This is a genomic window from Nocardia sp. NPDC088792, from assembly GCF_044750615.1.
Taxonomy (GTDB): domain Bacteria; phylum Actinomycetota; class Actinomycetes; order Mycobacteriales; family Mycobacteriaceae; genus Nocardia.
The window spans coordinates 846297-955584 of the sequence record NZ_JBIVKC010000003.1 but is presented as its reverse complement, the minus strand read 5'-3'; the positions used below and the strand labels follow the sequence as shown (position 1 = coordinate 955584).

Genomic DNA, 109288 nt, shown 5'->3' with positions numbered 1-109288 from the left:
TCCGGGCAGGAATTCCAGACCGGGAATCGGGCGCAGGCCGGTGATCAGCCGCTGGGTCAGGGCGCGATTGTGGGATCGGATCGTGTCGAGCCCGAATTCTTCCAGGACCTGCAGGGCCGTGCCCAGTGCGAGGATGCCCGGAATATTGTGCGTGCCGCCCTCCAGCAGCTGCGGCATCGGGCCCGCCAGTAATCCCGAGTCATCCAGTGACACAGCCGAATTGCCGCCGGGCAGGAAGGGCGCGAGCTCGCCGTGGCGGCGGCGCCGGCAGTACAGCACGCCGGTGCCGGGGGCGCCGAACATCTTGTGCGCGGAGAACACCGCGAAGTCCGCGTCCAGTTCCTGCACCCGCACCGGGATATGCCCGCCGCTCTGACTGCAGTCGAAGCACAACGCGATGCCCGGATCGATGCGGCCGCGCAGTTCCTCGAGCGTGGTGAGCGCCCCGAACACGTGGTGCAGATGCGAGACGGCGACGAGGCGGGTCCGCGCGGTGATGCGTGCGAACAGGTCCTCGAAATCGGCCTCGCCGAGGGCGTTCACGCGATAGGGCGTCAACCGGATGGTGCGCCCGAAGCCGTGCAGGATGCGCCGCAGGTGCTGCCACGGGTACACGTTGGAGGCGTGATCGCGTGGGCTGTACAGGATTTCGTCGCCGTCGCGCAGATTGGTGAGGGCCCAGGACAGTGCGACCGCATTGAGTCCCGCGGTGGCGCCGCCGGTGAACACCACCTCGTCGGGTTCGGCGCCGATGAACGCGGCCATGCGTTCGCGTACCGTCTCGATCTCGCGGGTGAGGCTGCCGGCCCACGGATAGGTGCCGCGACCGGCATTGGCGGTGCGGGAGGAGTGGTATCGATGCACGGTGCTGATCACCGCGGCCGGCTTCTGCGTGGTGGACGCGGAATCCAGATAGACGTCGGTGGTTTCGCCGAGGGCGGGGAAGAGGTGGCGCACGACCGGGCGCACCGGATCCCGGGCGGCGTCGGGCCCGGCGGTGGACGCAGGCGCAGAGAACCGCACCGTGCCCTCCCTCCAGGAGTTCGCGCTGGACCCCACCAACGATACGCAGTTTTCCCGCGCGGCTCGAAGGTTCTCGCCCGCAACCTCTTTCGCCGGTACCTTCTCGTTACCAACACGAACGACATGGGGATACCCCCGTGGACACCGTCCCAGTGGTTACGAACGGCGTCTCAGCGTTCGGGCCCGCCCGGATTGCACAGCGCCGCCACGGTGGCCTGATACCCGACCGCCGGACGCCAAGGTTCGAGATTCCAGCTGGGCTTGTCGGGCTGCACCACCCGCGCATACTCCCAGTGACATTTGAATTGGTCGTACATGCCGGGAGTGTCGGCATCGGGAGCGTCGGTGAGGACCTCCTGCCAGGCACGATCCCCGGCGGCAGGGAAGGTATCGGTGCGCCCGGCCTGAGTGGGGTAGACGTGCAGGCGCCGGCCATCGGGGTCGTCGGTCCACTCGGTGTGGTCGATGAGCGCCTGATCGGCGAGGGGGTCCACGGCCGGAACCGCGGTGGGACTCGCGGCGGGTTGTGCGCTGGAGGTGGTCGCAGCGGCCGAGGTGACCGGGGTCTGGGCGGTCGGCGCGGCGGCGGGCGGCACGGGCGGGAGCGAACCGACGACAACGGGAGCGGATTCCTGCGCGGCGCCACAACCGGTCAGTACCAGTGCCAGCGCCACTGCGGACAGGCCACTCGACAGTTTCCGTCGCTGTCGCATCGGCCTCGTCCTTTCCACGTCGTCCACGGGGTTGCGGAGCGACGCCACCAGCAATGATCTCACCGTCAGGAACCCTTCCATGGCGCTGAAATACCAGTGTCTCGCATTTGCCAGCGCTGGTGCATTGGCCCAGACAGCCCCTACGATGTCACGCGCAGGGCGGTTCCGGAAAGAGGGGACCGCCCGGCACCTGTGGTACCGGATGGTTGCTGTCCTCGCTTGCGATGTGCACGCGGTACGGGACGCTGGAGAGACTGTAGGGGCGCGTAATGGTGGCGACGACTGTGAAATGTCTTGTCTGGGAAGTGGACAACACACTGTGGGACGGAACGGTGTGCGATTCCACCGCAGGCACACTTCGTGCGGAAGCAGCACGCTCATTACGCATCCTCGCCGAACGCGGCGTCATGCACGCGGTGGCCTCCCGGGGTGAATGGGCCTGGACGGTAGAGCAACTGCGCCGCCACGGCGTATACGAACGCTTCGCGGTGGTCGAGGTCGGCTGGGGCCGCAAATCCGCCGCCATCTCCCGCATCGCCCAAACCCTCGGCGTCGGCCTCGACCAGGTCGGCTACATCGACTCGGAACCGCTCGAGCGCAGCGAGGTCGGCCACGCCCTCCCACAGGTCCGCTGCTATGCCGCGCGCCACGTGGATGTCCTTCCGGCCCTTCAGGAATTCCGCGCCCCCGTCGGCGACGTCCCGCCCCCGACCTCGCCCATGGGCATCTCGCACATTCACGCCCGCTAGACCGTAGGATCGCTTCCGGCTGGAATTGTTCGTTACGGAACAACATGCGGGAGATCCGGATATGGCGACCACGATCCTCGGCGGCGGTATCGCCGGTACCGCGCTGGCAGGGGCGCTGGCGCGCACGGGGGAATCGGTCAGCCTCTACGAGCGGCAACATCACGGGGGCGGGGGCGGGGCATTCCTGTTCCTGGACGCCCGCGGGCATGTCGCGCTGACCGGTCTCGGTGTCGACCTCGACGCTCTGCATGCCGCGTCGCACCCGATTCGGGGACTGGATGTCACCGACAGCTCCGGGCCGGTGTCGGCTCGCATGGATACCGGGCATCGATTGTGGTTGCGCCGCAATCTGATCGGCGTATTGCGTGAGTTCCTCGACGGTTCCGATGTCGATACCCATTACGACACCGCTGTCTCCGGGGTCTCCGTGGATGCGGGCGCATGTGTGTTGCGGATCGATGGGCGGCTGCCCGTGACCGTGGCCGATGGTCCGGTGATCGCGGCCGATGGCATCGACTCCGTGGTACGCGGGGCGATCGAACCGGATCGCACGCCGGTCTACGCCGGAGATGTTGTCATCTACGGCATTGCCACTCAACCGCTGACCTTGCCCACGCCCGCGGCGATCCTGCACTTCTACAACGAGATCATCCCGTCCGGTAAAGGCAGCACCTTCGGGCATGTGTGGGACCACGGCATCGACACCGTGTGGTTCCTGCGCATTCCGCGCGAACCGCTTCGGGCCGACGATCTGGGACTGCGCACGGCCGGTGACTGGGCCGACGAGGTGCTCGCTGCCACGCCCTCGAACCGTGCCGTGCTGGAAACCCTGCTCGCCCATACCGATTCGGTGCACGTATCCAATGCCCGTACCGTGCCCCTGGATACGGCGGCCGACCCGAAGGCGCCGGCGCTGCTGGTCGGTGATGCCGACCATGCCATCACACCGGCCGCGGGGGTCGGCGCCCGCGATGCGCTCGAGGATGTGCATGCCGTCTATCGGGCCATCACCCGAGGCGAATCCGTGGCCGCGGCGGTGGCTGCGCGCCGCGCGCAGATCCGTGCCGAACGCGCGGCCGCGCGGCAACGCATCCAGGCATCAGGTCGCTGAGGGGGAGACCTTGTGGACGACGGTGTCGTCCGGGGTGAGGCGCCGGCCGTCCGTGGACAGCACTTCCAGTGGGCGCAGGGATCGGCCGTCTCGTCGGTCGACCAGCTCCGAGTGGGCTTCACCGGGTGTGAAGAAGTTCTGCTCGCCCCACTGTCGCAGCGCCACGATGACCGGGAAGAGCGCGTTGCCCTTCGGAGTCAGTACGTACTCGCGGTAGGCGCTGCCGTCGGAGGCCGGGACGGATTCGAGGATCCCGCTCTCGACCAGGGCGCGCAGGCGCGTGGTGAGGATGTTCTTCGCGACGCCGAGGCTGCGCTGGAACTCGCCGAAGCGGCGGCTGCCGTCGAACGCGTCGCGCACGATCAGCAGTGACCACCAGTCGCCGATCGCGTCCACCGACCGGGCGACGGGGCATTCGCTGTCGTCGAAACGCGTGCGGTTCACCATGGCGATCCTCTCTACTGTGGTTGCAACATGCTACCAAAATGCTTACCGTCATATCTGGTAGCAAGTTGAAACTGGATGTGCGGAGGAATGCTGATGACCCGTGGTGTGGTCTTGTTGTTCGCGGTCGCCTGCGGGGCGGCGGTGGCGAATGTCTACTTCTCCCAACCACTTCTGGTGACCATGGGCGCGGAACTCGGCATGAGTCCGGCGCTGGTCGGTGGCGTCGTCACCCTCACGCAGGTCGGATACGGGCTGGGGCTCTTCGTGCTGGTGCCACTGGGTGACATGGTCGATCGCAGGCGCCTCATCGTGGCGCAATTACTGCTGCTGGTGATAGCGCTGGCCGTGATAGCCACCGCCCCCACGGCGTCGGTCCTGCTCGCGGGCATGGCGGCGATGGGCTTGTTCGCGGTGGTCACGCAGACGCTGGTGGCCTTTGCCGCGGCCTTGGCCCCGCCCGCCGGTCGCGGCCGCGTGGTCGGTCTCGTCACCAGCGGCGTGGTCATCGGAATCCTGCTGGCCCGCACCGTATCCGGGCTTCTGGCCGACCTCGCCGGCTGGCGTTCGGTCTACTTCGCCTCGGCCTCGATCACCGCGGTGCTCGCCCTGATCCTGTACCGAGTCCTGCCGCGCCACACCGATATTCGCCCCGCAACACTGCGCTACGGACAACTGCTGCGCTCCACGATCACCCTGTTTGCCCGGGAGCGATTGTTGCGGCTCCGGGCGCTGTTCGCCTTCCTGATCTTCGCCGCCTTCAGCACCCTGTGGAGCAGCATCGCGCTTCCGCTCAGTGAGCCCCCGTACTTGCTGTCGCACAGCGCAATCGGGTCGCTGGGCCTGATCGGCGCGGCCGGTGCCCTGGCGGCAACGGTGGCGGGCCGTCTCAACGACCGCGGATTCTCCCGCCAGACCACCGGCCTCGCGCTGGCCCTGCTCGCCGCGTCATGGCTCCCACTCGCCTTCACCCGGAGTTCGTTCTGGGCCTTGATCGTCGGAGTGATCCTGCTCGACCTCGCCGTCCAAGCGGTCCATGTCACCAACCAAACCCTGATCTACGCCCTGCACCCCGACGCGGGCAGCCGCCTGATCGGCGGATACATGGTCTTCTACTCGCTCGGCAGTGCCACCGGCGCCCTCGCCGCGACGACCCTCTACGCGGTGTCCGGCTGGGGTGCCGTCTGTGCCCTGGGTGCCGGGTTCAGCCTCGTCGGTCTCGCGTTGTGGGCGTTAGCGGACGGGCGTGAATCGGGACTTCATCGGCAGCAGTTGGGATCCAGCACCGAGCAGAGGGCGGAGAGCGCATCGCGGCGGGCGCGGTGATAAGTGTTCATGCCGCGGCGTTCGGATTCGATCAGGCCGGCCTTCTTCAGCTGGCCGAGATGATGACTCACGGTCGATTCCGCGAGCCCGACCATGTCGGCGAGATTGCCGGTGTTCTCCTCGCTTTCGGGACTCGCGAACAGCAGGGACAACAGTTTGACGCGTACCGGGTCGGCAATGGCCTTGAGCCGCAACGCGATCTCCAGCGCCATGGCATCGTCGAGCGGCCCCGCCGCGACCGGTGCGCAGCAGACCGGGCTGGACATATCGATCACAGGAAGCGCCTTCGGCATGCCACCGACACTACGCACCTTATTGACATATGTCGAAGAGGTGGAGCAGACTCACCTCATCCAGTTATTCGACATATGTCTCAGAAGTAGAGGTATGGCCATGTCCCGCATCCAACTCGCCCTCAACGTCGATGATCTCGACTCGGCGGTCCAGTTCTATTCGACCCTCTTCCAGGCAGACCCCGCCAAGCGCAAGCCCGGCTACGCCAACTTCGCCATCACCGACCCACCCCTCAAACTGGTCCTGATCGAGAACCCCGGCCACGGCGGCACCCTCAACCACCTCGGCGTCGAAGTGGAATCCAGCCCCCAGGTACACGCCGAAATCGCGCGCCTGTCCCAAGCCGGCCTGTTCACCGAGGAGCAGATCGCCACCACCTGTTGTTTCGCCACCCAGGACAAGGTGTGGGTGACCGCCCCCGACGCCGAGCCCTGGGAGGTCTACACCGTCCTGTCCGACAGCGAAACCTTCGGCACCGCACCGATTCTCGCCACCGGCGAGGCGGTACCCGACGATGAAGCGATCGCGGTCTGCTGCGGCGCCGCCGAGAACGCCACCGCACCGGGCGCCCCCTGTTGCGGCTGAACCCGGGCCGGCGACTGCTCGCCGAATTCCTCGGCACCGCGTTGCTCGTCTGTATCGTCGTGGGCTCCGGCATCGCCGCCCAGCAGCTTTCCCCCGGCGATATCGGGCTTCAACTGCTGGAGAACTCGACGGCGACGGTGTTCGGGCTCGGTGTCCTGATCCTGCTCTTCGGCCCGGTCTCCGGTGCGCATTTCAATCCCGCTGTCTCCATGGCCGACTGGCTGGCCGGACGGCGTCGCGGCGCCGGCCTCACCACGGGCGCCCTGGCCGGTTACGTCGTCGCCCAGGTCCTCGGCGGTGTGGCCGGGTCGGTGCTGGCCGACATCATGTTCGACCGGGCCGCGATCCAGATCTCCACTCATCACCGGGCCACCACCGGGCACCTGGTCGGTGAGGTGGTGGCCACGGCCGGCCTCATCGCGGTCATCTTCGGCCTCGCCCGCACCGCCCGCGCCGCACTGTCCGCCGCGGCAGTCGCCGCCTATATCGGTGCGGCCTACTGGTTCACCAGCTCGACGTCCTTCGCCAATCCGGCCGTCACCCTCGGCCGGATGTTCTCCGACACCTTCGCCGGCATCGCCCCGGCCTCGGTACCCGCGTTCATCATCGCGCAATTGATCGGTGCGGCAATCGGTCTCACCCTGATCGGGCTCGTCTACCCCGCCACCGGTCCAGAACCCCACCATTCCCAGCTGAAAGGCGCACTCCACGAATGACATCCATCCCCAGTGTGCTGTTCGTCTGCGTCCACAACGCGGGCCGCTCCCAGATGGCCGCCGCCTTCCTCACCCGCCTGGCCGGCAACCGCGTCCAAGTCCGTTCCGCCGGTTCCGCACCCGCCGATCACCTCAACCCGACCGTGGTAAATGCCATGCGGGAGGTAGGGATCGACATCTCCACCGAATCTCCGAAGGTCCTGACCGCCGACGCGGTACAAACCTCCGACATCGTGATCACCATGGGCTGCGGCGACACCTGCCCCTACTTCCCCGGAAAGCAATACCTCGACTGGAAACTCGACGACCCCGCCGGTCAGGACATCGGCGCAGTACGCCTCATCCGTGACGAGATCGAGCAGCGCATCCGCGGACTGCTCGACGATCTCGGCATCCCCGCGCGGCCATGAGCCCGCGGTCTGTCTACGTGAGGCGTGGACGGCTCGGCGGGTTGAAGGTCTTGTGGACTATCTCGAGGTGATTGCCGTCGAAGTCGGCGATATTGGCGGCGTAGTAGCTCGGGGCGAAGTATTCGCGAATCGCCGGTTCGCCCTCGCTCGTTCCGCCGGCTTCGATCGCCGCCGCGTAGGCAGCGTCGACTTCGGCCTTACTGTCAGCGACGAACCCGGCGTAGAGACCGGTTTCACCCGGCTGACGCTGTCGGAGCCAAATACTGGCCCCGACAGCGGTGCCCGAACCATAGGCGGCGTCGGCCAACCCGAAGAGGTCGGGGACTCCCGCCGGCCCGGTGGAGGAGTCGTAGCTGCCGAGTTCTCGCCAGCCCAAGGGCTTCAAGGCCGCGGTGTAGAAAGCCAGCGAGCGGGGGATATCGCTTACCGAGATATAGATGTGGTCGAGCACTGATCTCTCCTCCTGGCGAGCGGAATCGGATGGCTTGCCGGTGAGAGTAGTTCAGGCGGGGGTGGATTCGGGTTTGCTGCCGGTGCGGATTTGCACGATGGGCAGAACCAGGGCGGCAGGTGCCGTCGCCGGGACCGCGGGGGAGTTGGGGGCTACGGGGGAAATGCGCTGGTAGCCGGTGTTCTGGGCGGGACGGGTATCTTGTTCGCCCTTGTTGGGCCACATGGCGGAGGCGCGTTCGGCCTGGGCGGTGATGGTGAGGGAGGGGTTTACGCCGAGGTTGGCGGAGACTGCCGCACCGTCGACGACGCTGAGGGTGGGGTAGCCGTAGACGCGGTGGTAAGGGTCGATGACACCGCTGTTGCTGTCGGCGCCGATGACCGCACCGCCGAGGAAGTGCGCGGTGAGGGGGATATTGAAGACCTCGCCCCAGGAGCCGCCCGCGACGCCGCCGATCTTGTCGGCGACCCGGCGGGTGACATCGTTGCCGGCGGGGATCCAGGTCGGATTCGGTTCGCCGTGGCCCTGTTTGGAGGTGAGCTTGCGGCCGAACAACCCACGCTTGGTGTACGTGGTGATGGAGTTGTCCAGATGCTGCATCACCAGCGTGATGATGGTGCGCTCACTCCAGTTCTTGGTGGACATGAACTGCAGCAACGTCAATGGATGCCGCAGCACGAGGCCGAGGAAACGCAGCCAGCGCGGGATCTTCCCACCGCCGTCGACCATGAGGGTCTGCAACAGGCCCATCGAGTTGGAGCCCTTGCCGTAACGCACCGGCTCGATATGGGTGTCGGCGGTGGGGTGAATGGACGAGGTGATGGCCACGCCGCGGGTGAAGTCACGGTCCGGGTTCACCTTCCGCGTCGCCGCACCCACGATCGATTCGGAGTTGGTGCGGGTCAGCACGCCCAGCTGCGGTGAAAGTTCCGGCAGCACACCGCGATCGCGCATGGCGAACAGCAGTTGCTGGGTGCCGCGGGTGCCGGCGGCCAGCACCACATTCTTGGCGGTGTAGGTCTTGGGCTGCTTGCGCACCCACGCACCGGTCTTCTCGGTCGAGACATCCCAGGTGCCGTCCGGTAGCGGCCGCAGTTCGGTGACGGTGGTGAGCGGGAAGATCTGGGCCCCACCCTGTTCGGCGAGGTACAGGTAGTTCTTGACCAGGGTGTTCTTGGAGTTGTGCCGGCAGCCGGTCATGCATTCGCCGCATTCGATGCAGCCGGTGCGCTCGGGTCCGGCGCCGCCGAAGAATGGGTCCGGCACGGTCTTGCCGGGTTCACCGAAGAACACGCCGACCGGCGTCTGCACGAAGGTATCGCCGACACCCATATCGTCGGCGACCTGCTTGAACACCTCGTCCGCCGGTGTCATGTGCGGGTTGCGCGCCACGCCGAGCATCTTCTGGGCCTGCTCGTAGTAGGGCATGAGTTCGTCGTGCCAGTCGGTGATGTCGCGCCACTGGGCGTCCTCGAAGAACGGCTGCGGCGGCACGTAGAGGGTGTTGGCGTAGTTGAGCGACCCGCCGCCGACACCCGCGCCCGCGAGGATGAGGACATCGCGCAGTGGATGAATGCGCTGGATGCCGTAGCAGCCGAGCTTCGGCGCCCAGAGGAATTTGCGCAGGTCCCAGCTGGTGTCGGGGAGTTCGTCGTCGGCGTAGCGCTGCCCGGCCTCGAGGATGCCGACGCGGTAACCCTTTTCGATGAGCCGTAATGCGGTCACACTGCCGCCGAAGCCGGACCCGACGATGAGTACGTCGAAATCGGTAGCGCGCTGGGTCATGGAAACTCCCTTGTCGTCGTCGACAGTGTGGCGGCGGTTACGCTAATGCGGACAGTTGGAACTGTCAACGTCTGGCGGTTGCAGTATCTATGCTGATCGCGTGGATAGATCCAGTGTCGCCGCCGGGGTGGAGAGATACAGTCGCCCGCAGCTCGCCGAACTCAGCGGTGTGCCTGCCCGCACGATCCGCTACTACCACTCGCTCGGCGTGCTGCCCAAGCCCGGCCGCGCCGGCAAGGAAGCCGTCTACACCGGCGAGCACCTGGAACGACTGCGGGCCATCACCGCCATGCAGGTACGCGGACTGCGACTGGACGCCATCCGTGAAGTCTTCGACGGCGAGAGCGGGCCGGACGGTGATTGGCGCGCGGTATTCGATCCGCGCCTGGGCGATTCCGCCGATCCCGGCGTCACCGTCGACGAACAGGGCCTGTCGGAACTGCTCGGCGACCGCGATGACGGCCTGCTCGACGAGCTCATCGCCAATGGATACCTCTATCGCCACGGCAAGAGCTGGCGGATTCCGGAGCCGGCCATGCTCACCGGCGCACTCATCCTCTACGACCTGGGCACCGATATCGCCTTGTCGGGCACCCTGCGCACGCTCATCCGCACCCGTATCGCCGCCTTGGCCGATGAGATGGTGCAGGCCTTCGTCGATGCCGCGGCCACCAGCTACGGCGGCGACGAGGTGCCCATCGACCTCGATCGTTTCCGGGATCGCTTCCGGGCCGCGGCCCGCGAGGTGGGCGGCGCGACACTGGCCGCCGAAATCGAGCGCGCGGCACGCGAACTCGATCTCTGAGGGCATTACGGCACCGGCGCCGGCGCTTCGCAACTGGCCGGAGGATCGACCAGGTGGCAGTCCGCCGCGGCACGTACCGGCGTGTATCCGGGGGAGATGCCGTCCTCGGCGACGATGCGGCGATAGGTGTCCACCGCGTCGGTGGGTTTGCGGGTCAGGCTCGGGTCGTTCTCCACGTCCACGCTGTAGAGCCCGAATCTCGGTGTGTAGGAGGACCACTCGTAGTTGTCGGTGAGGCTCCAGTAGTTGTAGCCGATCACGTTCATGCCGTCGGCCTTGGCGCGTTGCAGCCAATAGATGGTGTCGCGCAGGTGATCCGAGCGGGTGTAGCCGTCGGCGCGGGGCTTGCCGTTCTCGGTGGGCATGCCGTTCTCGACCACCCAGAGCGGCTTATCCGGATACAGCCGCGAATAGTGTTGCAGCGCATAGTAGATGCCCTCGGGGCGAATCGGCAGATCCCACATGCCCTCGGGTGCGGACGTCGAGCCGTCGGATTTGGGCGGCTCGTAGCCGAAGTAGTAGTCGACGCCGATGAAGTCCAGCTTGTCGTGGATCTTCTCCATGAGCGGACCGTTGACCTGCGTCTCGGCGCCGGCGACATAGCCGACATTGCTGGTCACCAGTGCGCCCGGCTGCACCTTGTGGATGAAGTCGTAGATGGTGTTGTGTACCTGGGCGACCTTGTCGAGCATCTCGTCGGCATTGGTGTCATTGTGCTTCACCTCGTGCTGGATGTAGGCGACCGGCTCATTGACGGTGACCCACACCGGATTCCGCGACGCGAAGTGCGAGACGACCGCGCGGGCGTTCGCGAGCCAGTCGTCCACCATCCCCGGATTCTTCCAGCCGCCACGATCGGCCTCCCACCCCGGATAGACCCAATGATCGAGCGTGAGCATGGGCTGCATTCCCGCATCGACGATGGCATTGACCACCGAGTCGTAGTAGGCGAACGCCTCGGTATCCCACGTGCCCGGCTGCGGTTGCAGTCGCGCCCACTCGATGCCGATACGGAACACCTTCACGCCGAGGTCCGCCGCGAGTTTGATATCGGTCTGGTAGTGGTCGTAGAAATCCACGGAGTTGCCCAGTCGATCCCACCCGGGATTGGCGTCGATATAGCGGAGCCAGTTGCTGTCCGGCGCATGCCCTTCGGACTGGAAGCCGGATGTGGCCACACCCCAATGGAAATCGGGCCCGAGCGGGCCACGCGGATTCGGTGCGACCGTCCGCTGCCCCGGTTGCGGCGCAGCCTGACCCGGCACGATCGCCGGCTGACCAGGTACCGCTTGCCCCGGTACTGCCGCAGGCTGACTCGGCACCGGCATCGCCTGACCCGGCCCCATGGCGGATTGGCCAGGCGCTGGGACGCCGTCGCCGGGTGTCAGCGCGGGCTGGCTCGGCGCCGCTGCGGGCTGACCCGGTGCAGCCGGCGGTTGGCCCGGCACCGCTCCGGATTGGGTTGGTACAGCCACTGGTTCACCTGGTGCCACCGGCTGACCCGGTACGAGCGCAGGTTCGCTGGGCACGGCGGCAGGTTGTCCGGCTGCGGGCATGGGTTCGTCGGGCGCCGCCGCGGGCTGATGTGGCACCGGGCGGCCGGGTGTCGGGATGGCGCGGCTGGGCGGAACCGCGGGCTGACCAGGAACGGGCATCGTCTGACTCGACACGACCGATTGCTGGTTCGGTACGGGCATCGCTTGGCTGGGCGCGATTGCGGGTTGACCCGGTACCGGAATCGTTTGGCTCGGCGCGCCGGCGGGCTGACTCGGTACCGGAATCGCCGGGTCCGGCGCGGTCGCGGGTTGACCTGGAACAGGCAGGGTCTGGCCCTGGATGGGCGCGGGGTTGCCGGGTGCGGGCTGGCCGGATACGGGTACCGGTTGGGTCGTGGGAGGTAAGGGCGGCTGGGCGTGGACCGCGCCCGCTACGGGCAGCATGATCGCGGCTACGGCGAGACTGGTCGCCAGCAGGCGGTGCAGCCCTGCGCGCATGGCTCCTCCTTCGGGACTGCCGTTGGAGCGTCCCGATTCGGAGAATAACCGTCAAGTTGAGGTTTATCGCGCCGTGGGGGCGCGTGTCGCGACGGCTGGGGGCTGGATCACAGCGGTGCCGCGGCGGTCCGGGACCTGCTGGTCGGCGGGCGGTTTCCGGTCCGGAAATCCGGCGCGAACCCCTCAGCTGCGGTTTCGTGCTCACGGTCGGTGACATCGGTGTGTTCGCCGGATGCTCGCGCCTAGCGTTCGATGCGTACCGGCTTGTGGCTCAAAAGGTTCCGAGGGGTGAGCCCCAAGCCGGTGCGACGGAGGGGAGTGCGAAGCCGGCGCGACGGAGGGGATCGCGCTAGTGCGGCAGGGTGACCGGGTCGGTGCAGCTCTGCACGGCGTCGACGATGGAGCAGGTGGCGGGGGGACGAGTGGGGAGGTAGGAGGCCGGGACGCCGCCGTCGTGAGTGATCTCGCGGTAGGCGTCCACGGCGTCGGTGGGGCGGCGGGTGAGGTTCGGGTCGGTGAGCGTGTCGACGGTGTAGAGGCCGAACCGTGGTGTGTAGGAGCCCCATTCGTAGTTGTCGGTGAGGCTCCAGTAGTTGTAGCCGATCACGTTCATCCCGTCGGCCTTGGCGCGCTGCAGCCAGTAGACGGTGTCGCGCAGATTGTCGGCGCGGTCGTAGCCGTCGGCGCGCGCCTGGTCGTTCTCGGTGGGCATGCCGTTCTCCACCACGTAGAGCGGCTTGCCGGGGAATCGCTGCGCGAAGTGCCGCAGCGCGTAGTAGAGCCCGTCGGCCTGCAGCGGCAGCTTCCACAGCTCGTTCTGGGGGAATGCGCTGTACTGCGCGATGGTGTCCGGGGACATGCCGTAGTAGTAGTCGATGCCCACGTAGTCGAGCTTGGCGGCGATGCGATCGAGCATGCCGCCGTTGACGATCGGGTCCGCGGCGGGCACGTAGGCGACATTGCTGGTGACCATGGCGTCCGGCTGCGCCGCGTGGATGTAGTCGTAGATGGTGTTGTGCGCGGCCGCGAGCCGGTCCTGCATGGTGAGGATGTCGGTGATCGGCAGTCCGCCGTTGCGCACCTCGTTCATGATGTAGGCGAACGGCTCGTTGATGGTCACCCAGTACGGATCGTCGCCGGCGTAGCGATCCACGACCTTGCGCATATTGGTGAGCCAGTCGTCGAGCATGCCGGGGTTGTGCCACCCGCCGCGGTCGGCTTCCCAGCCGGGGTAGACCCAGTGGTCGAGGGTGATCATCGGCCGCATGCCGGCGGCGCGGATGGCCGCGATCACCTTGTCGTAGAAGGCGAATCCGTTCTCGTCCCACACCCCGGGCTGCGGTTCGATGCGCGCCCATTCGATGCCGAGGCGGTAGGTGTTGATGCCGAGATTCTTGGCCAGTGCGATATCGGAGGCGTAGCGGTCGTAGAAGTCGACGCTGTCGCCGTAGGGGTCGTAGCTCGGGTGGGAGGCGACGTAGCGGACCCAATTGCTGTCGGGTGCATGGCCTTCGGACTGGTATCCGGACATGGCCACGCCCCAGGAGAAGTCCGGGCCGAGCGGCGGCAGGCTGGTGGGCGCCGGTGTCGCGGCCGCGGGTGCGGCGGCTAGTAGTGCGGCGGCGGCTAGGGCCAGTGTGGCGTGAGCGGGGCGTCGGGTGTGCGCTCGCATGGGGCTCCTCATCCGGCAGGCAGAGAACTGGGCGGCCGACCAGCAGTATGGCGGACCCTCGCCCACAGCACGCGGGGTTCGCCCGAATGCCGCGTGACACCCGGCAGATCGAGATACCGGCAGGCTAATGCCCGCGCATCCAGATCCTCCAGCACCTCGGCGCTCGTGTCGCGGAGTTCCCGGGCCACCCGGTCCGCCTCCGTCGCCGGATAGGCGGCGATGAGCTGACTCCCGGCCGTCAGCCCGCCCAATCTCGACACTGCCTGGCCGAGGCTCGTCCATCGATATTCGCCGCAGCGCGGCCCGGACTCGCCGAGCATGATGACGAACGCTGGTTCTCGGGGATCGAAAGCCGTTGCGGTCGTGGCAATACCGGCATCGCTGAGCTGAACGACGCGGATGCGGCGATACGGGTTGTGGGCGGCGAAGGTATCGAGGGCGGTACCGACCAGGACGATCTGCCCGATGCCGGTTGTGATGGCGTCGGCCAGCCGGTCCTCGGCGAAGCGGCAGCGAGCCGCGGCGAGCAGCCGCCGGCAGTTGCGCTCACCCGCACTGTTCAGCGCGACGCTGTCCACGCCCGCCATCCCCTCGCCGCGCATTGTCGCGGGTCACTCGTGGGTACCGGGCCGGCCCGGCATGGGCGGCATCTCGGGCGGATTCGGGAAGTGCGGCATGGGCGGCACGTCCGGCATGCGAGGCATCGCGGGCATGGGTGGCAGCGGCGGGACCTGCGGCAGCGGCGGAACGGGCGGCACCGGTATGCCGCTGGGCCCGCCGCCGAAGCGCTGGAAGGCGGCTTGCCGTGAGGTGCCGAAGATTTCGCCGATCTCGGCCCAGGTGCGGCCCTCCTCGCGCGCCTGCAGCACCAGTGAGCGCAGCACATCGTCGACGACATTGTCGAGGCTGCGCGCCGCCCGCAGGGCCGCCATCACCGACGGTGTGGGCTTTCCTGCGGCCGGATGCAGCACTTCCGCCACGAATTCTGCGTTGGTGGACAACAGTTTTGCCAGGACCGCGCGTTCATCCGCGGGGTCTCGGTGCTGGGCATCGCTCATGCGTAAAGCCTGCCTTTACGCCAAAGCGGTTGTCAAGGAATGATTTACAAACCTGGTGTTCCGTTCTGTTGCCGGACGGGGGCTGTGTGTTTGCCTCTCCTATAACGATGGCAACAGAAGAAGGCAGGAGGCGTGGGGGTGACCACTTGGAGTTGAGCGAGCCATATAGCGAGCCGGACCGAGAATCGGCCGAACGTGAACTGTTCGAGCTGGTCCGCAAGGCCGGATTCACCGGTTCGGCGTGGAAGCTGCTGGCGGACAGGCTGGTTCGGCACGGCCTGGCCGTCATAGGCCCTTGGATCCGGACCGGTTGGATCTTCAAGGTGGCCACCGATAAGGGCATGCCGGTGCGATGTACCGACCAGGAACGCGAATTGGTTGCCACCCGCCTGTGCGAGGACTTCCTACAGGAGACCGTCACCAGCGCCCTGGAACGGTTCCGCAGACACTGCCTCGACGGCGACGGCTGGCGCGCGGACGGCGGTACCAGTCTCGCAACGTATTTCGTCAACGGCTGCGTCATGGCCTTCGTCGACAACTTCCGGCGCAGCCGGCGCTGCGGCGAACTCTTCCAGCAGCGCGTCACCGTGGCGCTACCCGCCGAGGACGACGATCCGAACCTGCTGAGCTGGTTGCCCTCCGATGAGGACCTGGCCGGATCGGTGGTGGCGGGCATGGAATTCCGCCGCCGCCTCGCCCGGCTCAGTCCACGCGACCGCGGACTGGCCTGGGGTAAAGCCATGGGCCTGCGCGGCGCCGAGATCCGGGACCTGTTCGGGTGGTCCTCGGTCAAGGCGGTCGAACAACGCTGGGCGCGAGTGAAACGAGACGACGACTGGTGCCGCGGCCTCGCGGGGACGGAGGAATGATGTGCGAGGACAAAGGTATGGAGTTGCGTGAGGACCGCGGCGTCGACCCGGCGACGCTGGTGGCCCGGTTGCTGGAGCATTCGTCGCTGGCGGACCCGGGGCTGCAGCGGCTGCGCGACGGGCTGCCCGCGCACCTGATCGACCGGATCGTGGAGCGCGCCGCCGCCGAACAGTCCAGGCGTCCGGGCAATTTCGCGGATCGGCTCAACCGCCTGTTCCAGGCCGTGCATCCGCCGGGCCGCCGCCCGTTCACCAATGCCGAGGTCGCCGCCGCACTGACCGCGAGCGGATTCCCCATCTCCAAGCCGTATCTGAGCCAGCTGCGCGCCGGCACCCGGACCGACCCGTCGGATGCGACGGTCGCCGAGCTCGCCCGTTTCTTCCGGGTCAAGCCCGACTACTTCTATAACGACGGCTATGCTGCCAAGATCGACAACGACTATGAGTTGCTCACGCGTCTGCAGATGTACGGTCTGCGTAAACTGTCCTCCCGCGCCTTCGATCTGAGCGAGGAATCGCAGAATCTGCTCGCCAGCATGGCCGATCGGCTGCGCATCACCGAGGGCCTGCGCACCGAGCCCTCCCGCCCGCGACGGGATGAGCCGGGGGAACGCTGATTCGGCGGATCAGCGGGCGCGCAGCGCCTGCTGGATGACCGGAGTGGCCGCCTGCATGGTCGCGAGCATGGGCTCGCCGAAGGCGTCGGGCAGCACATCGTGAATCCACACGAAGCGGCAGCGGTCTGCTTCCAGGGGCAGGATCTGCATGGAGGCATTGTCGTGGGTGGGCTGCACGGCCTCGCCGATGACGGAGAACACGACGCGGCGGCGGTCCTCGTCGAGGGCGATGAACCGTTCGCGTGCGATCGCGCCGCTGGCGAAGGTGACCACCCGATCCCCATTCTCGGCCTCGTGGGATTCGGTCACGAACCCCGGCGCCATGCGGACCGGCCCGGAGGCCCAGTCGCTGATCACTTTCCATACGGACTCGGCATCGGCTTCGATATCGAACTCGACTCTCACGGTCGCCACTGGTGTTCTTCCTTCCGGATGGGATCTGTCGGGAATCAGTGTGCGACCGGGTGGCAGGTGCGGTCTTGAATATTCTTGCGGCGGGCGTTCCTGTCGGACCCCGTCGGTAGTGTGCCGGTCATGCAGACCTTCGCCAGGCTGGTGACACACGCCGACTTCACGGTCGACGCGGTGACCTGCTGCGGCGATCACGGCGGTTGGTCGGAGGCGGAGTCGCCGCGGGACTATCGCATGGTGCTGGTGCGCAGCGGGCGCTTCCGGCGCCGCACACGTTCGGGCGCGGCCGAGGTGGATCGGCTCTCGGCCTACCTCGGAATTCCGGGTGAGCCCGAGCATTTCGCGCATCCCGATGGTGGTGACGTGTGCACCGCCATCACCATCGGCCACTCGCTGTGGCATGCGATTGCCGGTGATGAGGTCCACGCTGTCGCGCCCACGGTCTGTATCGATGCGCGACTGGATCTGGAACACCGGCTGCTGGTAGCGGACGCGGCCGACGGCGATATCGATTTCGCTTGTGCCGAACGGCTTTCCGGCCTGGTGAGCGCCGCTGTGCGTCAGATCGTCGCCACCTCGGTCCCGGCGGCCGGTGGGTCCCGTGACTGTGCTCTGGTCGCCGCGGCGCGGGCACTGTTGCATGACGATCACCCGGCCGCCGCCGGCCTGCTGCCGCTCGCCGCCGAGCTATCCGTCTCCCCGTACCGGCTCAGCCGCGCCTTCACTCAGGAAACCGGTGTCTCACTCACGAAATACCGCAACCGACTACGGGTCTCGCGGGCCATGGACAGCCTGGAACGTCAGGACACCGGCCTTGCCGAGCTCGCGGCGGACCTGGGTTTCGCGGACCAGGCCCACTTGACCCGCACGGTGCGGGCGCATCTGGGCCACACGCCGACAGCTGTCAAGGCATTGCTTCGAACCGCGTGAATGAGCGCTCGGTGCGGCGCAGGACCCAGGCCCCGCTGTCGCGCAGGACTTTTCACTCGGCGGCGAAGCGCGCGCTGATATCGGCGGCGGTGACCCTGGCGAGCTCGACCAGGAACGGCACTCGTTCGGGGATCATGAGGGTCGTGGGGCCGCGGAGTCCGAGCGCGAAGCGGCAGCGGCCGTTCGCATCGAGGATGGGAAGCCCGATGGTGCGGAAGCCGGGGTCGAGTTCCTCGTCGTTGTAGGCATAGCCGCGTTCGCGGGTGCGGGTGAGTTCGCGGCGCAATTCGGCTGGGCCGGAGACGGATCGGTCGGTGCCCTCTTCGTAGGGGAGTGCGCGGAGCTCGTCGTCGGTGGCGTCGTTCCAGACGAGCAGCGCCTTGCCGAGGGCGCTGGCGTGCAGGGGTAGTCGTACCCCTTGGAGGCGATGTCCATCGGTGTCGCGCCAGCGGCTGGTGGCGAGCAGGACCGCGTGGATGCTGTGCCGGATGGCGACCGAGGCGCTGGCTCCGGTGGTGCCCGCGAGCTGTTCCAGGCAGGGTTCCGCGAGGTAGATGCGATGCTGACGGTAGGCGATCTGCCCGTATTCGGCCAGCGCGCCGCCCATTCGGTACCGGCTGGTCGACTCGTCCTTCTCCAGGAATCCGGCCTGGACCAAGGCGCCGAGCAGGCGGTGGGTGGTGCTGACGGCCAGTCCCTGCTGTCGTGCGATCTCCGAGACGCCGCGCTCGTGACCATCCCGGAAGCAGTCCAGGACCGACAGGGCGCGGGCGACGGTCTGTACACCGGAGGCTTCCACGGCAGCGACCGTAGCACAGCGATTCGGCCGAAAATCGCTATGACTTTCCAGTATTCGGAAAGCTTGCCGTAGCTCGCTTCGATGTTTCGTGTCAACCGTTCCGATCGGCGGAATGGATTACCTCGCCCTGGCGACGTGAGATCCCTACTGTCCCAGGGCATCGCTCGATGATTCCGATCGGAAGAGGTGCCCCACCATGCTCCGCACACGCCGGCCACACCGTTGGCGTCTCGCTCTTGCCCTGGTCCCCGTCGTCGCGCTGGTCGCAGCCTGCAGTTCCGGCAGCGGTGATGCGGGCAAATCGGACCTGGTGCTCAAGGTCGTCGACCCGGGCAATGCCGGACCGCTGGCGGTCGGCAAGCGCGACGGTGTCTTCGAGCAGGCACTCGCGCCGCTCGGGGTCCGCGTCCAATGGGTCACCACCACACCGGGTTTCAGCTCCATGCTGCCGTTGTTCAATACCGGGCAGCTCGATGTCTCCGACGCCGCGTTCAGCCCGGTGGTCGGCGCACTCTCGAAGGATGTGGCGGTCCGCATCGTCTCGGTCTCCGCTGCGGCGGGCAAGGACCAGAGCGGCATTCTCGCCACGCCGGGCTCCGGCATCCACGCCGTCTCGGATCTGATCGGTAAGCGGGTCGCGGTGAATCCGGCCGGTAAGGGCGAATACATTCTGCTGAAGGCGCTGGCGCAGGCCGGTGTCCCCGCCGACAAGGTGACGCGAGTTCCGTTGCAGCAAAAGGACGCCGCGACCGCCTTCGCCACCGGCAAGGTCGACGCCTGGGCCTCGTTCCTGGTGCCGTATCAGGAGGCCAAGGCCAATGGCGGCGTCGAGATCGCGACCGAGCAGAGCATCGGGTCCAAGGACGATTCGGTCTTCGTCTTCCGCACCGCGGTGGCCGACAAGCATCCGGATGTCGTCGCGAAATTCCTGGAGACCGTGCAAGGGCTCACCACGCGGCAGCGCGCGAATCCGGCCGATTTCCAGAATGTCTTCGACAAGACCGGGCCGCGCGCCCTGAGCGGCCCCCGGTTGAGTGATGCCCTGCGGGTCGGCGGAGAGGCCACCGTGCCGCATCTGCCCGCCGATTCCGATGCCGCGGACCTCGCCGACGTGGTGAAGGTGTTCCGCGACAACGGCGTCATCCCCCGCGATATCACCGCGGCCGATATCTTCTACGACCTGAAATCCAAGCTCACGCCCGAGCAGCTGACCGCGGTGCAGGCGGGCAGTTGAGATGGCCGTCCTCGTTCCCGCGGCCGCGCCGACGACCGGACCCGCGCTCGCCCCGCCCCGCGTGCGGGTCCGACGGCCCCGGCCCGCATGGCTTTCCGTGCCGCTGCGGGTCCTGCTGCCCGCACTGATCGTCGCGGCCTGGTGGACCGGCTCGGCGTCGGGCGCGTTGCCCGCACAGGTCCTGGCGGGTCCACCGAAGGTGTGGTCGGCGCTGGTCGAGCTGGCCCGCAGTGGCCAGCTGGCGGACTTCGCGCTGGCCTCGTTCACGCGCGCGGCGCTCGGCGTGGTCCTCGGCGTGACGGCCGGGCTGCTGCTGGGCCTGCTGGCCGGGCTGTCGAGTCTCGGTGAGGAACTGGTGGATTCGACCATGCAGATCGTGCGCGCGGTGCCGTTCCTGGCGCTGGTGCCGCTGTTCATCGCCTGGTTCGGCATCGACGAGCTGTACAAGGTGCTGCTGATCGCGGTGGCCACGGTCGCGCCCATGTACGCCTACACCTATCTCGGTGTGCGCAATGTGGACCGCAAGGTGGTCGAGGCCGCGCGCGGTTTCGGGCTCACCGGCGTGCGGCTGGTGCTCGAGGTGATCCTGCCCGCGGCGCTGCCGAGCGTGCTCATGGCCTTGCGAGTGTGCTTGTCCATCAGCATTACCGGACTCATCGCGGCCGAGCAGGTCGGGACGACCGAGGGCGTCGGCTATCTGGTGACCTTGGCGCAGGAGTACAACCGCACCGACTACATGGTGCTGTGCGTGGTGCTCTACGCCCTGCTGGGGTTGATCTTCGACGTCGCGGTGCGCCTGATCGAACGCTTCGCCCTGCCGTGGCGGCGAGAGGTGGCCATCCGATGAGCGCCTCGGCGGCCGAGTCCGTGAGCGCCCCCGCGACCGAATCCGAGCGGGCGCCCGTGGCGGTGTCGATAACCGGCCTGCGAAAAGCGTTCGGCGACAAGGTGGTTCTCGACGGCGTCGATTTGACCATCCGGCGCGGCGAATTCGTGGTGCTGCTCGGGCCCAGCGGCACCGGCAAAACCACCCTGCTGCGCCTGCTGACAGGGCTGGAGGTCCCCGATGCCGGTTCGGTGCTGGTGCCCCCGGCCCGGACCACGATCTACCAGGAACCGCGCCTGGTGCCGTCCAAACGGGTGCTGGCGAATGTGACCATCGGTCAGCGACGTTCGCGGGACACCCGGGAAGCCGGGCTGCGTGCCCTCGCCGAGGTGCACCTGGAGGGTAAGGCGCGCCAGTGGCCCGCCACCTTGTCCGGCGGTGAGGCGCAGCGCGCGGCCCTGGCCCGCGCGCTCGTCCGCGAACCGGATCTGCTGCTGCTCGACGAACCTTTCGCCGCCTTGGACGCCCTGACCCGGTTGCAGATGCAGGACCTGGTCGGCGACTTGGTGGCCCGGCATCGGCCCGCGGTGCTCATGGTCACCCACGATGTCGACGAGGCGGTGCGCCTGGCCGATCGCGTGCTCATCCTCGACCACGGCCGCTTCGCCGTGGACACCGTCCTCGACCTGCCGCGCCCGCGCACCCGCACCGACCCGGTCGCGCTGCGCCACCAGGCCGAATTCCTCGCCCGGCTCGGCGTCACCGCGGCCGATACCGAAACCCCCAGGAGCTCTTCATGACCGAAACCCTCTGGTACACGCGTTGCCCGGTGCCCACGGCCAGCGGCCTGGCCCACAGCCTCGGCTGGCTGGGCGAGAGCGCGGCAGGCAACGGCCTGAGCTTCGGCGTACTGCAGGACGCCGGGCCCGAACTCGCGGTCCGCCACTTCGATCACGGCCTGCCCGGCCTGGTGCGCGAAGGCGGCAATGTGCCCGCACTGGCCGCCCGCGCGGCCGGCGCACCGACCCGTCTCATCGGACTCACCTGGATCGACGAGGCGCAAGCCATTGTGGTGGGCCCGGATTCGACCGTGTCGACGGCCCCGGAGCTGGCCGGACTGCGGGTGGGAATCCCGGCCTGGGCCCAGGATCAGGCCCGCAGCTTCCCCAGAGCCATGGCGTTGCACGGCTTCGCCAACGCCCTGCGGCTGGGCGGCCTCACCCTGGCGGACGTGCAGGTCACCGAGGTAGCGGTGGAGCCGAACCCGCAGGTGCGCACGGAGAGTCAGCAGCGTGGCCGCAGTCTCACCTGGGGCGTGGAACAGCTGCTCGACGGCACGGTCGACGCCATTTACGTCAAAGGCGCACGCGCACAAGAGGTCGCGAGGGAGCACGGCCTGCGGATCGCCGTGGACCTCGATGCCACCGAGACCCGTCGGCTGCGGGTCAACAATGGGACGCCGCGACCCATCACCGTGCACCAGGAACTTCTCGATACCCGCCCGGAGGCGGTGATCGGATTCCTCGCCCAGAGCCTGCGGGCCGCCGACTGGGCGGCGGGCGATCGTGACGCGGCCGCCGCGGTGCTACAGCGCGAAACCCTGTCCGGCCCCGAGGGAGTCACCGCGGCCTACGGCGCGGACTTCCACCTGGGCCTGCACCCGTCGCTGTCGGACGAACGCGTCGAACTGCTCGGCGTGCAGCAGCAGTTCCTCTATACCCACGGCTTCCTCGCCACGGATTTCGACCTGGAATCCTGGATCGCCCGTGAACCTCTGGAGCAGGCGCGCGCCCTGGTCGCCTCCGGGCGAGCCGCGGCATGACCGAGTTCCTGTGGCGGATGCCCACCCGCGGCGACGGCCGCCGCGCGAATCCCGCCCTGCGCCACCGTGCTTTCGGCGGCCCGGCCCCGATCGGCCCGGCCACCGATGTCCGCCCCGGCCGCTTCGGCCCGTTCGACGAACTGCATCAGATCGTGCACGCCGCCGAACTGTCCGGGCTGGACGGCATCCTCGCGCCTTACGACCCGCTGGGCGAGGAATCCTGGATCGTGGCCGGGGCAGCATTGCGCGCGACCCGGCACGCGCGGGTCGTCGTCGAATTCCAGCCGGCCTTCGGCACACCCGTGTACGCCGCGAAGATCTCGGCCACCCTGCAACGCCTCTCGGCCGGGCGACTGGCCTGGCGGCTCGCGGTCGACACCGACGCCGCCGACGCGCGCGCCCGCGGTGATCGCGTCACCGGGGAGGACCGGTATGCGCGAGCGGCGGAATTCCTGACCATCGCACGGGGAGTCTGGAACGAGGAACCGGTGGCGAGCGCCGGCTTCCGGGGCACCGGATTCGATTTCGCGGGCGAGTATTTCGACGTCATCGACGGCGGATTCCGCGGCATCCTGTCCGGGCTACCTTTCCCGGAAGTCCACCTGACCGGCGATTCTCCTGCGGCCCTGCGACTTTCGGCCGCACACGCCGACGTCCATATTCTCACCGAGACCCCGGACGGAGTCACCTCCACCCTGGGCGAATTGCGCCGCCTGGCCACCGCCGCCGGACGGACGGTCCGAGCGGGCGTCGAGGTCCCGATCATCGCTCGCGAGACCGAGGACGAAGCCTGGGCACGGGTCGAACGCCAATGGCGCGAACTGCATCCCGGCGGCCCGGACGCGGCGATCCATGCGCTGGGCGACGGTCGCTGGGCCGGATTCACCCACCTCGGCTACGACCGCCCCATCGGCCTGGTCGGCAGCTACGACCAGGTGGCCGCACAACTGCGCGCCTATGTGGCGGCGGGCGTCGACATCATCGTGCTGTCCGGCCACCCGCACATCGAGGAAGTGCACCGCGCCGGCGAGCACGTGCTGTTCCGGGCTTACCCCGCCGGCCGCACCCTGGCCGACCCCGCCGGCCGCACCCCGCAGGAGGCCACCGCATGACCATCGACATCTATTGGCGCATAGGCATGGAAGGCGATCACGCCGCACTGCGCACACCGCGCCGATACAACCGCGGCCACGCGAACGGCTACGGCCCCGGCAATATCGCGCCCGCGATCCGGGGCGGGGAGCTCGACGGCTACTCGTATATCGATCACGCGGCCGCCGTGGCGCGCGCGTCCGAGTCCGCAGGTTTCCTCGGCGGGCTGCTGCCGTCGTTCCCGATCACCGAGGACCCGTGGGCCTTCGCCGCGGCCCTGGCGCGGGAGACCACCACGTATCGGTTCATGGTCGCCTTCCAGCCCGGATTCCTGCATCCGGTACAGGCGGCGCGCATGTCGGCGAGCCTGCAGCGCGCCACCGGCGGGCGGCTGGTCTACAACATCATCAGCGGCGGCGGGGGACCGGCCCAATTGTGGTGGGGAGACAAGGTTTCCCACGACGACCGCTATGCGCGCACCAGCGAGTTCCTGGACGTGCTGCGCGGCGTGTGGGATGGCGACCCCTTCGACCACGCGGGCCGCTTCTTCCGTACCGAGGGCGCGGTCCTGCCGCTCGGCCTGGCGGGACAGCCCTTTCCGGAGGTGTACTTCTCCGGATCCTCGCCCGCGGCCGTGCAGGCGGCAGGCAGGCATGCGGACTACTACCTGTCGTGGCTGGAACCCTTCGCCGATCTGCGCGCCAAATTCGATGGCGTGCGCGCGCATGCCGAGCAGACCGGCCGCACCCCGAAATTCGCTGTCCGCATCGATATCGTCGCCCGGCACACCGAGGAGGCGGCGTGGGCGGAGATCGAGCAGGGCTGGGCGTTCGTCGACCGTGCGGCCGCGAACCGCGCTGCTCAGGGTGATTCGGTGGGCGCGGCCCGCATTCAGGGCTGGGTCCCCGAAACCATTACCGGCTACCGGGATCTGGAGGTGCAGCCCAATGTCTGGTGTGGCTTCAGCCTGATCCGCGGCGGGCCCGCCTTCGGGCTGGTCGGCAGTTACGAGCAGGTCGCCGAACGGCTGGACCAGCTCGTCGAACTCGGCGTCGACGCCTTCATCCTGGCCGGCAACCCACACCTGGAGGAGGCGTACCGCGTCGGCGAAGAGGTGCTACCGCTGCTCGGTCGTTCCCGCCGCACCGCTCCCGATTCCGTTTCCGCACTGTCCGTCGTTCCCCAGGAGATCTCATGACCATCCGCATCGGCTACTTCCCGCACAACAATTCGCTGTTCGTCCTGCGTCATCGCGGCATTCTCGAACGCGCCCTGCCCGATATCGAATGGGTGGATTTGCGTACCCTGGCGCAGCCCGCGCCGGTCGACGTGAAAACCGGTCTGCCGTCCCAGCATTCGGACTGGTTGTTCGACGAGCGCGGCTACGACTTCATCGGCACCGGATTCACCCCGCCGATCACCGCGCTGGCCAATGACCGGGACATTGTCTATGTCGGCATTTCGGGTCCACGGATCGAGAACGGCCGCCTGGTCGCCACCGCCGTAAGCGGTATTACCTCGGTCGCGGACCTGCGGGGCAAGCGTGTGGGGATCGCGCACGGGTCGTGGCAGACCACGCTGCTGCTGTTCGCGCTGGAGCGGGCCGGACTCGGCTGGTCGGATATCGAGCCGGTGAACACCGATGTCCATGACGGCGGATCGCTGTTGCTGCGTGGTGAACTCGATGCCTGGGTGGGCGCCTACCCGGGCCTGGCCGCGGTGGAGTCCGCGGCCGAGCTGCACACCCTCATTGACACCGAATCGCTGTTCAGCCATCCCTCACTGTGGTTCACCCGGCGTGACTTCGCCGAGCAGCACCGGGAGGAATTGGCCGCGATCATTGCCGCACTGCAGGAATCCGATGCCTGGATCATCGAGAACCCGCGGGCGGCGGCGCAGTACTTCGTCGACGATGTGATTGCCCGCGGCGGCAGCGCCGACCTCGATGCCTGGGAGGCCGCCCTACGCGGTCGTCCGTTCGGCGTGGGGGCGGTCACGGCGGAATTCCTCGACGAGCAGCAGCATGCGGCGGACCTGTTGGCAGCCAATGGATTGCTGCCGAAGCAGGTGACGGTGCGTGCGGGCGTGCTGCCGTGGATCGGTGAGCTGGTGGAATCGGGCCGGGGTGCGGCCGTGGCCGGCTGAGGTTCGGACCGCGTGGTCCTGGGCGCACGCCCAGGACCACGCGGTCTTTTCTCGAACGTTCGTTCGCCCGGCCGGCGAGAATCGGCTTCCGATGGCCCCGACCTGATCGAATTCCGATGAACCGCATTGGCTCCGATGTGCGGTTTGCCCGAAGGTGCCGAAAGATTAGGTGAGACACCAGATTCTGCTACTGTGGCGACGCCGCTCTCAGGATCGGCCGGACGACAAGAGAATTGATGAATCAAACAACCGCCGTGCTGCTTTCCTCAGGTCTCGCCGCCGCACTCGTACTCGCCGTGATCGCGGCCCTGTTCGCGTGGTTCACCGCGCGCCGGGAGCGTTCACGCGCCGACGCGCTGGCGCGCGCGCAGCGAGACCGCGACGTTGCCGTCGAGCAGATGATCGAGAATCTGACGACCACCATCGTGCCCGCCCTCGGCGCCTCGGTGCGCCGCTCCACCCCGGACCAACCCACCGTGGACCTGCCCGCCATGCTGGAGGATACGCAGCTCGCGGAACTGGTGTGGCAGTTGGCCGCCCGTACCGGCGAGGAATTGCGCCAGGTGCAGCTGGAGACCCGCGATCGCACCCAGCACGAGGCCGATGTGGCCGCTCAGCTGTCGGTCACGCAGGGTGTCGCTGCGGCGCGCGCCGAGGTCGAGACCGCCGCGCGCGAGGCCACCCGCGCCGCCGTGCGCGCCTTCGGCACCTCCGTGGTCAGCCTCGGTGCGGACGTGAGTCAGGTGCTCAGCGGCGCGCTGCGCAAACACCGCGACGACGAGACCTACGAAATCCTCACCCGCATCGACCATTCCGTCCAGCAGATGATCCGGCAGGCGCAGTCCTTCGTGATCGTCTGCGGTGGCCTGCCGGGCCGGCGCTGGCCGCAGCAGACGCTGACCGACGTGGTCGGCGGCGCGGTCGGCCGTGTACGCGACTACACCCGCGTGCGCCCGGGCCAGCTGGATCGCACCGTGACCAGCCGCGTGGTGGAGCCGCTCGTGCACACCATCGCGACGCTGCTGGACAATGCGCTGCGCTATTCGCCGCCGAACTCGTTCGTGGATATCGGCTTCCAGGAAGGCCACCACGGCGTCACGGTGATCATCGACGATGCCGGTGTGCGCATGAACGGCGAACAGCTCGACGAGACCCGCCAGATTCTCAATGGTGACCGGGTCATCGATATTCACGCGCTGGGACCGACTCCGCGCGTGGGCTTCCCGGGTGTGGCCGCCTTGGCCCGCCGCTACGGTTTCACCCTCTATGTCGACGGGCCGAACGTGTACGGGGGTATGCGCGCTATGGTCTTCATCCCTGACTCGCTGCTCGTTCCGCTCGAAACACCGGAGGCAGCGCGTATCGCCCCGGTAGTGCTGGCGCCGCCCGCACCGGAGCCCGAGCCGAGAACGCCTGTTGCCGAACCCGTTGCGGCGGTCGGGCACGATCTCACCTCCGGTGGCCTGCCGAAACGGCGGCGCCGGACGGCGACGGCCGATGTCGTCGCCAACCCGCGCCCGGTGGCGAGCATTTCCGGTGGAGCACGACCGGATATCGCGGCGGCCTGGCACAGCGGTTCCCAGCGCGGCCGGCTGGCCGCGACCGAGCACTCCGAAGGGATGACATCGTGATGGCTACACCCGGTGCGGCAGTGACCGACAGCAACAAGCTAGCGTGGTTGCTGGACGATCTCGAAATGCCCGGCGTGCGTTTCGCGGTGCTGCTCTCCGACGACGGGCTGCACATCGCGCACACCAGCGGCATCACCGTCGACGATGCGGAACGCTTCTCCGCCGCGGCCTCGGGCCTGCGTGCGCTGGGCAAGGCGCTCGGTGAATTCTGTGGCGGTCCTACCGATAACGGTGTGCGGCAGAACATGACCGAGTACAACGATGGCATGATTTTCATCACCGCCGCCGGAGCCGGTGCGCTGCTGGGCGTTTCGACGACGCAGGATGTGGATGTCAGCCTGGTCGCGCACCGCATGAACGAACTTGCGGTCCGGGTCGGCCACGAGCTGGGCAGCATGTCCCGGTCTAGGGCGGACTTCGGACGCGCATGAGCCGGCCGCGGCGCGATCCGGACCTGGTGCGGGCCTACGTCCGCACCGGCGGCCGCTCGCGCCCCACCCGGGCACTGGATCTGGTGACACTCGTTGTCGCCGCTCAGGATCCGCCGCCCGGTGCCACGGCGGATGCGCGCCGGATCGTGCAGATGTGCCGCCAAGGCGCGCTCACGCTGGCCGAAATCGCCGCTTATCTCGACCTGCCCCCGTCCGTCGTGAAGATCGTCGCAGCGGATCTGCTCGATAGTGGTCACCTGGTCGACCCCACTCCGGCCGAAAACGTGCCGGAGCAAGCCCTGTTGAAGGAGGTACTCAATGGGCTCCGCGCTCTCATCGCCTGAGCGCGCCGTCGACTACGTGCCGCAGACCGTCACCCGCGCGGTGAAGTTGCTGGTGGCAGGCAATTTCGGCGTCGGGAAGACCACCTTCGTGGGCAGTGTGTCCGAGATCCGGCCGCTGCGCACCGAGGAGACGATCACCGAGGCCAGCGTCGGCGTCGACGATATGGCCGGTCTGCCGGGCAAGACCACCACCACGGTGGCCATGGACTTCGGCCGCATCACGCTGAATCCGCGATTGGCGCTATACCTTTTCGGTACGCCCGGGCAGCGGCGTTTCGTGCCCATGTGGGAGGACCTGGCCGTGGGTGCGCTCGGCGCGCTGGTGCTGGTCGATACGCGACGGCTGGACAAGGCCGATGAGGCGTTGTCGGTGCTCGAGGAGCGCGGCGTCTCGTATGCGGTGGCGGTCAACCAATTCGAGGGTGCGGTGCGCTATCCGCTCGACGAGGTGCGCGACGCGCTCGATCTCGACGCGGACACCCCGCTGCTGTCCCTCGACGCCCGCGACCGCACGACCTGCGTGCAATCGCTGATCACCCTCGTCGAATATCTGCTGGCGCCACGCGAATCCGACTAGACGAGCCGGTGCTCCTCGATCGGAGTGCTGAACGCCGCGCCATTGATCTCCAGATACAGCACCCGCTCGGTGACCGACACCGACGCGGTATTGCGCCGATCGATCACGGCCACAACCTCATCGACGAAGGCGCGGTCGAGGCTGTAGACGGGGATCGCCTCGGCGCGGTGGATCCGTTTGCCGGTCAGCTGCGCCAGCACCTTGGCCGGATCGCGATGCGTGTAGACGGCGACGCGGTCGGCGAGCTTGCTGCCGCGGTGCACCCGATCGGCGTCGGGGGCGCCGATTTCGATCCAGGCCGTGAGGCGTCCGGTCAGATCGCGCACCAGCACGGCGGGCTCGTCCGTCGATGACACTCCGCCGTCGCTGAAGGTGATGCCGTCCTCGTATTCGAGGCAGTAGGCCAGCAGTCTGGTCACCATGAACTCGGCGCTCTCGGAGGGGTGCCGCGCCACCCGTAGCTCCACTTCCTCGTAGACCCCGCGGTCGACGTCGGCGAGCTGGACGGTGAAGTTGTGCATAGTCGCGTTCAGGGCCATAAGGCGACCAGCGTAGACCACGTGGCGGACCGAGTTGATCACTCGGCTACCGTGGGATCGAAGCAGTGGAAGGAGATCATGGTGGGCCCGATCCGAACCTTGACGCACCCGTTCGATGTCGCCACGACGCTGACCGCGGGGGACGAGGGCCACTACACCGGTCACACCGCGCCCGAATACTCGAACATGGTGGGCCCCTTCGGCGGCATCACCGCCGCCATCCTGCTCCGTGCCGTCCTGGCCGACCCTCGCCGGCTGGCCGACCCGATCTCGATCACGGTCAACTACGCGGGCCCCATCGCCGACGGCCCTTTCACGATCGACGCCCAGCCGGTCCGCACCAACCGCGCCACCCAGCACTGGATGCTGACGATGACGCAGGGCGACGCCGTCACCACCACCGCCACCGTGGTCTGCGGCCACCGCCGCGACACCTGGGCCAACACCGAGATCACGCCCCCCACGGCGCCTCCCGCGGACTCCATGACCCCGGACGTGTTGCCCGACTACCCGTCCTGGCTCGGCAACTACGAAATGCGTTTCGTCTCGGGCCGTGGCCCCTTCGGCCCCGACCCCGAACCCCAGCCCACCTCGGCCTCCACCCTCTGGGTGCGCGACCTCCCCGTCCGCCCCCTCGACTACCCGGCCCTCACCGCGATGACCGATGTCTTCTTCCCCCGCATCATGATCCGCCGCGGCGCCTTCGCCGCCGCCAGCACCATCTCCCTCACCACCTACCTCCACGCCACCCCCGAAACCCTGGCCGCCCAAGCCGACAGCCCCGTCCTGGCGACCGCCCGGGCCCAGCACTTCGGCAACGGCTACTTCGACCAATCGGCCCACCTCTGGACCGCGGACGGTGCACCCCTCGCCACCAGCCACCAATTGGTCTACTTCAAAGACTGAGCGTGAGCGAGGAACTCCCGGCGGGCGGCTATCGCATCGACGCGGACGAATGTGATCGGCGATGGGAACCCTGGACACCGGCCTACGTCGCCGAGCGGCTTGCCGGAGTCTCCGCACCGTGGGGTGTGGCCGCGGGCTGGTCGCTGGACCTGTTCATCGGCAGGACGACCCGCGAACACGGCGATATCGAAATCACGATCCCGCGAGCAGCATTCGGTGAAGTAGCCGCGGCCTTGCCCGAATACGAATGGGATGTCGTCGGCGCGGGAAGAGTCTGGCCTTATACGGATGTCGCCGATCATCCTGAGCTGCACCAAACCTGGTTGCGCGCCCCCGCGACAAGCCGCTTCCACCTCGACGTCTTCCGCGAACCCCACGACGGCAACCGCTGGATCTGCCGCCGCGATCCCACAATCACCCTGCCTTTCACAGAACTGATCGAAATCGGTGACGCCGGAATCCCTTACGTCATCCCAGAAGTGACGCTGCTCTTCAAAGCAAAAGCGCACCGCCCGAAGGACGCCGCCGACTTCGCCCGAGTCGTCCCACTCCTTCCCGATTACCGCGTTGCGCGACTCTCGGAATGGCTCGCCCGCGTTCACCCCGAACACGAATGGCTTGCCGCACTGTAATCGCCCTCAGCGACAACGTCCGGAATCGACTCCAGAATCTGCTTCAGTGGTCTGTCAGTACAGCCGTCCATTGTGGGCTGGCCCAACGGATCTCGCCCCCCGAAGTTCTCGGGTCGCGGAGCTGGCGGTACGGGCCGGATCGCTGTTCGCGCCGCGGCTGTTCACCGGCTATTCGCGCATACAACTGGTGTCCTACCACGACATTCAGGACGGCCGGGCCCGCTACCGATCCGCCCGCGGTGTTCGGCTTTTCGAGTCAGGACAGCGAATACCAGCGCGAGGTGGTGGAACGACTACGGCTGCCCTTCTCGATGCTCTCCGATACCGACCTGCTGCTGGCGAAAGTGCTCGGCGCGCCTACTTTCGAAGCCGCGGGAACGACGCTGTACAAGCGGATGACCCTCATCGTGCGGAACCAGGTCATCGAGCACGTGTTCTACCCGGTATTTCCGCCGGATCGGCACGCGGAACAAGTACTCGACTGGCTGCGCGCCAACCTGCTGTGAGGGAATCGCTTTCGATGGACGGTCATGAACCGCTCGTGCGCAAGTGGGTGAGGATCAGCTCGGCCACCGCGGCCATACCCGCGGCATTGGGGTGATAGGGCACGGTTTCCACGACGGAACGAAGGGGAGTCATACCGAGCACCCACGGTTCGGCGGAACCGACCGCATGCGATCGGCTGGCCGCACCGGCATCGATGAACTCGGCGCCGGATTTCGCTGCGGCGCGGGCGAGCACCTCCTGCACCTGTTCGCCGCGCCGCCGGAAGTCGTCGATGGCGGCGACGTCGAAGGGGAGTTCGGGGCCGGGCCGGGAATCGTCGCCGAACACGGTGAGATAGCCGACTACCAGCACCCGTGCGCCGCCGGTGCGGGCGCGCACGATATCGACGATCTGGACGAGAGTTGTTGCGGCGCGGTCGATGACGTCCTCGCTGCGGGCGGGCCGGAAGCGCCGCACCAGGGAGGACCCCAACCCCGCGACCGGGATGGGAGACAGCAGCCGGCCCACCACACCGGCCAGAATGGTGGTGAGCCCGTTGCCGAGGTCGTTGCCGCCTACCGTGATGGTCACCAGATCCGCATCCGCCGGCAGGCCGTCCAGCTGCGGCGGGAACGTGTGATTCAGTACGCGTTGCGGTGTGTCGAGCACGTTCGCGGTGGTCGCGCCCGAAACGGTCAGATCGGTGAGCTGTGCACCCAGCCCCTCGGCGACCAGATGCGGATAGTTGCGGGCGGATCGCCCCGCCATCCGGTCGATCACCGGGTCGATGCCCGGGCCCGAGGCGAACGAACTGCCCAGCGCCGCCAGGTGCTGGAAGACCGGCTCGGTCATGGACGCCTCCTGGATAGATCACACACGTACCTGTCAGTGAGTCTATCGTCGCGACAGGATCCGGCGACCGCGGCGAGCGCCGAGCCGGTTCCGTGCCGATGATGATGCGCGGGAGGGTGAATGGCCGAGGAGAGCGAGCCGGGCGGCCGTAAGAAGGACGCGGCGGCCACACGGGCGGCACTGCTGGCCGCGGCGCAGGAGTTGTTCGCGGAGCGCGGGTTCGAACGCGCGACGGTGCGCGATATCGCGGCGCGAGCCGGCGCCAACCAGGCCCTGCTGTTCCGCTACTTCGGTAGCAAGGAAGAGTTGTTCCGGGCCGCGATCGCCGACCGGGGCCGTCGCGTCCTGGAGGAGGGTCCGGCCCCGGAACTGCTCGGACGACTGCTCGCCGGCGCCCTGGATCCGTCCGCCGCGCAGGGGCATTGGCTGCAGGCCGCACTGCGATCGAGCGGCCACGACGAGGGCGCGACGGCGATCCGGCACGAGCTGGGGGACGAGTACGTGCGAGCACTGTCCGAGCTCACCGACGCCCCCGATGCGGAGTTGCGCTCGGATCTGTTGCTGGCGTGGCTGCTGGGCATCGGCCTGGTGCGTTCGGTGTATCAGCGCGATCCGCTGGCGAGCGCCGATCCCGCCGTCGTCGCCGGTCACGTGCTGAGTGCGGCGCGGGTGCTGCTGGAACGGGTGGATGTGAGTTTTCCTCTGTCGTAACACGATTCGCTCGTTGACGCGGATGGTGTGCGCTCCTACCATCACAGATGTAAGCAACGGCTTACATCTGTGATTGGGGACTCCGCCGGGGAAGGACACCCGCATGACCACGCACACCGATGCTCCGACACCACATCCCGATGCTCCGGACACGCACACCGAGGTCCGCGGCTTCCCGTTCGGCGAACCGGTGCGGCTCGACCCGCACCCACTGCTCGCGAAACTCCAGCGCGAGGAACCGGTTTCCCGCATCCGCCTGCCCTACGGCGGGGAAGGCTGGCTGGTCACCCGCTACGAGGACGTCAAAACCGTGCTCGCCGACCCGCGATTCAGCCGCGCCGCCGCCGTCGACCGCGAGGACATCCCGCGCATCACCCCCGAAACCGCCCGGCCGGACTCACTGCTCAGCATGGACGCACCCGAGCACACCCGCCTCCGCAAACTGGTGATGAGCGCCTTCACCAAAAGCCGTGTGCAGCGACTGCGCCCGCACGTCCGCGAGATCGTCGACACCCTGCTGACCAGCATGGAGAGCTCCGGGCCGCCCGCGGATCTGGTTGCCGCGCTGGCGCTTCCGCTGCCCGTCACCGTCATCTGCGAAATGCTCGGCATCCCACCGCAAGACCAGCACCGCTTCCGCGAGTTCTCCGACACGATCCTGTCCACCACGGCCGCTACCCGCGAGCAGATCGCCGTCGCCCGTGCCGGGCTGGAGGCGTACCTGGCCGAACAGGTCGCCCGGCGCCGCACCGACCCGTCCGACGATCTACTCGGCGCGCTGGTCGCCGCCCGCGACGAGAATGACCGGCTCAGCGAACGCGAACTCGTCAACCTCGGTATGGGTCTGCTCGTCGCGGGTCACGAGACCACGGCCAACCAGATCGGCAACTTCACCTACACGCTGCTCACCACGCCGGGCCGCTGGGATCAGCTGCGCGACCATCCCGAGCTGATCCCGACCGCCGTCGAAGAACTCCTGCGCTACGTCCAACTGGGCTCCGGCGGTTCGGCCCCGCGCATCGCCACCGAGGACCTGGAACTGTCCGGCACACGGATTCGCGCGGGTGAGGCCGTCTTCGTGCACAGCCAGACGGCCAACCGGGACGAGTCGGTATTCCCGGATGCCGAAACCCTCGACCTGGGCCGCGAACGCAACCCCCACCTGGCCTTCGGCCACGGATTCCACCACTGCGTGGGCGCCCAGCTGGCCCGCCTGGAACTGCAGGTGGCACTCGATGCACTCGTGCACCGATTCCCGCACCTGGACCTGGCGATCCCCGCCGCGGACATCCCCTGGAAGGCCGGCATGCTGGTCCGCGGCCCCAAGGCCCTCCCCGTCCGCTGGCAGACGCGAGAATAATGACCGAAGTATGACGCGGGCGCGGTCCGGAACTATCCGCCTCGGTGCACCGGTTGTACGTGTGGCCGATATGAGGAGGTCATGTGGCTAAGGAGTACAACCGGAACCCCGCGGCGGTCGAGGCGCTGTCGCCCGAGCAGTATCACGTCACCCAGGAGAACGGCACCGAGCGCGCGTTCACCGGTGTCTATTGGGACAACCACGAGCCCGGCATCTACGTGGACGTGGTTTCGGGCGAGCCGTTGTTCGCCTCGGTCGACAAGTTCGAGAGTGGTTCGGGCTGGCCGAGTTTCACCAAGCCGATCGATACCGGGAATGTGGTCGAGAAGCGCGACCGGTCGCATTTCATGGTCCGCACCGAGGTACGGTCCACCCACGGCGACAGCCACCTGGGGCACGTGTTCCCCGACGGTCCCCGCGACCAGGGTGGCCTGCGCTACTGCATCAATTCCGCGGCCCTGCGCTTCATTCGCCTCGATGATCTCGAGGCCGAAGGGTATGGGCAGTACAAGAGCCTGTTCACCAAGGAGGACGCATGACCGACACTCGAACCGCGATTCTGGCCGGCGGCTGCTTCTGGGGCATGCAGGATCTGATCCGCCGCCAGCCGGGCGTCATCTCGACCCGGGTCGGGTACTCGGGCGGTCGCAACGACCACCCCACGTACCGCAATCACCCCGGGCACGCCGAAGCGGTGGAGATCGTCTACGACCCCGCGGTCACGGATTATCGGGCGCTGCTGGAGTTCTTCTTCCAGATCCACGACCCGTCGACCAAGGACCGTCAGGGCAACGACATCGGCTCGAGCTACCGCTCGGCCATCTTCTATCTGGATGACGACCAGAAGCAGGTCGCGCTGGACACCATCGCCGACGTCGACGCCTCGCACCTGTGGCCCGGCAAGGTCGTGACCGAGGTGACCCCGGCAAGTACGTTCTGGGATGCCGAACCAGAGCACCAGGACTACCTGCAGCGCTACCCCGACGGCTACACCTGCCACTTCCCGCGTCCGGGCTGGAAGCTCCCCAAGCGCCAGACCACCGCGTAACGAGCATCCGACAAGCGAACGGCCGCACCACTTTCCGAGTGGTGCGGCCGTTCCCGATTGACAGCCGGCTGCCAGGCAGCGCTACAAGTATTGCCAGCCCCAGGGCGTTTCGTACCAATTCATGAGCATTCCCGCACGGTCCCCCCCGTTCTGCCATGGGAAATGACCTTCGATCCGACTCTCGCCAACCGAACCCCCGACAACGGCCGCCTCTCCAGCCCCTGCTCCGTCCCCATCTCCACCGGCAGCTTTTTGACTGCGCTGAACCCGAATAAGCGCTCACCCCAACCTGATCGGATCGCCGAGCGGGAACTGGTGGTGGCGGGCTCTCGGCCGATGCCGCAGCCAGTTCCCGGTGATCGCTTGTCCAGCAGGGTTAGTGGGGCGATAAGCGCCAAAGGGACGTGATTTCCGCGGCGCGGGCGGCGTGCAGCGGGTCGCTGTGGTCGGTTGCGCGGGGGTGGCGGGGTTTCGTGTCGAGTCGGTCGAGCACCTGTAAGCCGGCGGAGTCGAAGGCCGAGAGCAGGTCTCGCCGGGAAGACAGGCCGAGATGCTCGGCGAGGTCGGAAATCACCAGCCAGCCCTCGCCGTCGGGGGTGAGATGTTTGCCGAGGCGGTCCAGGAGAGCGCGCAGCATTCGGCTGCCGGGGTCGTATACCGCGTGATCCAGGGGTGAGCGTGGCTTGCCGGGCAGCCACGGGGGATTGCAGACCACCAAGGGCGCGCGACCGGCGGGATACAGGTCGGCGTTGAGGATTTCGACGCGTTCGCCGTAGCCGAGCCGGTCCAGATTGTCGCGCGCGCAAGCCAATGCGCGTGGTTCGCGGTCGGTGGCCACGATCGATTGGACACCTCGCGCGGCGAGCACGGCCGCGAGTACGCCGCTACCGGTGCCGATATCGAAGGCGAGACGGTGCGATGGGAGCGGAGCCTGGGCCACCAGATCCACATATTCGCCGCGCACCGGTGAGAACACTCCGTAGTGGGGGTGGATTCGCGCACCGAGCGCCGGCACCGCCACGCCTTCGACGAACCAGTGATAGGCGCTCGACACTCCGAGCAACTCCCGGAGAGAAACCAGCCGCGTCTCGCTGACCACGCCATACGCGTGCAGGCATGCTGCCGCCACGTCGGGTGCCCGGCGCAGCGCCGAGACCGTCGGTGACGGGTCGAGTTGGACCAGGATCATGCCGAGGAGGCGGGCGCGACGGGATTGGAGTTGGCGCTGGGCGTGGAACTCTTCCGCGGGGGTGCGGGATCGGTTGGCGGGGCGCACGATTCGGGTATCGAGGGCCTTCAGCAGCCGGCGGGCGGTAGGAAAATCGCCACGCCAGAGCATGGCGGTTCCCGCGAGCGCGAGGCGGAGCGCACCGGCCGCGGTGAGATCGTCGTTGACGGCGATTATCCGGCCGGGCGGTGGTGCGCCGTTCTCGGAATGCCATACGGCGGCATGTAATTCGCCGCCCTCTTGCCATTCGACGACGAATCGGTCGGGGCGCTGAATGATTTCGAGCGCGGCAGACTGCGGCTCAGGTGTGTCGATCATGAGGTCCGTTCCTCGGGTGATCCCGGAGCACGCGGACAGCCGGTGAGCGCGCGATCAGGACGCGCGAGGTGAACAGCGAATTGGACACCGGCCGACAGCGGGCACGAGGGAACTGTGGTTCGGGAAAACCGCCGCCGACAGCGGCAGCCGTGCAGCCGCCGATGGCGGCCGGAACTACAGCGGACCTGCTCTCAGGGCACGACCAAGGCGTGCGCGGGCGTCGTCACAACGTTTACCGTACCCCAGTGACGAAATGCCCTGATCAGGAACCCGATCTGGTCACCGACCCCGCACTGCTCGAAGTCCTCGACGACCTCGCCCGCCACGAGCCCCTCTTCCACCGCCCCGAACAGGGCACCACCCGCGCCGACTTCGACCGCCTGACCGCCCCCGACTACTGGGAGGTCGGCGCCTCCGGCCAGCGCTACAGCCGCGAATACATCTGGTCGATCCTCGAACAACGCTACGCAACAACCCCACCCCAATGGCCCGAAAAGAACTCGGCAACCACTGACTTCCACCTACGCGAACTGGCCCCCGACACCTACCTACTCACCTACACCCTCCACCAGCCCAACCGCCTGACCCGCCGCCTCACCGCCTGGCAGCGCCGCCGACACGGCTGGACCGCCCTCTACCACCAAGGAACAGTCGTAACACCGCCGTCCTAACGCCCAAGATCACCTCGATATCATTCCGCAGTGGCAGAAACGACCTCCGACGTGCGGCAAAGAGCCCTGACCGACGATCCCGGGCTGCTGCGGCCCTTGCCCGGGCAGGCCGTCGCGCTGCTCGATGCCCTGGACGCTCCGCCGAGGCTGGCGGCGCACCTGCGCGCGGTGCACGACGTCGCGGTCCAACTCGTCGCATGGGTCGAAACGAACTACAGCACGATGGAATTCGATTCCGATCGAGTGCTTTTCGGTGCGGCGACGCACGACATCGGAAAGGTGCTGCACCCCGCCGAGCTGTCCGGACCCGGTTCCGCACACGAACAGGACGGCTACGAGCTACTCATCGCCCGCGGCATAGCCCCGGCCGCCGCCCGATTCGCACGCACACACGCGGCGTGGCGGGAACCCGGAATCGGATTCGACGATCTGCTGGTGAGCCTGTCCGACAAGATCTGGAAGGGCAAACGAGTGGCGGAACTCGAGCAACTTGTAGTGGATCGGTTGGCTGTTGTCAGTGGCCGGGAGCCGTGGGAGGTATTCATGGGCTTGGACGAGGAACTCGAGCGGATCGCGGCTGCTGCAGACGGGCGTCTGGCATTTCAGAACGGATATCCTGTCGCATGAGAATCGCCGCAGCTCAGCTTACTTGTGTGCCTGCCGATGTTCAGGCCAATGTGCGGCAGGTGGTCGCGCTTGCTGATCGTGCGCGGGAGGAGGGGGCTCGGCTGGTTGTGTTTCCGGAGTTGGCGCTTACCGGATATGAGCTGGAGGCCATCGCGGGGGACAGTGGGTTGTGGGTGGATGCCGAGGATTCGCGATTGGATGCGTTGCGCGGTGCGGGAATTGGCACTGTCGTCAATTGTGCTGGGCCTGGAGAGCATGGTGGTGGTCCGCGGATTGTCACTTACGTTTACGGAGCGGATGGGGCTCTGGTCACGACCTATTACAAGCAGCGGCTGTATGAGCAAGAGCAGCGGTACTTCACGGCCGGCGAGGTGGATGGGCGGTTCGAGCTCGATGGGGTGCGGTTCGCGCTGGCTACGTGCTTCGACAATCACTTTCCCGACCTGATCGCGCGTGTCCGGGAGGATCACTGCGACATCCATTTGGCGAGTTCGCTTTACGGCACCGGCGGCGGGATCGACGAGCGTGCGAAGGTGTATCCCGGGATCGCCGCGGACGCGAATGTCTTTGTGGCTCTGGCCAATCACGTCGGCGCGGCCGGTTCGTTCACCGGGTGCGGCGGTGCCGCATTGTGGGCGCCGGGCGGCGTGCTCCTCACCGAGGCCGATGACCATACGGCCATGGTCGCGGTCGCCGATATCGCCGTATGAGGCTGCCAGCCGGATGCAAGAGGGGTGCAAGCGGGGGCGGACATTCTCGGGGCATGGAGCGAATCACGGAGAGCGTCACCTCGGCGGACGGCACGCGCATCGTCTATCACGTGCAAGGGGAAGGCGCGCCGCTGGTGATCGTGCACGGCACTCTCGCGCCGGCGGACACGTACTACCCCCTCGCTGATCTGCTGGCACCGCATTATCGGGTGGTGCTGGTGGAGCGGCGGGAGTACGGGGTGAGCGGGAACGGGCCTCGGCCACTTGACTTCGCCCGGCAGGCAGCCGATTTGGCCGCGGTGCTGGACACGATGGGCGAGCCGGGTTTCGTGTTCGGTCATTCCTGTGGCGGTGTCGTCGCGCTGCATGCGCTGCTCGAATCGGTGCAGGTGCGGCGGGTGGCCCTCTACGAACCGCCCGTCGCGCTGGCCGGGACGGCACTGGCCACAACCTTGGACAAGGCGCGTGATCGGATGACCGCCGGACGACCCGGGGATGCGATCGTCGAATTCTTCGAGACGATATTGGATTCCGCGCCATCCGCGGGCATGCTCGACGGGATGGCGTCGATGCTCGCGCCACGGGCGCACGGCCTGGTGGCGGACCTCGAATGCTTCACCGGAATGGATCCCGACCTGAGCCGCTGGTCGACCCTCGACGTGCCGGCGTTGCTGCTCAGCGGCGAACTGACCGACTCCTACGGCACCAAGAGCATCGACCTGCTGCAGCAGACCATTCCGAACGCCCGCACCATCACCTTCCCCGGTCTGGGCCACACCTTCGACGATCCTGAACCGGTCGCCGAGGCGCTGCGCGAGTTCTTCGTCTGACATCGAGGTCGTCTGGCCCATTGCGGCAAACCACGGAACATCCGCCGCGGAAAATCGATGGTCCGCAACGGCAGCCGGCCCTAGGGTCGCTCGAATGGCTTACGAGCATCCATTGGCGTTCGTGCTGGGGTTGGAGGGCATCGCCCTGCTGAAGGCGTTCGGTGGCGAGCATGATCGAGAGTTCGTCGAGGCGCGGCTCGGAGAGATCCGCCGATTGCTCGATTCCGGGATAGACGGCGCTGCCGGGGTGGATGTCGATGCGGTGGAAAGTGCCGAGGGCTACGACATCTGGGCGGAGACATACGACGTCCCCAACCCTGCTTTCGGGCTGGGCGTGGACCTGATCCGGACAGTGGCGCTGGAGGCGCCCGCCGGGGTGGCGCTGGACGCGGCCTGCGGTACCGGCCGCATTGCCGCACTCCTGGCTGAATGCGGGCACCACGTGATCGGTGTCGACAGTTCGGCGGGAATGCTCGACCGAGCCGTACGGCATGTCCCGTCCGGCGAATTCCGGCTCGGGGAACTGCAGAGCCTTCCGGTGGCAGCGAATTCGGTCGATCTGGTGACCTGCGCGCTGGCATTGACACACGTGCCGGCCTTGGCGCCCGTATTCCGCGAGTTCGTGCGGGTACTGCGCCCCGGCGGGCACGTGGCGATCGTGGATGTACATCCCGAACGGGTTGCGCGAAACCATATTCCGACGGTCCGCCGCGCCGACGGGACGCCCGCCCGAGTGCGCTCCTACCACCATCGGACCGGCGACTATGTGCGGGCCGCGCTCGAGGCCGGGCTGCGGATACGACGCTGTGAAGAACCCGTCCCGCCGAACCGGGCCAATGGGCAACCGCCGCTGCCCGCAACCACCGATCCCGGACCGTGGCAAGCCTGGCCCTGGTCGCTGTACGGAGTGGTCCCCGAGGCCGCCGCGGCTGCCGAGTCCGGGGTACCGTCCATGCTGCTCTGGCACTTTCGGCGAGACTGAGCGCACGCTCGCGACCGGTGCTATTTTCTTCGCAACGTCGGCGGGCGCGGTCGATGACGGCCGAGGTCGGGGAGGCTGGATGCGCAGGGCCGGTGGGCTTTGGTTGATCGGGCTTGCCGCTGCGCTGACGGTCACAGGTTGTGGTCCGGCCCCACGCGGCACCGCGAAACCCGGCGAAATCGATGTCCGCACACTCGATGTCGGCGGCTACCCGACCGCGCCGATCGATATCCACATCGACGATGCCACCAGTGCGATCGATCTCCGCGGTTTGGCGGCCCTGAAACTGTCCGACTATGTGTTGACCGCCTACGAAATCGATCCGCGCCTGGCCACCGGCGGCGATCCGCAAACGATCACGGGCACCGACAAACTGCCGGGCTTCGAAAGCAATCCGGACGCCACCGATCAGTCGGGACTCATGTTCGGATTCTCGACTTCCGGCACCGCCACCCTGCCCGGAGACGCCCCGGACTCGACTCGGCTCACCATCACGGTCCTGCAATTCGGCAGCGCGGACCAGGCGAGCCAAGCCGTCGGGCAGTTCTACACCTCCGACGTCACGGACCAGGTCACGCAGGGGCAGCTCCCGCAGACCGTCACGTCGGCGAAATACCGTGGCGCGCAGGGATACTGGCTCGATAATACGCACACCATACGCACCTACCTCGCGCAGGACGCCTACGTCATCCTCATCGAAGCCGAATCCCCGACCATCGATCGCGCCGGGCTGACGACGATGACGGAAAAGGGTTTCGACCTGCAGGTGCCACGCCTGGCCCAGCATCCGGCGATCACCGACCCGCACGCATTGGCAAGCCTGCCATGGGATCCCGACCACATGCTGAGCCGCACCCTCAACCCGCACGGCGATCACCTCGCCGCCCAGGTCTCCGGCCTGCGCGGCACCCTCAACAGCGCGGCCCACCCGGCGATCGCCGAGCAAGCCTTCACCGGCATGGGCGCCGACGAATTCGCCCGCATAGAACACACTCTCGTTGTGCGCACTGCCGACGCCGCGGCCGCCCACAAGGCCGTATCGGAGCGGGTACTGCCCGGACCGGCCGGTGCACCCGCCGATCCGCCTCCGCTGGTACCGAATTCGGCCTGCGTCGACAACTCGAACAGCGATCCGGCCGCCCCCACCCGCTTCACCTGCCTGGTGGCCTACCGCCGCTATCTCGCCTACGTCGGCTCCGATGAGCTACCGGACGCCCACCAGCGGGCCGCCGCCCAGTACGCGCTGTTCGCAAACAGTCAGTGGGAGCAGTGATTACCACGACGCCGTGCGTCAGGAGCGGTCCCAGCCGGCGGCGGCAGCGTGGGTGTGAAATGCCTGCCACGCCTGCCAGGCTCGGGTGGCACCGAACTGGGCGTTGAAACGCAGCACCGCCCGCACGTCCGCGAGTGCGGCCCCGCCTCCCAGCGCTCGCTGGGTATGGATGCGGAAAGTATCGCCCAAGGTCTGGTAGTGCACATCGATACTCATCGTCGTAAAGGCCCGCTCGCGCACGGTCAAAGTGCCTCGGCCCGAGGTCGAGCGCATCCGGGACTGTAGGCGAAGTACTCGGCGAAATGTGGATCGAGCTCGGTGAGGATCGCGCGGGCCGATTCGGGCAGGGGACTGGGTGCGGCGCCGGGCCCGGTGGTCAGCAGAGCGTCCGGCAGCACCTCGGCCTCCTCAGCGGGAATCTCCAGCGCCGCTTCGAGTTCGGCGAGGCGCTCGAGGGCGGCGAGGGCGGCGTGGTAGCCGGAGTCGTAGGAGATGAGACGCAACAGCGCCCGCATATCCCCGGTGGTGACCCCGAGGTCGAGGCCGCCCTGGACATGCATCGCGAACGGCAGTCCGAGGCACTGCTGGCAGATCATCGCCGCCGCAGTGCAAATGCTCGACGAGCTCGCCGACGACGAAGCCCTGTCGCTGCGCGCGGTGGCCCGTTCGGTCGATGTCGCGGCGACCTCGCTCTACCTGCATTTCGCCGACCGCGACGCCCTCGTCCTCGCCGCGATGCAGCACTGCCACGAAGGCTTGGTCCGGCTCGGCGACGAAGCCGCTGCGGCACAACAGGATCCGGGCGCGGCGCTGCGGGCCCGCATCCTGGCACAAGCACAGTGGGCCGAGGAACATCCCGGTCTGTACAAGGTGCTGCACGAGAGCGCCGTACATCGCCGGCTCGGTATGCCGTTCAAACAGGTGATGGTCGACCGCACCATCGACGCGGTGCGGGAATGCATGGACGCCGGCATCGCGCCACGCGACGACGCCACCACCGTCGCGATCGATCTCCGCACCGCGGTCAACGGCATGCTGGCCCAGCGCATCAATGAACCGGACCTACCCTGGCCCCCCGCCGCCGAACAACTCGATCGGTTTCTGGCGAAGCTCGTCGGCATCTCGAAGCCGACTGCCCCGGCTTGATGCCGCAAACCTCTGCGCGAACTGTCGAAGATCTGGACCCATATGCCGTGTCGCGATGAATTCCGGCCCGCTCGCCAGTCCTACCATCGACCCCTACCACCGAGGAGTGCCGATGCGCAGCGTCACCTATTCGATGAATGCCTCGGCCGACGGCTTCATCGTCGGCCCGGACGGAAGCTTCGAATGGTCGGTCCCCGACCCGGATGTCTTCCGATCTCATATCGACGAAGTCCGCGGGGTGGGCATCCACCTCCTCGGCCGCCGTCTCTACGAAACGATGCTGTACTGGGAGACCGCTGATGCCAAGCCGGAGCTCGACGACGCGGAACGGGAGTGGGCCGCACTGTGGAACCCGCTTCCGAAAGTGGTGTTCTCCACGACGCTGACGACCGTGCAGGGCAATGCCCGTCTCGCCACCGGCACCGTGGCCGAGGAGATCGCCCGGTTGCGCGCCGAACCCGGTGACGGGGAGATCGCCATCGGCGGGGCGACCCTGGCCGCCGAAGCCGCCGCGGCCGACCTGATCGACGAGTACCGCGTGCGTCTGCACCCGGTACTCGTCGGCGGCGGCATCCCGTACTTCCCGCGCCACGAACGCCAGGTGAGCCTCGAACTCGTCGATTCCCACATCTTCAAGTCGAAGGTCACCTACCTCCGCTACCGCGTCATCCGCGAGGCGGAGCAGGCATAGCGCACCAGCATGGTTACAGCCCGAGTTTGGTGACGGCGTTGTCCTCCAAGGGATTCGCGGTGCGAATGTAGCCGTGCACGGTGCGCGGGTTGGACCAGCGACCCTGCCGCATGATCTCGCGGTCGCTGGCGCCGCCCAGGGCCGCTTGGGTGGCGAAGCCGGCACGGAGCGAGTGGCCGGAGAACAGGGCGGGATCCAGGCCGGCGCGGGCGGCGTAGCGTTTCACCAGTTCGGCCACGGCTCGGCCGGACATGGCGGTGGCGGCGATGCCGCCGTGGCGGGAAATGGTGGGGAACAACGGGATATCCGGATCGGTGAGGGTGGTGCCGGTGAATCCGTGGCAGCGATGGATGGCCGGATCCGCCGTCGGATGAGTGGCCGGCCAGGCTGCCAGAGCGGCGGGGTTCGCGGAATGGGCCTCGCGCAGGCGGATCCAGTCGGCGAAGGCGCATACCGGGCAGGTCTGCGGGCGGCGGCCGCGGGGGAGTGCGACGCGCTGTTCGTTGACGCCGGTGGGATCGGTCTTGGTGCTGGGCAATTGGAGCAGCAGGACCGGCTCGCCGCTGGCATGGTCGGTGTGCATCCGGACATCGCTGATCCGCAGGCCCGCGATCTCGCTGCGCCGCAGCGCACCCGCGAAACCGACCAGCAGCAGCAAGGTATCGCGGCGCCGCGCGGGCTCGGTGGGCCAGCCGGGGGCGGGGACCTCCGCCAGCAACTGGTCGAGGGTGTGCAGCAGGACCGGCCGTTTGCGCTTGGGCTGGGTGCGACGGGTGCGGCGGATACCGCGCAAGGTCAACCGGACCACGTCCGCACGGGTCGGTGAGGGCAGTCCGTTGGCGGCGTGCACGGCGGCGATGGCGGCGGCCTTGCGTTCGAGAGTTGCTGCGCTGAAGGCCCATTCATCGTTGGGGCGGCGCGCATCGGCGGCGGCCGCGAGGTATACCGCGACGTCCAGGGCGTCCGCCGGCAGCGCCTGCCGTCCCTCCGCCATGCACCAGCCGGCCCACGCCACCCAGTCGGTGCGGTAGGCGCGCAAGGTGTTCGCCGATTGCGACGCCTCCAGATACCGCCGCAGCGATCCGGCCTGATCGGCATCGAAGCGTTCCCGTACCAGGCGCAGCGCCGCGGAATCGACCAGCACACTGCGCACTCCGCGACGCAGCTCGGTATGCACCGCATCGGGTACGGCGATGACCGGGGAACCGCTGACCTCTGCCTGCTGATCGGACATGGTTCGACCCTACGGCACCGGCCGCCCCGGACCGGGCTGCGAAAGGCGCTGGCCTAGGCCGGTTCCCGGCCCAGCTCCGCCAGGCGCGCCAGCACGGGCAGCGCCGTGGCGAGGGCACCACGCTCGGCAGGCGTTAGCCGCTCCAGCAACGGTGCGAGATGACCGGTGCGATCGGCATGACGTGAGCTGCTGACCGCCCGGCCCGCCTCGGTGATGTGAATCAGGCTCGCGCGCCGATCGACCGGATCCGGGCGGCGTTCCACCAGACCGTCGCGTTCCATGCGGGTGACGAGCTGGGTGAGGCCGGGCTGGCTGATCTGCTCGGTGGTGGTCAGCTCCGACAAGCGCAGCGCTCGCCCGGCAGCGACCAGCGAGTCCAGCACCGAGAGCGTGGTGAAGGGGAGGCGTTCGAGGGTCGGTATGCGGATGTAGAAGCGGTTGAAATCGTGGATGGCCGTGGTGAAGGCCTCCGGGTCGAGGTCGGCGTGGGATGAGCGGGACACGCCTGGAAATATATCCGATACTTATATAAGTTGCGTATGTGATTCCCTTGCGGCAGTCCCCGATCCATGTGTCCGATGCGGTGCTCGACGATCTGCGGTTGCGACTGCGCTTGACGCGCTGGTCCGATGACGCGGGCAATGCGGATGGGTACTACGGCGTGCGCCGCGACCTGCTCGAGGAGCTCGTCGAGTACTGGCGCACCGACTTCGACTGGCGCGCAGCCGAAGCCAGGATCAATGCCTACGACCACTACCGCGTCGAAATCGACGGTGTCCCGGTGCATTTCATGCACAAGCCGGGGGTCGGACCGAACCCCACCCCGCTCATCCTCACCCACGGCTGGCCCTGGACCTTCTGGCACTGGTCGAAAGTCGTGGACGCACTGGCGGATCCGGCGGCACACGGCGGGGATCCCGCCGAGGCCTTCGATGTGATCGTGCCGTCATTTCCCGGATTCGGCTTCTCCACGCCCGTCGAGAAACGGCCGGATCTGAACTTCTGGAAGGTCGCCGACCTCTGGCACACCCTGATGACCGAGGTCCTCGGCCACCCCCGCTATGCCGCGGCGGGCTGCGATGTGGGCGCCCTGGTCACCGGCCAGCTCGGCCACAAATACGCCGCGGAACTGCTCGGCATCCACATCGGCTCGGGCCAGCGCCTGGATCTGTTCAATGGTGATCGGGCCTGGGATATCACCGGTGGTCGGCCGCTACCGGACGGTGTGCCCCAACCGGTCCGGGACCGGATCATCGAGCTGGAGCACCGTTTCGCCGTCCACCTCGCCACTCAGATGCTGGCGCCCAGCACGCTCGCGCACGGCCTGTCGGATTCGCCCGCCGGCATGTTGGCGTGGATCCTCGAACGCTGGATCACCTGGAGTGATTGCGGCGGCGACATCGAATCGGTGTTCTCCAAGGATGAGCTGCTCACCCACGCCACCATCTACTGGGCGACGAACTCCATCGGCAGCTCGATCCGCATCTACGCCAACCACAATCGCTATCCGTGGACCCCTGATCACGACCGCCACCCGCCGATCGAAGTCCCCACGGGCATAACCTTTGTCGCCCACGAGAATCCGCCGGGCGTCTCCACCGATCAGCGCGTCGAGGCCTACCTCGCCAGTGACCGCGCCGATTGGTACAACCTGGTCAACCTCACCGCCCACGACCACGGCGGTCACTTCATCCCCTGGGAGATCCCCGAACTGTGGGTGCAGGATCTCCGCCGGACCTTCCGGGACCGCCGCTGACAGCCCTACACGCCGGCGCGCGTCAGCACGAAAACCGGGATCTCCCACTCGACCTTGGCCTGGAAGCCGGCCAGGAACGGCGTCGTGACCAGTTGGCGCTCCCAGAGCCGTTCCCGCTCGGCGCCGGTGGCGAGAACCGCTGTCACCGGCCAGGTCTCGGTGCCCACCTCCACGGTCGCGGACGGATCGGCGACCAGGTTGAAATACCAGCCAGGACGATTGGCGCGACCACCGTTGGCCGCGAAAACGATCAGCCGATCATCTTCGCGCTGATAGCCCAGCGGCCAGGTGCGGGATTCACCCGACCGCGCACCGGTCGTGGTCAGCAGGAGCAGGTCCATACCGGCGAACTGGCCACCCACCTTCCCGCCGCCGGCCCGGAATTCCTCGATAACCTGCTGCTGCACTTGCTGTCGTGCGGTATCACTCATGCGCGGTTGCAACCTTGATGTGCCGGTGGATATTTCGGTCGATCAGGCCGGGGTGCAGACGATGGTGGCGTACTTGGCGTCGCCGCCCCACTGGGTCTGCGCCTCGCCCTTGGCCTGATGTATCCCGGTCTTGGCCTGCACCGTGATCGTGGGCAGGGTGTCACCGGACCAGGTCTGAGCGGTGCAACTGTACTGCCACTGGGCGGCCTGCGCGACGGGAGTTCCGATCACGCCGAGGACGGGCGCCACCGCGAGCACCGCCGCGGGCAGTCCCACCAGAAAACGAACGCTCACAAAACTCTCCAATCGCAATTCGAGGGCAACCTATCGGACAGCAGCCGATTCTTGCATGCCGACCCGGTCCGCGCGGGACAGTCACGGACAAATTCGACAATTCGGGAGCTGAGCGGTCATTCAAGTGGTCGCGACGACGATCTGCTCCGAACTCGACGGGCGCAGACCGTCAGTGCGGCCGGCGAAATAGCGCTCGGTGAGATCGTCCGCGGAAACATACTGTGCCGCAGTGAATCCGGATTCCAGAGCCAGGGCCACGATCTCATCGGGGGAGTAGAAGCTGATGAACGGGTTACCTGCGGCGCGGGCCATGCGTTCGGTGTCGGCGCGGCCGGGCCGTTCGTCGGGTTCCAGCAGCTCGAGCGGGAGCGTGAAGGTGGTAGCGAAGGTGGAACCCGGGGCGAGTTCGGCCGCTTGGCGGAAGGTGGCCGCATTCGCCTCGGCCGTCAGGTACATGGTGACGCCGGTCGAGGCCACCACGGCGGGACGCTGCGGGTCGAAGCCCGCCGCGATCAGCCGCTCCCACCATGAATCGGTCTCGAAGTCGACCGGAACCAGCGTGAGGTACTCCGGCACCCCGTGACCCAGTTCCTCCAGGCGCCGGCGCTTCCATTCCTGGGGGCCGATCTGGTCGATCTCGAAAATCCTTGTGCGCGCGGCGATATCGGGGCGCCGCTGGGCGAGGGTGTCGATGCCCGCGCCCAGCAGGACGTACTGATCGACGCCCGCGGCCGACTGCTGGTCGACCAGATCCTCGATCAAGCGGGCCCGCGCCGCGATGGTGGCGCGGATGCGGGCGGTGAAGCGCGGATCCATATCCGGCCGGTTCCGCCACCCGGCGTCCGGCGCGGCCAGTCGCAGGCCGACCTCGTCCTCGAGCACGTGCGGCTGCGGATCGACCAGCACGTGCAGCGCCCGCCACAGTGCCACGCGCAGGGCGGTGTCCTCCGGGGCAATGGTTTTCAGCATGGTTCAGGCCTTGCCCGGCGCCGACAGCACCCAGTCGCGGCCGTCGGGGTCGCGCACGGTGAGTTCGCGGGTGCCGTAGTGGGTGTCCTCGAATTCGGTGGTCACCTCGAGGACCGGGTCCGGCCGGAATTCCTGCTCGTCGGTCACCTTCAGTACCAGGCTCGTCTTCGTTTCCTGGCTGCGCGGGACCTCGGCCAGGAACAGGTACGGGCCGGTGCGGTGGCGCAGCATGCCGGAGTTGTGGTCGGTCGCGAATTCGAGTTCGAAGCCGAGGGCCTCGTAGAACTTCGCCGCCCGGCCCCAGTTATGGGTTTCGAGAAATACCGCTTCGATGCCTTCGATGCTCACGTCAGGCCTCCTGTCCTACCGAATCTCAGTGCTGGCGTGGGTCTTCCAGATATGACCGCAGTGCGTCGGCCACCAGTGCCGACAGTGACATGCCCTCTTCGATGGCATGCATTTTCACCTGCTTGATCAGGCTGATCGGCAGGTAAACGTTGAACTGCTTCACATCTTCGTCGCCCACCAGACGATGCTAGCATGCTAGCAATCTAGCCGCCAGGGTTTCCCGGGTCGCAATCACACAGCGTGCGAGATCTTCTGCAAGATGAGCAGATGAGCGCGTTCGGGCAGTGGGTGCACGGTGACGACCTGCCGGGATTTCAATCCATCCCGTATGAGAAGCCCTGGGATCCGATCACCGATCCGCCGACCACCCGACGCTGGATTCACCTCGGTAATCGACGCATCACACTGGTCGCCGACAGCGAGGGCCGCTCGGGACTGTGGGATGAATACACGGGCTGCGACTGGATCACCGAGCCGTGGCCGCGAGGCACCGGCGTCACGACCGTGACCTGGGCGGGCGGCTCCGCGACGAGCGACGGTGCGCTCCCGCTGTTCGGTCCGACGTTCTCCCGTGTGAGCGCGGTCGAATCGGGGACACATATACAACGGACTGTGCTGTGCCCGGAAGGGGAGTACCCGTGGGTGCTGATCCGTGTCGACGTGACGAACACCAGCGAGGCGGCCCGGTCGTACGTGGTCACCGAGGAGTGGGAGGTGCGCTCCCGCCGCATCAGTTTGGAGCTGGGTCCCCGACCGGATCAGGTAGCGGGCGGACGCGAACCGGTGCTCCTCCAGGCGATCGGGGGCACCCGGTCAGCCGGCCGCGCAGGACTGCTGTCGGTCACCACAGCGGTGGAGGTGCCCGAAAAGCAGACGCGGACAATGTGGTTCCGCTTCGGGATGGACGATGACGTAGCGGTGATCGATCCCGAGGGGATCTACCTCGACAGCCTGTCCGCCCTGCGTGATCGGCTGCCCCGGGCCGAAGCCGCGCAAGCACCGGAGGCCGGTGAGCTCGCATGGCATGCCGCTCTGCTGACCGGGGGAGCGTGTGCCGACGGCAGATACGGTGGCCATACCTTGAATCAGGGTTCGGTCTACGCCTTCCGGCTCGGGTCCAACTGCGCCGCCCGCGATCCGCTGCAGCACGCGCTGCCGCTCGTCTACACCGAACCCGACCTCGCACTCTCGGTCCTGCGGAACACCTGCGCGTGGGCGACGCCCGACGGCGACCTGCCGTACGGCCTGGACGGCGACAAGAAGCCGTGGACGTCCCTGTTCCGGCCCTCGGATCAGAATCTGTGGGCGCTGTGGCTGGCCGCGGAATACGCCGCCGCCACCGGCGATCTCGCCGCCTTCGCCGTGCCGCTGGGCGACCGCACACTCGCGGACAATCTGCGCAGCCAATTCCGGTTCTTCGTCGATGTGGTCGGCGTCGGCGAGCACGGCCACGTCAGGATCCTCAATGCGGACTGGAACGACCTGGTACTCAGCGAGATCGGCATCGACAGATCGACAATGATCGAACACGGTGAGTCCGTGCTGAACTCGGCCATGGCGGCCTGGGTCCTGCCGGTGTACGCCGGACTCTGCGACCGGCTCGGCGATGTCCGGACCGCCACGGAGGCCCGGGAATTCGGTGAGACCCTGCGCCGACGGGTGGCGGATGAATGGAATGGCCGCTGGTTCCGGCGCGCTCACGGGCCCGGCGCCGCACCGGTCGGCGACGAGGATCTGTGGCTGGAAGTGCAACCGTGGGCGATCCTGTGCGGCGCCGCGACCGAGGAACAGTCTCGACTGCTCCTCTCGAACATCGATCGACTCTGCCGCGACGGCTCCCCACTCGGCGCCAGAATCCTCGGGACCGAGCACGTTTCGGATCGCGGCACCGGCGACGCGATCTGGTACTCGATCAATATGACGCTGATCTGGGCCGCCGCCCGCATCGATCCCGAACTCGCCTGGGACGAATGGCGGCGCATGACCCTCGCCAACCATCAGCGCACCTACCCCGCGATCTGGGGCGGCACCTTGTCCGGACCCGACGCGTACCTCGGCCCCGAATCCGATCGTCCCGGCGAAACTTGGGCCTTGCCCGAACTCGGACTGGCAATGCAGTCTTACCCGGTTGCGAACCTGCACAGCCATTCTCAGCCATTGCTCGCATACCTACGCCTGCTCGGCGTGGAGCCCAGCGCATCCGGAATGCTGTCGATCGGCGCCCCCTCCGGCGAGGGGGCAAGCTTCACGAGCCGAATCCTGCAGGTGCGACCCGACGGATCAGGAAAACTACTGTGAGGACGAACTCTGTGGCACGCACTTGGTGGACGGTCCCGGCGCTGCTCGCGACCATGTGTGCAGTGCCTGCAGGTGCGCACGCCGAGCCGACCGGCAATCCGGTGCTGATCGTGCACGGCTGGACGGGTGGCGGCGCCTTCCCCCTGCCGCAGGGTTGGTCCGACGGCCTGCGCGACGCGCTCGCGGCCGATGGGCATCCGGTCTACGTCGTCGACCTGCCGGGTGAACTGAATGTGCCCAATGCGCAGGCGATTGCACAGGTTGCACAGCAGGCCTCGCAGGAACACGGTGGTTCGAAGATCGATGTGATCGGCCACAGTATGGGCGGCCTGTCCTCCCGCTACTTCGTGAAGTTTCTCGGCGGCCAGGACCTGACCGCGCATTACATATCGATCGGCACCGGGCAATACGGCTGGTATCCGACGTGCCTGCTGCCCGCGGCGCGAGGCGGTGAAATGTGCCCGTCGAGCCCATTTCTCGCGACACTGAACCACGGCGATGACACGCCGGGCAATGTCTCGTACACCACCCTGCGCACACTCGCAGACGATGCAAGTTTCCACATACCTTCCGATGACCGCGCGCTGCAAGGTCATTCATGCCTCGAGACGGGAATAGACGGTGGCCCGCATCCCGAAGAGCCGAGCAATCCCGCCGTCATCGCCGCAGTCCTGGACGCGCTGCACGATCATTGCCCGGGCAATCTGGTAGACGAGCCGATCACCCAATAGCGGGGTCGGTCAGCTCGCTATCTCGACAGCCTTCTCCGTGTACACGCGGTAGCCGAAGTCCGGCTTGTAGCCGTGGATTTCCGGCGTATCCAGGTCTCGGATGAAGTCCAGGACCTGGCGGCTGAACAGCTGACCAGGCACCAGCACCGGGAAACCTGGGGGATAGGGCGTGACGAAGGTGGCCGAGACGACGTCGATTCCGGCGTCGAGGCGTTCGTAGATCTGATCGCCGCTGAGGTATTCGCAGTTGGTGTCGTCGTAGGAGAGGTAGAACGCCCGCCGCACATCGCCTTCGGGTGTCGGCTCGGCGCCGCTGTGATCGAGGAATGCGGGGTGGAAGCCGCCGAAATCGGGCAGTGGCACCGAGCGTTCGGTCAATCGGTACACCGCCTGCTCGAAATGCTCACGCTCGCCGAGACTCATCTCGGAGATGTTCTGGTCGAGATCGCGGGCGATGTCGACCAGCACCTCGACCAGGAAGGCCACCGAGCTGCGCGTGGTACCGATATTGGTCATGAACAGCACGCTGTTGCGCGAGGTCTTGTTGATCTGAATCCCGTAGTGATCCATCAACTGTTCGCGTTTGAAGGTGTCTCCGTCGTAGCCTGTGCGGCCGATGGACAGCGTGATCCGGGACGGGTCCAGCACGAATTCGTCCTGCTCCCAGGCGGCCATCATATTGCGCAGGCCCGAGCGTAGCGGCTGGGCGATGGCCGACGGGCGGAAGCGTTCCGGAATCAGATCGGTGGTGCGCAGACAGTTCACGTACTTGCTGAGCAAGGGATGATTGTCGATCGCGTCGCGTAATTGCATGGCGTTCTCGATCTGCCGCTGCACCAGCTCGACGCCTTCCAGCGCCACCTGCCGGCGGCCGAGATCCAGCGACGCGAGAATCTGGTAGTTGGGCGACGTCGAGGTGTGCGCCATATAGGCCTCGTGGAAGGATTCCGCGACCTTCTGCTCGAAATCCTGGTCGTAGACATGGATCATCGAGCCCTGCCGCAGGGCGGTGAGCGTCTTGTGGGTCGACTGGGTGGCGTACACCCGCACGCGGGCCCGGGCCGGGTCCGGGACGAGACGACGGTTCAGAAGATCCTCGTCGCTGGGTGTTTCACCGGTCAGCGACTCCTCGAAGCGGCGCATGCTCGCCGGCTCCTGCAGCCGTTCGCGCAGGGCGCGAGCCGATGCCATGGCCGTGCGGGTCCGGTAGACCGGGTGGAAGCGAGCGAACGCGAACCATGCCTCGTCCCACAGGAACACCAGATCGGGTTTGATGGCGAGGCATTCCTCCATGACGCGCTCGACGTCGTAGACGATGCCGTCGAAAGTACAGTTCGTCAGCGACATCATCTTGACGCGGTCGAGTTTTCCGGCGCGCCGCAGGGCGAGCAGTTTCGACTTGATCTCACGCAGCGGGACAGCACCGTACATCGAGTACTCGTTGAGCGGATAGGCGTCCAGGTAAACGACATTCGCACCGGCGAGCATCATTCCGTAATGGTGTGACTGGTGGCAGTTGCGGTCCAGCAGCACGATATCGCCGGGTGCGACGAGCGCCTGGGTGACCACCTTGTTGGCCGTCGACGTGCCGTTGGTGACGAAATAGGTGTGGCGCGAGCCGTAGGCTTGCGCCGCCAGCTGCTGTGCGTCGCGCAGTGGCCCGGTCGGTTCGAGCAGCGAATCGAGTCCACCGCAGGTCGCCGACGTCTCCGCCATGAACACGTCCAGGCCGTAGAAGCCGACCATATCCTTGATCCAGTGCGAGTTGACGATCGACTTGCCCTGCGAAATCGGCAGCGCGTGAAAGACACCCGTGGGCCGGTGACTGTATTGCTTGAGCGCGCTGAAGAACGGGGTGTGATAGCGCGTCGCCACGCCCTGCAGGATCGACAGGTGCAGTTCGAGCATGCCTTCCCGGGCGTGGAAGACCCGGCGGAAGTACTTGCCCAGGCGCCCGGCGACTTCCTCCACCTCGACCTCGGTCATGAGATAGAGGTCGAGTTCGGGCCGCAGCTTCGCCACGGAGATCGCGAGGATCTGCGCGCGTTCCTCCGGCGTTTGGTGATCGGCCAATTCGTCCGAGATAGCGTTGTCCGCGAATTCGGACAGCGCCGACAGGTCCCGCGTCGACTGATGTGAGAACCGCCGCCGGATGATCACGGCCTGCAGGTTGACGTTCAGCCGTGCCGCGATGAGCGCCTCGTCGCCGCTGGCCACCACCACCAGTTCATAGACGAATTCGTCGTCCGGGCGCCGCCATTTGCGGACCTCGTTGCGCAGCGCCCGTTCCCGGTCCTCGGTCATCTTCTCGACCACGAGGACTTCGAAATAGGGACGGTCGCGTTGGGTGGCCGGGGCATGTTCGAGCTGGCGCGGATCCGCCGGGAACATATCCAGGTCGTCGGCGCCGGCGTTCTCCACATCGCCGGAGCGATACGACTCCGTCGTCAGGGCGCGGTTGATCCGCGCGACCGCCTGCGTGAACTTGTCATGGCTGCCCGCCACGAAAAGCCTTTGCAAACGCGCGAATTGGGGAGACCCGGGATAAGCCCAGTAAGGTTCCAAGGTGCTCAGGCGCGCCAGCAGTTCCGCGCAGGCGTCGGCCCATTTTTCTTTCGATTCACCCGTGGTGGTCGGGCGGGTCAGTCGATCGGAGGCTTCCTCCAATCGGCACCAGGAGTCACCGCGGACCTGCCACAGACTGTTGTAGGCGCGCAAATGTTCTGTCATGGCGGTCCTATCCCGAGTCACCGTGGCTCGTCCGACGCGGGTCAAGGTTCGCAAACTCGCCTCGCCCGCCGGTGACACGCAGTCGAACAGTGCACATCCGTCATGTGACAGTGCGGGCGGCAGTGACCTTGATACCGGGGGCGTGCGCCGCGCGGAAGTACTCGGCATGATCAATGAAGATCATTTGTGCGATTGATAATTCGTCTGGCGACCTGATCAGAGGAGGAATCCGGGTGGTTGGCTCGAAATGGCGGGTCGCGGCCGTTGCCGCACTCGGAATTCTCGTCGCATGCTGTGCACCGGATGCGACGGCCGTGCCGTTCGGGAAGAATCCGGACGGCAGCGTTCCGCCGCCCGGAGCGAACGACTGGAGTTGCGCGCCGACATCGGCGCATCCGGAGCCTGTTGTGCTGATTCACGGAACCTGGGACAACCAGAATGCGTGGGACGTACTGGCTCCGCGGTTGAAAGCCGCTGGGTACTGCGTGTTCTCGCTGAATTATGGGCGGGATACGTCGAGTGTGCTCGGGGCGATTCCGGGACAGTATGCGACCGGTGACATTCATGCTTCCGCGCAGCAGATCGGTGCGTTCGTCGACCAGGTGCGGTCCGCGACCGGCGCGGCGAAGGTCGCGCTCGTCGGCCATTCACAGGGCGCGGAGGTGGCCCGCCAATACGTGCGATTCGACGACGGCGCCGACAAGGTCGGGCATCTCATCACCTTGGTCGGACCCAACCACGGCATGAGTCTCTGGGGCCTGCTGGCGAATCGTGTTGCGGCCCCGCAGGGCCCGGAGTGGCTCGCGGCACCGTTCACCGGAGTAGCGGTCTTGCAGCAGCTCACCGGCAGTGAATTCCTGCGAGCACTCAATGCGGACGGTGACACCGTCCCCGGCATCGCCTATACCGCGATAGCGAGCCGGCGCGACGACGTCTCCACGCCGCCGGAAGCGACCTTCCTGCAGGCCGGTCCCGGCGCCACCGTGAACAACGTGATGGTCCAGGACCTGTGCCCGGCCGATGCGTACCTGCATGCCACCCTGCCGCAATCACCCACCGTCGCATACATCATCGAGCGGGCCCTCGACCCGGACTTCGAGGGCAATCCCTGCCCCTGACTCAGCAGGCCGCGCGAGTCGGCAGCCGCAGGGCCTGCCCCGCCGCGATCGTCTTGCTTCCGATCGGCGTATCCAGCGTGACAGCCGGTCCCGAATCAGCGGTGACCGTGGTGCCCGAGGACTCGATGCGTACGGTCAACCGGGTATCCCCGACCGCCAGACCACGCACGGTCATGCCGTCGGGAAAACCGCTGGGCAGCATCGGATCCAGGCGGGCGCCGGTATCGGTCCACCGCAGTCCGGTCGGGCCGTAGAGCAACCCCTGCAGAAACCCCGCCGAGCCGGTGACGAAGATCCACGCCGACTGCCCGAGCGCATTGGCGCCCGAGCGATCCCCGCGCGCCTCGGACTGGAATCCATACGGCGCACGAACATACGGCTGCGCTGACCTGTCGAGGTAATCCTGTGTCCGGCACGGATCGAGCTGAGCGCTCAGGATCGCACCGACACTATTGCTCATATTGGGCCCGCCGGGATCGGTGCGATCGAAGTAGTAGTGCAAGGTATCGGCGGGTGAATAGCCTTGCGCGGCATAGGAGAAGGGGTAAGTGAGCAGCACCGTGTCGGCTTGCTTGATCGGCGCTCCGGCGTAGCCGAGGTATTCGGCCGGCACGCCGGGCGCAATATCGCCGGGCATCGCCATATTCGCCTCGATATCGGCCCACCGCGGATCCACCGGCAAACCGGCGCGCTGCGCCGCGAGTGCCGCGATACGCATCGTGCTCATCACCCCGCCATTGGTCAGGGCATTGTCCACCGTCAGCGACACATACTCATCGGCACCGGCCGCCGGCGCGTAATGGTATTTACCATCAGGCAGTTTCGGCCCGACCCGCGCGGCGAGATAGTTCGCGATCGCCACGATCACCGGCGCACCCGTGCTCCGCAGCCACGCCTCGTCCCCGGTGGCGACGAAGTACTGCCACTGCGCCAGCGCGATCTCATTGTGCAGATGCTCTTCGGTGAACCCGCATACCGCCGGCGACGCGCATTGCTGAGCGGGCCCGTCGTCCCAGGGATACATCGCCCCCGGCAGACCGTAGCCGCGCGCATTGCTCTCGGCCTGCGGCAATGCCGCGGCACGGAAATCCACCACCGTCCGCGCGAGCTGCGGATACAACGCGAGAAGCGTCGGGAATATCCACGTCTCGGCATCCCAATAGGTGAGGCCCCCGTAATCATCGGACGACAGCCCCGCCGGTTGCAGCGACCAGCGATCCCCCTCACGCACGCTGGCCAGCACCGCATACAGGGCGCTGCGCACCCACCCCCGATAGTCGTCACGCCCGGCAATGTCGATGGCGGGCTGCCACAACCGATCCCACGCATCCGCATGCTCACCATGAATGGCGTCGAATCCCAGAGACCGACCCTCTTCGGCGGCGTCGGTGGCGCGAGCCTGCGGATCCGCACCGTAATCGCTGGAGGAGATACCCACATACTTGACGAATGTCTCGGAGCGGCCGTTCTCGACAGCCGCGTCGTAGCGGATCCCACTGCCATCGGGCAGTGCCGCTCCGGTCATCCCCGCTGGTGTCTCATCGCTGGAGACAACGAACGCGGTGTCCTGAGTCCCGTCAGCGCGCACACCGACCGAGGTCAAATGCTGCGCGGGATCGGCATTCGCGCTCACCGGTGTCACACGTCGCGCCGCTGATCCGTCGATCGCATCGGTCACGTCCAGTCGACCGGAGAAGCGAGGTGTGATCGTCAGTTTCTGGACCGCAAGATCGGGCCGCGACCGCGAAACAAAAGTGTCGTAACGCAAATCAACGCGATGATCCGCATCCGGCACCCACTCCGCCGTTGTCGTCACCGTCGCAGCCCGAAAATCCAACCGCTGCCGATAGCCCTGCACTGCCGCCGGATCCACCCCGGGCCCATAGTCCTTCCCACCAACGCTCACCGTGAACCCCGACCACGCCGGCAGCGCCGCAATCACCTGAGTGTTGTTCCACATGTTCTGCGAAACCGCTTGCCGCGCATAGAACCCCGCCAAATACGTCCCGGTATACCGCGACTGCTGCAACGGAAACGAAGTCTGCACCCCCTCCCCATAATCGTGATACCCACCCCCACTGGACGGCACCACAGTCCCGATCCGCCCATTCCCCAAATACGGCGCCGCGTGAAAATCCTCCGGCGCATAGCTTTCCGAATCCGCAGCCCACCCCGCCCCCACGTCACCCTCTTCGGCAACCGCCCCCGGCACCGGCCCGACCAGCAGCACCGACACCACCAGCGCCACACCCAATCCCCGCCCGGCACAGTCCCGTCTCCACACCGCCACCATCCGCCCATCGTCGAAGACCCACCAACCAAGGTCAAGCACCCCCGCTGCCCCCACTTCCACCGGGCCGTCGCTGAATCGATGTCTGCCGGGGAGGGCTCGGGCGAGGATTTCCTCGTCGCCACGCGACACTTGACGGGGGTCCGGCACTTCTAGGTCATTGGGTGCGTTGAGGCTGGTAAGACGGTTTGCACCAGACGAAGGAGTTTGCCGTGACCATTGTTGGAACCGTGCTCGGATGGCTCCTGACGGTGTTTTTGCTGATCCTGATCGTGCGGTTGATCGTGGATTGGGTGCAGACGCTGAGTAGCGGGAGCATTCCGCCGTGGACGTACAAGGTGCGCAGGTTCAGTTATGCGGTTACCGAACCGGTGATAGCTCCGCTGCGGCGGGTGCTACCTCCGGTTCGGCTCGGCAGTGTGTCGCTGGATCTGGCGTTCACCATCGTCTTCATCCTGGTGCTGGTTTTGCGGTCTGTCGCATTCAGCCTCTGAGGAAGACGCGGTGCGGTCTCCGGGTCAGTGGGCGGGGGCGGTCAGGTCGTAGACGACCATGTCGCCGATCTTGCGGGTCTGCGTGTAGTGCGCCTGGACCCAGTTGCGGATGTCGGCATTGCCGCCCGGGTACCAGATGCCCTGGTCGGGATCGGGTTTCGGGGCGTCGGGGCCGGTTTCGGCCGGCTTCTTGTCGGTACGCCACGCGTCGGGCAGATGCACCTGGGTGGTCAGATAGTAGGTGATCTGGTGGTTGCGCACGTAGTCCTGGAATTGGGACAGGCTCGGCACCGGATCCTCGGAGGTGAAACCGCCGATCGCGAGAACCGAAGTGCGGCTGGCCAATTCCAGGCCGGAGGCGGGGGAGGAGCGGTCGATGGCGGCCGACCACCGGGTGTCGGTGCCCTGCAACAGGGTGACCAGCTGCGGGTCGACATCACCACCGAAAATGGTTTGCAACTGCTTGCGGAACATGTCCATCGGACCCGGCTTCTCCGGCATCTTCGGGCCGACGGTCGGACCGCCACCCGTATGCGACACCGGCAACGTGGCCACCGCATAAGCGGCCGAACCGGCCAGACCTGCGAGCACGCCGACGGCCAGCAGCAACGCGGTCGCCCGGCTGCGGAAACGATCCCAGCGCGCGACCGGCGGCAGCGCCAGCACCAGCAGCCCGACCGCCGCGACCACGGTCACCGCCAGCTCGGTCCACCGCAACCACGGCTGCCAATCGGAATTACGCTGCAGCACAACGAAACCCCAGATACCGGCGGCAAGGATGAGCGCCGCGCCGCCCACGCGCCCGATCACATCGGCGCGCCGCCGCCACAGCTCGTACACGCCGATAGCGAACGAACCAGCGATCGCGGGCGCGATGGTCAGCGTGTAGTAGGCGTGCATGCCGGACTTCATCTCCGCGAACAGCACACCGTCGATCACGACCCACAGGCCGAACACGACACTCGCCCCACGCAGCAGGTCCGCGCGCGGCGCTCGCCACCGCGAAATCAGCACCAGCAGGAACGCGACCAGCGCCGCCGGCAGCAGCCACGAGATCTCGAACGCGATCTCACCGGTGAACAAGCGATCCGGACCCGCGCCGGACCCACCGCCGAAACCGCCGCGGAAGCTCTCCGGCAGTTCATAGCCGTCGGGCAGTCCGAACGGATTGCCGTTCTTACCGCCACCCATATGGTTCTTGCCGAGGTAGCGCGCGAAACCGTTGTAGCCGAGCACCAGATCCATGAACGTGTTGTCCTTGGACCCGGCCAGGTACGGCCGCGATGATTCGGGCCACAGCATGGTCAGCAGCACATACCAGCCCGAGGACACGATCAGCGCCACCAGCGCACCCAGCGAGTGCAGCAGCCGGTTACGCAGCGTGGTCGGCGCGACGATCAGATACGCCAGTCCCAGCGCCGGTAGCGACATCAGGCCCTCGAGCATCTTCGCCAGGAACGCGAAACCCAGCGCCACACCCGCGAGGGCCAGCCACTTCCAGCTCGCCTTGGGCAGCGCCCGGATCGTGCAGTAGGCGGCCGCGGTCATGCACAGCACCATTGCCGCATCCGGATTGTTGAACCGGAACATCAGCGCCACCACGGGCGTCACGGCCAGCACCACACCCGCCAGCAGGCCGGCGCCGCGGCTCTGGGTCGCGCGGGTCACCGCGCCGTACATGAGCGCGACGGCCAGCACGGCCATGATTGCCTGCGGTGCAAGCATGCTCGCACTGCTGAATCCGAAGATCTGACCGGACAGGCCCATCACCCACTGCGAGAGCGGCGGCTTGTCGACGGTGATGAAGTTGCCCGGGTCCAGCGAGCCGAACAGCAGGGCCTTCCAGTTCTCGGATCCGGCCCAGGCCGCGGCGGCGTAGAAGTTGTTGCCCATCCCGTTGACCGTGATGTTCCACAGGTAGGCGGCTGCGGTACCGATCAACAGCACCGCCAGCGCGAGCCGCTCCCAGCGGCGGGCAGGTGGCAGGGTCGCGGTTCCGGTGGTGGGCGGCGTGGTCGGCTCGGACGGGGCCAGCTCGGCTGTGGTCGCTGTCACCGCGGCGAGTCTTACCAACGAGCCGGTGAGAACCCTGGCTCGAGGCTGGGAATCTCCTGTGAGTCAATCCGGGCGCTCTCACTATCCTGTTGGCATGAGCCCAAGCCCGACTGCGCTGGTCCGGATCGATCCGGACCTGGACGCCGCCACGACGCTCGGCCCCGAAGACGAGCCCGCCGCCGCGGGCCTGACCCCCGGCGAAGTAGCTGCCATCTGGCAATCGGTGCAAGCCTGGTATCGCCTGGGCACCACCCCCGCCATCCAGATCTGCCTGCGCCGCAACGGCCGGATCGTGCTGAACCGCGCCCTCGGCTACGGATGGGGCAACGCCCCGGCCGACGGACCCGGCACCGAGAAGCGGCTCGTCACCACCGAATCACCGTTCTGCGGATTCTCCACCGCCAAGGGCGTTTCCGCCGCGCTCATGGCAATGCTCATCGAGCAGGGCGCATTCGCGCTGAGCGACCGGGTGTGCGAATACATTCCGGAGTTCGCGGCCCACGGCAAGGACCGGATCACCATCGCCGATGTGCTCTCGCATGCGGCGGGCGTGCCGTTCATCTCCCCGCCCTATCGCGGGCAGGAGCTCGTCCTGGACGAGGAGCTGGCGGTGCGTGGGCTCGCCGATCTGGTCCCGAGCTGGCGGCCGGGCACGTTCCGGGTGTATCACGCACTCACGAGTGGCCTGATCCAGCGGCTGCTGGTGCGGCGGGCCACCGGCAAACGCATGCGCGAGCACCTGCAGGAACAGGTGCTCGATCCACTGGGGTTCCGGTGGAACAACTTCGGGGTGCGGCCGGAGGACGTCGATCAGGTCGTACCGAGTGTGAAGATCGGTCCGGGACCATCGCGCGTCTGGAAGCATCTGGCGGGCCGGGCGCTCGGCGGCGGATTCTCCGGCCCGAGGTCCGCGGACATCGAACGCGCGTTCCTCACCGCCGAACTGCCGTCGGGCAACCTCGTCACGACCGCCTTCGAGCTGTCCCGCTTCTACGAGATCCTCGCGCGCGGCGGCGAATTGGACGGCGTCCGCATCATGCAGCCCGAGACGCTGCGGGCCGCGGTGCATCCGTCGCGATGGATCCCCGGCGCGGCCGGACGCGTGTCGATCGCCGGATACGAGCTCGGCGGGCGCCGCTCGAAATTCGGCGCCCACACCGAATCCCATTTCGGCCGTAGCGGATTGACGACGCAATACGGTTGGGCCGATCCGGCGCGCGGACTGTCCGGGGCGATTCTCACCAGCGGCAAAGCCATCGCGGACGCGAACCGGCCGTGGCAGCTGGTCGCCCAGATCTCCGCGGTGATGACCCCGTAACCCGGTGCCGCCTGCCTAGACTGGGCCGGATATGCACCGAATCGCCGAGGGGGAACGATGACCGTATTCATCTGCGGAGCCGGTCCGACGGGCCTGGCTCTGGCATGCGGACTGTTGCAGCGCGGCATCGACATCCGGCTCATCGACGCCGCCGCCGAGCCCGCGACCACCTCGCGAGCTTTGGCGGTGCAACCTCGAGGCGCCGAGGTGCTGGACCGGCTGGACGCCCTCGGTGATCTGCCGCAGCGCAGCATCACGACGATGGGTCTCACCTTCCATGACGGTGCACGCGACCTGGTGACGGTGCAGATGGGGCGGAACCCGGTCGCCGGGAGCAACCAGTCGATCCTGCTGGTGTCCCAGGCCGAAGTGGAAGCGCAACTGCGGCAACGGCTCTCGAAGCTGGGCGGCACGGTCGAGTGGGGTGTCACGCTCACCGGCGCCGTGGCGTCCGCGGACGGTGTGCATGTCACCGTCGACGATGCGACCCCCACCCGCGCCGACTGGCTGATCGGCTGCGACGGCGCGCACAGCGCCGTCCGCAAACTCGGCGGATTCGCTTTCCCGGGCGAAGCCATTATCGAGCGGTTCGCGCTGGCCGATGTCCGCGCGCACCTGCCGATCGGTCACGACGGCACCCATGCGTGGGCGCATCGTGATGGACTGATGTTCGCCTTCCCGCTGCCCGGCGATAATCTCTGGCGCCTGATCGCACCCCTGTCCTCGGACGACACGGATGTTCTGGATGAGCTGCACCGCCGGCTATCCGAACTCCTCGGCAGCACAGTGGAATTCGACGAGGTCGAGTGGTCGTCGGTATTCCGGATCCAGCGTCGCCTCGCCGACCGCTACCGATCCGGGCGTCTCCTGCTGGCCGGCGATGCCGCCCATATCAACAGCCCCTTCGGCGGCCAGGGCATGAATACCGGCCTCGGTGACGCGGAGAACCTCGCCTGGAAGCTGGTACTCGTCGCCAAAGGCCTTGCGGGCGAGCAACTTCTCGACACCTACGAATCCGAGCGGCGACCGGTCGCCAGCGAGGTGGGCGGGGCGACCACGCTCCTGACCCGCATGATGCTGGGCGGCAATTTGCTGACCCGCACCTTGCGCGACCGCGTCGCACTGCCACTCGCGCGGCAATCCGTGATCCAGAGCCGGGTGCGGGCGGCCGGTAGCCAGCTCGGCGTCTCCTACCGCGGCGGCCCGCTCGCCCCGTCCGGGCGCCGGCGGGTTCTTCCTACCGGAATCACTACCGATCTCGCGGCCGCGCACTGCGGTGATCGGGTGCCCGACGTGAAATGCCGGCTGGCCGACGGTGAAACGGCTCAGCTGCACCGCGCGCTCGGCGGTCGATGGGCGATGCTCATCCCGGACGGTTGCGCGGCGCCCGCGGTGCAGCGGCTGGGCGGGGAAGTGATCACGCTGGTCGCCGACGTTCCCGAACCGATGCTGGTGCGGCCGGACGCACATCTGGCATGGCGTGCGAGCCGGGCGGGCATGGGTCTGGACGGCTACCTGGATCGAGTGTCGCTGCACCGATAGGAACCAGCGGCTGTCATCGGTTCAGGTTGGCGAGTTTGCCTTCGAGCAGCGTGTGCTCGCTCTGATTGCCGCACAGCCGAATCGCGAGCTCGAGCTCGCTGCGGGCTTCGGCGACGCGACCGAGCCGGGTCAGCAGCTCGCCGCGCACGCTCGGCAGCAGATGTGAATTCGACAGGGCAGCATCGGTTCTCAACTCGTCGACAATGCGGAGCGCGGCCGCCGGACCCGAGGCCATGGACACCGCGACCGCGCGATTGAGTTCGACGACGGGTGAGGGGGCGAGCCGGCCGAGCGCCTCATAGAGCAGCACGATGCGGTCCCAGTCGGTCGTATCGACCGATGCCGCGACGGCATGGCATTCGGCAATCGCGGCCTGCAGGCCGTATGCGCCCAGGCCCCGGCCGATCCGGGTCGCGCCGTCCAGCGCGGCTCGGCCGCGGCGAATGGCGGCCCGATCCCAGCGCAGCCGATTCTGGTGTTCCAGCAGCACCGGCCGCCCATGGGAATCGGTGCGGGCCGGAAAGCGCGCGGCGGTCAGTTCGAGCAGTGCCAGCAGTCCGAGCACATCCGGCTCCGCGGGCATGAGTCGTGCCAGCACGCGCGCCAACCGCTGCGCCTCGGCCGCGAGATCGAGGCGTATCAAGTCATCGCCGGAGGTGGCCGAGGAGCCCTCGGTGAAGATCACATAGATCGCGCTGAGCACCGATCCGAGCCGCTGCGCCCGTTCCTCGACCGGCGGCAGCTCGAATGGGATCCGGGCTGCCGCAAGGGTTTTCTTCGCCCTGGTGATACGCGCCTGCACGGTGGCCGTCGGCACCAGGAACGCCTTGGCGATCTCGTCGCTGGACAGACCCGCCACCACCCGCAGCGTGAGCGCGATCCGTGCCTCCCGCGACAATACGGGATGGCACGAGATGAACATGAGCGCGAGCGTGTCGTCGTCGATCTGGTCCGGATCCCAGAGTGGTTCCGCACCAGCCGATTCCGCGGGCATGCCTCCGGCGGCGACTCCGCCCTCGCCCAGATCGCGGGCGAGGGCGGAGTACCGGTCATCCCGCATGGCCCGGCGGCGGAACGCGTCCACGGCCCGCCGCCGCCCCACCGTGAGCAGCCATCCGGCGGGATTGCGCGGCACACCATCGCGGGGCCACCCCACCAGCGCCTCGGCCAGTGCCTCCTGCGCGAGATCCTCGGCCATCGCGAAATCGCCGGTATAGCGCGCCAGCGCGCCGACGATCCGCGCGGATTCGATCCGCCAGACCGCGGCCACCACCTCGCGATCGGCGGGCACAGTCGCGGGCGAGAGGGCCTGGCGCTCGGTGGGTTCGGTCATGTCGTCAGCGGGTCACAGCTGCCCGGTGGCTTCGCGCCACGCCCGTTCCTTCTGAATCCACTCGTTGTCCTGCGGGAATTCGTCGATGGTGGTGACGCGCCGGATCTCGGTCTTGAAGCCCGGCCCGAACGACGGTGCCCGCCTGGCCCATTCGATGGCTTCCTCCTTGGAGGCCACGTTCAGGATGTAGAAGCCGCCGAACAGCTCCTTGGTCTCGCCATAAGGTCCATCGGTGACCACGGGCGGCTCCGAGGAGAAGTCCACCACCACGCTCTCGTCGGGTGCGAGTCCTTCCGCGGCGATCAGCACGCCGGCGCGGATCAACTCGTCGTTGTACTGCCCGACGGATGCGAGTACCTTCTCGAAGTCCGCGTCGGCCATGGCGGCATTACCCTCGTCGCTGGCGCGCCAGATCAGCATGTACTTCATGGTTGTCCTCCTTGTCCGGGGGTCGCTGTCCGACCCTCTCATGCCAAGGTCGAACGGGACGGCACCGGATCGACACCGGCCGGGAAATCAGTGTCGAGAGTTGTACGTCACATGAGCACAACTTGAACGTCGCGCCCGGTGCGGTAGCGTGACGTTTACCGATCGCGAGTCGCTGGACGGCCCTTCTTCTGCCCTCCATGCCCGAGGCCGTTGGTTGGTTGTCACTTTCTCCGCTGGTGTTCGCTGCTGCCCCGGCAACGTGGCCAATGGCAACCGCGGCACCGTGAAAACACCTCGGAGCATTCATGTCCAGTGTGATCGAGCCACAACTATCCTTTTCCACGGTCGTACCTCGCGAGCATGTGCATCGCTCGGCGATCAGCGAGGTCTTCCTGACCGACATCATCTGCGAGAAATACCCGCGGTTCCGGTTGGGCGTCCAGCTGCCGCGTCAGCACAGTTATTACAGCGAGCATTCCGTCGCCGAGTCCGCGGTCTATGACCCGTTGCTGCTGCTGGAATGCTCACGGCAGGCCTCGATCCTGATCGCGCACCGCTATGTCGGTGCGGGAATGGATCAGAAGTTCATCTTCAATACCGGGAACCTGCGCATCACCGACCTCGACGGTCTGTCGGTGCGACTGCATCCCGGCTACGGAATCCTCGATGCCGACATCATCGAGGAGAAGAAGCGCGGCGACATCGTCATCGGCATCACCTTGGCCATCGAGATTCAACTCGACGGCGTGCGCGTGGCCACCATGGACATGTCCATCCAGTGGATGCCGGGCTCGGCCTGGGACAAGGTCCGCGACCGCGGTCGCGCACAGCTCGATCTGACCGCGTCCACGCCGTATCCGCTCGCGCATCGCGTCGCCCCCGAGGTGGTGGGCCGGCGCAGTCTCGAAAACGTGGTGGTGGGCGAGGTTTCCGCCGACGCCACCGCGGTCGATGCGGAAATCGTGGTGGATCAGCATCATCCGAGCCTGTTCGATCATCCGCTGGACCACTTGCCGGGCGCGGTGATCTTCGAAGCCTTCCGGCAGACGGGCGTGGTGGCGGCGCAGGAACTGTTCGGCCTCTCGCCGCAACGCCTGGTGGCGACCGTGGTGCGCGCGACCTTCCTGCGCTTCGGAGAACTCGAATTGGCCACGCGCACCAGAGCGAAACCCTTGCCGCCCACCGAGGACGGGACCGTGGAATTCAATATCGAGATGTTGCAGGACGACGTGGTGATCACCGAAGGCCTGGTGGCATTCCGGCGCACCGGGCGGCTGCCGATCTTCGGGGTGCGCGCATGAGCATGGTGTATCTGGACTTCGGTGGCGTGCTCTCACCACCCATCGAGGATTTGTTCGTGGAGTACGAGCGCAGGACCGGCATCGCACCCGCGGATTTGAAATGGGCCATGGCGCAGGTCGCCGCCGATTTGGGCGAGGAACCGCTGGCACCGATCGAGCTGGCACTGCTGCCGGAAACCGAGTGGGTGGACCGCATGCACGCGGCGCTGCGCCGCCAGTATCCCGGCATCGATCTGAGCCGCAGCCGGCGCGATTTCGGAGCTCAGTGGTTCGCTGGGCATGAGGTGAATCCGGTGGTGCGGCAGCTGGTCTTCCAGTTGCAGGAACGCGGCCATCAGGTCGGCATTCTCACCAATAACGTGATCGAGTGGGAGCCCAGCTGGCGGCGCATGGTGGACCTGGACGATGCGGTCGACCATATCGTGGACTCCTGCCACGTCGGCGTTCGCAAGCCGGACCCCCGCATCTTCGAGATCGCTCGGGAACGCGCGGGGGTCCCGGCCGAGGAATGCATCCTGGTCGATGATCTGGCCGAGAACTGTGCCGCGGCCGTCGCGACGGGGTGGCGCGCGGTGCGGTTCCTCGATGCGGCACAGGCGATTTCGGATCTCGACGCCTTGCTCGGCGATGTGGAACCGGTAGCGGCGGCAGCCGGAGGGGAGCGGGTATGACCGAGACTGCTGTCGATCACGGCGTCGCGCAACGGCTTCCCGTCGAACGCCGGGGTGTGCTGCTGGCCGCGGTACTGGTCGCCGTGCTGGTGGTGCCGACCGGTGTCTCCGGCACCGGTGTCGCCCTCCCGCGGATCGCCGAGGATCTGGGCAGTGCGCCCGGCGCCCTGCAGTGGGTGGTGAACGGCTTCAACCTCACCTTCGCGGCCTTCAGTCTGGTGGCGGGATCTCTCGCCGACCATCTCGGACTGCGCCGGGGCTTCCTGGTGGGTGCGGCGCTGTTCTTCCTCGCCTCGGTCGCCAGTGCGCTGGCCCCGGCCATCGTGGTGCTCGATATTGCGCGAGCGCTCGCGGGTGTCGGTGCGGCGACCATCTTCGCGTGCGGTGGTGCGCTGCTGTCGTCGAAATTCGAAGGGGCGCAGCGGACTCGGGTATTCGCCCTGTTCGGCACCATTGCCGGGGTCGGGCTGGGTTTCGGCCCGTCGATCTCCGCCGCGGCGATCGGCGTGGTCGGGTGGCCGGGCATGTTCGTGGTGAATGCGGTGCTGATCCTGATCGCCTTCGGGCTGGCGGTGTTCAGCGGGGTGCGCGATGTGGCGCATGCCGAGCGGCCGCCCATCGACTATCGCGGCGCGGCACTGTTCGCGTCCGGTCTGGCATTGGTGATCGCGGGCATCGTGCAGTCGAACACCTGGGGCTGGGGCGGGGTGGGCACCCTCGCATTGCTCGCCCTGGGTGTGCTGGTGCTGGCGGGATTCGCACTGGCACAACGGCGTACGGCCAATCCACTGCTGGACCTGACCCTGCTGCGCAATCCGACGCTGGTCGGGCTGCTGCTGGTGCCGGTGGCCGGCGCCGTCGGCTTCGTCGCGCTGCTGACCTACTTCCCGACGTTCCTGACGGTGGTGTGGGGCCTGTCGACCACCACGGTCGGCGCGGTCATGCTGATCATGACCGTTCCGGTGATCGTCTCGCCGATCCTCGCCGGACGGCTTGCGCACCAGGGTGTTTCGCCGCGCCTGATCCTCACCGTCAGTGTTGCGCTGTATGTGGCGGGCGCGGCCTGGCTGACCGTGGTGGGCGTGGACCGCACTATCGCGTCCATCATCGGCCCGCTGGTGTTGCTCGGCGCTGGCTTCGGCCTGGGTGTCGGTCTGGTCGACGGGCAGGCCATCGGTTCGGTGCCGCCGGCCAAGGCGGGCATGGTGTCCGGGCTCGTCTCGACCGTGCGTCTGGGCAGCGAGGCCGTGGTGGTGGCCGTCTACGGATCGGTGCTGGCGACCGTGGTGAGCGGGCGCGTGCACGACCTGCTGCCGGCCTCGCTGAGCAAGCATGTCGTCGATCAGGCCGCCGTGGCCACGGCGGCGGGCGATCTGTCGACCGTGGACGCCGCGGTGGACAAGTCCGTGCTGGCACACGCCTACAACGGTGCGATCCACCCCGTCCTGTGGGTACTGGCCGCCGTCTCGATTCTTTTCGTTCTGCTGGTCGCGGTGCTGCTGCGGCCCGAAACCGAGGAACCGCAATGACTCTCAGCATTCCCTCCACCCGAGTCAGCGTCACCGATATCCCGCATCTGGACACGCCCGAACCGTTCGTGCGATGGCTGCCGGCGCAATCCGACGGCTTCGATCGGATCGAACTGCCCAGCGGGCACACGGCGGTCTGCCTCAGCTCGTATGCGGATGTCCGTGCGCTGCTGCTGGACTCCACCTCCAGCCGCGAGCTGTGCAATGTCGACGGCGGGCCAAGTTTCATGCCCACGAACTGGGCGCCCGAGGTGCTGATCAACCTCGATGCGCCGGTACACGGGGTGGTGCGGCGGTTCGTCTCCCACGAATTCAGTGCTCGCGCACTGGCCGACTGGGAACCGGCCGTTTCAGCGCTCACCGGCGCGGCCTTCGATCGCCTCGACAGTGCCGTGCAGCCGGATCTGGTCCGCGATGTGTTCCGCCTCGTGCCGGCGCAGACCGCGCTGAAACTGCTCGGAGTTCCCCTCGAGCACGCGGAGTGGATGAACGAGCAGGGCCGCATCGTCCAGTACGCCGACCGCGACAATATCGCGGGCATCGAAGCCGCGTGGATCCAGTTGTGGGGCTGGGTCGGCCGGCTGCTCGCCGACGACAGCCTGCACGACGACACCGGCCTGCTGGCCGTCTACAAACGGCGTGCGGCCGAACCCGAATTCGCCGCCGTGGATATCCCGTTGTTGCAGGGCACGGTCATGGGCATCGTGCTCGGCGGCGACAACAATGTCGCCACCATGCTCGCCAAAACCACCTATGCGGCACTCGCGCATCCGGCGCTCTACCGGCAGGTCGCCGGTGATCCCGCACGGTACGTCCCGAAGCTGGTGGACGAGATCCTGCGGCTCATGCCGCTGGGCACCCCCGGCGCATTCCCGCGGCTGCTGACCAATCCGCTCGAAACAGCCGCGGGCACGCTGCCCACCGGCAGCATCGTCTATCCGTGGGTGAACGGCGCCAACCGGGACCCGGAGGTATTCGACGACCCGCTGGTCATCGACCTCGATCGCCCCGCACGGCAGCATCTGCAGTACGGGTACGGCATGCACCGCTGCATGGGTTCGGCCCTGGCACAACTGGAATTGATCACCATCCTGACACTCCTGTTCACCCGCTATCCCGATGCGGAACTCGCCATCGAATCCGGTGCGGTGCCCTGGGATTTCGGGATCGGATTGCGGCGACCGGCGGCCCTCCCGGTACGCCTGCGGTGAATCATGGAATCAAGGTGACGGGCGTGACCGGCGGAGAGGAGAGCGGGATGACGGAGCGTTGCGAGGTCGTGGTGGTCGGCGGCGGGCCGGTCGGAATGCTGGTGGCGGGAGAACTGGCGCTGCACGGCATTTCGGTGGTGGTGCTGGAAAGCCGCACCGAGGTTACCGATCAGCCCAAGGCGGGCACCTATCACGCACGCGCCATCCAGACGCTGGCGCGGCGCGGCATCCTGCGCTTCCCGCGCGTGGATGCCCATCACCGCGACATCGTGCGGGAGCCTTTCCAATTCGCCGGTTATCCCTGGCTCACCCTGCGCGCCCGGGCGATCGAGGGGCCGGTGATGATCGGCCTGGCACAGGCCGATCTCGAGCGGGCGCTCGGCGAACGGGCGGCGGGGCTGGGCGCGGTGATCCGGCGCGGTCACACCGTCACCGCGGTCGAACAGGACGAGTCGGGCGTCACGGTGTCGGTCGATGACGGCTCGGAAAACTACACGCTCACAGCCGAATACGGCGTCGGCTGCGACGGGCCGCGCAGTATCGTGCGCGAATCCGGGGACTTTCCCACCGTGGAGTATCCGCCGACACTGCGCGCCATGCTCGGCATGGCGCGACTGCCGCATCCGGAGCAACTGCGACCGGGCTGGCAGCCCACCCCGCGCGGCTGGACGCTGTTGAACCTCAACAGATTCGGGTCCAGCCGCATCATCACCTTCGAATTCGACGGGCCCGATCCCGATCGGCATCGACCCATTACCGCGGACGAATTCTCCGACACCGTCGAACGGATCACCGGCCGGCGCGTCGACCTGGAGGATCTGGAATACACCAGCCGATTCAGCGACTACAGCCGCCTGATCACCCAGTACCGCGACGGGCGGCTGTTCGTCGCCGGTGACGCCGCGCACGTGCACTATCCGCTGGGTGGACAGGGTCTCAATACCGGGTTGCAGGATGCGGTGAACCTCGGCTGGAAGCTGGTCTCGGTACTGCGCAACAATGCCGATTCCGCTGTGCTGGACAGCTATTCGACCGAGCGGCAGCCGGTGGCCGCGCGCGTCATCGAGAACACCCGGGTGCAGGCCATGCTGATGAACCCGCGCACCGAGCACGACCCACTGCGCGCGTTCATCAGGGAAATGCTCAGCAACCCCGATGCGCACGACCGGCTGGCCGATACGGTCAACGGCCATGCGGTGAGCTACCCGAGCGCGCCCGGCGACGGCGAGTGGGCGGGGGAGTTCTTCCCGAACATCACCGTGGAAGTCGCGGGACAGGGGCCGCGTGCGGTCACCGATCTGCTGCAACGCGGGCGGGCGGTGCTGCTGCTGACCGACGCGAGTGCCGGCCGTATTTCCCACCCGCTGGTGGATATCGTTGCGGTACAGCAGCTTCCGGACGACATTCCAGCGGCGGTGCTGATCCGCCCCGACGGCTATGTGGCCTGGTCCGGAGACCGCATAGCCGGCCCCGACGGTGCACCCGACCCGGGATTCACTGCTGCGCTGACCTTCTGGCTGGGTGCGGCCGCAACGTCCTCGCCGGACCCGGTGGCAGCGGCCCGCGGGGAGCGCGGTTGAGTTTGCCGGAGAATCCCTGGACTGCGGACTCCGCACTTGTTCGTTACCATCGCCAACCATGGGTGGCGGGCGGTATCGCGGTGAGTGACGGTGAATGGTTGGTCATCGAGACCCTGTCGGACTCCCCGACAGTGGTTGCCGCCGGATCGCGGGTCCGCAAATGGCGGCCCCTGAGCAACGTTTTCCGAGGCAGCTCGCTGACCATGGTCCAGAAACTGGTGGGTGTGGTCGTCGACAATCTCAAGGATTCCCAATCACTCGTCGACCTCACCCCCGGCACCCGCCTGGCCTATGCGCGTCCCATCCTCGGCCCCGGCCGGCAGGTGCATGCGGTCATGGTCTGGCTGGGCAGCCGAGACGAGAATCCACCGGCGCCCCCGCGGGCCCTGGGCTGGTCCTGGGACATCACCGACCCCGGGCGCCCGCGCACGGTCTCGCACCCGGGCAGCGCCGACTTCTACGGCTTCCCGCCCGGTACGGACCCCACTCTCACCGATCTGCTGTCGACGCTCACCGACCTGCGTGACACGGCCGAGGTTCTCACCTCTGTGGATACCGCCGAACCCGATCACGCGGGGACCGGTGAATGGCTCATGCGCCGCCCCGACAGCCGAATGATGAAGCTGCGCTACGCCTTCCGAGCGGCTCGCTCGGACGACCGGCTCTACCTGCACGGCATCTGCCAGGAACTGCCGGACCACCTCCCCGGCCCGGCCGACCTGCTCGCCGTCGACGTGCTGGGTGCTGTCGCTGCCGACCGTCCCACCGCCTTGGTGCACACGAAATCCGGCCACGTCCGGGCCTGGCTGACTCCGCCTCCGGAGTCGCTCGGGTCGGATGTCATCAGCGGTGATGCGCCACTGTCCGGCATCTTGCCGGTCTCGCTGCCGGGGCTACCGGAATCGACCGCATTGGGCGTGTGGGAGTTTCGTTCACGGCGACAGTAACCATCGCCGTCACGCGGTCGCGGGCCTAGCGTCGATCGGGTGGGCAGCGTGCGGCGGCGGCCGTTGAAAACGGTTACGGGAGTCAGTGGTTCGGCGGACGTCTACGCGGCGGCGGTGGATCCGGGACGGTCGACGTTGGCGTCGGTGGTCGAGATCGCCAAGCTCGCCGAGGCCAACAAGTTCGATGCGTTGTTCGCGGCCGACCTGCTCAGTTTCGGGGCGCAGGGGGCCATCGGCGCGCAGGAACCACTGATTGTCGTATCGGCATTGAGTTCCGTGACCAGCCACGTCGGGTTGATCGCCACGGTGACGACCACCTATCACCATCCGTTCAATCTGGCGCGGCTGTTCGGGACGCTGGATCACGTCAGCAATGGGCGCGCGGCCTGGAACGCGGTCACCTCCTCGGTGGGCGAGGAGAACTACGGCGCCGGAGACCTGCCCGGTCCCGAGGAACGCTATGCGCGGGCGACGGAGTCGATCGAGGTGATCAACGCGCTGTTCGACAGCTGGGGATCGGGGGCGCTGACGCCGGACGGGCGCGGCGGGGCCGTACTCGATGCGTCACTCGTCCGGCCGATCGACCATGCGGGTGAATACTTCACGGTGCGTGGGCCTTTGAACATTCCGCCATTGCCGCAGCGGCGGCCGGTGCAATTCCAGGCGGGCCAGTCGGCGGCGGGGATCGAGCTCGGTGCGCGATTCGCCGAGGTTGTCTTCACCTCGCTGCCGACGCTGGAGGATGCGGTCACCTATACGAAGCAGATCCGCTCCCGCGCAGTGGAATTGGGTCGCGCGCAGGAGCTGCCTCTCATCATGAGCTCCTTCCATGCGACCTACGGCGCATCCGAAGCCGAAGTGCGGCGCCTGGTGCGTGAACGGGAAGAGGCCACCGATTTCGAGGCCGGCCGGCTCGCGCTCGCCGACATGTTCGGCGGCGGAATCGATCTGACCGAATTGCCGCTGGACCGGCCGATTCCCGACCACCTGCTACCCGACGTGCAATCGGTCCAGCGCCGCCGCGGCCGCGTCGATATCTTCACCGCCTTCGCGCGTTCGGGAAAAACGCTGCGGGAGCTCATCATCGCAGCCAAGGACACCGGCCACTGGGCGCCGGCCGGAACTCCCGACCAGCTTGCGGACGCCATCGCCGAACGCTACGACGCGGGCGTCCTCGACGTCATCAGCCTCGGTGGTCTCGCGGATCCGCGGACCCGGGACTTCGTGCTGAACGGTCTGCTCCCGGAGCTGCGCCGACGCGGAATCGTCGGCACCGACTATGTCGGCGCCACCTTCCGCGAGAACCTCGAATTGCCTCCGCTCCCGGAGCCCTAGCTGCCGCGCATCATCCACCCGGACCGGTCGTCACACAGCATGATGCAGCCCGGCAGTGGCTGATCGGGCGGCAGGATGGTCGAGCCGGGTCCCGGATCGCACAGCATGATGCAACCGCTGGGCAGTCCCCATCCGGGTTGCGGGTATTCCGGGTTCCGGTATCCGGTCCCGGCCATGGCCGGGACCAATGCCGCAGCGGCCACGGTGAGCACGAGCGTGGTAAGGACCGCCATCGTCTCGATCCCTTCTGACAGCGGTGGTGCGCGCCGGACGGCGACATTGCCACGGCGCGACAGCAGTCACCTGCCCGCTGCGGCGGGCACCAAACCCGCGGGGAAGGGTCGAACGGTGAAACGGCTGGACGGTGGTGCTCACCCGGATTGACATCGGGCAAGCTCAACCGGGGTTTTCGCTACCGACCGTCCGGTGCTTCCGCGCGCGAAAGACGAGTGAGTTCGACCGTCGCCGCACGCAATTCACCGACTTCGTCGAGCGGCTTCAGATATCCGACCCGGGTCACGGCCACACCGCGCGGCGTCGTGACCCGCAGATCCAGTCCGTACCGATCGGCACGCTCGCAGGTGGCCGCGGTTGCGTCCGGGAATCCACCCCGGGCCTGGACCATCGCGAGCAGCGCATCGGCGTGATCGTCATTGAGGTGGGTGACGGCCCGACCGGCCAGCGGCACAATCGGATCCGCTGCCGCCGCGGCATAGTCCTCGGCGCTCGCGGAATCCATCCGCCCGTATCCGCCGACCCAGCGGACGCGCTCCACCCGCACCACCCACAGCGTGAAGTCACTGAAATCGATGTAGTACTTGGCCGCGGGCACGGCCGCCATGTACGCCTCGCGCGCGGCGGCGGCCTCATCGCCCTCGGGCTTTTCGGCCCTGCCCGCCAACGTGACCCGCGCGCCTGCCAGCGGATCGTCCGGCAGGTCGGGCGACACCACGGCCAGGCTGGCTCGTGCATCGCCCGCCAGATTCCGCCCGTGCTCGGCCAGCCGTGACACGCACAGCACGGGCTGCCCGTCGAGCAGCCCGTAGGTGACGAAGGACGCCCATGGCGCCCCGTCATCGGTCAGGGTCGCCAGGGTTGCCGTATTCGTCGCCGCGACAATTGTTCTCGCCTCTTCGGCCGCGCTGGGCCGGGCGTCGTTCAGAATCGCTGTCAGCGGCAGCGGAGCCGAGGGAGCATCGCCGGGATCACCGTGGTCGAGGGCCATGCGACACAGGCTACGGGCCGGTCGGTCGTCCAGCCAATACCGCCCAGCCGGTCAGTGCGCGCCGATGTCGGCGGCGGTGGTGATATCGGCGCGGAGGCAGGCTCGGTGATAGGTCTGCACGGCCTGGCGGGCCGCGGAATCGGTTGCGGTCATTGTGTTTTCCACGTGCTCACGAAAGCGGGTTCGTGTCGTCGGCGGCGAGGTACTGCTCGATCCGGTGCTGGTTCTCGACCACTCGAAGACATAGATGACGGAGCTGCGCGAGCTCGTCCGCGCCGAACCCGGCGAAGATGGCCGACATTGCTCTATCGGTCGGTTGCCGGAAGGAATCGAGCCATTCCCGTCCCGCGTCGGTGATCGCCACCCGCACGCTGCGGCGATCGTATGGATCCGGGACACGGCGCACGAGTTCGTTGCGCTCGAGCGTGTCGACGAGTCCGGTGACATTGCGTGAACTCACGCCACACACCCGGGCCAGCTCGCCGATGCTCAGCTCGTGTTCGGCGGTGCCGAGCCTGCCGAGTACATCCAAGGCGCCGGTGCTCAGTCCCCGCCCGCCCGCACCTCGGGAACGGAGCCGATCGACGGCTTGCCAGGCCGACCGCAGGGCCGCGGCCGCCTCGAGAGCGTCGATCCCGTTGTCGGCGGCCAGCATTTGCATCGATTGACGCGTACCGGGGTCGTAGAGAAGTCCGTCCGTGCCACGGATGCTCCGGGCCGGAGATTTATGTACCTCATTCATTATGTAGGAGTACTTTATTGCACTCGACCGCTGACGGCAACGGTTTCGAGACGTGCCGCGAGCGCCCGGCCGTGCCGCAGAAACGCGGACAGCGCGGGAGATTCGGTATCCGGGAGCCAGGCCAGGACCGAGACGATCGGTTCGGCATCGACGATCGGGATGCAGGGCAAGCTGCGCGGGATCTGTCCCACCGCGGAATCGGGCAACAGGGCCACCGCGCGATGCGTGGTGACGAGGTGCGTGAGTTCGCCGCTGTCGCGGACCAGCGGACGGTTCTCGACGCCCGGTCCGGGAGCTGTTTCGGGCCATCGGGCGATCGGTTCGCCGCTCAGGTCGGACGTGGAGAGCGTGTGGCGGAACGCGAGTGGGTGGCCGGGTGCGAGAACCGCGATTTGACTGTGTACCTGGAGGTCGAGCGTGCGCAGACCGCTGAGGTCGTTGTTCGGCCGGTGCAGCAGGGCCAGGTCGGCGCGGCCGTCGCGGAGCATGACCGTTCGTTCGTCGACGCTGTGGACGATCTCGACCGGTGCCGCCTCCGGATCGGAAGCGAAGTCGTTCATGATTCGATCGATCAAACCGTCATCGGTGCCGGCCTTCATGGCGAGCACCAGATGAGCGCCCTCGACCGCACGACGCGTGTGACGGGCCGCGCCGGCGACCGCATCCAGGGCGCGAATTCCCTCGCGCAGCAACACCTTTCCGGGCTCGGTGAGCTGGACGCTGCGGCTGGTGCGGTTCAGCAGGGTCACTCCGAGTCGTCGCTCCAGTCGCGCGATCGCGCGTGACAGCGCCGGCTGGGCGATGCCGATCCGCTCCGCCGCGCGCCCGAAATGCAGTTCCTCGGCGACGGCCACGAAGTAGACCAGATCGCGGGTCTCGAGCAGATCCATTACTCCACGGTATCGATCCAGAACAACTCGGTCCTGGCCGCGGTGGGGCCACGGTGTTGAGCTGGAGTGCATGGAGACAGAACGGGATTCGATCGCACTCGTCACCGGCGGCAATCGAGGGATCGGCTATGCGATCGCCGCCGAATTGGGGCGTATGGGCATGACGGTAGCGCTCGGCTGCCGCGACCTCGAGCAAGGCGAGGAGTCTGCAGCGCGGCTGCGCGCCACGGGAATCGACGCGCACGCCGTCCGGCTGGATGTCACCGACCCCGATGATCCGGTCGCGGTCGCAGCCTGGATCGAGACGGCATACGGCCGCTTGGACGTGCTGGTGAACAACGCCGGCATCGCCGGTCCCCGAGCAAGTCAGGTTCCTGGATCGACCGTTCTCGACACGCTGCGGGCGGTGTTCGCCACCAACGTCTTCGGCGCCGTCGCCGTCACCGAGGCCATGGTGCCGCTGCTGCGGCGCTCCCGTCGCGCGCGCATCGTCAACGTCAGCTCGGGGCTCGGATCGATGGCCCGCATGACCGACCCGCACGACTATTTCGCCGGACTACCAGCGTATCTGGGCTATCCGCCGTCGAAGTCCGCGCTCAACCACGTGACCGTCCAATACGCGAAACATCTTGCCTCGGATGGCATCCTGGTGAATGCCGCCGACCCCGGTTCCTGCGCGACGGACTTCACAACCGGCATCCCCGGGATCACCCGAACCGCCGCCGATGGCGCACGCGTAGCTGTCCGGCTCGCCACCCTCGAAGACGGCGGCCCGACCGGCGGCTATTTCAACGATGCGGGCCGGGTGCCGTGGTGAAGCCGAAGCGGCGAAACGGGTCCCGTATCTCGGCCTCCGGGTAAAATCACAGAATATTCTCGGTGAAGTCACAGCAACCGGCGCGGACATATCGCAAGACCAGCTCACGGCCCACCAGCACCCCGAAATTTCGATCCGGAAACGATTCGATCAACGAGATCCGTTGTCGTCGTTGGCAGCTCGGCTGCCGGTTCGGGTGACCTGAAACCCCAGTTGCAAGTACCTTGAGAGGTAGGTGAGTGTTGTATGAGGGAACAGGGGCCGAGCGATCGATACCAGGGGCGTTGACATTTCTCGCAGCACATTTCTGCGAGGTGTACTCGGGGTCGCGGCGGCCACGTGGGCGTCTGCCACATGGTTGCCTGCGGCGCATGCCGACCCATCACCGTCCGCGGCGGACATCGCCGCCGGCGCGAACTGGGGCGAGCTGCAGAACCGGATCCAGGGCCAGGTCGTCCTGCCCACCGACGGTGGTTACGGCGCCGCCAAACAGATCTTCAACACCCGGTTCGACGATCTGCTGCCGGCGGCGGTCGTGCAGGTGTCCTCCGCCGAAGACGTCGCGGCGGCAGTCTCTTTCGCGGGTGAGAACGGGCTGCGGTTCGCGGCCAGATCCGGCGGTCACTCCTATGCGGGAGTCTCGTCCGCGACCGGGGTGATGATCATCGACCTGCGCGGGCTGACGGGCGTCGACTATGACAACGGGTCCGCAGTCATCGGGCCCGGGAATGCGCTCAGCGATGTCTACCAGGCCCTGGACGGGTACGGGCAGACTCTGCCGACCGGCATGTGCCCCTCGGTGGGCATCGCCGGGCTCACCCTCGGCGGCGGCCTCGGCTTCGAGTCCCGCGAATACGGCGTGACCTGCGATCGGCTCACCGGGGCGACCCTGGTGTTGCCGGACGGCACCATCACCCAGGTATCCGATACCTCGCGACCGGACCTGCTGTGGGCGCTGCGCGGCGGCGGTCAATTCGCCGGCGTCGCAACCTCGTTCACCTACAACACCTGCCCGGCGACCTCGAAAGACGTTGTCGCGGTGACCTTCCCCGGCGACCACGCGGCGCAGGCCATCACCGGCTGGCAGCAATGGCTGCAGACCGCCGACCACAGCCAATGGGCCGACGTCAGCATCGATGCCGACGGCCACGGCGGACTGCGATGTTGGATGCAGATCGTCTGCCCCGCCGACAGCGGGGACAGCGTGGTCGACGCGCTGTCCGACGCCATCGGAATGCGGCCGCTGACAGTGGAATCCCGGACGCTGTCGCACATGGACTCGATCGTCTACCTCGCCGGCGGCAGTCTCACCGAACCGCGCGCCAGTTTCACCAACGGCTCCGATATCGTCGCCAAACTCGACCAGAACGTGATCGGCGTGATCATCGAGGCGATCACGGCGTTCTCACAAGCCGGGAATACCGGCTGGGTACAGATCAATACGCTCGACGGCGCGGTGCGCGACACCCCGCTCGCCGAGGCCGCCTACCCGTGGCGCAACCATGCCGCGATGGTGGAATGGGGTGCCTACCAGCCCATTCCATCCGAGATCGCAATGGCCTGGGTCTTCGCGGCACACCAGCTGATCAGATCCGCCTCCTCCGGCGGCTATGTCAACTACCTCGAGCCCGGCGACCGGATCGAACGCTACTTCGGTGACAACTGGAGCCGCTTGAACGCCGTCCGCAACACCGTCGACCCGGACAACAGGATCTACACCGTGCTCGTGAACTGATTCAGAAGCCGATGGCTTCGCGCAGCAACAGCACGGTGCCGCGGCCGGGATTCAGCTCCCCATTGAGAACGAGCAGCCGGTTCACCACGCTGGGCTGTCCGTAAACCGCTCGGGCGCGGTCACTTTCGAGCGGGAGCGCGTGCTCTTCGACGCGGCGCAGGGCAGTAGCAAGGTCCGGGACGATCTTCTGCGAGCCCACGATCCAGACCGCCCGGGCGGCGCCGCCGGCATACGAGGGAATCTGGCTACCGGTGGCAGACGCGGCCACCAGGGAGCCGGTCTCGGTGACCGCCGCGACACTGCCCACGACGACATCCGGACTCGCGAGCAACTGCCGGAACTCGTCGGCCTGAACGACACGATCCATGCTCAGGACGCGCGCCTTGACCGACGTATACCGGTCGCCGGCATTGATGTCCTTATCGATCCCCGACAGGCGCAGAGTCTCACTGGCGCCGGTGAATACGCTGCTGCCCGCGGGAATCAGCTCCTCGACGCGGGCCCGGGCGGCCGCGGCATCGTCGAGAATCTCGGCGGTGAAACCGTGCGCGGTGAGCGCGGCCGCCGTCCGCGCCAGGCTCTCCTCGGAGGCCGCCTCGGTGAACTGTGCTGCCGGAACTGGAGTGGTCATGATCGTCTCCCGGAGTCGATGGTCGGTGGGCGAGTGCCGCCCACCGTGTTTCGACGACACAGCTCTCCGGAATGTCAGGCGCCGGGTCAGGGCTTGCGGGCCACTCCGGCGTAGCAGGAGACATCGGCGTCGTAAGACGGTGAGACCTCGGTCATCTGATCGGCCCGCCACCGATGCGGCGGCACCACCCCGGGCTCCACCAGGTCCATGCCGCCGAACAGTGCGGTGACCTCATCGAGGGTGCGGTCCTGCGCGGTGATCCCGCGCGCGCGGTAGATCGCCCGCGCGGTGGCCACCTGCTCCGGATCGAAATCAGCCGTGGCCGTGCAGATCACGAGGTAGGACCCCGGCGCGAGCGCATCGATGAACGACGACATGATCTCCGCGGTCCCGGCGTCCACGAAGTGCAGCAACGCGATCATGCTCAACCCGATCGGCTCGTCCAGATCGAGCACCTCGGTCAGCTCCGGCGCTTGCAGGATGGATTTCGGCTCGTTGACGTCCCCGTGGATGTACGTCGTCGCCCCCAGTCCGCTCCCCGTCATGAGCGCCCGAGCATGCGCCAGCACCAAAGGATCGTTATCCACATACACAACCCGAGCCTCGGGCTCCCCGTGCTGCGCGATCTGATGCAGATTCGGCTCGGTAGGAATCCCCGTCCCGATGTCCAAGAACTGCCGTACCCCCGCATCCACCAGGAACCGAGTACTGCGCTGCATGAACTGGCGATTGGCCCGGGCAGCAGTCCGAATCCCCGGCCACACCTTCAACACTTCCGCAGCAGCCTGCCGATCAACCTCATAATTATCCTTTCCCCCGAGAAAGTAGTCATACATCCGCGACGAATGCGGCTGCCCCAGCCCAATCTTCCCGTCCATCACCCCACCGCTCCAATCGCCCAACCGGATCAGAAACGCACCCGCCCAGGCTAACCGATCCCCGTATCGCCCCAAGCGCGTTCACCTGGGCCGGTCGGCGCTCTAACCGAGATAGGGCGTACTTCGCCGCTCCTCATGGTGCCGCAGCCGAAGTCGCACCGTATCGTGCACGGGCAACTCCGCCAGTTCATCGATGGTCAAGAATCGAACTTCCGTGGACTCATCGCTGACCTCGATCCGCCCACCGACGACGCGACCGTAGAAGGTGACGTTGAACTCCTGCCGAATCTCACCATCGCCGTACTCGATGATGTGCTCCGGATCGGTGTAAATGCCCAGCAGAGCGACGATCTCGATGTCGAGCCCGGACTCTTCCTTGGTCTCCCGGACCACGCACTGCTCCAGTGTCTCCCCGATATCCATGATGCCGCCCGGGAACGACCAGTTGCCTGAGTCGCTGCGCCGCTGCATCAGAATCGCACCACGCTCATCGACCACCAGCGCCGAGCCGCCAGGGACCAGGCTGTTCGCCTTGGGCGCCCTCGGATCCCGGTAGTAATCACGTCGGCTTCCCATGCGTCACCTCTCGCTCATAGGGTGCAACCGTGCCCCAGATCTGTTCCACCTGATCGGCAAACGACGAGAAGATGCCATGCGGGGACAGCTGCCGAAGATGCATAGCAGGGTGTTGATACCCGCGAGCGCGCACAAGATACGGCGTCACGATCATCTTGTCATCGAACCTGAATACGGAGTTGTATAGATGCGTGGTGTGCAGACCGATTCGACACCCGGGAGTATCGGTCAGCTGCCCGAACATGTTCAGCGCGTTGCGGATCCGTCCTGCCAGCGTGCCGCTCATTTGTTCCAGCGCATCCCGCTCCAGGACATGCGCACAATCAGGATCTGCGAAAGCCAATCGCACCCGTGCGCCCTGTCGGCACTTCGCCGCAATCAACTCCGGCGCATTGGGGAGCAGCTCGAAGACGAACGGATAGGCATAGCCGATGATGTCGATCTGTTCGGTGGCCCCCAGAACTAGCTAAATCCACAGGTCGTTCGGTATCTCGGCGCGATGGGCATACGCGCCGATGACCTCGGCGGTCGCTGGTGCGCCCGCACTCAGATCAGGACTAGCCTGCGGCCAGAGTCCATCCTCGGTCTCGCCCAGGGCCCGAGCCACATCCAGGCGCGTACGGCGGTGCGGAACGCGACCTGCCAGCCATCTATTGACCGTCTTCACATCAACGCCAACGGTTGCAGCCAACGCCGCAGAGTCGAATCCCGCCCTGAGCATGGCTGACTGCAGGCGCTGAGTCATAGGTGCACTTTACGGAACGTATCCAGGACACATATCGCATTTGAAGTGTCCGGTGAAGTGTCCTGAGCACAGTTCAAGCGTCCCAGGGTTCTTCATATCTTCTAACCAAGGGTTCCAGGAGTCGAAGGGGTCTGGCCCCGACTCGCCGATACGACAAGGGGTGATCGTGAGCGACGCACGGCGCAGGCCGCCCGACAAGGCGGTCGTCTTCATATACAGGCCGCTTGCTGCGACCAAAGCCCGGCTCGACTGGGCAAAGTTCTACGCGCAGCAGCGTGCTGTGGAGCAGAACCTTCGGGTGGGTGCGGTTGTCGTGGCCGAACGCATCGACGAGGGGGTACGTGAGCTGGTGAACGTGGTGAGGCGGCTGGATGCGGGAATTGTGATCACGCCGAATCTTGATCATGTTGGTGGTTCTCCGGTCGCCGTGACCAGGTTTGCGGAGCTGCTGACCGTCAAGCCGCCGGGGCGGTTTCGCTGGGTAGCCGGAGAAGCTGCGGCACGAGAGATTAGATTGACGCTTGCCCTGATGCCGTTCCGGTACTCCGATATCCCGGAAGGTATTGGGGAAGAGGGTAATTCAGGTGACAGCGTCACGACACGGGAGTGCTTACGAAATGACGAACCGTTGGGTCGGGGTGACGATCGATTGTGTTGATGTGGAGCGGGTGGCGGCGTTTTGGAGTGCGCTGCTGGATCGGCCTCGGGGGCCGGCTCAGGAGGGGTGGGTTTATCTGGGGGAGGCTGGCGATGTGCAGCCTCGGCTGGTGTTTCAGCCAGTGGGTGCGGCGAAGCGGGGGAAGGTGCGGGTGCATCTCGATGTGGCGGTGGAGGACATCGGGGAGGGGATGGGGGAGGTTGTGGGGTTGGGGGGTTCGTTCACGGGGGAGCGGCATGACTACGACGAGGGGGTGGTTGTGGTGATGGCGGATCCGGAGGGGCATGAGTTCTGTTTGGTGCAGTACTACTGACTTGCATCGGTGAATTGTGAAGGATTCGCGTTCCATTGATGTACAGTGCTGTTCGTCGGTCGCGTTTGGGCCGGCTCGGCTCTTGGATTCGAGGAATTGCTATGGCCCGCAAGACTGTTCGACACGCTGTCGCCGCTGTATCGATCGGCATTGCCGCCGTCGCGGCGATGGGGATCGGCGCCGGAACCGCTGGTGCGGTGACCGGCCCGAACGACAATCCGGCCGCGACGACCGTCGCCGGCAGCACGGGCTCGTCGAGTGGATCGGCCAACCCGGCGTGCATCGTGGAGATGCTGCTGTTCGAGGCCCCCGCGCACAGCGCCTGCTGAGACGCGGATGGCCCGGAGGTCGCCATTGACCTCCGGGCCATCCGGGTAGTGCGGCTGTCAGGCCAAGTGGGCCGACAACAGCCAGGCGGGCACGGACTTTCGGCCGTTGTCCTCGTCCCGGATATCGGTGCCCGCGAAATCCTTGAAGCTCTGGAAGGTTTCGGGGACGTTCGCGTGGATGCGGGCCGGGCGGATCTCGTCGATCGCCCAGTACGGGCTGACCGCCTCGCGCAGTTCCTCGGCGGTGACCGGATGGGCCGGACCGCCGGGAACGGTGGTGCCGTCGAATACCAGCACGAAATACGACGCGCCGGGAGCCGCGGCGCGGACGATCGACTCCTGGTAGCCCTGACGCAATTCGACCGGCATGGAATGGAAGAGCGTGCTGTCGACGATGGTGCCGAAGCGGCCGTCGTAGCCGGTGAACGAACTGATATCGGCGACCTCGAAGCTCGCGGTGCTCAGGCCGCGTTCGGCGGCTTGCGCGCGGGCGAGCTCGATTGCGGTCGGAGACTGATCCAAGCCCACCGTCGTGAAGCCACGCTGGGCGAGGTAGAGCGATGCCGCGGCTTCACCGCAGCCGGCGTCGAGGATCTCGCCGTGAAACTTGCCTGCATCGATGAGTGCGCGGATCTCGGGCTGTGGTTCGCCGATACTCCACGGTGGCCGCTCCCCGCCACCCATTTCGGGGGCCTGACCACGATAGGCGGATTCGAATAACGCGTTACTGGATGAACTCGTCATACCCCCCATTTTATATCAACGAGGTTGATATGTGTCAATATGGTTGACATGGAAGGACTCGAGGACAAGCCCCTCGGCTACCTTCTGCACCGGGTTGCGGCAGCCCTGCGTGCCGAGGTCGCCACCACCGTGCTGGAACCACTGGAACTCGCGTTCCCCGAATACCTTTGCCTGCGCCTGCTCGCCCAGTCGCCCGGCGCCTCGAACGCCCAACTGGCACGCGAAGCGAGCGTCTCGCCACAGGCAATGAACAAGGTCATCCGCGAACTTCAGGAGCGAGGGCTGGTGACACGACCCGCCACCGTCCTCTCCGGAAGATCGTTGCCCGCCACTCTGACCCGCGAGGCCACAACCCTGCTCACCGGCCTCGACCCGAAGGTGATCGAAGCCGAACGTCGAGTCCTCGCCCGGCTCAGCGAACAGGACCGACGGGAATTCCGGCGACTACTCGTCGCAATCGGCTAGCGCGCCGGCTCCGGGAGGCGTGTGCCGGTCACCTGGTAACCATCGCCGTCAGGGTAGAACCATTCGCCGACCATCGTGTCATCGTCGGTAAATCTGCCGAGATAGTAAGTCTGCGAATCCTTTTCACCCGCCCAGATGGTCAGCTGATCCCCGGACGGCTCGTACACGTAGTCGAAGGTATTGCCCATCGTGTCGTAATAGCGGGATCGTATTTCCTCGCCGGGCTGCTCTCCGAACGAGCGCAGGTGACCGATGATCTCGATCCCCTTGATGGTCGAGCCGTTCTGCCGCAGGTTCACTCGCTGCACCAGAAAGAATCCACCCTCCATCCATTCGAAGGCAATCGTGCCTTCGGCGCCGCCGGTGACGCTCCAGGTGCCGACCATCCTGTTCATTGCGGCAAGATCTGGATCGGGCACCGGAATCGGCGGGATGTCTCGGATTTCGTTCGTTGCCATTTCCGTACCGTCCCCTTGTCGAAATCAGCTGCGTGTTGCGTTGTTCAGGAAGAAGTCGCGCGCCGTGGCGGCAATACCTTTGGGGCGCATCATTACCGAGGCGTGGCTCTCACCCGGCAAGGATCGGTAGGTCGTGCCGGGCAGCAATGCGGCAAGACGCTCGGCGCCGTCGTGGAAGAATTTCGGGCTCTTGCTGCCGACCGCCACCAGCACCGGCGCCTCGACACCGAACCATCGGTCGGCGGGTAGCGGGTTGCCGGATTGAGTGTCGGCCAGGACGGCCAGGTCGTACGGAATGGTGTGCGCGATCGCGGCCATCTTCGACCACCCGGGCATGAACAGCCGCATCATCGTCACTGCGACAGCGGGCATTCCCATACCCTTTGTGAAGAAGAGCTTGACCGCTTCATTGCGGCGGCCCGCCGAAACCAGTTGCGCGGCTTCGTCGCCGAGCCCGCCGGGCACCGGCGGCCTGCTGCCGTCGGTGATGAAGGGCGGCTCATAGAGAAACACGCCACCCACGCTCGCACCGAGCTCGGCGGCCGCATCCAGCGCGAGAACCGCGCCCGACGAGCTGCCGAGCAGGAATGCCCGGCCACCCGCAGCGTCGATCAACGCTGCGATGTCCTCTATCTCGCGCTGCGGCGCATACGGCTGAGTGTCGCCGCTCTGACCTCGACCGCGGCGGTCGTAGTTGATGACCGTGAAGTCCGCCGCCAGCAATCCGGCCAGCTTGGCAGTGCCCGAATGATCGGCCAGGGCGGCCGACACCACAATGAGTGCCGGTCCGGCGCCGGACTGCTCGAATGAAATGATTGTGCCGTCTTTCGATGTCACAGTTGCCGATTCGGGGCTCATGTCGCAGATCCTTTCCGATCGTGTGTTGTCAACCATTCATCGAATCGATCCAGCGTCATGCTGAAGCCTTCGGCCATTCCCATCCTGGCCGCAGCCTCGAGCGCCTCCGCCGAGTCGAATCGCGTGCGCACCAGCAACTCCGTGCGTTCCCCGTGATCGAGCAGCCGAACAGTCACCGTTCGGTGGTTGTCGTCGACGATGTTTGCGTCGGGATCGGAGAAGGATTCGACAAAGGTGAGATGCGAGGGCTGCTCGACGTCGCCATAGACAGCGCGACCCCAGACCTCTTCGGACTCGTCGTGATCGGGCCGCATGCAGTAGTGCCACAGGCCGCCGGGACGAACATCCATCCGATACACCGTCGTGGTCCAGCCTCTCGGCCCCCACCATCGCGCTATATGCGTCGGACTCGTCAAACCCTCCCACACCAGCGGACGCGGCGCGTGCAGTAGGCGTTCGACCACTATCTCCCGGCTACGAACATTCTTCGTAATGACAGATTTCGACTCGGTGCCCATGGCCATCCTCACGGTCTGCATCGGGACAGGTCATTCTTCGCCCTTCATAACCTGTAGGTAGTTATCGAATTCATCGAGGCGTTCATCCCAGACCCGCCGGACGGTGTCCAGCCAGGCGCCGAGTTCCTCGAACGGCTCGGCCCGCAACGCATACACCCGCCGCTGCGCAATCGGCTGCATCTTCACCAGCCCCGCCTCTCGCAGCGACTGCAAATGCTTGGACACCAACTGCTGCTTGAGCTCGAGGCTCTCCACGATCTCGTTCACGGACCGAGGACCATCCCGCAAGAGCTCAACGATATGCCTGCGATTCGGCTCGGCGAGTGCCCGCAAAGTCGCTTCCATGACCAGAATCTACCAGCGAGTTGTACAACCAGCAAGTGGTATACATCCGGTCTATTGCGCACTCGGGAGCGATTGCGGCAGGCCGAATATGGGGAGGACGGTGTCTTCGAAGCTGGTCCATGCGCCGATTCGGTCGCCGGCGAGGGTGAGGACGAAAAGGCCGATGCCGTGGATGCCGGTGGGGGTGTGCCGGTAGACCCCGAATGCCGGCTGACCGTTGGCTCGCGTCGGCACCAGTTCGAATCGCGGTTCCGAGCCGAAAATGAAGGCGCAGAAGCGGGCCACGCTGTCTCGGCCGCGGTATTCCAGCGGCATGGGCGGCATCGATATGAAGACGTCATCGGTCAACAGAGCCACCAACGCATCGATGTCGGCAGCCTCGTAGGCGCTGACGAACTTCGCCACGATCGTGTCCTCGGCAGGTGAGTCGACGGCAGGCGGCTGCTCTCGGTCAGCAGTCACCGGCAGTCGGCGTTGCATTCCCGCACGCGCGCGTTTGAGAGCACTTTTGACCGATTCGACAGTCACGTCCAGCATTTCGGCTACTTCGTCGGCGTGGAATCCGAGGACGTCGCGCAGGATGAGGACCGCGAGCTGGCGAGGCGGCAGGATCTGCAGGGCGGTCACAAAAGCCAGGGAAATGGATTCGGTTTGCTCGTAGCGCGCCTCCGGACCGAGCGGCACGCTGATCGCACCGTCCAGCAGGGCGTCGGGATAGGGCTCGAGCCAAGGGATTTCGCCGAGTCCAGTGGGTTCCGGCGGTTCGATGCCGGGTATGTCCCACTGCTTTGCGGGACGTCGGCGAGCAGAGCGCAGCGCGTCGAGGCACCGGTTCGTGGCGATGCGATAGAGCCAGGTGCGCAGTGACGCGCGCCCGTCGAACCGTTCGAGACCTCGCCACGCGGCGAGCATTGTGTCCTGCAGAGCGTCTTCGGCATCCTGAAACGATCCGAGCATCCGGTAGCAGTGCACCTGCAGCTCGCGACGGTGCGGCTCGGTCAGCGCTCGGAATGCCTCGCCGTCACCGGCCTGCGCCCTCGACATCAGATCGGTTCTCGCCGATACCACTCCCGCCACCCCACTCCTCGTGTGCAGTCCCATGCCGTATGGACGCCGGCCGAGGCGCGAACGGGGCGGTCCGCGCAGCGCCCCCTTTTCCGATACCCCGGCGTCTGAACCAGTGCTAGCCGACAACACTGTCAAAGGAGCACGGAAATGGGAAAGATCGTCATCAGCACGAACGTCACACTCGATGGCGTGGTTCAAGACCCGGACGGTTCGGAGGGCTTCGAGCGGGGCGGCTGGTTCCACCAGTTCGTGGGGCGCAAAGACCTCGAAGACTGGCAAGCCCGCGAGACAGCGGAAGCGCTGGGTGTCGAGGCACTACTGCTGGGCAGCCGGAGCAGTGAGTGGTTCGCGTCCCGGATGACATCGGGCGATGGCGCGGCCGTCCGCGTAAGCCCCGAGTGGGCGGACAGAATCAACAGTCTCCCCAAGTACATCGTCTCGTCGACCCTCGCACATTCTCGGTGGAGCAACGCCATGGTCCTCAACGGCGATGCGGCAAAGGAGATTTCGGAGCTGAAGCGGAAAGTGGACGGAGAAATCCTGGTCTACGGCAGCTATCAGCTCGTGCGCACACTGATCGAACAGAACCTCGCCGATGAACTGCGGCTGGTAGTTTTCCCGGTTGTGCTGGGAGCCGGCCTGCGCCTCTTCGACGAGACCAGCGACAAGAAGCCGCTGCGCCTGATCAACACCCGAAAGATCGGTGACAGCCTGGTCTTCTACACCTACGAATTCGCGCAAGGCTGACCGCTGTCGGCCGGCGACGAGGCGGGTTTCGAGGCTCGTCGCCGGCCACGCGGCCGGGGCGGTGGTAAGCATCCAATGACTGAACGCCGCATATCGTTCCGCAGATTCTGCTGGACCGTCGGCATTTTCGACCTCACCCGCCACCTTGTGGACCTGCGCGAAACGCGGCAGGCGCAGAACGCCCCGACTGCCGACGTTAACACTAACGGGTAGGAATTTGAATCTGCTATGACTTTGCATCTGATAGTGCGAAGTCGGTGCGCAGCCAGTCTTCGAAGGTCATCATGTCGGGGTGGAGTTCGCGCAGGTGGTCGAGATCCCGATCGAGGCCCAGGATGTCGCGTGCCTGGAAGAACCGGAACATCGCGGCGTAGTCGTGGCCGATGCCCGGCATCGTCGATCGCAGCGTGTCCGGAGGCATGGCGCAGTAGTGGCACGGCGTCCCCGTCACGCGTTCGACCGTGGCGGCTATCTCGTCACCGGTGAGGCTGTCCGCCGTGATGGCAAGATCGCGGGCGCCCCAGCTCTGCCAGTTGCGAAGGATGTAGTCGGCGAACCATGCGATGTCGTCCAAGCCGATCAACGGATATCTCCCCGCCCCGAGTGGGAGCGAGAACAGCAGCCCGGATCGTCCGTCGGGCAGCGGGCCGCGCTGTGGTGCGAGCCGTTCTCGCAGGTTCTCGAAGTAGGGCGAGGTCGTCAGGATCGACACGTGTTCGCTGTACCAGCCGTCGCTGTCCTCGCGCATCATCTCGTCGGATCGGAGCATGTTGATGTGCGCGGCGACCGCGGCCTTCGCGTCGAAATGCGGCACCGCGATGACGCCGCCGGTGAGGGCCACGGCGCTGTCGAGTGAGGACCAGACGAACCGTTCGACCCGCGCCGCTCGCGCGGCCTCCAACACGGTGACACCGCGCTGGTACTCACCGAGAACGCTTGCCCCGGACCAGAAGTCGGTGTTGCAGAACACCTGTTCCGCATCGGCTACCGCCGCCGCGACACTGGCCGGATCGTCGAGATCGCCCTGCAGAATGCGGACCCGCCCGCCCGCTCGTGCCCGCAGCTCGGCGACGCGTTCGGATCGCGGATCGCGGGTGAGTACGGCGACGGTGGATCCGGGCGCGGCGAGCAGCCGGTGCACGATTCTGCCGCCCATCGCGCCCGTGCCACCGACGACGAGTGTGTCAACCATGATCGACTGGACTCCTTTCTGAATACTGTTGCGTAAGCAGGTATTCGGCGACCTGCTGGTGCGTGGCAATCCACACCTGCTCGCGCGCCGCCGCGATGTGATCGAGGATCCGGGAGAACATGCCGGACAGCAACGGGCGCGCGCCGACATGGGCGTGCACGGTCAGGTTGTAGACCCCCGCACCGGGCGCGTCGAGCACGGACCGCAACAGGCCGACATGGCTGTCCAGATATTCGCGCGGCCCACCGACCCCGCGAATATCGGACAACTCGCTGTGCATGATCGTGACGAGCGGACCGCCCGAGGTCGCCAGTACCCGCGGGAGCTCGTGGTCGTTGTAATCACCGGACCAGGTGTAACCGGCGTCGGTCAACAACTCCGGGGTGCTCGCCGTGCCGGAGGCGCGCGGACTCATCCAACCGGTCGGACGCACTCCGGTCAGTCCTTCGAGGATCGCGGTGCAGCGACGAATGTTCTCGCGTTCGGCACCGATATCGAGCAGCGCCGGAATGACGTCCTGCGCGTAGGAGTGCGCGGCGATCTCGTGCCCGGCCTCGTGCACGGCGCGCACCGCTCGCGGAAACCGTTCGGCGACGAGACCATTGATACCGAAGGTGGCGAGCATGCGATGCGATCGGAGTATCTCGAGCAGCCGCCATACCCCGGTGGTCGCTCCGTATTCCGACCACGAGATGCTGTGCATATCAGGCACTCCCGGCAGCGGCCACGCGCGGGCCATCGGCGCATAGACCGGCCAGCTACCCGGTGACCACAACTCCACCGCCGCGGTGATCATGACTACCACCTTCTTGCCGCCCGGCCACCGCATCGAACCATCCGCCGGCATGTCGATCACCTCCTCGATCATCTGCCGACCACCGGTCCTGCGTGGCCGGCGGCCCCGACATCGCGGCGAGTGATCCCGCGGCGACGACCGGCGGCACTGCGTTCGCGAACACGTACGGGCGCGAGCGAACGCGAAGCAATTCGACAATTTCCGCCCGGCCGTGGATGGTTGGCCAAGCCGAGATAGTCGTTGGCGCAGAAGTTCAGCAACGTGTTCCCGGCCATCGAGATTCGTGTCGACTGGGGCGTATCGATCGGCCGTTCGCGAGTGGCATGCGACAGCACGGTGCGGAGTTCGTTGCGGATCGTGAACATCGGGGTGCGCTTCCTTATTGGCTGACGGCACCGCCCGCGCGGCGGCTGTCTTCAGCCTCCGACCGGCGCGGACGGGAGTCCAATGCCCAGCCCGGAACCGGACATGCCCGGCAGGCATCATCCGACGTGGGCGGTATGCCCGAACCCGAAGCTACGGTGGAGAGATGACCGAGGTCGTACCGCCGCTCGATCTGGAACTGCGAGTGGTCCGCTATTTCCTGGCCGTTGCCGACCACATGCATTTCGGCCGGGCCGCGGCCGCCCTGCACGTGGGACAGCCGTCGCTCAGCCGTCAGATCCGCGGCCTCGAGCGGCAATTGGGGGTACAGCTGTTCCACCGGACGACACGAGGGACCCGTCTCAGCGAGGCGGGGGAGGCGTTCGTGCCCAAGGCCAGGACCTTGCTGCGCGCCGCGGACGATGCTGCGGCCGCGGCGCGGGCGGCGGTCGGTCCGGGCAGCATTTCGATCGGATACACCGCGGGTCTCATGGTCACCGCTGCGACCCGGGAACTACGTCGCCGGCATCGGGAAGCCATCGTGCGGACAACATATCTCGGGTGGGGGCGCCCCGCCGAGGCGCTACGCGACCACCAGGTGGACGCGGTTGTCGCACGCTTGCCTTTCCCCACCGAACAGCTGCGGATCACCCCGCTCTATGACGAACCGCGCGTCGTCATCGTCCCTCGCGACCACCGCCTGGCCGGTCGGCTGTTCGCCGTCCTCGCGGATATCGCCGACGAGCCCCTGCAGTGGGTACCCGGCCTCGATCCCGCATGTAGCGCCTTCTGGCGCTTGGAGCCACGCCCGGACGGCCTGCCGGCACCCACCGGCCCCGCGATGAACACGCTCGATGACACCTGGGAATTCGTGGCCTCCGGCGACACCCTCGCCGTGGCCACTCGCGGCCATTTCAATACCACCCGAACCGATTGGCGTTGATCCCGCTGCGCGATGTCCCACCCAGCCGGGTCGTCCTGGCAACCCGGGCCGAGGACTCCGGTCTGGTCGCCGCCTTCCGGCAGTGCGCCAGGGAACACCTGCGTCCCGTCAGCTGAGTGCCTGGATTTCGGTTGCCAGCCTGTCCTGGCTGGCCGCCCACGACGCCAATAGGGCCAGACCGTCCGCGGTCGCCGTGCCGGCGGGCGCGGTGTAGACGTTCAGGAGCAGGCCGGGTTCGGCAGGCATTTCCATCGATTCGACGTCCAGGTCGAGCCGGCCCACTACCGGATGGTGCATACGCTTGCGTCCGGACCGGTGGAGCCGAACGTCCTGAGATGCCCACCGCTGCCGAAATAGTTCACTGCGGGTTGATAATTCACCGACCAGGGCGATCAGCTCCTCGTCGTGCGGATTGCGTCCGGCTTCCATGCGGAGCTTCGCGGCCACATCGCAGACGATTCGGTCATAGTCGACGAAGAATGTTCTTGCCGCTTCGGGATCCAGATACACGAACCGCGCGGTGTTCGCCGGCCGTCGCGTGTCGGCCAGCACCGGTGAATACAGCGCGCGGGCAAGTTGATTCATGGCCAGCACGTCATAACGGCCGTTGCAAATCCACGCCGGCGCATCGGTCATGGCATCGAGCATCTGCTGAAGCGCCGGACGCACCGTCACGGCAGGCCTGCGCCGGCGTGGGCCGCTGGGCGCCCCGGATCGGCGCGCGAGGCGGAACAGGTGATCGCGCTCGGCCTCGTCGAGTTGCAAGGCAGAGGCCACCGCGTCGAGCACGCCATCGGAGGCGCCGGCGAGGCCGCCGCGCTCCATGCGCACGTAGTAGTCGACCGATACCCCCGCCAGCAGCGCTACCTCCTCGCGACGCAGACCTTTGACCCGACGATTGCCGCCGTAAGCGGGCAGGCCCGCCTGCTCGGGTGCGATGCGGGCGCGACGCGAGCTGAGAAACTCCCGGATATCGGTGCGTAGATCCATCGTGGCCATACCTCACCGTAAGTCCGTCCCGCCGTCCGAGGGAGGCACTGCGGGTACCCCGACGACTGCGTTGCGACCCGACCTCGGAGGTGTTCACGAGGGGCGCCGGCCGCTGGCAGAGCCTCGCGCCGACGCCTAGGTACCAGATGCGGTCGTCGCGATACCGCCGTCTACCGGGATGACGGTGCCCGTGAGGTAAGCCCCGGCCCGGCTGGCGAGGAACACCGCGATGCCTGCCATATCGTCGTCGCGGCCGAGCCGGCGCAGCGGGGCCTTCGCCGCGATCGTGTCGCCGATGGCATCGAGCGTGGACGCCATCATCTGCGACGGGAACGGTCCCGGCGCTACCGCGTTCACCGTGACGTGCTGCGGGCCCAGTTCTCTGGCAAGCACTCTGGTGAGTTGATGGAGTGCCGCTTTGCTGCTGGCGTAGGAGTAGTTGGGCGACTCGGCGACGTGGATGGCGGCGATACTGCCGATGTTGATGATCCTCGCGGGATCATCGGCGGTGCCCGCCGTGCGAAGTGCGGGGAGCAACGCCTGCACCAGCCAGAACGGCGACTTGAGGTTCAGGTCGATCACTGCGTCCCAGGCCTCGTCCGGGAACGTCTCCAGCGGCTCGCGCCACATCGCTCCCGCGTTGTTGACGAGAATGTCCAGGCGGTCCGAGTCGAGCTTGACAAGGTCAGCGAGGCGCTGACATTCGTCGTGTCTGGACAGGTCGGCGGGGATCGCTTGAACGTCGCCGAATTCGGACAGTAGATGCTGTGCCTCCGCGCACGTGTCCGGCTTGCGTGAGCTGACAATGACGCGGGCGCCCGCCTGGAGGAGGCCGCGCGCGATCATCATCCCGATACCCCTGGTGCCGCCAGTGACAAGGGCGTACTTCCCACTCAGATCGAAACGTTCTGTGTGAGTGGTGAATTGGTTGTCTACCATTGGTCTCCATCGCTTCTGTCATGGAAATATGCGCCGGCATCGTCGCGCATCCGGGGCAGCTGGATCGAACTCCTCGGTGTAGCTGGGAGCCGACTCAGCCAGGTTGACAGGCGTTTCGGACGTCGGGGAGACCCTGGCGTTCCAGGTACTGCGAGATCCCCCTTTGCCTCGTGCGCTGACTCAGCGTCGCCACAATCATTCCGGCACAGCCGGTCGTCGAGATTCGGAATCTGGTACGGGCGTACATGCGAGCCCAGTTTTTCGATAGTTCCGTCGCATATACGTTTCGTATGCGCAAACCAAACGGAAACGTAATTATCTGGAGGTGGAACTAAGGGAACGAGTTAGCCTGACCCCCGATAAGGTTCACTTATCGGGGGTCATATGGGTTGGGTTTGCGAAGCGACGCTTGGGGTTTCGTTTCGTGTCGATCCGTTGGAAATGACGAAACCAACGCTACGATTCTCCGGTGTCGAGCATCTGCAACTACCCCGGCTGCACCAAACCCATCACTCGGGGCGGTGGCCCTGGGCGCCCCTCGGAATACTGTGACCATCCGGATCACACGCGATGGAAGGCGTGGCGGGAGCGGCAGCGACGACTGGAAGGCGAGGGGGAAGGCGCCGTCGCGAACGTCACTGTGACGCAACAGGGTCCGGTGACGGTGGCTCGACTTCGCGCCGATGAGCTGCTGATTCAGTTCCGGGGGCTGGCCGATCAGCTCAACGGGACCATCGCTGCCGCGGTGGCCGAACTGTCCACGCTGGCGGACCCTTCCGTGGCGGAGGCTCAGGTTCAGGCCGTGCAGGCAGATGCTGCTCGGCGGATCGCCGAGGCGGAGATGGCGACTGTTGCTGCCGAGCAGCGGCGGCGGGAGGCGGAAGAGGCCAGGGAGGCCGCGGAATCCGCGGCCGAGGACGCGGCCGCCGCGGCCGAAGAGGCCGAAAGCAAGATCGCGGAGGCATTGTCGGCGCGGGATGATGCGATGCGAGAGGTGCAGAGCATCAGCAAGCAGGCTGCCGACGATGTCTTCGCTGCCCGCACCGAAGCCGAGGCCGAAATACGCACCATCCGGCGGGAAGCCGCCGAGGAGGTGGAGCGGGCGCGCGAGCAGGCGACCGAGGAGATCGAGCTGGCCCGCTCCAAGACCGTGGCGGAGGTGGAGCAGGTGCGCCGCGACTCCACTCAGCGCATCACCGCCGCCGCGGCCGAACGTGACCTCGCCGTGCAGCGGGCCGCGGATGCCGAACGCGCGATCGACCGCGCCGAACAGGCTGTCACCGAACGCAATCAGGTCCTCACCGAGACTCGCGACGAACTGCAGCGCGTGCGCGCCGAACTCGACCGCACCCGTGCCGAGGTCACCGATGTCCGTCGGCAGGCCGCCGCCGACGTAGCGGCCGTGCGCACCGAAGCCGCTGCCGCGCTGGAGAAGTCGAACCAAGGATCCGCGGCCCGCCTCGCCGCCCTCGAAGATGCCCGCGCCCAGAGCCTGACCCGCGCCGAACGTGCGGAACGGCAACTCGACGCATTGCTCGCCGAACGTGCCGGGGGAGCCGCGGTACTGCCGAATTGACTTGACTCAGATATAGCCGCCGATACGATGACTCTAGTTAACTAGAGTTAGAGGGTGGATCTGATGAGCGACAGGCATTCGACCGCAGACGGCGAGCAGGTAACCGCGCACGAGGCCATCTGGCAGCGGATCGCGACGAACAGGGTTATGCCCATTGTCCGTCTCTCGGATGTGTTGCCGCTCTTGGACATTGTGCGGGCACTCCACGAGGGCGGGATTCGAGTAATCGAGTTCCCGCTCACGACCCCGGGGGCTCTCGACGCGGTGGCGGCCTGTCGCGCGCACTACCCCGATGTCGTCGTAGGTGTCGGCACCGTGCATTCGGTATCGGATGCTCGCCGTTCCCTCGACGCCGGCGCACAGTTCCTGGCGTCGTACGCGTTCAACGAGAGCATGATCGACGCTGCGCACCAACACGGCGTTCCCGCGTTTCCCGCAGCGATGACGCCGACTGAAATCGTCACCGCGCGGGATGCGGGAGCCGATGCGGTGAAGGTGTTCCCGGCGCGAGTATTGGGTTCCGACTACATCTCTCTCCTCCGCGCTCCGCTGGCCCATATCCCGCTGCTGCCCAGTGGCGGTATCGCGGCGGCCGAGGTCCCGAACTACTTGCAGGCCGGCGCCGAAGCGGTCGGCGTCAGCGATCTCGTCGAGCCCGGCGCCGTCCGCAAGGCCGACTGGGCCGCCATCACCACCCGTGCGCGTGCACTGGTCGAGGCAACGCACCCACAGGTGATCTCGGTGGGCAGGTAGGCGGGTGGAGGGAGATGTCCACCCACGGGTGCGGAAACATCCACCCGGGGATACACCATCGGGTCCATGACCTGGGGTTTTTCAACTCGTAGTGTCTATTTCGACAGCGAAACATCGCATCCGGAAGGCCACCACGATGAGCACCCTCACCTCCACCCCCGACACCACCATCGACTCGGCCCAGCGCAAGACCGCGGTGCGGGCCATGGTCACCACCCTGGGCCTGGACCTGGGACTGCCGATGGGCGCCTACTTCGTCGCCGACCTGGCCGGCGCGAACACCTACACCGCGCTGCTGGCCGGCACCGCCGTCTCCGGCGCCCGCCTGATCTGGGTCGCGATCCGCCAGCGTCGGGTCGATGCCTTCGCCATGTTCCTGATGATCCTGTTCGCGGCCGGACTGGCCCTGTCCTTCCTCTCCGGTGACCCCCGGTTCATGCTGGCCAAGGACAGCGCAACGTCCGCGGTCGCCGGGCTGACCCTGCTGGTCAGCTGCGTGATCGGTCGCCCGCTGGCCTACTACGCGGCGAAGCGTTTCGCGGGCGATGAGGGTCGCGACCGGTTCGAGGCCACCGCGGACAGCGATGCCATGCGCCGCCGGTGGTTCACCGTTTCGCTGGTGTGGGGTGCGGCACTGTTGTCCGACTCGCTGCTGCGCATGGCCGCGGTGTACCTGCTGCCCCTGCACACCGCCGCCAACCTGTCCCAGATTCTGATGATCGTCGTCTACGGCGGCCTGTTCACCTGGACCATTCGCAGCCACAAGCGGAACGCCATCGCCGCCTGAGCGACACCGGCCACCGAATCCCCCGTCCCGCATACCGCGGGCGGGGGATTCGTTTGTCGCCGCAGGACGGCATCGAAACCGACAGGCCGATTTCACTCGTGGCGGACCTGGTGGCAACAATGCGTTTCGGCAAGGATGATCGGACTGTGCTGAAGTATGTCCCGCGGATGGTGTTCTTTCTGGTGGTCCCGGCCCTGCTGTTCGCGGTGCCGTGGTGGGTCCTGATCTACTGTGCGACCTCCGGGGCGCTGTTCTGGGTGGGTACCGCGCTGGCGGTGCTCGGCTATGTCGCTTTGCCCGCCGCGATGATTCGCGGGCACGGGCCGGCGCAGTCGGATGCCGCTTCGCTCACCGCGGACACGCTGCTGGGTGTGATGTGGGTGGTGTTCACCTGGTCGGTCATCGGGGCCGTTGCGCGGGCTGTGTTGATCCTGGCCGGTGTGGATGATCCGCTGCGGTCCAGGATCGTCGCGCTGGGTGTGCTCGTAGTGTCGGCAGCGCTCGTGGTCTGGGGTGTCTACGAGGCGCGCCGCCTGCCGCGCGTGCGCACGGTCGAGGTCGAAATCCCGGGTCTGGGTGCAGGACTGGACGGTCTGCGCATGGTGGTGGTCACCGATACCCACTTCGCCGCGACGGATCGGCTGCGTTGGTCGGAGCGGGTGGTCGAGACCGTGAACGCGCTCGAACCCGATATCGCTTGTCATGCGGGTGATCTCGCGGACGGCTCGGTGGCCAAGCGGCGTGCGCAGGTCGAGCCGCTCGGCAAGGTGCGGGCCCCGCTGGGCCGGTATTACATCACCGGCAATCACGAGTACTTCGGTGACGCCCTCGGCTGGATCGAGACCATGTCGGAGCTGGGCTGGCGGCCGCTGCACAATGAACACGAGGTGGTGAGCCGCGGCGGTGACCAGCTGGTGCTCGCCGGTATCGACGATCCCACCGGTGTCGGCCTCGAAGGCCACGGCCCGAACCTGACGGCGGCGTTGGCGGGCGCCGACCGCGCGCTGCCGGTGGTACTGCTCGCACACCAGCCCAAGCAGGTCAGCGCGGCCGTGGAGGCCGGTGTGGCGCTGCAGATTTCGGGCCACACGCACGGCGGGCAGATCTGGCCGTTCCACTACCTGGTGCGAGTGGATCAGCCGGTGGTCGCGGGGTTGAGCCGCCACGGTGCGCACACGCAGCTCTACACCAGCCGCGGTACGGGATTCTGGGGTCCGCAGCTGCGCGTCTTCGCGCCCAGCGAGATCACGGTGCTGGTACTTCGGGCCGCGGCCCAGTAGATATTCCGGTGTTGCGGCCGTGGCCCGGCTTCCGGGCCACGGCCGCAACACCTAGGTGGCAGAGCCGGATTCACCTGTCGCGCACGATGATCCCCGCGGCCTGCGCGAAGGCGGGGGCCAGATCCATCAGCTGCCCGGTGCTGATGGTGGCGCCGCGCAGCGCGTCGAGGCCGTTCGCGATATCGAGGGCCAGCGCGCCGCGCAGGTCGACGTTCTCCAGCTTGGCCCGGTGCAGGGCGAGGCGCAGCAGTGTCGTCCCGGGGAAGCTGACTTTGCGCAGGGTTGCCTCCCCGAAGTCGACGTCGCGCAGCACGCAATCGGCGAACTCCACCTGCTGCAGCGTGCTGTTCCGAAAATTGACCGATTCGAACTTGCACCCCTCGAATCGGACACGTCGAACCCCCGCGCCCACCCACTCGACCCCCGAGAAAGCGGAATCGATGAGTTCCGCATCCTGCCAACCGGTCTGGCCGAGATTGGTGCCGACCCAGCGCACGCCGCGCAGCCAGACGTCGCCGAAGCGGGTGTGGCGGAAGTTCCCGTGCATCACCGTCACCTCTGTCAGGGCGGATTCGGTGAATCGTGCGCCGCGACAGTCCGGTTCGGTGAGTTCTGCCTCCGTCAGGTGTACCGTGTCGTAGTCCTGGTCGGACTCCAGTTCGTTAACGAAACGTTCGAGGTGACGGGCGTAGGGGAGATCGGCCAGGCTACGGGGCATGACGTCCACCCTAACGACTTCGGAATGGCCGCTTTGCACTGTCGGATTGCTGGCCGTGAACCGGTATCGTCAAGGGGAAAGACTGCGCCGGTCGGAGCTCGATCTGGAATGATCTTCGATCGAAGGTTCTGCCCGGACGGCGGACTACCCGTGCGATCCTCGACCGCTTGGTGCACGGAACGGTAAGGGGTGTGAGAGTTGAACATCAACGCCATGCGAGCACGGCAATCCCGGCCGAGTGTGGCGCGCGTTTATAGCTACGTCCTCGGTGGGCGTGACAATTACGGCGTCGACAAGGATCTCGGCGATTACTTCATGGGTGACCTGCCCGGATCCGAGTTACTCGCGATCACGAACAGGCAGGCCATCCTGCGTGCGGCACGCATTCTCGCCGCCGGCGGGGTGCGTCAAGTGATCGACATGGGTTGCGGCCTACCCGCGGACGTGAACGTCCACGAGGTGGTGCGGCGCGAGCAACCGGACGCTCGAGTCGTGTACGTGGATAACGATCCGTTCGTCGTAGCCCATGGCCGGGCGCTGCTGGCCATCGACGAAGGGATCACGGTGCTCGAGGCTGATGCCCGGGACCCGTCGAAGATCGCCGAGCATCCGGATGTGCAGCGGCTGATCAACTTCGACGAACCGGTCGGAATTATCTTCGGCGTGGTGCTCAGCTTCGTGAGCGACGACGAGGATCCGGCCGGAGTCGTGAAGTACTGGACCGAGCAGCTCGCGCCCGAAAGCCAGGTCTACATTTCGCATTTCCGCCCCGGCAAGTCTCGCGAGGCGGCAGCCACCGAACGCAAGATCCTCGAAGCGTTCGGCGGTCACTTCCGCAATGACGAGCAGATCCTGGCCTGCTTCGAAGGCCTCGAACTCCTCGACGAGGGACTCAGCCCGTGCGCGCACTGGCGCCCGGACCCGGAGACCGAACAGGCGGAAACCCCCGAGGCCGAGCTCAGCGCATGGGCAGAGCTGATCGTCGCGGGGCTGGCACGTAAGGCCTGACCGACGGAAAAGGCGCGAACCTCCTTGCATTGCAAGGGAGTTCGCGCCTTTCTCGTATCGGCGCATACTCGCTCAGCGGGCCGCGCGCCACATGCTCCACAACGGTGGTCCACCTTTGGTGGCGTCGATCTCGCCTGTGACCTCGAAGCCGAAACGCTCGTAGTACGGCAGGTTCTCGGGTTTGCTCGACTCCAGGTAGGCCGGGATATGCTCGGCATCGCAGCGATCCAGCCGCGAATCCAGCAGGGCCCGGCCGTAACCGCGCCCCCGCGCGCTGGGCAAGGTACCGATGACCGCGAGATACCAATGCGGTTCGGTCGGATGCGTGGCCGCCATCGTCTCGGTCAGCGCCGCGGCGGCGATGAGCCGGCGCCGGAAGGCCCGGACCAGTCCCGGCAGCTGCGGGATGCTCTGGGCATCGGGGACATGCCATTTGCCCGGCGGCGCCCAAATGGTCGCTCCCACCATGGCTCCCGCATCGTCGAGCGCCACTTCCACCCCGCCCTCCGCCAGGTAGTAATGGCGCACGAGGGTGGAGAACAGGATGGCCGCGCGCCGCGCTCGCACCGCGGGATCGGGTATCAGCCAGGAGATGATCGGATCATCGGCGAAGGCGAGACCGAGCACTCGCCCCAATTCGGGCACGTCCGGTGTGATCGCCGGGCGGACGGTGACCTCCATGCGTTCACGGTACCGCTCCGGCCGGGTCGCTCTGGCTGGAAGTGAACCGGACGGTCGCGGTGTGGTCGTGGGTCGGCACGACCGTCGCCGCGTGTCGCGCGAGGTGCAGGCGATGCAGCGTCTTGAAGGCGGCATCGCGATCGATATCGGTGAGACCGCCGGGGAAGGCGGACTTCTGGCGGATGTCGTCCACCTGGTGGTGATCCCAGGCGGCATCGCCGGCCAGCAGCACCCAGCCGCGTTCGGTGTGGGCCAGGACCCCGATGCTGCCCGGCGTGTGACCGGCCAGATCGACCAGGACGACACTGCCGTCGCCGAAGAGGTCCCGGCTGCGGGTGAAGGTGAGCACGGGCGGACCGTCCAGCTCGTACTGCACGAGCGGACGCTCGCGCAGCGAATCGCGGACACCGCCGACCGGCGCCACGCTGCCGTCGAAGATCCAGCGGTGCTCGTCAGTGTGCAGCTGGACCGGCAATCCGGGCAGGTCCAGCAGTCCGCACACATGATCCCAGTGCGCATGCGTCGGCAGCGCGAAATCCAGTGCGGGCAAATGAGGTTCACGTTCGAGGGCGGTGACGGTCGCGAGGGTTTCAGCGGGCGGGCGCACCACGTTGCGCAGCACGCTCGGCAGCTGCGCCAGGGCGCGCTGCTCGACATCGAGACACACGCTCGGATCGACGATGAAGGTCGCTTCGGGATGCTCGATGACGAAGGAGGTCAGCGAGGTCTGCAAGCGTCGCGGCGCGAAGCGACCCTCGACCACCATCGGGGTCGGCACCGGCCGGGCCACCTGGGTCAGGGTCGTGAGCTTGACCGTGTGCCGGGCCGCCGGGAGCCCCGCGTCGGTGATCGACCGCAGGAAACGCTGATCGGCCCGGCGGGGCCGCACCATGCCCCGCACCAGACCGGTTGCGGCGGAGCAGCATTCGAGAAAACTGGGACTGCGAACTGGTTCTGACATGCCGGAACGTTAATACTTAATGTCGACATGAAGTCAAGGAGGCAATCGTGACCACCGCACAGGACCTGCGTATCGGCGACGCGGCCGCCGTGCTCGGCATCGAAGCGCACGTGCTCCGGCATTGGGAATCGGTCGGCCTGCTGCGCCCGCCCCGCACCCCGTCCGGTCACCGCGTCTATGACAGCAATACTCTCGACTACGCGCGGCTCATCCGGACGCTGCAACGCAGTGGGCTGTCCTTGGAGCAGATTCGCGAACTCGGCATGAGCCCCTGCGACACTCGAACCCTGCTGATCGAGGCGAAACGCCGCGAGATCCAAGCTCATATGGCGCTGCTGGAAGCCACCGACGGCTTCCTCGCCCATCTCACCACCTGTAGCCACCCGGTCGTCGCCGACTGCCCCGAATGCTCCGGCTTCACGAGGCGGAACGACCCTCCCTATCTCGACGGTCCACGCCGGCACTGAGACCGGAGGTAGCGCTGACGGTTTGCGCCAGCAGCGTCAGGGCGGCCTGCGACGTCGCGTCTCCGGTGGCGGTGACGATGATCAGCGACTGCCCGGGCGAGTGCACCGGGTTCAGCGTCTGCTGGTGCACGGTCAGCGCGCCGACCACGGGATGGCGCAGCTGGTATTGCGCGGTGTCGCAGGGGCGTACGCGATGGTCGGCCCAGAGTTTCGCGAATTCCGGACTGCGCATGCTGAGTTCGCCGATAAGTGCGGCGAGCGCGGCATCATCGGGATGCTGACCGGCGATCATGCGCAGGTTCTCCACGACCGCCCGCGCCTTGGCGGGCCAGTTCACGTACAGCTCCCGGGTGTGCGGATCCAGGAAGACGTGCCGAGCCATACTGGGTCGCTCACCGGGCCGCTCGGGCGCCTCCGCGTCGACGTGCCCGAGCAGCAGGGCATGTCCCATCCGATTCCAGGCCAGCGCATCGGTGCGGCGGCCGGTGACCATCGCGGGGACGTCCCCGAGTGCGGTCAGTAGTTCGGTCATCTCGGGGGAGATGCGCTCGACAGGTGGGCGCCGCGGGCCGCCGCGGCGTCGTTTGGCCTGCGCCAGGTCGCGCAGATGGTCGTGCTCGGCATCGTCGAGGCGCAGTGCGCGCGCGATCGCGTCGATGACCTCGGGTGACGCATTGGGGGACTGGCCCTGTTCGAGCCGGATGTAGTACGAGGGGCTGACCCCGGCGAGCATGGCGAGCTCCTCGCGGCGCAGGCCCGGGACCCGCCGGCGGTCGCCGTAGGTCGGCAATCCCACGTCCTGTGGCCGCAATTGAGCGCGGCGGACCTGCAGAAATTCGGCGAGCTGACCGGACGCATCCATGACATCGAGTATGAGCCGCCGCGATCATCCCTGCCTGTGCACGCCAGTGGTAGGACAAGCCTGGTCTGGCAGGGGATGCGCCCTTGCATCGAATGTGGTTGTCGGAGCGCCGATCCCGGCGCCGCACCCGTTCAGGAGGCATCGTATGACCGCGACATCGACCGCCGGCGCCCGGCAGATCCGGCTCGGCGAGGTGACTGTCACCCGGGTCGGGGAGTACTCCGGGCCCGTCGGCATGACGGGGCAGGAGTTCTTTCCCGATAGCGAACAGGCGCTGTGGGACGACAATATCGACTGGCTCGCACCGGACTTCTTCGACGCCGGAACGCAGATCGTGCAGTCGGCGCTGCAGACCTGGGTGGTGCGCAGCGCGGGTGCGACGATCCTGGTCGACACCGGGGCGGGAAACTTCAAGGAACGGCCGTACGCACCGGTCTGGGGTCATCTGGACACCGGCTACCTCGCCGACCTGGCTCGGGCCGGTGTCCGGCCCGAGGACGTCGATATCGTGATCAACACGCACCTGCACATCGACCATGTCGGCTGGAACACCGTGCTCGAGGGGCGCGAGTGGGTCCCGACGTTTCCGCGGGCCCGCTACCTCATGCCCGCTCGCGACTTCGAGTTCTGGGACCCGGCCAACGGGCACGAGACCGTGTTCGGGCGCGGCAACCAGAATGTGTTCGAGGACAGCGTCGCTCCCGTGTATCGCGCGGGACTGGTCGAGCTGTGGGACGACAGCCTCGATATAGATATAGATGGAGCTGTACGCCTGGAACTCGCGGCGGGGCACACACCGGGCTCCTCGGTGGTCACCATCGAATCGGGCGGCAGCACAGCCCTGCTCGTGGGCGATGTGCTGCACAACCCGGTGCAGATCCTGCGACCGGACGCGAACAGCTGCTTCTGCGAAGACCCACAGCAAGCGCGCGCCACCCGCCGGCGGCTGCTGGCGCGCGCGGCGGACAGTGGGGCATTGGTGATCCCGGCGCATCTGGGCGGCAGTGGTGCGGTCCGAGTGCAGGCGGCCGGTGCGGGCTTCGCCATCACCGACTGGGCGTCGTTCGGGCGACTGTGAATCGGACCGGCGACAGGAAACGAGAACCGATGTCTTACACCGTGATCGATACCGCCACCGGACCCGTCCGCGGACGGCTGGAAACGCATGCGGCGGTATTCCTCGATATCCCGTATGCCGCACCGCCGCAGGGGGCGGCGCGTTTCGCCCACCCGCAACCACACGCTCGGTGGGAGAGCCCACGAGACGTCACCGGCTACGGCCCCACCGCGCCGCAGCCGCGCCGGGACGCCTTCGGAAGTCTCGACATGTCACCGTATTTCGGTCCGGGATGGGTGCGCGGCGCGGAATACCTGACAGTGAATATCTGGGCGCCGACGGCGGCGTCCGGGCGTCCGGTCATGGTTTTCGTCCATGGCGGCGGGTTCGTCTCGGGATCCAATCGGTCTGCGCTCTACGACGGTTCGGCGTTCGCTCGCGACGGTGTCGTACTGGTGGCGGTGAACTATCGCCTCGGTGTGCCTGGGTTCCTGCATCTGCCCGATGCGCCGGACAATCGCGGACTGCTCGACGTGCTGGCCGCGCTGCGCTGGGTCCGGGACAATATCGCCGCTTTCGGCGGTGACCCGGACAATGTCACGCTGTTCGGCCAGTCGGCGGGTGCGACGCTGGTGGGCGCGGTGCTGGCGGATCCGGAATCCGATGGGTTGCTGCGGCGGGCGATCATACAAAGCGGCAACGGCACAGGCGCTTTCACCCAGGCCCAGGCCGGGATTGTCACGGCGGCGCTGGGGGAGAACCTCGGACTGACACCCAGTGCTGCGGCCCTCGCGGACGTATCCGACGACACTCTGGTGCAGGCCATGCCCGCGCTCGCCGGGCTCGAACTCGCCGTGCATGGTGCTGTCGATCCGTTGGCGGGTCTGAGCGCGTTCAGTGTGGTGGCGGATCGGCAGCCGGCAGCCGCGATCGCTGCGGGACGCGCACAGCGGATCGATCTGCTGTTGGGCACCAACACCGAAGAGGGAAATCTCTACCTTGCCCCGGTCGGAAAGCTTTCCGGCACAACCGAAGACGATATTCGAGCGCTCGCAGCCCAGGTGCATCCGCGCCCGGAGGCGCTGCTGGCGGCGTATCGAGCCCGGTACGACCAGTATTCGCTAGGGCGGTTGCGCGCCACGATCCTGAGCGATGCGCTGTTCGGAGTAGGGACTCGGCGGCTGGCGGACGCACACACCGGCCGCACCCATGCCTACCGGTTCACTTGGCAGTCACAAGCTCTCGGCGGACAGCTCGGTGCGGCCCACACCATGGAGGTCCCGTTCGTCTTCGAGACCACGGACCTTCCCGCATTGCACGGCCCGCAAGCGCTGCTCGGTACCGAGGCGGCCCCGGCGGAGCTCGCCTCGCGCATGCACGCGACCTGGATCCGGTTCGCCACCAACGGCGATCCGGGCTGGCCCGAATACTCCACCACCGACCCTGCCACGATGCTGATCGGCGATTCCTGGGAACTGGTCAGTGACGTTCCGCTCTCGTGGCCGGATCCACGAGACGACCATCGACGACCAGTCCGCCCGACTGTTTGATGATGTTCGTGAACGGCACGATCTCCATGGAGACGACGCCGTCCAGTGCGGCGACGCTGCCGGAGGTGAACTCGTACAGATGGCCGAGATCGCGGCAGACCACCGACGCCACCAGATTGTCGCGACCCGACATCGCGGCCACGAACGCCACCTCCGGCAGCCGAGCCAAGGCAGCGCCGACCTCCCGTAGACGTGCGGGTGTGACAGTGAAATAGATTTGGGCCCAGCAGGTTACGCCGAAATCGCGATAGGCGAGATCCACATCGATAATGAGCGTGCGCGACTGCAGGAGCATGGCCAGCCGCCGCGACGCTCGGCCCTCGCTGATCCCGGCGGCCTCGGCCAGCCGCACCGTGCTCGCACGACCATCGGCCGCCAGCACATCGAACAGCGCGGAGTCGAACGGCTCGGGCGGCACGGGAGTCGCGTCGGTGCCGGGCATTTCGCCGCCACCGAGCCGTGCGGACTCCTCAGCTGTCAACAGCCCGTCCAGCTCGGACCAGCCACGAGCATTGAGCCCCAAGAAGATATGCAGCACGACACCGGCTTCGATATCGAGCACCCGAGCCGACCGCGGCAGACTACGAGTCAGCAGCAGATCACGACTCTCCGCCGACAGCGACCGAATCGAGAACGAAACCTCCGAACCGGTAGCCGTCACCCCCACCCACGCAATGTCGTCCCGAGCCGCGAGCGCCATTGCCAGCGACTCCGACGCATCCGGCCGGCAGCGGACACGCACCTGCCAGAACTGATACCCCACCGCCATCGGATTCACCATGCCGAACACCCGCAGGATCCCCGCCCGCCGCAGCCGGCGATAATTCCGAGCCACCGTCCGCTCATGCACCCCGAGCACCTCACCGAGCACCGAAAAGCTGGCCCGCGGAGCCAATTGCAGGCCGCGGACGAGCCGCAGATCCTCGACCTCCATCGGCGCCTCCGTGTCGGAATCAGCTACCCGCATCGCATCTTCTGACAGAAAACCACACCGCACCCGGTCCCAGCGCATCCGACCGGTCACCGTCCGCCTACAACGGTCACATGAATCTGATCCCCACCGAAAACCAGGGCCTCTTCGTACTGATCGTCCTCACCGTGCACCCCGACAACCAGCAGAAAGTCCTCGACACCATCCGCTCCGCAGGCAACCCGACCCTGATCCCCGGCCTACTCTCCCTCCACCTCCTGCGCAGCCTGGACGGCACCCAGATCATCAACCACATGCATTGGGCCGACAAACCCTCATTCGAACAGGCCCGCGCCAATATCCCCGCGATCCAAAACCTTCGATCCGAGGTACTCGCACTCATCGAGAGCGCCACCTCGAACCTCTACGAGGTAGTCGCCCGCTCCTGACCAGCCGTCAGAGTCCGAATGAACCCGTGCCGGTCGGCCCGGTGCCTGTCCGCTGGCCGCCGTCGACGGCCCAGGTGCCGCAGCCGCTGGTGGCGAAAGTTCCGTCGGTGCCTTGGATCTCGACTGTTACCGTGCCGTTGCCGCCGTCGCCGCGCTGGATGATGGAGCCGTCCGTGGGAGCCAGGCGGGCCCACTGGCAGGAGGGTGTGGCGTTGTGCGTGGTGTAGTAACCCACTGCTACATCGGTGCCGACCGTGTAGGGGCCGTCGTGATCCATGATCGCCGGGGCTGCCGAGGCTGAGGCGGGGGCGGTCAGCACGGCTGCTGCGGCGAGGCCGAATCCGGTGAGCCACAGGGAATTACGCATTCGCACAGAATCCTTCTGGTCGGAACAAAGCAGACAGGATCCGAGGTTAGGAGGGATCGCCGGATTCGCCAAGCCCCCACTGCTATTGGCATGGGTCGGTCTCGCGGGGTTGCTCTGATTGCCGTGGTGTGAGCACGATGCGGGCGCCGTTGGCGGGGATATGGGTGATGTTGCGGATGCGGGAGGGTTCGTTCTCGGCGCCCGGTGGGAGGGTGAGGGTGTAGCGGGTGAGGATCTGCTGGAGGATGGCGGTGCCTTCCATCAGGGAGAAACCTGCGCCGAGGCAGCGGCGGACGCCGCCGCCGAAGGGGAGCCAGGTATTGGCGGACACGGAACCGTCGAGGAAGCGGTCGGGACGGAAAACCGCGGCGTCCGGGTAGTTGTCGGCGCGTTTGTGGGCCAGCAGGATGGAAGTCGCCACTACCGTTCCGCGAGGCAGGGCGTAGCCGCCGATTGTCATGTCGCGGGTCAGTTTTCGTGCTGTTGCCGCGATGACGGTGTGGCGGCGCATTGCTTCCTTCATGACTGCCTCGAGGTACTTCTCGTCGCCTTCGTCGGCAGCATGGCGCGCGGTGGCCTGGATGTCCGGGTGGGCAGCCAGTTCGTGGCAGGCCCAGGACAGCGCCGACGCGGTGGTCTCGTGACCTGCGAGCAGCAGGGTGATCAGCTGGTCGCGTAATTCGGCGTCGGAGAGCGGTGTGTCCGAAGGGTTTTCGCCGGAGCCGACCGCCAGTAGCCGGGACAGGACATCGGCGCGGGCATCGAGGTCGGGGCGGGCGCGCCGGTCGGCGATCTCGCGGTAGAGCAGGGCGTCGAGGGCGATCTTGTTGTCGAGGAAGCGTTTCCAGGGGCCGTACTGCTGCAGGCGCGGATATTTCCAGCCGAAGAACATGATCGGGCTGACGTCCACGATGCGGCGCAGGCGCGGGGCCAGCTCGCCACGGCGATGCTCATCGGTCACGCCGAAGACCACCTGCGTGATGATGTCGAGGGTCAGCTCGTTCATGCGGTCGTGGGTGTGTACCGGTGCGCCGGTGGCCCAGCGTTCCACGTGCGCCTTGGCGATGGTTTCGACCAGCCCGCGGTAGCCGCGCAGCAAGGACCCGGCGAAGGCGGGCATCAGCAGTCTGCGGGCGCGAGCATGCTCGGATTCGTCGGTGAGCAGCACGGAATGCTCGCCCATGATGTGCACGAGCAGCCGATTGCCTTCCCCGGCATGCAGATCCTCGGGTGCGCCGGCGAAGATCTCCCGGATGTGCTCCGGGCGGGAGAACACCACCAGATTCTCGGAGTAGGGCGCTATCAGGTGCAGAGTGAAGATGTCGCCGTACCGCCGGGCCGACATGCCCACCAGCGTATCCCGCCATTTGGCGTGCATGACGGTCTGCACTATGCGTGGCAGCCGAGGCCCAGGTGGATATGCGATGGTCACGACGCCAATCCCTTCGCTGGGCCGCCTCGATGCGGCTGAAACGCTTGTCCAACAGCGTAGATCGCAGCGGTCGCGGCGCGGAACCGCCCGTGGTCGGAGCCGGGTCGAACTAGGGCCGAAACTGTCCTAATAGCCTTCTACTGTGAAGACATGACGAGAATCGAACCGTTCCGCATCGCCGTCCCGGACTCCGAGATCGCCGACCTGCACACCCGCCTGGCGGCGACCCGTTGGACGGAGGATGTGCCCGGCGTCGGCTGGGAGTACGGCATTCCCACCGGATACGTGCGAGAACTCGCCGAATACTGGCGGTCCGGCTACGACTGGCGTGCACAGGAGGCGGACCGGAATCGACACCCGCAATTCGTCGCCGAGATCGACGGTCAGCGCATGCATTTCACGCATGTGCGGTCCGCCGAGCCGGACGCCCTGCCGCTGGTGCTGCTGCACGGCTGGCCGTTCGAGGACTTCAGCGAGCTGATCGGACCACTGACCGATCCCCGGGCGCACGGCGGAGCGGCGGAAGATGCCTTCCACCTGGTTATTCCGACCTTGCCGGGCTTCGGATTCTCCGGTCAGACCTTGCAGCAGGGGCAGGCCGGGGAGGCGCGCGTCGCCGAACTGGTAGCAAAGCTCATGGCGGAATT

121 protein-coding genes and 2 pseudogenes (2 of these 123 only partly in view) are annotated in these 109288 nt (G+C 66.8%); 68 read left to right on the top strand and 55 right to left on the bottom strand.

Features of this window, described 5'->3' with window-relative positions; all coding sequences use genetic code 11:
- Positions 1-1023, bottom strand: the 5' portion of a protein-coding gene (locus ACIP5Y_RS22510) for an aminotransferase class V-fold PLP-dependent enzyme (RefSeq protein WP_400352371.1). 252 nt of this gene lie to the left of the window's left edge; only the first 1023 of its 1275 coding nucleotides appear in the window; its start codon is at positions 1021-1023; the stop codon falls past the left edge of the window.
- A gap of 170 nt (positions 1024-1193) precedes the next feature.
- Positions 1194-1736, bottom strand: coding sequence for a DUF2599 domain-containing protein (locus ACIP5Y_RS22505; RefSeq protein WP_400352369.1), 543 nt, complete (start codon positions 1734-1736; stop codon positions 1194-1196).
- Between the two features lie 305 nt (positions 1737-2041).
- On the opposite strand from ACIP5Y_RS22505, the gene ACIP5Y_RS22500 reads away from it, so the two are divergent.
- A complete protein-coding gene (locus ACIP5Y_RS22500) occupies positions 2042-2485 on the top strand; it encodes a hypothetical protein (RefSeq protein WP_397014853.1) in 444 nt (147 codons plus the stop codon).
- A 61-nt stretch (positions 2486-2546) separates the two neighbouring features.
- Complete coding sequence (locus tag ACIP5Y_RS22495) at positions 2547-3596, top strand: FAD-dependent oxidoreductase (RefSeq protein WP_400352367.1); 1050 nt, start codon at positions 2547-2549, stop codon at positions 3594-3596.
- On the opposite strand, the gene ACIP5Y_RS22490 is transcribed toward ACIP5Y_RS22495, so the two are convergent.
- Positions 3585-4043 (bottom strand): winged helix-turn-helix transcriptional regulator, encoded by a 459-nt coding sequence (locus tag ACIP5Y_RS22490; protein ID WP_400352365.1) that lies wholly within the window; start codon positions 4041-4043, stop codon positions 3585-3587. The two genes, ACIP5Y_RS22495 and ACIP5Y_RS22490, sit on opposite strands and share 12 nt — an antisense overlap.
- Before the next feature lie 93 nt (positions 4044-4136).
- Between ACIP5Y_RS22490 and ACIP5Y_RS22485 the strand changes: the two genes are divergently transcribed.
- Complete coding sequence (locus ACIP5Y_RS22485) at positions 4137-5366, top strand: MFS transporter (protein WP_400352364.1); 1230 nt, start codon at positions 4137-4139, stop codon at positions 5364-5366.
- On the opposite strand, the gene ACIP5Y_RS22480 is transcribed toward ACIP5Y_RS22485, so the two are convergent.
- Entirely contained in the window at positions 5300-5659 is a 360-nt protein-coding gene (locus ACIP5Y_RS22480; protein ID WP_400352363.1) for an Rv2640c family ArsR-like transcriptional regulator, read from the bottom strand. The genes ACIP5Y_RS22485 and ACIP5Y_RS22480 overlap by 67 nt on opposite strands.
- Before the next feature lie 100 nt (positions 5660-5759).
- Here ACIP5Y_RS22480 and ACIP5Y_RS22475 point away from each other — a divergent pair, with 100 nt between their 5' ends.
- Genes ACIP5Y_RS22475 through ACIP5Y_RS22465 form a run of 3 tightly spaced genes read left to right on the top strand, consistent with a single transcriptional unit; the run spans position 5760 to position 7371 of the window.
- Complete coding sequence (locus ACIP5Y_RS22475; protein WP_400352361.1) at positions 5760-6245, top strand: ArsI/CadI family heavy metal resistance metalloenzyme; 486 nt, start codon at positions 5760-5762, stop codon at positions 6243-6245.
- A complete protein-coding gene (locus ACIP5Y_RS22470) occupies positions 6233-6961 on the top strand; it encodes an aquaporin (RefSeq protein WP_400353852.1) in 729 nt (242 codons plus the stop codon). The genes ACIP5Y_RS22475 and ACIP5Y_RS22470 overlap by 13 nt, the downstream gene beginning before the upstream one ends.
- A complete protein-coding gene (locus ACIP5Y_RS22465; RefSeq protein ID WP_400352359.1) occupies positions 6958-7371 on the top strand; it encodes an arsenate reductase ArsC in 414 nt (137 codons plus the stop codon). The genes ACIP5Y_RS22470 and ACIP5Y_RS22465 overlap by 4 nt, the downstream gene beginning before the upstream one ends.
- A 13-nt stretch (positions 7372-7384) precedes the next feature.
- Here ACIP5Y_RS22465 and ACIP5Y_RS22460 read toward each other — a convergent pair whose 3' ends face one another.
- Together ACIP5Y_RS22460 and ACIP5Y_RS22455 are read right to left on the bottom strand one after the other, a co-directional pair.
- Entirely contained in the window at positions 7385-7822 is a 438-nt protein-coding gene (locus ACIP5Y_RS22460; protein ID WP_400352357.1) for a VOC family protein, read from the bottom strand.
- 51 nt (positions 7823-7873) lie between these two features.
- Positions 7874-9607: a GMC oxidoreductase gene (locus tag ACIP5Y_RS22455; protein WP_400352355.1), complete on the bottom strand. Its 1734-nt coding sequence runs from the start codon at positions 9605-9607 to the stop codon at positions 7874-7876.
- Positions 9608-9707: 100 nt separating this feature from the next.
- Here ACIP5Y_RS22455 and ACIP5Y_RS22450 point away from each other — a divergent pair, with 100 nt between their 5' ends.
- A complete protein-coding gene (locus ACIP5Y_RS22450) occupies positions 9708-10412 on the top strand; it encodes a MerR family transcriptional regulator (RefSeq protein ID WP_400352353.1) in 705 nt (234 codons plus the stop codon).
- A 5-nt stretch (positions 10413-10417) separates the two neighbouring features.
- On the opposite strand, the gene ACIP5Y_RS22445 is transcribed toward ACIP5Y_RS22450, so the two are convergent.
- The 4 genes from ACIP5Y_RS22445 to ACIP5Y_RS22430 all read right to left on the bottom strand — a co-directional run bounded on the left by ACIP5Y_RS22445 (position 10418) and on the right by ACIP5Y_RS22430 (position 15136).
- Positions 10418-11740, bottom strand: a complete 1323-nt coding sequence (locus tag ACIP5Y_RS22445; protein WP_400353850.1) for a family 1 glycosylhydrolase — start codon at positions 11738-11740, stop codon at positions 10418-10420.
- 1015 nt (positions 11741-12755) lie between these two features.
- Positions 12756-14078: a glycoside hydrolase family 1 protein gene (locus ACIP5Y_RS22440; RefSeq protein ID WP_400352351.1), complete on the bottom strand. Its 1323-nt coding sequence runs from the start codon at positions 14076-14078 to the stop codon at positions 12756-12758.
- A gap of 8 nt (positions 14079-14086) precedes the next feature.
- Positions 14087-14680 carry a class I SAM-dependent methyltransferase gene (locus tag ACIP5Y_RS22435; RefSeq protein ID WP_400352349.1) on the bottom strand — a complete coding sequence of 198 codons (594 nt, stop codon included), beginning with the start codon at positions 14678-14680 and terminating at the stop codon, positions 14087-14089.
- A gap of 9 nt (positions 14681-14689) precedes the next feature.
- Positions 14690-15136, bottom strand: a complete 447-nt coding sequence (locus ACIP5Y_RS22430) for a hypothetical protein (RefSeq protein WP_400352347.1) — start codon at positions 15134-15136, stop codon at positions 14690-14692.
- 152 nt (positions 15137-15288) lie between these two features.
- Between ACIP5Y_RS22430 and ACIP5Y_RS22425 the strand changes: the two genes are divergently transcribed.
- Positions 15289-16005 (top strand): hypothetical protein, encoded by a 717-nt coding sequence (locus ACIP5Y_RS22425; RefSeq protein WP_400352345.1) that lies wholly within the window; start codon positions 15289-15291, stop codon positions 16003-16005.
- A gap of 149 nt (positions 16006-16154) precedes the next feature.
- Entirely contained in the window at positions 16155-16622 is a 468-nt protein-coding gene (locus ACIP5Y_RS22420; protein WP_400353848.1) for a helix-turn-helix domain-containing protein, read from the top strand.
- Positions 16623-16631: 9 nt separating this feature from the next.
- On the opposite strand, the gene ACIP5Y_RS22415 is transcribed toward ACIP5Y_RS22420, so the two are convergent.
- Positions 16632-17036 (bottom strand): SRPBCC family protein, encoded by a 405-nt coding sequence (locus tag ACIP5Y_RS22415; RefSeq protein ID WP_400352343.1) that lies wholly within the window; start codon positions 17034-17036, stop codon positions 16632-16634.
- Between the two features lie 120 nt (positions 17037-17156).
- On the opposite strand from ACIP5Y_RS22415, the gene ACIP5Y_RS22410 reads away from it, so the two are divergent.
- A complete protein-coding gene (locus ACIP5Y_RS22410) occupies positions 17157-17963 on the top strand; it encodes a helix-turn-helix transcriptional regulator (RefSeq protein WP_400352341.1) in 807 nt (268 codons plus the stop codon).
- A 52-nt stretch (positions 17964-18015) separates the two neighbouring features.
- On the opposite strand, the gene ACIP5Y_RS22405 is transcribed toward ACIP5Y_RS22410, so the two are convergent.
- Complete coding sequence (locus ACIP5Y_RS22405; RefSeq protein WP_400352339.1) at positions 18016-18762, bottom strand: IclR family transcriptional regulator; 747 nt, start codon at positions 18760-18762, stop codon at positions 18016-18018.
- Positions 18763-18958: 196 nt separating this feature from the next.
- Here ACIP5Y_RS22405 and ACIP5Y_RS22400 point away from each other — a divergent pair, with 196 nt between their 5' ends.
- The 11 genes from ACIP5Y_RS22400 (at position 18959) to ACIP5Y_RS22350 (ending at position 28864) form a co-directional block, all read left to right on the top strand.
- Entirely contained in the window at positions 18959-19996 is a 1038-nt protein-coding gene (locus ACIP5Y_RS22400) for an NrtA/SsuA/CpmA family ABC transporter substrate-binding protein (protein ID WP_400352337.1), read from the top strand.
- Position 19997: 1 nt separating this feature from the next.
- On the top strand, positions 19998-20843 hold the full coding sequence (locus ACIP5Y_RS22395; RefSeq protein ID WP_400352336.1) for an ABC transporter permease: 846 nt from the start codon (positions 19998-20000) through the stop codon (positions 20841-20843).
- On the top strand, positions 20840-21622 hold the full coding sequence (locus ACIP5Y_RS22390) for an ABC transporter ATP-binding protein (RefSeq protein ID WP_400352334.1): 783 nt from the start codon (positions 20840-20842) through the stop codon (positions 21620-21622). The genes ACIP5Y_RS22395 and ACIP5Y_RS22390 overlap by 4 nt, the downstream gene beginning before the upstream one ends.
- Positions 21619-22644 carry an ABC transporter substrate-binding protein gene (locus ACIP5Y_RS22385; protein WP_400352332.1) on the top strand — a complete coding sequence of 342 codons (1026 nt, stop codon included), beginning with the start codon at positions 21619-21621 and terminating at the stop codon, positions 22642-22644. The genes ACIP5Y_RS22390 and ACIP5Y_RS22385 overlap by 4 nt, the downstream gene beginning before the upstream one ends.
- Positions 22641-23756 (top strand): LLM class flavin-dependent oxidoreductase, encoded by a 1116-nt coding sequence (locus tag ACIP5Y_RS22380; protein WP_400352331.1) that lies wholly within the window; start codon positions 22641-22643, stop codon positions 23754-23756. Before ACIP5Y_RS22385 ends, ACIP5Y_RS22380 begins: the two co-directional genes overlap by 4 nt.
- On the top strand, positions 23753-24934 hold the full coding sequence (locus ACIP5Y_RS22375; protein WP_400352329.1) for an LLM class flavin-dependent oxidoreductase: 1182 nt from the start codon (positions 23753-23755) through the stop codon (positions 24932-24934). Before ACIP5Y_RS22380 ends, ACIP5Y_RS22375 begins: the two co-directional genes overlap by 4 nt.
- A complete protein-coding gene (locus tag ACIP5Y_RS22370; RefSeq protein WP_400352328.1) occupies positions 24931-25881 on the top strand; it encodes an ABC transporter substrate-binding protein in 951 nt (316 codons plus the stop codon). The genes ACIP5Y_RS22375 and ACIP5Y_RS22370 overlap by 4 nt, the downstream gene beginning before the upstream one ends.
- Positions 25882-26117: 236 nt before the next feature.
- Positions 26118-27512 (top strand): sensor histidine kinase, encoded by a 1395-nt coding sequence (locus ACIP5Y_RS22365; protein WP_400352327.1) that lies wholly within the window; start codon positions 26118-26120, stop codon positions 27510-27512.
- Entirely contained in the window at positions 27512-27943 is a 432-nt protein-coding gene (locus ACIP5Y_RS22360) for a roadblock/LC7 domain-containing protein (RefSeq protein WP_397014805.1), read from the top strand. Before ACIP5Y_RS22365 ends, ACIP5Y_RS22360 begins: the two co-directional genes overlap by 1 nt.
- Positions 27940-28287, top strand: coding sequence for a DUF742 domain-containing protein (locus ACIP5Y_RS22355; protein WP_397014803.1), 348 nt, complete (start codon positions 27940-27942; stop codon positions 28285-28287). Before ACIP5Y_RS22360 ends, ACIP5Y_RS22355 begins: the two co-directional genes overlap by 4 nt.
- A complete protein-coding gene (locus ACIP5Y_RS22350) occupies positions 28262-28864 on the top strand; it encodes a GTP-binding protein (protein WP_400352325.1) in 603 nt (200 codons plus the stop codon). Before ACIP5Y_RS22355 ends, ACIP5Y_RS22350 begins: the two co-directional genes overlap by 26 nt.
- Here the strand turns inward: ACIP5Y_RS22350 and ACIP5Y_RS22345 are convergent.
- Positions 28861-29403: a YaeQ family protein gene (locus tag ACIP5Y_RS22345; protein WP_400352323.1), complete on the bottom strand. Its 543-nt coding sequence runs from the start codon at positions 29401-29403 to the stop codon at positions 28861-28863. The genes ACIP5Y_RS22350 and ACIP5Y_RS22345 overlap by 4 nt on opposite strands.
- A gap of 78 nt (positions 29404-29481) precedes the next feature.
- Here ACIP5Y_RS22345 and ACIP5Y_RS22340 point away from each other — a divergent pair, with 78 nt between their 5' ends.
- The 3 genes and pseudogenes from ACIP5Y_RS22340 to ACIP5Y_RS22330 all read left to right on the top strand — a co-directional run.
- Positions 29482-30309 carry an acyl-CoA thioesterase gene (locus ACIP5Y_RS22340; protein WP_400353846.1) on the top strand — a complete coding sequence of 276 codons (828 nt, stop codon included), beginning with the start codon at positions 29482-29484 and terminating at the stop codon, positions 30307-30309.
- A 2-nt stretch (positions 30310-30311) separates the two neighbouring features.
- Positions 30312-30941 carry a nucleotidyltransferase domain-containing protein gene (locus ACIP5Y_RS22335; protein WP_400352321.1) on the top strand — a complete coding sequence of 210 codons (630 nt, stop codon included), beginning with the start codon at positions 30312-30314 and terminating at the stop codon, positions 30939-30941.
- A 239-nt stretch (positions 30942-31180) separates the two neighbouring features.
- Positions 31181-31447, top strand: a pseudogene (locus tag ACIP5Y_RS22330) (redoxin family protein); the annotation flags it as partial.
- Between the two features lie 22 nt (positions 31448-31469).
- Here ACIP5Y_RS22330 and ACIP5Y_RS22325 read toward each other — a convergent pair.
- Complete coding sequence (locus ACIP5Y_RS22325; protein WP_400352320.1) at positions 31470-32279, bottom strand: SGNH/GDSL hydrolase family protein; 810 nt, start codon at positions 32277-32279, stop codon at positions 31470-31472.
- A 120-nt stretch (positions 32280-32399) separates the two neighbouring features.
- Here ACIP5Y_RS22325 and ACIP5Y_RS22320 point away from each other — a divergent pair, with 120 nt between their 5' ends.
- The 4 genes from ACIP5Y_RS22320 (at position 32400) to msrA (ending at position 35398) form a co-directional block, all read left to right on the top strand.
- Positions 32400-32990, top strand: coding sequence for a TetR family transcriptional regulator (locus ACIP5Y_RS22320; RefSeq protein WP_400352318.1), 591 nt, complete (start codon positions 32400-32402; stop codon positions 32988-32990).
- A 103-nt stretch (positions 32991-33093) separates the two neighbouring features.
- Entirely contained in the window at positions 33094-34350 is a 1257-nt protein-coding gene (locus ACIP5Y_RS22315; protein ID WP_400352316.1) for a cytochrome P450, read from the top strand.
- Positions 34351-34433: 83 nt separating this feature from the next.
- The gene (gene msrB, locus ACIP5Y_RS22310) at positions 34434-34889 is read left to right on the top strand and encodes a peptide-methionine (R)-S-oxide reductase MsrB (RefSeq protein ID WP_400352314.1); all 456 of its coding nucleotides are present in this window, start codon (positions 34434-34436) and stop codon (positions 34887-34889) included.
- Positions 34886-35398 (top strand): peptide-methionine (S)-S-oxide reductase MsrA, encoded by a 513-nt coding sequence (msrA, locus tag ACIP5Y_RS22305; RefSeq protein ID WP_400352312.1) that lies wholly within the window; start codon positions 34886-34888, stop codon positions 35396-35398. The genes msrB and msrA overlap by 4 nt, the downstream gene beginning before the upstream one ends.
- A 376-nt stretch (positions 35399-35774) precedes the next feature.
- Here msrA and ACIP5Y_RS22300 read toward each other — a convergent pair whose 3' ends face one another.
- On the bottom strand, positions 35775-36944 hold the full coding sequence (locus ACIP5Y_RS22300) for a methyltransferase (protein WP_400352310.1): 1170 nt from the start codon (positions 36942-36944) through the stop codon (positions 35775-35777).
- Between the two features lie 245 nt (positions 36945-37189).
- Here ACIP5Y_RS22300 and ACIP5Y_RS22295 point away from each other — a divergent pair, with 245 nt between their 5' ends.
- The 6 genes from ACIP5Y_RS22295 to ACIP5Y_RS22270 all read left to right on the top strand — a co-directional run bounded on the left by ACIP5Y_RS22295 (position 37190) and on the right by ACIP5Y_RS22270 (position 42037).
- Positions 37190-37615, top strand: coding sequence for a DUF4440 domain-containing protein (locus ACIP5Y_RS22295; protein ID WP_400352308.1), 426 nt, complete (start codon positions 37190-37192; stop codon positions 37613-37615).
- 30 nt (positions 37616-37645) lie between these two features.
- Positions 37646-38242 carry an HD domain-containing protein gene (locus tag ACIP5Y_RS22290; RefSeq protein ID WP_400352307.1) on the top strand — a complete coding sequence of 199 codons (597 nt, stop codon included), beginning with the start codon at positions 37646-37648 and terminating at the stop codon, positions 38240-38242.
- Positions 38239-38952 (top strand): carbon-nitrogen hydrolase family protein, encoded by a 714-nt coding sequence (locus ACIP5Y_RS22285; protein WP_400352305.1) that lies wholly within the window; start codon positions 38239-38241, stop codon positions 38950-38952. Before ACIP5Y_RS22290 ends, ACIP5Y_RS22285 begins: the two co-directional genes overlap by 4 nt.
- 53 nt (positions 38953-39005) lie before the next feature.
- Positions 39006-39782, top strand: coding sequence for an alpha/beta fold hydrolase (locus tag ACIP5Y_RS22280; RefSeq protein WP_400352303.1), 777 nt, complete (start codon positions 39006-39008; stop codon positions 39780-39782).
- 94 nt (positions 39783-39876) lie between these two features.
- On the top strand, positions 39877-40764 hold the full coding sequence (locus ACIP5Y_RS22275) for a class I SAM-dependent methyltransferase (RefSeq protein ID WP_400352302.1): 888 nt from the start codon (positions 39877-39879) through the stop codon (positions 40762-40764).
- Between the two features lie 79 nt (positions 40765-40843).
- On the top strand, positions 40844-42037 hold the full coding sequence (locus ACIP5Y_RS22270; protein ID WP_400352300.1) for a hypothetical protein: 1194 nt from the start codon (positions 40844-40846) through the stop codon (positions 42035-42037).
- Between the two features lie 18 nt (positions 42038-42055).
- Here ACIP5Y_RS22270 and ACIP5Y_RS22265 read toward each other — a convergent pair whose 3' ends face one another.
- Complete coding sequence (locus ACIP5Y_RS22265) at positions 42056-42253, bottom strand: hypothetical protein (RefSeq protein ID WP_400352298.1); 198 nt, start codon at positions 42251-42253, stop codon at positions 42056-42058.
- Positions 42254-42279: 26 nt separating this feature from the next.
- Entirely contained in the window at positions 42280-42633 is a 354-nt protein-coding gene (locus ACIP5Y_RS22260; protein WP_400352296.1) for a hypothetical protein, read from the bottom strand.
- Positions 42634-42649: 16 nt separating this feature from the next.
- On the opposite strand from ACIP5Y_RS22260, the gene ACIP5Y_RS22255 reads away from it, so the two are divergent.
- Both ACIP5Y_RS22255 and ACIP5Y_RS22250 read left to right on the top strand, forming a co-directional pair.
- Positions 42650-43183 carry a TetR/AcrR family transcriptional regulator gene (locus tag ACIP5Y_RS22255; RefSeq protein ID WP_400352294.1) on the top strand — a complete coding sequence of 178 codons (534 nt, stop codon included), beginning with the start codon at positions 42650-42652 and terminating at the stop codon, positions 43181-43183.
- A 112-nt stretch (positions 43184-43295) separates the two neighbouring features.
- Positions 43296-43874 (top strand): dihydrofolate reductase family protein, encoded by a 579-nt coding sequence (locus ACIP5Y_RS22250; protein WP_400352292.1) that lies wholly within the window; start codon positions 43296-43298, stop codon positions 43872-43874.
- Positions 43875-43887: 13 nt separating this feature from the next.
- Here the strand turns inward: ACIP5Y_RS22250 and ACIP5Y_RS22245 are convergent, their stop codons facing one another.
- Together ACIP5Y_RS22245 and ACIP5Y_RS22240 are read right to left on the bottom strand one after the other, a co-directional pair.
- Positions 43888-45108 (bottom strand): site-specific integrase, encoded by a 1221-nt coding sequence (locus tag ACIP5Y_RS22245; RefSeq protein ID WP_400352290.1) that lies wholly within the window; start codon positions 45106-45108, stop codon positions 43888-43890.
- Positions 45109-45161: 53 nt separating this feature from the next.
- A complete protein-coding gene (locus tag ACIP5Y_RS22240) occupies positions 45162-45611 on the bottom strand; it encodes a MarR family winged helix-turn-helix transcriptional regulator (RefSeq protein WP_400352288.1) in 450 nt (149 codons plus the stop codon).
- A 38-nt stretch (positions 45612-45649) separates the two neighbouring features.
- Between ACIP5Y_RS22240 and ACIP5Y_RS22235 the strand changes: the two genes are divergently transcribed.
- Positions 45650-46864 carry an epoxide hydrolase family protein gene (locus ACIP5Y_RS22235; protein ID WP_400352287.1) on the top strand — a complete coding sequence of 405 codons (1215 nt, stop codon included), beginning with the start codon at positions 45650-45652 and terminating at the stop codon, positions 46862-46864.
- 5 nt (positions 46865-46869) lie between these two features.
- Here ACIP5Y_RS22235 and ACIP5Y_RS22230 read toward each other — a convergent pair whose 3' ends face one another.
- The 5 genes from ACIP5Y_RS22230 to ACIP5Y_RS22210 all read right to left on the bottom strand — a co-directional run bounded on the left by ACIP5Y_RS22230 (position 46870) and on the right by ACIP5Y_RS22210 (position 49084).
- Positions 46870-47295, bottom strand: coding sequence for a nitroreductase family deazaflavin-dependent oxidoreductase (locus ACIP5Y_RS22230; RefSeq protein WP_400352286.1), 426 nt, complete (start codon positions 47293-47295; stop codon positions 46870-46872).
- 42 nt (positions 47296-47337) lie between these two features.
- Positions 47338-47589, bottom strand: a complete 252-nt coding sequence (locus ACIP5Y_RS22225) for a hypothetical protein (protein ID WP_400352284.1) — start codon at positions 47587-47589, stop codon at positions 47338-47340.
- A 120-nt stretch (positions 47590-47709) separates the two neighbouring features.
- Positions 47710-48558 carry a class I SAM-dependent methyltransferase gene (locus tag ACIP5Y_RS22220; RefSeq protein ID WP_400352283.1) on the bottom strand — a complete coding sequence of 283 codons (849 nt, stop codon included), beginning with the start codon at positions 48556-48558 and terminating at the stop codon, positions 47710-47712.
- Between the two features lie 3 nt (positions 48559-48561).
- Positions 48562-48906 (bottom strand): VOC family protein, encoded by a 345-nt coding sequence (locus ACIP5Y_RS22215; protein ID WP_400352281.1) that lies wholly within the window; start codon positions 48904-48906, stop codon positions 48562-48564.
- Positions 48907-48931: 25 nt separating this feature from the next.
- On the bottom strand, positions 48932-49084 hold the full coding sequence (locus tag ACIP5Y_RS22210; protein ID WP_400352279.1) for a CopG family transcriptional regulator: 153 nt from the start codon (positions 49082-49084) through the stop codon (positions 48932-48934).
- A gap of 89 nt (positions 49085-49173) precedes the next feature.
- On the opposite strand from ACIP5Y_RS22210, the gene ACIP5Y_RS22205 reads away from it, so the two are divergent.
- Both ACIP5Y_RS22205 and ACIP5Y_RS22200 read left to right on the top strand, forming a co-directional pair.
- Entirely contained in the window at positions 49174-51204 is a 2031-nt protein-coding gene (locus tag ACIP5Y_RS22205) for a GH36-type glycosyl hydrolase domain-containing protein (RefSeq protein WP_400352277.1), read from the top strand.
- Positions 51205-51215: 11 nt separating this feature from the next.
- On the top strand, positions 51216-51935 hold the full coding sequence (locus tag ACIP5Y_RS22200; protein ID WP_400352275.1) for a lipase family alpha/beta hydrolase: 720 nt from the start codon (positions 51216-51218) through the stop codon (positions 51933-51935).
- 9 nt (positions 51936-51944) lie between these two features.
- Here ACIP5Y_RS22200 and ACIP5Y_RS22195 read toward each other — a convergent pair whose 3' ends face one another.
- A complete protein-coding gene (locus ACIP5Y_RS22195; RefSeq protein WP_400352273.1) occupies positions 51945-54665 on the bottom strand; it encodes an aminotransferase class I/II-fold pyridoxal phosphate-dependent enzyme in 2721 nt (906 codons plus the stop codon).
- A gap of 233 nt (positions 54666-54898) precedes the next feature.
- Here ACIP5Y_RS22195 and ACIP5Y_RS22190 point away from each other — a divergent pair, with 233 nt between their 5' ends.
- Complete coding sequence (locus ACIP5Y_RS22190) at positions 54899-55783, top strand: esterase/lipase family protein (RefSeq protein WP_400352271.1); 885 nt, start codon at positions 54899-54901, stop codon at positions 55781-55783.
- 1 nt (position 55784) lies between these two features.
- Here the strand turns inward: ACIP5Y_RS22190 and ACIP5Y_RS22185 are convergent, their stop codons facing one another.
- On the bottom strand, positions 55785-58223 hold the full coding sequence (locus tag ACIP5Y_RS22185) for a hypothetical protein (RefSeq protein WP_400352270.1): 2439 nt from the start codon (positions 58221-58223) through the stop codon (positions 55785-55787).
- A 62-nt stretch (positions 58224-58285) separates the two neighbouring features.
- Here ACIP5Y_RS22185 and ACIP5Y_RS22180 point away from each other — a divergent pair, with 62 nt between their 5' ends.
- On the top strand, positions 58286-58567 hold the full coding sequence (locus ACIP5Y_RS22180; protein ID WP_400352268.1) for a YggT family protein: 282 nt from the start codon (positions 58286-58288) through the stop codon (positions 58565-58567).
- Positions 58568-58591: 24 nt separating this feature from the next.
- Here the strand turns inward: ACIP5Y_RS22180 and ACIP5Y_RS22175 are convergent, their stop codons facing one another.
- Positions 58592-60622, bottom strand: a complete 2031-nt coding sequence (locus tag ACIP5Y_RS22175) for an ArnT family glycosyltransferase (protein WP_400352266.1) — start codon at positions 60620-60622, stop codon at positions 58592-58594.
- A gap of 94 nt (positions 60623-60716) precedes the next feature.
- Between ACIP5Y_RS22175 and ACIP5Y_RS22170 the strand changes: the two genes are divergently transcribed.
- Complete coding sequence (locus tag ACIP5Y_RS22170) at positions 60717-61940, top strand: serine hydrolase domain-containing protein (protein WP_400352264.1); 1224 nt, start codon at positions 60717-60719, stop codon at positions 61938-61940.
- Positions 61941-61997: 57 nt separating this feature from the next.
- Positions 61998-63482: an FAD-dependent monooxygenase gene (locus ACIP5Y_RS22165; protein WP_400352262.1), complete on the top strand. Its 1485-nt coding sequence runs from the start codon at positions 61998-62000 to the stop codon at positions 63480-63482.
- Between the two features lie 13 nt (positions 63483-63495).
- On the opposite strand, the gene ACIP5Y_RS22160 is transcribed toward ACIP5Y_RS22165, so the two are convergent.
- Together ACIP5Y_RS22160 and ACIP5Y_RS22155 are read right to left on the bottom strand one after the other, a co-directional pair.
- Complete coding sequence (locus ACIP5Y_RS22160; RefSeq protein WP_400352260.1) at positions 63496-64815, bottom strand: RNA polymerase sigma factor; 1320 nt, start codon at positions 64813-64815, stop codon at positions 63496-63498.
- Positions 64816-64827: 12 nt separating this feature from the next.
- Positions 64828-65244 carry a YciI family protein gene (locus tag ACIP5Y_RS22155; RefSeq protein ID WP_400352258.1) on the bottom strand — a complete coding sequence of 139 codons (417 nt, stop codon included), beginning with the start codon at positions 65242-65244 and terminating at the stop codon, positions 64828-64830.
- Between the two features lie 305 nt (positions 65245-65549).
- On the opposite strand from ACIP5Y_RS22155, the gene ACIP5Y_RS22150 reads away from it, so the two are divergent.
- The 7 genes from ACIP5Y_RS22150 (at position 65550) to ACIP5Y_RS22120 (ending at position 73818) form a co-directional block, all read left to right on the top strand.
- Positions 65550-66545, top strand: a complete 996-nt coding sequence (locus ACIP5Y_RS22150) for an AfsA-related hotdog domain-containing protein (protein ID WP_400352256.1) — start codon at positions 65550-65552, stop codon at positions 66543-66545.
- A complete protein-coding gene (locus ACIP5Y_RS22145; protein WP_400352255.1) occupies positions 66542-67216 on the top strand; it encodes an HAD family hydrolase in 675 nt (224 codons plus the stop codon). The genes ACIP5Y_RS22150 and ACIP5Y_RS22145 overlap by 4 nt, the downstream gene beginning before the upstream one ends.
- Positions 67213-68745, top strand: coding sequence for an MFS transporter (locus ACIP5Y_RS22140; protein WP_400352253.1), 1533 nt, complete (start codon positions 67213-67215; stop codon positions 68743-68745). The genes ACIP5Y_RS22145 and ACIP5Y_RS22140 overlap by 4 nt, the downstream gene beginning before the upstream one ends.
- Positions 68742-69956 (top strand): cytochrome P450, encoded by a 1215-nt coding sequence (locus tag ACIP5Y_RS22135; RefSeq protein ID WP_400352251.1) that lies wholly within the window; start codon positions 68742-68744, stop codon positions 69954-69956. The genes ACIP5Y_RS22140 and ACIP5Y_RS22135 overlap by 4 nt, the downstream gene beginning before the upstream one ends.
- Before the next feature lie 47 nt (positions 69957-70003).
- Positions 70004-71536 carry an FAD-dependent monooxygenase gene (locus ACIP5Y_RS22130; protein ID WP_400352249.1) on the top strand — a complete coding sequence of 511 codons (1533 nt, stop codon included), beginning with the start codon at positions 70004-70006 and terminating at the stop codon, positions 71534-71536.
- Positions 71537-71616: 80 nt separating this feature from the next.
- Entirely contained in the window at positions 71617-72483 is an 867-nt protein-coding gene (locus ACIP5Y_RS22125; RefSeq protein WP_400352247.1) for a GAF domain-containing protein, read from the top strand.
- A 39-nt stretch (positions 72484-72522) separates the two neighbouring features.
- Complete coding sequence (locus ACIP5Y_RS22120) at positions 72523-73818, top strand: NtaA/DmoA family FMN-dependent monooxygenase (protein ID WP_400352245.1); 1296 nt, start codon at positions 72523-72525, stop codon at positions 73816-73818.
- Here ACIP5Y_RS22120 and ACIP5Y_RS22115 read toward each other — a convergent pair.
- The 4 genes from ACIP5Y_RS22115 to ACIP5Y_RS22100 all read right to left on the bottom strand — a co-directional run bounded on the left by ACIP5Y_RS22115 (position 73815) and on the right by ACIP5Y_RS22100 (position 76675).
- A complete protein-coding gene (locus ACIP5Y_RS22115) occupies positions 73815-74051 on the bottom strand; it encodes a hypothetical protein (RefSeq protein ID WP_400352243.1) in 237 nt (78 codons plus the stop codon). The genes ACIP5Y_RS22120 and ACIP5Y_RS22115 overlap by 4 nt on opposite strands.
- Before the next feature lie 179 nt (positions 74052-74230).
- The gene (locus tag ACIP5Y_RS22110; protein WP_400352241.1) at positions 74231-75043 is read right to left on the bottom strand and encodes a DUF2470 domain-containing protein; all 813 of its coding nucleotides are present in this window, start codon (positions 75041-75043) and stop codon (positions 74231-74233) included.
- 169 nt (positions 75044-75212) lie between these two features.
- Positions 75213-75704: a MarR family winged helix-turn-helix transcriptional regulator gene (locus ACIP5Y_RS22105; RefSeq protein WP_400352239.1), complete on the bottom strand. Its 492-nt coding sequence runs from the start codon at positions 75702-75704 to the stop codon at positions 75213-75215.
- A gap of 95 nt (positions 75705-75799) precedes the next feature.
- On the bottom strand, positions 75800-76675 hold the full coding sequence (locus tag ACIP5Y_RS22100; protein ID WP_400352237.1) for a LysR family transcriptional regulator: 876 nt from the start codon (positions 76673-76675) through the stop codon (positions 75800-75802).
- Positions 76676-76745: 70 nt separating this feature from the next.
- Between ACIP5Y_RS22100 and ACIP5Y_RS22095 the strand changes: the two genes are divergently transcribed.
- The gene (locus ACIP5Y_RS22095; protein WP_400352235.1) at positions 76746-77492 is read left to right on the top strand and encodes an SDR family oxidoreductase; all 747 of its coding nucleotides are present in this window, start codon (positions 76746-76748) and stop codon (positions 77490-77492) included.
- A gap of 358 nt (positions 77493-77850) precedes the next feature.
- Entirely contained in the window at positions 77851-79227 is a 1377-nt protein-coding gene (locus ACIP5Y_RS22090) for an FAD-binding protein (protein ID WP_400352233.1), read from the top strand.
- 1 nt (position 79228) lies between these two features.
- Here ACIP5Y_RS22090 and ACIP5Y_RS22085 read toward each other — a convergent pair whose 3' ends face one another.
- The 5 genes from ACIP5Y_RS22085 to ACIP5Y_RS22065 all read right to left on the bottom strand — a co-directional run bounded on the left by ACIP5Y_RS22085 (position 79229) and on the right by ACIP5Y_RS22065 (position 82057).
- Positions 79229-79858 (bottom strand): LUD domain-containing protein, encoded by a 630-nt coding sequence (locus ACIP5Y_RS22085; RefSeq protein ID WP_400352231.1) that lies wholly within the window; start codon positions 79856-79858, stop codon positions 79229-79231.
- A gap of 86 nt (positions 79859-79944) precedes the next feature.
- Positions 79945-80736 (bottom strand): SAM-dependent methyltransferase, encoded by a 792-nt coding sequence (locus ACIP5Y_RS22080; protein ID WP_400352229.1) that lies wholly within the window; start codon positions 80734-80736, stop codon positions 79945-79947.
- 102 nt (positions 80737-80838) lie between these two features.
- Positions 80839-81312 (bottom strand): NUDIX domain-containing protein, encoded by a 474-nt coding sequence (locus ACIP5Y_RS22075; RefSeq protein ID WP_400352227.1) that lies wholly within the window; start codon positions 81310-81312, stop codon positions 80839-80841.
- Positions 81296-81598 (bottom strand): hypothetical protein, encoded by a 303-nt coding sequence (locus tag ACIP5Y_RS22070; RefSeq protein ID WP_400352225.1) that lies wholly within the window; start codon positions 81596-81598, stop codon positions 81296-81298. The genes ACIP5Y_RS22075 and ACIP5Y_RS22070 overlap by 17 nt, the downstream gene beginning before the upstream one ends.
- Before the next feature lie 180 nt (positions 81599-81778).
- The gene (locus ACIP5Y_RS22065; protein WP_400352224.1) at positions 81779-82057 is read right to left on the bottom strand and encodes a hypothetical protein; all 279 of its coding nucleotides are present in this window, start codon (positions 82055-82057) and stop codon (positions 81779-81781) included.
- Between the two features lie 166 nt (positions 82058-82223).
- On the opposite strand from ACIP5Y_RS22065, the gene ACIP5Y_RS22060 reads away from it, so the two are divergent.
- The 3 genes from ACIP5Y_RS22060 to ACIP5Y_RS22050 all read left to right on the top strand — a co-directional run bounded on the left by ACIP5Y_RS22060 (position 82224) and on the right by ACIP5Y_RS22050 (position 83357).
- Positions 82224-82715: a hypothetical protein gene (locus tag ACIP5Y_RS22060; protein ID WP_400352222.1), complete on the top strand. Its 492-nt coding sequence runs from the start codon at positions 82224-82226 to the stop codon at positions 82713-82715.
- A complete protein-coding gene (locus tag ACIP5Y_RS22055) occupies positions 82675-83028 on the top strand; it encodes a VOC family protein (RefSeq protein ID WP_400352221.1) in 354 nt (117 codons plus the stop codon). Before ACIP5Y_RS22060 ends, ACIP5Y_RS22055 begins: the two co-directional genes overlap by 41 nt.
- 101 nt (positions 83029-83129) lie before the next feature.
- A complete protein-coding gene (locus tag ACIP5Y_RS22050; protein ID WP_400352219.1) occupies positions 83130-83357 on the top strand; it encodes a hypothetical protein in 228 nt (75 codons plus the stop codon).
- A 57-nt stretch (positions 83358-83414) separates the two neighbouring features.
- Here ACIP5Y_RS22050 and ACIP5Y_RS22045 read toward each other — a convergent pair whose 3' ends face one another.
- Positions 83415-84101, bottom strand: a complete 687-nt coding sequence (locus ACIP5Y_RS22045) for a class I SAM-dependent methyltransferase (protein ID WP_400352218.1) — start codon at positions 84099-84101, stop codon at positions 83415-83417.
- 48 nt (positions 84102-84149) lie between these two features.
- Here ACIP5Y_RS22045 and ACIP5Y_RS22040 point away from each other — a divergent pair, with 48 nt between their 5' ends.
- Positions 84150-84566, top strand: a complete 417-nt coding sequence (locus ACIP5Y_RS22040; RefSeq protein WP_400352216.1) for a MarR family winged helix-turn-helix transcriptional regulator — start codon at positions 84150-84152, stop codon at positions 84564-84566.
- Here ACIP5Y_RS22040 and ACIP5Y_RS22035 read toward each other — a convergent pair.
- The 5 genes from ACIP5Y_RS22035 to ACIP5Y_RS22015 are packed head-to-tail and all read right to left on the bottom strand — an operon-like array spanning position 84563 to position 87846.
- Positions 84563-85024, bottom strand: coding sequence for a hypothetical protein (locus ACIP5Y_RS22035; RefSeq protein WP_400352214.1), 462 nt, complete (start codon positions 85022-85024; stop codon positions 84563-84565). The genes ACIP5Y_RS22040 and ACIP5Y_RS22035 overlap by 4 nt on opposite strands.
- A gap of 24 nt (positions 85025-85048) precedes the next feature.
- Entirely contained in the window at positions 85049-85882 is an 834-nt protein-coding gene (locus ACIP5Y_RS22030; RefSeq protein WP_400352212.1) for an alpha/beta fold hydrolase, read from the bottom strand.
- On the bottom strand, positions 85879-86400 hold the full coding sequence (locus tag ACIP5Y_RS22025; protein ID WP_400353845.1) for an SRPBCC domain-containing protein: 522 nt from the start codon (positions 86398-86400) through the stop codon (positions 85879-85881). Before ACIP5Y_RS22025 ends, ACIP5Y_RS22030 begins: the two co-directional genes overlap by 4 nt.
- A gap of 30 nt (positions 86401-86430) precedes the next feature.
- Entirely contained in the window at positions 86431-86745 is a 315-nt protein-coding gene (locus ACIP5Y_RS22020; protein WP_400352210.1) for an ArsR/SmtB family transcription factor, read from the bottom strand.
- Positions 86746-86796: 51 nt separating this feature from the next.
- Entirely contained in the window at positions 86797-87846 is a 1050-nt protein-coding gene (locus tag ACIP5Y_RS22015) for a sigma-70 family RNA polymerase sigma factor (RefSeq protein ID WP_400352208.1), read from the bottom strand.
- 114 nt (positions 87847-87960) lie between these two features.
- Between ACIP5Y_RS22015 and ACIP5Y_RS22010 the strand changes: the two genes are divergently transcribed.
- A complete protein-coding gene (locus ACIP5Y_RS22010; RefSeq protein ID WP_400352206.1) occupies positions 87961-88560 on the top strand; it encodes a dihydrofolate reductase family protein in 600 nt (199 codons plus the stop codon).
- A gap of 226 nt (positions 88561-88786) precedes the next feature.
- Here ACIP5Y_RS22010 and ACIP5Y_RS22005 read toward each other — a convergent pair whose 3' ends face one another.
- Positions 88787-89752, bottom strand: a complete 966-nt coding sequence (locus tag ACIP5Y_RS22005; protein ID WP_400352204.1) for an SDR family NAD(P)-dependent oxidoreductase — start codon at positions 89750-89752, stop codon at positions 88787-88789.
- On the bottom strand, positions 89745-90620 hold the full coding sequence (locus tag ACIP5Y_RS22000) for a polysaccharide deacetylase family protein (RefSeq protein WP_400352202.1): 876 nt from the start codon (positions 90618-90620) through the stop codon (positions 89745-89747). The genes ACIP5Y_RS22005 and ACIP5Y_RS22000 overlap by 8 nt, the downstream gene beginning before the upstream one ends.
- 457 nt (positions 90621-91077) lie before the next feature.
- On the opposite strand from ACIP5Y_RS22000, the pseudogene ACIP5Y_RS21995 reads away from it, so the two are divergent.
- Positions 91078-91970: pseudogene (locus ACIP5Y_RS21995) on the top strand (LysR family transcriptional regulator).
- Here the strand turns inward: ACIP5Y_RS21995 and ACIP5Y_RS21990 are convergent.
- The gene (locus tag ACIP5Y_RS21990; RefSeq protein ID WP_400352200.1) at positions 91963-92853 is read right to left on the bottom strand and encodes a helix-turn-helix transcriptional regulator; all 891 of its coding nucleotides are present in this window, start codon (positions 92851-92853) and stop codon (positions 91963-91965) included. The pseudogene ACIP5Y_RS21995 and the gene ACIP5Y_RS21990 overlap by 8 nt on opposite strands.
- Positions 92854-92979: 126 nt before the next feature.
- Entirely contained in the window at positions 92980-93783 is an 804-nt protein-coding gene (locus ACIP5Y_RS21985) for an SDR family oxidoreductase (RefSeq protein WP_400352199.1), read from the bottom strand.
- 469 nt (positions 93784-94252) lie between these two features.
- Here ACIP5Y_RS21985 and ACIP5Y_RS21980 point away from each other — a divergent pair, with 469 nt between their 5' ends.
- From ACIP5Y_RS21980 to ACIP5Y_RS21965, 4 genes are all read left to right on the top strand, one after another.
- Positions 94253-95359, top strand: coding sequence for a hypothetical protein (locus ACIP5Y_RS21980; RefSeq protein WP_400352197.1), 1107 nt, complete (start codon positions 94253-94255; stop codon positions 95357-95359).
- Between the two features lie 63 nt (positions 95360-95422).
- The gene (locus ACIP5Y_RS21975) at positions 95423-96112 is read left to right on the top strand and encodes a bifunctional 4-hydroxy-2-oxoglutarate aldolase/2-dehydro-3-deoxy-phosphogluconate aldolase (protein ID WP_400352195.1); all 690 of its coding nucleotides are present in this window, start codon (positions 95423-95425) and stop codon (positions 96110-96112) included.
- A 136-nt stretch (positions 96113-96248) separates the two neighbouring features.
- Positions 96249-96899, top strand: a complete 651-nt coding sequence (locus ACIP5Y_RS21970; protein ID WP_400352193.1) for a VC0807 family protein — start codon at positions 96249-96251, stop codon at positions 96897-96899.
- A gap of 119 nt (positions 96900-97018) precedes the next feature.
- Positions 97019-98179, top strand: coding sequence for a metallophosphoesterase (locus tag ACIP5Y_RS21965; protein WP_400352191.1), 1161 nt, complete (start codon positions 97019-97021; stop codon positions 98177-98179).
- A gap of 70 nt (positions 98180-98249) precedes the next feature.
- Here the strand turns inward: ACIP5Y_RS21965 and ACIP5Y_RS21960 are convergent, their stop codons facing one another.
- A complete protein-coding gene (locus tag ACIP5Y_RS21960; protein ID WP_400352189.1) occupies positions 98250-98897 on the bottom strand; it encodes a pentapeptide repeat-containing protein in 648 nt (215 codons plus the stop codon).
- Between the two features lie 213 nt (positions 98898-99110).
- On the opposite strand from ACIP5Y_RS21960, the gene ACIP5Y_RS21955 reads away from it, so the two are divergent.
- Complete coding sequence (locus tag ACIP5Y_RS21955) at positions 99111-99905, top strand: SAM-dependent methyltransferase (protein ID WP_400352187.1); 795 nt, start codon at positions 99111-99113, stop codon at positions 99903-99905.
- A 72-nt stretch (positions 99906-99977) separates the two neighbouring features.
- Here the strand turns inward: ACIP5Y_RS21955 and ACIP5Y_RS21950 are convergent, their stop codons facing one another.
- Both ACIP5Y_RS21950 and ACIP5Y_RS21945 read right to left on the bottom strand, forming a co-directional pair.
- A complete protein-coding gene (locus ACIP5Y_RS21950) occupies positions 99978-100586 on the bottom strand; it encodes a GNAT family N-acetyltransferase (RefSeq protein WP_400352185.1) in 609 nt (202 codons plus the stop codon).
- A gap of 4 nt (positions 100587-100590) precedes the next feature.
- Entirely contained in the window at positions 100591-101547 is a 957-nt protein-coding gene (locus tag ACIP5Y_RS21945) for an MBL fold metallo-hydrolase (protein ID WP_400352183.1), read from the bottom strand.
- A 47-nt stretch (positions 101548-101594) separates the two neighbouring features.
- Between ACIP5Y_RS21945 and ACIP5Y_RS21940 the strand changes: the two genes are divergently transcribed.
- On the top strand, positions 101595-102014 hold the full coding sequence (locus ACIP5Y_RS21940) for a MerR family transcriptional regulator (RefSeq protein WP_400352181.1): 420 nt from the start codon (positions 101595-101597) through the stop codon (positions 102012-102014).
- Here ACIP5Y_RS21940 and ACIP5Y_RS21935 read toward each other — a convergent pair.
- Positions 101965-102876, bottom strand: a complete 912-nt coding sequence (locus tag ACIP5Y_RS21935) for a helix-turn-helix transcriptional regulator (RefSeq protein ID WP_400352179.1) — start codon at positions 102874-102876, stop codon at positions 101965-101967. The genes ACIP5Y_RS21940 and ACIP5Y_RS21935 overlap by 50 nt on opposite strands.
- Positions 102877-103021: 145 nt before the next feature.
- Here ACIP5Y_RS21935 and ACIP5Y_RS21930 point away from each other — a divergent pair, with 145 nt between their 5' ends.
- Complete coding sequence (locus ACIP5Y_RS21930) at positions 103022-103954, top strand: MBL fold metallo-hydrolase (protein WP_400352177.1); 933 nt, start codon at positions 103022-103024, stop codon at positions 103952-103954.
- Between the two features lie 29 nt (positions 103955-103983).
- Positions 103984-105483, top strand: a complete 1500-nt coding sequence (locus ACIP5Y_RS21925; RefSeq protein ID WP_400352175.1) for a carboxylesterase/lipase family protein — start codon at positions 103984-103986, stop codon at positions 105481-105483.
- On the opposite strand, the gene ACIP5Y_RS21920 is transcribed toward ACIP5Y_RS21925, so the two are convergent.
- Positions 105413-106417, bottom strand: coding sequence for an Lrp/AsnC family transcriptional regulator (locus ACIP5Y_RS21920; RefSeq protein WP_400352173.1), 1005 nt, complete (start codon positions 106415-106417; stop codon positions 105413-105415). The genes ACIP5Y_RS21925 and ACIP5Y_RS21920 overlap by 71 nt on opposite strands.
- Before the next feature lie 110 nt (positions 106418-106527).
- Here ACIP5Y_RS21920 and ACIP5Y_RS21915 point away from each other — a divergent pair, with 110 nt between their 5' ends.
- Positions 106528-106842, top strand: a complete 315-nt coding sequence (locus tag ACIP5Y_RS21915) for an antibiotic biosynthesis monooxygenase (RefSeq protein ID WP_400352171.1) — start codon at positions 106528-106530, stop codon at positions 106840-106842.
- A gap of 7 nt (positions 106843-106849) precedes the next feature.
- Here ACIP5Y_RS21915 and ACIP5Y_RS21910 read toward each other — a convergent pair whose 3' ends face one another.
- On the bottom strand, positions 106850-107209 hold the full coding sequence (locus tag ACIP5Y_RS21910) for a hypothetical protein (protein WP_400352169.1): 360 nt from the start codon (positions 107207-107209) through the stop codon (positions 106850-106852).
- Positions 107210-107291: 82 nt separating this feature from the next.
- Positions 107292-108641 (bottom strand): cytochrome P450, encoded by a 1350-nt coding sequence (locus tag ACIP5Y_RS21905; RefSeq protein WP_400352167.1) that lies wholly within the window; start codon positions 108639-108641, stop codon positions 107292-107294.
- Between the two features lie 150 nt (positions 108642-108791).
- On the opposite strand from ACIP5Y_RS21905, the gene ACIP5Y_RS21900 reads away from it, so the two are divergent.
- Positions 108792-109288, top strand: partial view of an epoxide hydrolase family protein gene (locus ACIP5Y_RS21900; protein ID WP_400352166.1) — the beginning only. Its footprint extends 640 nt past the window's final position; only the first 497 of its 1137 coding nucleotides appear in the window; its start codon is at positions 108792-108794; its stop codon lies beyond the right edge, outside the window.

Bases quoted from the DNA above. Each gene is read 5' to 3' on its own strand.
- ACIP5Y_RS22505 (WP_400352369.1), bottom strand. From the start codon at position 1,736: ATGCGACAGCGACGGAAACTGTCGAGTGGCCTGTCCGCAGTGGCGCTG.
- ACIP5Y_RS22495 (WP_400352367.1), top strand. From the start codon at position 2,547: ATGGCGACCACGATCCTCGGCGGCGGTATCGCCGGTACCGCGCTGGCA.
- ACIP5Y_RS22490 (WP_400352365.1), bottom strand. From the start codon at position 4,043: ATGGTGAACCGCACGCGTTTCGACGACAGCGAATGCCCCGTCGCCCGG.
- ACIP5Y_RS22485 (WP_400352364.1), top strand. From the start codon at position 4,137: ATGACCCGTGGTGTGGTCTTGTTGTTCGCGGTCGCCTGCGGGGCGGCG.
- ACIP5Y_RS22480 (WP_400352363.1), bottom strand. From the start codon at position 5,659: ATGCCGAAGGCGCTTCCTGTGATCGATATGTCCAGCCCGGTCTGCTGC.
- ACIP5Y_RS22475 (WP_400352361.1), top strand. From the start codon at position 5,760: ATGTCCCGCATCCAACTCGCCCTCAACGTCGATGATCTCGACTCGGCG.
- ACIP5Y_RS22465 (WP_400352359.1), top strand. From the start codon at position 6,958: ATGACATCCATCCCCAGTGTGCTGTTCGTCTGCGTCCACAACGCGGGC.
- ACIP5Y_RS22455 (WP_400352355.1), bottom strand. From the start codon at position 9,607: ATGACCCAGCGCGCTACCGATTTCGACGTACTCATCGTCGGGTCCGGC.
- ACIP5Y_RS22445 (WP_400353850.1), bottom strand. From the start codon at position 11,740: ATGCCGGTGCCGAGTCAGCCTGCGGCAGTACCGGGGCAAGCGGTACCT.
- ACIP5Y_RS22440 (WP_400352351.1), bottom strand. From the start codon at position 14,078: ATGCGAGCGCACACCCGACGCCCCGCTCACGCCACACTGGCCCTAGCC.
- ACIP5Y_RS22435 (WP_400352349.1), bottom strand. From the start codon at position 14,680: ATGCGCGGCGAGGGGATGGCGGGCGTGGACAGCGTCGCGCTGAACAGT.
- ACIP5Y_RS22430 (WP_400352347.1), bottom strand. From the start codon at position 15,136: ATGAGCGATGCCCAGCACCGAGACCCCGCGGATGAACGCGCGGTCCTG.
- ACIP5Y_RS22410 (WP_400352341.1), top strand. From the start codon at position 17,157: ATGCAGACCTTCGCCAGGCTGGTGACACACGCCGACTTCACGGTCGAC.
- ACIP5Y_RS22400 (WP_400352337.1), top strand. From the start codon at position 18,959: ATGCTCCGCACACGCCGGCCACACCGTTGGCGTCTCGCTCTTGCCCTG.
- ACIP5Y_RS22395 (WP_400352336.1), top strand. From the start codon at position 19,998: ATGGCCGTCCTCGTTCCCGCGGCCGCGCCGACGACCGGACCCGCGCTC.
- ACIP5Y_RS22390 (WP_400352334.1), top strand. From the start codon at position 20,840: ATGAGCGCCTCGGCGGCCGAGTCCGTGAGCGCCCCCGCGACCGAATCC.
- ACIP5Y_RS22385 (WP_400352332.1), top strand. From the start codon at position 21,619: ATGACCGAAACCCTCTGGTACACGCGTTGCCCGGTGCCCACGGCCAGC.
- ACIP5Y_RS22380 (WP_400352331.1), top strand. From the start codon at position 22,641: ATGACCGAGTTCCTGTGGCGGATGCCCACCCGCGGCGACGGCCGCCGC.
- ACIP5Y_RS22375 (WP_400352329.1), top strand. From the start codon at position 23,753: ATGACCATCGACATCTATTGGCGCATAGGCATGGAAGGCGATCACGCC.
- ACIP5Y_RS22370 (WP_400352328.1), top strand. From the start codon at position 24,931: ATGACCATCCGCATCGGCTACTTCCCGCACAACAATTCGCTGTTCGTC.
- ACIP5Y_RS22365 (WP_400352327.1), top strand. From the start codon at position 26,118: ATGAATCAAACAACCGCCGTGCTGCTTTCCTCAGGTCTCGCCGCCGCA.
- ACIP5Y_RS22360 (WP_397014805.1), top strand. From the start codon at position 27,512: ATGGCTACACCCGGTGCGGCAGTGACCGACAGCAACAAGCTAGCGTGG.
- ACIP5Y_RS22355 (WP_397014803.1), top strand. From the start codon at position 27,940: ATGAGCCGGCCGCGGCGCGATCCGGACCTGGTGCGGGCCTACGTCCGC.
- ACIP5Y_RS22350 (WP_400352325.1), top strand. From the start codon at position 28,262: ATGGGCTCCGCGCTCTCATCGCCTGAGCGCGCCGTCGACTACGTGCCG.
- ACIP5Y_RS22345 (WP_400352323.1), bottom strand. From the start codon at position 29,403: ATGGCCCTGAACGCGACTATGCACAACTTCACCGTCCAGCTCGCCGAC.
- ACIP5Y_RS22340 (WP_400353846.1), top strand. From the start codon at position 29,482: ATGGTGGGCCCGATCCGAACCTTGACGCACCCGTTCGATGTCGCCACG.
- ACIP5Y_RS22325 (WP_400352320.1), bottom strand. From the start codon at position 32,279: ATGACCGAGCCGGTCTTCCAGCACCTGGCGGCGCTGGGCAGTTCGTTC.
- ACIP5Y_RS22320 (WP_400352318.1), top strand. From the start codon at position 32,400: ATGGCCGAGGAGAGCGAGCCGGGCGGCCGTAAGAAGGACGCGGCGGCC.
- ACIP5Y_RS22315 (WP_400352316.1), top strand. From the start codon at position 33,094: ATGACCACGCACACCGATGCTCCGACACCACATCCCGATGCTCCGGAC.
- msrA (WP_400352312.1), top strand. From the start codon at position 34,886: ATGACCGACACTCGAACCGCGATTCTGGCCGGCGGCTGCTTCTGGGGC.
- ACIP5Y_RS22300 (WP_400352310.1), bottom strand. From the start codon at position 36,944: ATGATCGACACACCTGAGCCGCAGTCTGCCGCGCTCGAAATCATTCAG.
- ACIP5Y_RS22285 (WP_400352305.1), top strand. From the start codon at position 38,239: ATGAGAATCGCCGCAGCTCAGCTTACTTGTGTGCCTGCCGATGTTCAG.
- ACIP5Y_RS22280 (WP_400352303.1), top strand. From the start codon at position 39,006: ATGGAGCGAATCACGGAGAGCGTCACCTCGGCGGACGGCACGCGCATC.
- ACIP5Y_RS22275 (WP_400352302.1), top strand. From the start codon at position 39,877: ATGGCTTACGAGCATCCATTGGCGTTCGTGCTGGGGTTGGAGGGCATC.
- ACIP5Y_RS22270 (WP_400352300.1), top strand. From the start codon at position 40,844: ATGCGCAGGGCCGGTGGGCTTTGGTTGATCGGGCTTGCCGCTGCGCTG.
- ACIP5Y_RS22265 (WP_400352298.1), bottom strand. From the start codon at position 42,253: ATGAGTATCGATGTGCACTACCAGACCTTGGGCGATACTTTCCGCATC.
- ACIP5Y_RS22260 (WP_400352296.1), bottom strand. From the start codon at position 42,633: ATGATCTGCCAGCAGTGCCTCGGACTGCCGTTCGCGATGCATGTCCAG.
- ACIP5Y_RS22255 (WP_400352294.1), top strand. From the start codon at position 42,650: ATGCTCGACGAGCTCGCCGACGACGAAGCCCTGTCGCTGCGCGCGGTG.
- ACIP5Y_RS22250 (WP_400352292.1), top strand. From the start codon at position 43,296: ATGCGCAGCGTCACCTATTCGATGAATGCCTCGGCCGACGGCTTCATC.
- ACIP5Y_RS22245 (WP_400352290.1), bottom strand. From the start codon at position 45,108: ATGTCCGATCAGCAGGCAGAGGTCAGCGGTTCCCCGGTCATCGCCGTA.
- ACIP5Y_RS22230 (WP_400352286.1), bottom strand. From the start codon at position 47,295: ATGAGTGATACCGCACGACAGCAAGTGCAGCAGCAGGTTATCGAGGAA.
- ACIP5Y_RS22220 (WP_400352283.1), bottom strand. From the start codon at position 48,558: ATGCTGAAAACCATTGCCCCGGAGGACACCGCCCTGCGCGTGGCACTG.
- ACIP5Y_RS22205 (WP_400352277.1), top strand. From the start codon at position 49,174: ATGAGCGCGTTCGGGCAGTGGGTGCACGGTGACGACCTGCCGGGATTT.
- ACIP5Y_RS22195 (WP_400352273.1), bottom strand. From the start codon at position 54,665: ATGACAGAACATTTGCGCGCCTACAACAGTCTGTGGCAGGTCCGCGGT.
- ACIP5Y_RS22170 (WP_400352264.1), top strand. From the start codon at position 60,717: ATGAGCCCAAGCCCGACTGCGCTGGTCCGGATCGATCCGGACCTGGAC.
- ACIP5Y_RS22165 (WP_400352262.1), top strand. From the start codon at position 61,998: ATGACCGTATTCATCTGCGGAGCCGGTCCGACGGGCCTGGCTCTGGCA.
- ACIP5Y_RS22160 (WP_400352260.1), bottom strand. From the start codon at position 64,815: ATGACCGAACCCACCGAGCGCCAGGCCCTCTCGCCCGCGACTGTGCCC.
- ACIP5Y_RS22155 (WP_400352258.1), bottom strand. From the start codon at position 65,244: ATGAAGTACATGCTGATCTGGCGCGCCAGCGACGAGGGTAATGCCGCC.
- ACIP5Y_RS22150 (WP_400352256.1), top strand. From the start codon at position 65,550: ATGTCCAGTGTGATCGAGCCACAACTATCCTTTTCCACGGTCGTACCT.
- ACIP5Y_RS22145 (WP_400352255.1), top strand. From the start codon at position 66,542: ATGAGCATGGTGTATCTGGACTTCGGTGGCGTGCTCTCACCACCCATC.
- ACIP5Y_RS22140 (WP_400352253.1), top strand. From the start codon at position 67,213: ATGACCGAGACTGCTGTCGATCACGGCGTCGCGCAACGGCTTCCCGTC.
- ACIP5Y_RS22135 (WP_400352251.1), top strand. From the start codon at position 68,742: ATGACTCTCAGCATTCCCTCCACCCGAGTCAGCGTCACCGATATCCCG.
- ACIP5Y_RS22130 (WP_400352249.1), top strand. From the start codon at position 70,004: ATGACGGAGCGTTGCGAGGTCGTGGTGGTCGGCGGCGGGCCGGTCGGA.
- ACIP5Y_RS22115 (WP_400352243.1), bottom strand. From the start codon at position 74,051: ATGGCGGTCCTTACCACGCTCGTGCTCACCGTGGCCGCTGCGGCATTG.
- ACIP5Y_RS22110 (WP_400352241.1), bottom strand. From the start codon at position 75,043: ATGGCCCTCGACCACGGTGATCCCGGCGATGCTCCCTCGGCTCCGCTG.
- ACIP5Y_RS22105 (WP_400352239.1), bottom strand. From the start codon at position 75,704: ATGCAAATGCTGGCCGCCGACAACGGGATCGACGCTCTCGAGGCGGCC.
- ACIP5Y_RS22100 (WP_400352237.1), bottom strand. From the start codon at position 76,675: ATGGATCTGCTCGAGACCCGCGATCTGGTCTACTTCGTGGCCGTCGCC.
- ACIP5Y_RS22095 (WP_400352235.1), top strand. From the start codon at position 76,746: ATGGAGACAGAACGGGATTCGATCGCACTCGTCACCGGCGGCAATCGA.
- ACIP5Y_RS22085 (WP_400352231.1), bottom strand. From the start codon at position 79,858: ATGACCACTCCAGTTCCGGCAGCACAGTTCACCGAGGCGGCCTCCGAG.
- ACIP5Y_RS22080 (WP_400352229.1), bottom strand. From the start codon at position 80,736: ATGGACGGGAAGATTGGGCTGGGGCAGCCGCATTCGTCGCGGATGTAT.
- ACIP5Y_RS22075 (WP_400352227.1), bottom strand. From the start codon at position 81,312: ATGGGAAGCCGACGTGATTACTACCGGGATCCGAGGGCGCCCAAGGCG.
- ACIP5Y_RS22070 (WP_400352225.1), bottom strand. From the start codon at position 81,598: ATGAGCGGCACGCTGGCAGGACGGATCCGCAACGCGCTGAACATGTTC.
- ACIP5Y_RS22065 (WP_400352224.1), bottom strand. From the start codon at position 82,057: ATGACTCAGCGCCTGCAGTCAGCCATGCTCAGGGCGGGATTCGACTCT.
- ACIP5Y_RS22055 (WP_400352221.1), top strand. From the start codon at position 82,675: ATGACGAACCGTTGGGTCGGGGTGACGATCGATTGTGTTGATGTGGAG.
- ACIP5Y_RS22050 (WP_400352219.1), top strand. From the start codon at position 83,130: ATGGCCCGCAAGACTGTTCGACACGCTGTCGCCGCTGTATCGATCGGC.
- ACIP5Y_RS22045 (WP_400352218.1), bottom strand. From the start codon at position 84,101: ATGACGAGTTCATCCAGTAACGCGTTATTCGAATCCGCCTATCGTGGT.
- ACIP5Y_RS22040 (WP_400352216.1), top strand. From the start codon at position 84,150: ATGGAAGGACTCGAGGACAAGCCCCTCGGCTACCTTCTGCACCGGGTT.
- ACIP5Y_RS22035 (WP_400352214.1), bottom strand. From the start codon at position 85,024: ATGGCAACGAACGAAATCCGAGACATCCCGCCGATTCCGGTGCCCGAT.
- ACIP5Y_RS22030 (WP_400352212.1), bottom strand. From the start codon at position 85,882: ATGAGCCCCGAATCGGCAACTGTGACATCGAAAGACGGCACAATCATT.
- ACIP5Y_RS22025 (WP_400353845.1), bottom strand. From the start codon at position 86,400: ATGGGCACCGAGTCGAAATCTGTCATTACGAAGAATGTTCGTAGCCGG.
- ACIP5Y_RS22020 (WP_400352210.1), bottom strand. From the start codon at position 86,745: ATGGAAGCGACTTTGCGGGCACTCGCCGAGCCGAATCGCAGGCATATC.
- ACIP5Y_RS22015 (WP_400352208.1), bottom strand. From the start codon at position 87,846: ATGGGACTGCACACGAGGAGTGGGGTGGCGGGAGTGGTATCGGCGAGA.
- ACIP5Y_RS22010 (WP_400352206.1), top strand. From the start codon at position 87,961: ATGGGAAAGATCGTCATCAGCACGAACGTCACACTCGATGGCGTGGTT.
- ACIP5Y_RS22005 (WP_400352204.1), bottom strand. From the start codon at position 89,752: ATGGTTGACACACTCGTCGTCGGTGGCACGGGCGCGATGGGCGGCAGA.
- ACIP5Y_RS22000 (WP_400352202.1), bottom strand. From the start codon at position 90,620: ATGATCGAGGAGGTGATCGACATGCCGGCGGATGGTTCGATGCGGTGG.
- ACIP5Y_RS21990 (WP_400352200.1), bottom strand. From the start codon at position 92,853: ATGGCCACGATGGATCTACGCACCGATATCCGGGAGTTTCTCAGCTCG.
- ACIP5Y_RS21985 (WP_400352199.1), bottom strand. From the start codon at position 93,783: ATGGTAGACAACCAATTCACCACTCACACAGAACGTTTCGATCTGAGT.
- ACIP5Y_RS21975 (WP_400352195.1), top strand. From the start codon at position 95,423: ATGAGCGACAGGCATTCGACCGCAGACGGCGAGCAGGTAACCGCGCAC.
- ACIP5Y_RS21970 (WP_400352193.1), top strand. From the start codon at position 96,249: ATGAGCACCCTCACCTCCACCCCCGACACCACCATCGACTCGGCCCAG.
- ACIP5Y_RS21965 (WP_400352191.1), top strand. From the start codon at position 97,019: ATGCGTTTCGGCAAGGATGATCGGACTGTGCTGAAGTATGTCCCGCGG.
- ACIP5Y_RS21960 (WP_400352189.1), bottom strand. From the start codon at position 98,897: ATGCCCCGTAGCCTGGCCGATCTCCCCTACGCCCGTCACCTCGAACGT.
- ACIP5Y_RS21955 (WP_400352187.1), top strand. From the start codon at position 99,111: ATGCGAGCACGGCAATCCCGGCCGAGTGTGGCGCGCGTTTATAGCTAC.
- ACIP5Y_RS21950 (WP_400352185.1), bottom strand. From the start codon at position 100,586: ATGGAGGTCACCGTCCGCCCGGCGATCACACCGGACGTGCCCGAATTG.
- ACIP5Y_RS21945 (WP_400352183.1), bottom strand. From the start codon at position 101,547: ATGTCAGAACCAGTTCGCAGTCCCAGTTTTCTCGAATGCTGCTCCGCC.
- ACIP5Y_RS21935 (WP_400352179.1), bottom strand. From the start codon at position 102,876: ATGGATGCGTCCGGTCAGCTCGCCGAATTTCTGCAGGTCCGCCGCGCT.
- ACIP5Y_RS21930 (WP_400352177.1), top strand. From the start codon at position 103,022: ATGACCGCGACATCGACCGCCGGCGCCCGGCAGATCCGGCTCGGCGAG.
- ACIP5Y_RS21925 (WP_400352175.1), top strand. From the start codon at position 103,984: ATGTCTTACACCGTGATCGATACCGCCACCGGACCCGTCCGCGGACGG.
- ACIP5Y_RS21920 (WP_400352173.1), bottom strand. From the start codon at position 106,417: ATGGAGGTCGAGGATCTGCGGCTCGTCCGCGGCCTGCAATTGGCTCCG.
- ACIP5Y_RS21915 (WP_400352171.1), top strand. From the start codon at position 106,528: ATGAATCTGATCCCCACCGAAAACCAGGGCCTCTTCGTACTGATCGTC.
- ACIP5Y_RS21910 (WP_400352169.1), bottom strand. From the start codon at position 107,209: ATGCGTAATTCCCTGTGGCTCACCGGATTCGGCCTCGCCGCAGCAGCC.